Origin of the sequence: Chitinophaga arvensicola (assembly GCF_900110835.1) — a bacterium.
In the GTDB taxonomy this organism is placed as follows: Bacteria; Bacteroidota; Bacteroidia; order Chitinophagales; family Chitinophagaceae; genus Chitinophaga; species Chitinophaga arvensicola.
In genome coordinates, this window is the sequence record NZ_FOJG01000001.1 from 3,824,954 (window position 1) to 3,940,296 (window position 115,343).

The following is a 115,343-nucleotide window of genomic DNA, read 5'->3' on the forward strand; positions in this document are numbered from 1 at the left end:
GGTAGTGCCGCTGCCTTGCGGATTATCTGTTACGGTAATTTGTCCACCGAGCGATTGTGTCAGGTGTAGCGCAATAGGCAGTCCGAGACCGGTCGATTCGGTGGCTTGTGCCGGATGCGTCACATAGGGATCAAAGATCCGCTTCTTCATTTCCTCGCTGATGCCGTTGCCCTGGTCCGTAATACAGACGTTTAGCTGATCGCCATTGCGCCGGATATCAATATCAATAATAGAGCGGATGGCAGTAAACTTGATCGCATTGCCCAGCAGGTTGGTAAAGATCCGCGTCAGCATTTTGCGGTCGGAAACGATATAGACAGGCACATCACTTGCGATCGTGAGCCGCAGGCGGACGCCTTTTTTGCGGATATGCGGGGTGTTGGTATCCATCAGCTGATGCACCCATTGCTCCAGGTGAAAGGAGGCATGGCTTGCGGGCAATTCAATGCCTTGTTCTATCTGCGACCAGGAAAGTGTATTGTTGATAATTTCCACGGCGTCCTGGGCGGCGAAATAAACCGCATTCAGTTCTTCCGGTTCCACCAGGATAGGCGCCGGTTTGCCGGAGGCGTTATCGTAGGCGGCTTTATAGGTCTGCGTTACGCTGTTGATGATATTGAGGGCATTGCGCAGCTCATGGTTATTTTGCCGGAGGAAAAGTGATTTGAACTGGTTGGCTACTTTGAGCTCCCCCACAAGTGCCTGTTGTTCGGCGGTTACAATAATGATTTCCCGGATAAAATAAAACAGGAGCAGGCCATTGAGCAGCCATGCGCAGAAAATGACCATCCAGCGGAGCGGCGTTTGCGCATTGGCGGCGATAGGGAGTGGCGTTATCCAGCCATAGCTGTTGTTGGCTTCCATGAATATAAAAACAGTGGTAAGCAGGAGTGCCATCATGATCCGGGACGATTTCCGCTGAAATGACAGCATCGCATAACCCACCAGGAAAATGGCAAACGTATGGATATGGCTATGAGGGCCCAGGATCAGGCCAAAGTAAATCACGGCGGCGGCATGCAGGAAAAATAAGGCTTTCATGGCGGCGCCGCGTCCTGCCTGACGGTTAATAAAAGGCACGGTACTGAAAAGCAAGGCTTCCATAAGCGCCGGATAAAGTATGATGTCGAGCCGGGTAAAATAATGGAGGGCAATTCCCAGGGTAAAGGCTAATGTGGCAGTTACCAACGCGAGGGTATTGATAATTGCCCTGATGCGTTCATCATTGTCCGCGTTTTTCGGAAAACGGATACGAGTAAATAAATCTGTGATAGTCATGTAAGATAGTTCTCCCCTGCAGGTATGCTAAGAATAGTTAGTTTTAATCGGTTTGTATCATTGTCCGGGTTTGTCGAAATAGGACCGGGGAACGGGTATAATCAGCAGTTAAATTAATAATTTTTTATAAATAGGATGCAGAAAAATAGATGTTACAACTTTCTTAAGCAATAAAAAGTCACCTGCGACGAGATGACTTTTTTTCCGTGAAGCATTCATTACTAAGGTGGATGTTATTTGAAGATGGTTTCCGTTTAGATAACCTCAATATGGTAAAGATTTTTCATCCGATTGCAAAATTTCGTATTTATCTTTAGCACATTCGTACCTGTTTTTCTGAGTTCGGTTAAATTGTACTAACTTGTTGTAGCTAAAAACATTAGCCATGCCGGTAAAACATTTTGTGCAGCAGATAGACCTCACTCATCCGAAACAGTTACAGCGACTGGTAGAAAACAGGCGTGTATTTAATCTGAATAATTGTGAGCTGAATATATTTGAAAGTTATCAGCAGGATTACCGGGTGCCGCTTACCTTTGGCGATTTTGTCATTACCAGTATGGTGCAGGGAAAAAAGATCATGCATCTTTTTGATCAACCTTCTTTCGAATACCAGCCGGGTGAAACGGTAATTGTACCTGCGAATGAAACCATGATCATCGATTTTCCGGAAGCCTCTACCGACAATCCAACCCAATGTATCGCTTTATCAGTAGATGAAACCTATATCCGGAATACACTGCAATACCTGAACGAGTATTATAACAGCGAGTATGCAGATAAGAACGACTGGCGTCTGCAATTTAACCAGTACCACTTTAACAATGATGCGGACCTGACAGACCTGATCAATAAGCTGATCCGCATTTGCAGCAGCACCGATCTTTCCAGGGATATTTATGCAGACCTGAACATGAAAGAACTGCTGATCCGCATTTTACAGAGCCAGCATTTACAACTGATCGCAGACGAGCGAACGACCAACAGTAACAACAGCCGCCTGCATTTTGTATTGCATTATATCAATGAGCATCTCACAGAAAATATTTCTGTGGATACGCTATGCCGCAAAGCTTACCTGAGCCGCAATGTTTTTTTTAAGTGGTTTAAAGACCAGTTCGGGATTACGCCTTTACAGTATATTAACCGGGAGAGATTGAAGCTGGCAAAGCAGTTGCTGGCGGACCGCAATAATAGCGTCAACCAGGTGAGTATGCAATGCGGTTTTAATGATACCAACTACTTTATCCGTCTCTTTAAAAGCTCAGAGGGCATTACACCGGGTACCTATCAACTCATCTGTTCCAGATAATATTTTTCCTTTTTAAAGAAATGATTTTCCCTAATCGATAAAAGGACCACTCCTTTTTAGGGCACATTTGCTGTTCATCATCAAAACAGCGAACAGGCTAACCTATATTCACAATGAACAAGTACTATACTGTCCGGAATTTCCTTTCCGGCAAGGCCATCCTCCTATGTCTTTTTTTATGGGGCGTGCAGCTCCGGGTATCTGCACAGTCGCTGCGTGTGGCAGGGCGTTTAACCGATAGCCAGGAGCAGGGGGTACCCTTTGCGGGCATACTGTTGGTGCAGCTGCCGGATTCGCTGGGGGTGGGGACAGCCATCAGTGATACCGCCGGGCGTTTTCAGCTGACCGTTCCGGCAAAGGGCAACTACCTGCTCCGGGTGAGCAATATGGGCTACCGCCCGTTTACTAGCGCGGTATTTAACGTGTCAGGCACAAGCACCTTGCAGGAGCTGGGGACTTTTGCATTAGTGGAAGATCAGCGGATGCTGGGTACGGTGCAGATCAAAGGCAGCAAACCCCGGGTAGAACACCAGATGGACAAAACCGTTTTACGCATAGAAAACAGCGTGCTGGCAGAAGGTAGCACTGCCCTGGCGCTGCTGGCAAAAATGCCGGGTGTTACGGTAGATGATAACGGCAACGTATCACTGAAAGGACGTCCCGGTACCCTGGTCATGATCAACGGCAAACCCACTTATCTCTCCGGCAACCAGCTGGCGAACCTGTTGCGCGGTACCGCCTCCGGTAATATTGCCAATATAGAACTCATGAGCAACCCTTCTTCCCGGTACGATGCCGCCGGTAAAGGTGGGATCATCAACATTGTGATGAAGAAAAATACAAAGAAAGACCTGAACGGAAATGTGTCGCTCAACGGAGGCGCGGGTCGTGCCGGCCGCTGGGGGGCTGGTAGCAGCCTTAATTACCGTACCGGTAAGGTCAATCTTTTTGGCGCTTACAGCTTCATTTATGAAGACCTGAAAAACGAGGACGAATCAGAAAGAAGATTCGGGGGAGATACCGGCGGCACACCCACCCTGCGCACCCTGCAAACCAGCGCAGAAACCGCCCGTTTACGCGGTCATGATTTTCGTGCAGGGATAGACGTTACTGCAGATGAAAAAAATACCATCGGCTTCCTGGTGAGCGGCAACATCGGCAAATACCCGGTAACCCAGCAAACGGGCAATGTAATGACCGGTTTTTCCGGTCACCCCGTATTGCGGGATGCCCGTACGCTCACCACCGGCAAGGAGCACTGGCGGGATCTGCTGTACAATGTGAACTACCTGCACACGTTCAACGACAAGGGGCATCAGCTTACCATTGATGCAGACTATGTCAGTCACTTCTCCCGGATGGATCAGCAACTGGATACCCGCTATTTTGAACAGGATGCAGCACTGCCGGGCAACAGCTTCCGCAAAGGCGATATCCCTTCCTACAACAGCATTTATGTGTTGAAAACGGATTATACCTTGCCCTGGAAAAAGAATGGTAAACTGGAAGCCGGATGGAAAGGGAGTTATGTGCGTACCGAAAACAACCTGAAATACGATACGCTGAAGAGTGGTGCCTTTGTGCCTGATCTATCTGCCAGCAATCATTTTATTTACAAGGAACAGATCCAGGCAGGATACCTGAACCTGCAGCAGGATTATGGCAAATTCAGTATCCAGCTGGGGTTGCGGGGAGAGTACACCTATACAGAAGGGCATCAGCTCACCACCGATTCACTGGTCACCCGCAGTTATTTTAACCTGTTTCCCAGCATATTTGTGAGCCATACCTTTAGCGAAGAGCATAAGCTGCAACTGAGTTACAGCCGCCGTATCGAGCGTCCGGGCTACTGGGACCTGAATCCGTTCCGTTTGTACACGGATCCTTTTAATTACGAAGAAGGGAATCCTTATCTGCGGCCAGCTATTGCCAACGCCGTGGAACTGGGATACAGCTTCTTTTCCGACTATTATGCGGCTGCCACCTACAGCCGCAGCAAAGACGTGATCAGCCCGGTGGTGGGCCAACCGGCGGATGCGGCTGTGCTGTACAGTCGCCCGGAAAACCTGGCCAGCTTTACCAACTACGGTTTTAGCCTCACCGCTACCAACGACATTACCCGGTGGTGGCAGGGCACCCAGTTTGCCAATTTCTATTACAACGGGTTCACTGTACAGGGAGCGGAGAAGGAAGTGCGCCAGGGCGGCAGTTTCACCTTTGATTCTCAGAATACCTTCTCTATTGCCAGTGGATGGAAAGCAGAACTCAATGCCTTGTTCCGTTCAGCCGAGGTGTCTGGTGTATTCACGACCAAGGCTTATTACATGATATCAGCAGGAGCGCAGCGCGATGTGCTGAAAGGAAAGGGCAATATTAAATTACTGGTGAACGATATTTTCCGCAGCCGACAGATAAAGGAATGGTCCGATTACAACGGTATTTACACTTTTAACCATCGTCGCTATGATACACGTTCTTTCATGCTCACATTTACTTACCGCTTTGGTGGCGCCGGCGCTCAACAGGAGCGGCGTAGTACGGGTAGTGAGGAACTGAAAGGACGATTGAAGTAAAAGCCTTATATCGCCCGATATAAAAAGGCTGTTTACCGGTAGATAATTCCTCTCTTACAGGTATAGCTTACAGGGCGGTTGGATAGGGGGGAGATAGGGCTGGGATAGGGCTTACCTGACAATGCGGTGACAGTATAATGTAATAAAAGAAGCCTGTATCTCTAACGGATACAGGCTCTTTTATTATTGATAACCGGGCGTACGTTGTGGGTTTAGTAAAAAGCCGGTGGCGGATTCAGGGTCAGGTTCTGACGCTGGTGCCAGTACGGATAAATAGTATGTACTTCGCTGGCGGCGTCCAGTTTTTTGAGCTGGTCGGTGGTCAGGTTCCAGCCGGTGGCGGCGAGGTTTTGAAGCAGTTGTTCTTCGTTACGGGCGCCGATGATGATGCTGGATACGGTGGGGCGTTGGAGCAGCCAGTTCAAAGAGATCTGGGCAACGGTTTTACCGGTTTCGGCCGCTACTTCGTCGAGGGCGTCGATGATATTATAAAACACTTCTTCTTTCACCACAGCTTCCGGAACGGGGCTGCCACCCTGGGCTACGCGGCCGTTTTGCGGAATGGGGCTGTTGCGGCGGTATTTGCCTCCCAGTCGCCCTGCGGCGAGGGGCGACCATACAATCGCGCCTATTTTCTGATCAATACCCAGCGGCATCAGTTCCCATTCATATTCACGGTTGGCGAGGGAATAGTACACCTGGTGCGCCACATATTTGTTCCAACCATATTTTTCGGAGATGGCCTGTGATTTCATCAGGTGCCATCCGGAGAAGTTGGACGCAGCGATGTAGCGTACTTTACCACTTTGTACCAGGTCGTCGAGTGTACGCAGTGTTTCTTCTACCGGCGTGTTGCCGTCGAAGCCATGCATGTGATAGATATCGATATAGTCCGTTTTCAGGCGTTTCAGGCTGCCTTCTATCTGGCGTAGCAGATGAAAGCGGGAGGAGCCCTGGTTATTGGGCCCTTTGCCAAAAGTAAAGGTAGCCTTGGTGGAGATCAGCAATTGGTCTCTTTTGCCGGCGATGGCTTTACCCAGGATCTCTTCAGAAAGGCCATCAGAATAGATATCGGCAGTGTCGAAGAGGTTTACGCCGGCATCGAGGCAAAGATTTACCAGCCGGGTGGCTTCGTCGGCCATGGTGCTGCCCCAGGCCTTAAAGAATTCATCTCCTCCGCCGAAAGTGGCGGTTCCAAAGCTTAGCACCGGTACCTGAAGCCCGGATGCACCTAGTTGTCTGTATTCCATAATATGATGTGCGGTTTTATGACAGTAAAGGTCGGGGATAGCGGGTAATTCTGACTTGTACATTTACAACATATAGTTGTACTTTTGTGAGATGCAGAAGTTAAAGCAGTTTGATACCTTAGTTATTCATGAGTTTGAGGAAGCGGTTTTTCATCTGCCGGTGCACAGTCATACTTACTATGAAATTGTTTACATCTTTAAAGGTTGTGGCATTCATCACCTGAATAACAACCAGCTGTCTTATAAAGCAGGCGATCTGTTTGTGATCTCTCCCGATGATGAGCATTATTTTGATATCAAGAAGACGACCCGTTTTGCCTTTATCAAATTCACGGATAATTATTTTACGGATAAGAGCCACCTGGCGCCGGATGCTTTCCTGACCAGCAGGCCGGAAGCAATGATGCGGCATAAATTGCTGAAGGAAGTAAAGCTGGTGCTGGATGAACCCTGCAAAACCATTCTGCATAATACTATCGAGAATATTGTGGCTTACAACTGCCGTTGCGACGTAGCTACGTCGCCGTTAGTATACTACCAGGTATTGTCTGTGTTTGGCCTGATCAAAGAGGCAATTGCCAAACTGGATGTTCGTATAGGCGATGGCGTACCCGACAAGGAAGCGCTGATCTCTTTCATTCATCAGCATGTGTATGAGCCGGAGAGAATACAGGTAAAGCATATTGCGGCGCATTTCAATATTGCCGCCAATTATTTCAGTGCGTATTTCAAAAGAAACTTCGGTATGAGTTACCGCGAGTACGTGAACAGCTACCGCACCAAACTGATTGAAAAAAGGATTACTGCCGGGCAGCAAACCCTTAAACAGATTTCTGCCGAGTTTGGCTTTACCGACGAAAGTCATTTATCGCATTTCTTCCGCAAACGCCACCTGGTGAGCCCGGTATCTTTCCGGAACAGGGCGGCCCAATAATAACCCCTGTATGCCTGTTGCCGCCATGGTAGGGCTTTTAACTTCATTATCTCCCCGATAACAGAAAAAAAATTGGTTCATTATTTATAGCTTCCTATATTTGTGTAACTGATTACGTAATTTATTACAATATGGAATTCTTCAACAAAACAGGTAAGGTAGCCGTTGGCAGCCGGCTACGCATGTTAACGGAAAAAATCACGGAAGATGCTGCTAAGATTTACGAGGTATACGGTATCGGCTTACAACCGAAATGGTTCCCCGTATTTTATGTTTTATCTGCCGGAGAGGAGAAAACGATCACAGCGATCGCCAAAGAAATCGGGCATTCCCATCCTTCGGTCAGCAAGATTATCGCAGAAATGGGCAAGAAGGGACTGGTAGCAGAGCAGAAGGATAAAACCGACGGCAGAAGAAATATGGTGAGCCTCACACCAAAAGGAAAAGAGATCACGATCAAACTTCAGGATCAGCTCCTGGATGTAAATGCGGCCATTGAGGCTATTTCTGCGCAAACCACGCACGACCTGTGGAAAGCGATTGAAGAATGGGAATACCTGCTGGAACAGCAATCCCTGCTGAGCCGTGTGGTAGAAGCACATAAGAAAAGAGAAGCCGCCAAAGTTACCATCGTGGATTATCAGCCGAAATATAAAGCGGCATTTAAAGCGTTGAATGAAGAATGGATTTCTACCTGGTTTAAAATGGAAGCCACGGATTACAAATCACTCGATCACCCGGAAGAATATATTCTCGACAGGGGAGGACATATTTTTGTGGCACTGTACAACGACGAACCATTGGGCGTTTGCGCACTGGTAAAGATGGATGATCCGGATTACGATTACGAACTCGCTAAGATGGCCGTATCTCCCAAAGCCCAGGGCAAAAGCATTGGCTGGCTACTTGGACAGGCGATTATTGAAAAAGCAAAACAGCTGGGCGCAAAGAATATTTACCTGGAAAGTAATACCATTCTGAAACCTGCCATCAGCCTTTATAATAAGCTGGGCTTTAAAAAAGTACCCGGCAGACCCACCCCTTACGAACGCGCCAACATACAGATGGAACTGGATCTGCGTTCCTGAGCATATTCAGTAAGACCAACGGTCTTACTGAATAGTTTTTTCCAGGAAGATCATTGGAGTTTATTAAAATGGAACTGTATATTAGAGCCGGGAAGCAGTTCCTCCACGTTATGTAAAATTTTTAAAAACTCAGCACATGATATCACCTGACTCCCTGGAACAGGAAGCCTTACAGACCGCTAAAAATGCCAACAAACTCGCAAAGTTCACAGAGAAAAAATATGTCATCACCCTGATATTCGTTACCTCCCTGTTTTTATGCTGGGGTATTGCGTTAACGATGGGAGATGTACTCAACAAACATTTCCAGAATGTACTTGGTCTTACTAAATCACAGTCGGGCCTGGTGCAGTTTTCTATCTTTGGCGCCTATGGCCTGATGAGTATTCCGGCAGGATTATTTATTAAAAAGATGGGATACAAAAATGGGGTATTACTGGGCCTCACCCTGTACGCCCTTGGCGCTTTCCTCTTTGTACCCGCCGCCAACGCAGCTTCTTTTTCCATTTTCAGGGTAGCGTTGTTTGTGCTGGCTTGCGGCATGGCAACACTGGAAACCGTAGCACATCCGTTTATGGCCGCCCTCGGCGATCAGCGTACCAGTGATCAACGTATCAACTTCGCCCAATCGTTTAATGCAGTAGGCGCCATGGTAGGCCCTTCCCTGGGAGCGCACTTTTTATTGAGCGCCGGTCATAATACCGGCGAAGAATTACTTTCTGTAAAACAATTGTACCTGTATATCGGTGTGGTGATTGCCGCTATTGCCATCGCCTTTGCTATGGTAAAAGTACCACCGGTAACAGATCCGCATGATGGTCCGTCGGACCAGGGCGGTGTAGTAACGGTGCGTAAAAAACTCTACCAGCAGAAACATTTTGTATTCGCCGTTATCGCACAATTCTTTAACGTGGCTGCACAGGCAGGCACCTGGGCTTTCTTCATCAACTACGGACACGAAGTAATGCACTTCTCCGATGAAAAAGCCGCTTACTTTATGACACCATTTATGGGGATGATGCTGGCAGGAAGATTTGTGGGTACTGCACTCATGCGCTTTATTGCTCCGAATAAATTACTCGCAGCTTTTGCCATCGGCAATATCCTGATGTGTATCATCGTGGCGCAGGGACTGGGCTGGACTTCCTACATCGCATTACTGATGATCAACTTCTTCTTTAGTATCATGTATCCTACTATTTTCAGTTTGGGTCTGAAAGATCTGGGACCGCAAACTCAGCAGGCATCTTCGTTTATCGTAATGGGTATGTTTGGCGGTGCGTTATTCCCGCTCGTTATGGGACGTATTGCTGATACCAATATTGCTACCGCTTATTACCTGCCGATTGTATGTTATGCAGTGATCTTCCTGTTTGGATATAAATTATATAAACTCAGATAATGAGTAGGCGTTAACGTTATACCTGCATATAAAAAAAGAGCACCTTACAAAAGGTGCTCTTTTTTTATATCGTTACTGCCTGCGTTTTTTTCTGCGGCGGTGTTTTCTTTTTCTTCTTCTTCCCCCACCAGATATAAAAACCGGTGACCGGCAGGCTTGCTGCTACAAATGATGCCAGGAAGTAAATCAGTTTGGAGGGCAATCCCCAGATAGAACCCACATGCAAGGAGTAATTGAGGCGCCGTAACTGATCGCCGCCATTGGCTTTGCTGTAGGGCGTTACATCCGTACCGGTGCCTTTCAGCAACGCGCCGTTTGCCTGGTCGAAATAATGTACCTGGTAACGGGGACCATCTGTATTGGTATATACATAGATGGATTCATTTTTCTCATCCGGAATACCGATAATAATAGCTTCACTGAAAGGGGACGAGAGTTCCCGGATAGATTTTTCCCAGACCTGGTCTACGATGGTGAGTACACCAGCCGTAGCTTTTAGCGTGGTATCAGAAGGCGGTTCATAGTAGGTTGGCATAGACTTCCCGCCGGACGCCAACCAGTAGGCGCTTTTAGCTACCCAGCCCAATCCCATGAACAAGCCGGAATACGCGATGATCAGCGTAACGGGGATGGTATAAAAGCCCAATACATTATGAAGGTCGTAGTTGACCCGTTTGAATTTCCCGGTCCATAAGATAGTAAAGGCGTTGCGGATATTATGGCGGTTCCATTTCTTAGGCCACCATAATACCATGCCCGTAATTAGCAGGACGGTAAATATGAGCGTGGCATACGTGACCACCATATGACCTGCTTTGGGAGGCAGCCACAGGGAAGTGTGGCCTTCCGTGATTTCATGGAAGAAATCTTCATGATCCGCAATAGCTGTCACCTGTGCGGTATAGGGATGTACGTATACAATAGAATCGGAGCGGAATGATACTTCTGCTGTTTTCCCCGGACCGATGTAACGGATATTGGTGGCTTTGAGACCGGGCATCTGTTTTTCGGCGGCGGCAGCCAGCACAGAAGGCGGCAGCAACGGCATATTGGCGGGTACTTCGGCATGAAGGTAAGGACGGGTCAGTAATTTGATATCGTCTTCAAACACCAGTATGCAGCCTGTTATGGCCACAAAAAAGACAATCAGTCCGGAAACGAGTCCCAGCCAGAGGTGCAGCCAGGCGTTTATTTTTTTTAAAGACATAGGCCGTGGTAAAAAAAGGACTTTCCTGCGATGAAACAGGAAAGTCCGGTGAATAGTAATAATGGATATTATTTCAGTTTGTCGATGCGCAGCATGTAGTCGTAGCCACCTACGAGTTCCAGGCCGGGCTTCAGTGTGCCGGCGGCTACATCATATACCCATACATAGTCTTTTCCATTCTGGGAGTTCACCATGATGTAGGCTTTTCCGTTGTTCACCATCACTGTTTCCAGCATTTCGCCTTTATCCAGTGGCAGTTCGCTCAGTTTTTTAGCGACGGTGCCGTTACCTAAATTGATTACGGCATAGGAATAAATATGATTGGCATCAGCATCATCTTTGGTGGCAGCCGGGTTTTCGTATTTCACGATCGCCTGACCATTACCGATGCCCCAGAGCGCTACGGTAGCGGCGCCAATCGAAGAGGTGCTGAGATTAAAGAAGTAAGCCGGGTCGTATTCGGTGGTACCGCTTTTAATGCGATACACCGCAGAAGGACCGGTACCCATCCAGCCTGGATTAGCGAGCATGTACAGGTCGCCTTTATCATCCACGGTGGAGCCGGACATCCACATATCGGATTGTCCCATGCCCAGGGTGCGGGCGTCTTCTATTTCTTTTACCAGGGTTAAGGAAGGATAATCGTAAATGGCCACAATTGCTTTCGGATAGGCCGGTGCGGGCCAGTCGGTGGTATAGGAAAGCGCAACAAACAGTTTACCGTTTACATACTCCACACTGCTGGTAGAAATATATTTAAAACCTGCGGGAATATCTTTTCCGGGCAGTTCCACATTGCGGATGCTCAGGGTGTTGCTGTTGACTACAGAGCATAATATTTTATTCCGGTCGCCGTTGGTACCGATCAGCACCAGGGAAGTATCGTTGGCCCAGGCGTAGCTGGTAATACCGGTTTGAAAGGTAAAGGGCACCTGCCTTACGGTGGCAAGGGAGTTCATTTTCAGTTCAAACTTCGAGAAGCGGCCATTGGTGGAGCTGGTGCTCGGGTAATAATAGAAGCCGTTGTGCGGAATGATGCCATAGTCGGCCTTGTTGGTCACATTGGCACCGTTGCCCACGAGGCTTACGGTACCGCTTTCGAGTGAGTTGACACCTAACGCATATTGGGTGGTATTGGGCCAGCTGCCTAATTGCAGCCAGATGCCGTAATCGGCTGGTACATCCGGCTCGGGTGTATCATTTTTGGTGCAGGAGGCCAGAAGGCTCAGGCAGGCAGTGGTATATAAAAGTCTTTTTGCGATCGTCAGCATGAGTGGTCGTTTATGATTATTTAAGGAAATAGCGGAACTTGACAAAGAGGGACCTGCCTGGTTTTTGCAGACCGAAATTGTCGTAAGCCAGTGCGTCAGCGAAGTTTTTGCATTCTGCAGAAATATTGTATTTACCGTTCTGCAGGGAATACGTCAGCGACACATTCTGGATGTACTGATCCGGTATTTTGTTGTTGCTGTATTTGGATCCGTAAGATTCCCAGGTTAAATAGAACCAGTGTACATATTGCATGTCCCAGTTGAGCTGCAGGCGGGTATCTTTACCCAGCAGGTTATTTTTACCGATGCTTACTGCTGCATTGCCAAACAGCCATGGCATATTTGGAATCTTATTTTTGTAGGTGGCTTCTACGGTACCGGAGTTGCTGCCCACCGGATATTTGGTATTGTTGATGGCGTTCTGGTAGCTACCGTTTACATTCACATGTAACAGGTCTTTGTAATCGTATTGCAGTTCTGCTTCCAGTCCGTTTACCCGCACTTTGGAGGTATTTTCATAGCGGCTCACTTTGGCGTTCGACATATACACTACAGAGTAGATGAAGTCGGCTGCATCGCGGAAGTACCAGCCACCTTCTGCAAAGAAGCGGTGAGGGCCTTTCTGCAGGCCATAATAAGCGCCCACGTTGAAGTTGTTGCTGTTTTCCGGTCTGAGTTTAGGGTTGGCGATCTGGTCGTAACCGTTACCAAACATTTCTCCTACTTCCTGTAAGCGATAGGCTTTTTCGTAAGATGCTTTTACGCCCAGTTCATCGGTGATCTTAAACCGGGTGGCCAGGCCATATCCGGTATAGCTCTGGAAATCGGAGGCGGTGGTGACAGTACCGGTACCGGAAAGGGTTTGTGGCTGGCTCAGGTCCATGCCATAGTATTTTCCAAAGAAGGTATTGGTCCAGCGGCCTTCCAGCAGGTTTTGCTGATAGGCTAGGCCCAGGATATGCTTACCGATTTTACCCGGATTGTGGTCTTTGTCGGTGAGCAGTTCATTATAGTTGTGGTTCTTCACCTGGTCGAAGGTATAGTTCAGATTCAGGGAATGTACCGTATTGATGTTGTAGCTGAGGTTTACCCGGGCAAAATTCCGGGGCCGGCTGATATGGGTGAGGGTTTTAATGGAACTCAGTTCACCCTGGTTGGTTTTTACGCTGGTACCATCCCAGAAGTAGCGGTATCCGGCGGTATCGGTCACCTGGTATTTATCGGCGGTATGGGAAGCGAATACGCTTAGTTCCAGTCCTTTGGTAAACAGGTCCGCTTTTTTATAGCGCAGGGTGGCGTTGAAGGCGTCCCCGTTGCGGGTGGCGGCGCCATATACGTTTTCCTGGTTGGTACCGGTTTGTAGTTCTTTGTCGGTGGCGGAGTAGCCGGCGCCTACAAAGAATACATCGGCCCATTTTTTATGCAGTACACCGATTTCTCCCTGTACCATGGCAGAGCGGTACAGATCGTGGAAGCGGCGGAAGTCTTTTTTTACATAATCACCATATTCCCCGGCTTTTTCATCCCAGATCTCTATTCCTTTCATCTTGTAGTTGTTGTCGGAATAGTTATAGAAGGCGCTCAGGCGGGTGATGATACCGGTTTTCTGGTGAGTGGCCTGTCCGGTGATGGCGGCGCGGTGGGTATTAAAGGAGCCGAAGCTGTAACTGGCGTCGAGGTAATTTTTTACCTGCTGGTTCGTCACCAGGTTTACGGCGCCGCCCAGGGCATCTGCACCCAGCGACACCGGCAGCACGCCTTTGTATACTTCAATGCGTTCGGCCAGGTTTACCGGGATATTGTTGAGGGTCATGGAGCTGCCCATCACTTCCATGGGGATGCCATCGATAAAAAAGCGGATGGCTTTACCGGAAAGACCATTGATGGAAAAATTGAAATCGGAGCCCACACCACCCTGTTCGCGGACTTTAACACCCGTAGTGCGGTTTAAAACGGTGTTCATGTCTGCGGTGGTGTTGGCATACACCTTTGTTTCGATGGCATTTACCGCAAAGCCGCTTTCCTTTAATTCGCGGGTATGTGTTTTAGATGTTACCGTAGCGCCTTTGAGAACAACGGTGGTATCTGTGAATGATTTTTGGCTGTTTGCCCGTCTGCCGCCGCTGGTGGCTGCGGGAGGGGCCTGTTGTGCTTGTGTGACAGTGCCCAGCAACACGAAAGTGCCGGTGATAATGAAGTTCTTAGGTCGCATTGAGTAATTTTTCCGCTATAGATTTGGATGGCAAAGGTCCGGATAAGCAAACCGGATCGTTTATCAAATCGGGAAAAGAAGTGTTCAAATGCGGAAAAAATTCAGAATTGGGTGAGCATGGAAGCGCCTTTTGGCGCAAACGGGGTAATCGGAAAGGAGAATCGTTTTATGTTTTCCTATGCGGAATTATAAATATTTGATTTTATATCATGTAATATTTCGCCGCTGTGATTATTATTTTCCGCAAAATGGTCGTATTTTTTGCCCCTGCTTTTTTGTTGAAATGAACTATATGTATGGAAGAATTTGCTGAAGAACCGCAACTGTGGCGGGCGATAGTAGATGGTGACGAGGCCGCCTTTCAGCAAATCTATCGTCTTCACTTCCCGATGTTGTACGAATACGGCATGCGGTTATCCGCCAACGAAGAATTGGTAAAAGAAAGCATACAACAATTTTTTATAAAGATATGGACCAACAGGGCAGGACTCGGAGCGGTGAAACGTATCCGTCCGTATCTGCTGGTATCCTTGCGGGGTGTGATCTACAACAGGCTGAGAGATGAAAAAAGAAGAAGGATATCGGCACTGGAAGATGATTATGATTTTGAACTGGCCTTTTCTCCGGAGTCAGTTTATATACAGAAAGAAAGCAGTGAACAACAGCAGCAGGCCTTGCAACAGGCCATGGCACAGTTAACCGGGCGACAGAAAGAAATTATTTTCCTGCGTTATTACCAGGAACTGGAATACAATGAGATTGCTGAAATTATGAATATCAGCGTAAAAGGGGCCTATAAACTAACCGCCCGTTCACTGGAGTCGCTGCGCGAAATCCTTGGTCTGTCGGTGATAGCCGTTATCTGCCTGCTTAAGATAGCCGCCTCCCGTTAAGTTACTTCCTCCGTTATTCTCCCGTTTGAAGAATGAATTTTTATCCCGGATAAAAATTATTGAAAAAATAATTTTTTCCGTGGGGTGTTTTGAAAAGGTGTGGTGTCCTGTGTTAAATCGCCCTTGTTTTTGCGATAAGAAACAGGAGATATATGTGGTGTTATGAGTGAGCAGTATAAAAATTACGGTAAACAGGATTTCCTGGAAGATGCGTTCTTCCTGGCTTATATCAAGCGTACCAGTGTTGAGGCGGTTCGTTTCTGGGAGAAGTGGATGGCATCATCGCCTGCGAATATAGGAGATATGCAGGCGGCTGCACAGGAGCTGCGGGTGTTGCTTTCTGCCACCCGTATTTATCCATCTCCCGCAACAACAGACGAGGTATGGGAACAGATAGCCGGGCAAATGGCGGTGAGTACCATGGAACGGAATAAATTACGCCGTATCCGCAGAAGTCTGATAGCCGCTGCTGCAGCGGTATTGCTCTTCATCATCGGTAGCAGTCTCTTTTATTATACCGGCAACAAAACCATTGCTACCGGTTATGGCAAAACGCTTCGTATACAATTATCGGATCAGTCGCTGGTAACGCTGAATGCGAACTCCAGTATTACCTACACCCGGCGCTGGTGGGGCGGTGCGCGTCGTGAAGTGTGGCTCACAGGGGAAGCATTCTTTGATGTAACACATCTTAAAAAAGACAGTTTACCCGTGAAAGAAGGGGAGCGGTTTGTTGTACACACTTCTCACCTGGATGTGGAAGTACTGGGTACCCGCTTTAATGTAAAGGAACGGCGGGGCGTTACACTGGTAGGACTCACCACCGGTTCGGTACAACTGCGTTGGAAAGATGGCAGACAAACCATGCCGTTACAACCCGGAGAGCAGGCCAGCTACCAGGCCGCTACCGGCGAAGTGCATAAAGTGGTGAAAGATATGAATGAAGTGAATGCCTGGAAAGAAAACAGGCTGGTAATGAACAATGCGACTGTAGGAGAAATTATTCAACTGCTCGAAGATAACTATGGCTATAAGGCGGTACTGGAAGATCCTTCCATTACCAGTAGAAAGATACAGGGAACGATACCGGTAAAGAATGAGGACAACATTATTTTTATCCTCTCCGGCATTTTAAAAGTGAACATTGAAAAGAAGGACAGTCTGCTGATTTTCAGACGCGCCAATTAATGGATACCAACCAGATCTGAGTTTAATTTAAGATTTCTTTATGCAAAAAATTTCCAGGAAATTTTGGCTGCTATTGCTATGCAGCATTGTTGCGATGGGTGCATATGCCCAGGCAGATAAAAATGCAAAGCGCACGCCGTTGTCGCAGGCGCTCGCCGACATTACCAGACAGTACGATACCCGGTTTGTATTTGATGCAGACCTGATCCGGAATAAATCAACCAACATTACTGTTGCTGCGTTGAAAAATTTACCGGTAGAAGAAGTCCTGAAAAGAGTGTTGTATCCCTCTAACCTGCTGTTTGTATATGTAAGCGAGAATAACTACATGCTGATCCAGCGTCCGGTGCAATCCCGCCCGGCATCTGTGCAACAGCTGGCGCCGGAAGAAAATGCAGTAGCCGTAGATAATCACCTTACCGGCGTTATAACGGATGCGGCTACACGTGAACCGTTAACCGGTGTTACGGTGCGGCTGGTCAATACCGGTAAAGGCGTTATGACGGATCAGAACGGCCGTTACACTTTTTCAGACGTGCCGGCAGGCTCCAATACCCTCCGCGCCAGTTTCATCGGCTATACCACCCGTGAGCTGACCGCCGGAGGTACTGTTGCCTCTTTTTCCCTGGTTCCCGACACCCGTACTTTAGATGAGGTGAAAGTAGTAGAAGTGGGCTATGGTACCAAAAGAAGGGAAGCCATCACCGGCGCGGTGACTTCTGTCAATAATAAAACGATTACACAGTTACCATCCGCCATGCTGAGCAACAACCTGGTAGGTACGGTACCAGGGCTTTTCGGTAAACAGAGCGGTGGTTCACCTGGTAATGATAACAGCCGTTTGCTGGTGCGTAGTTCTTCGTTTTATAACACACCTCTGATTGTTATCGATGGGGTGCCATTGAATGATAACAGTAATACCAGCGGCTTCTCCGGACAGGCAGGTCTGAATGATATTGATCCGGCCGACCTGGAGTCGGTAACGGTGCTGAAAGATGCTGCATCCACCGCCATCTATGGTTCCCGGGGTGGTAACGGCGTAATACTTGTTACCACCAGAAGGGGGAAAATCAGCCGGCCTAAATTCAGTTTTGCCGCCAATACGCTGTATTCCAGACCTACACAGCAACCAAAGTTTGTGGACAACTATCAGCAGGCATTGCTGGAAAATGAATCTTCTGTGAATTCGGGTAAAGAGCCCATTTATTCCGCTGCCGTACTGGATACTATCCGCCTGGGGCTTAACCCGGATAAATACGCCAATACCGACTGGCGCAAAGCCACCATGCACGATTATGCCGGCAGTCAGAATTACAACCTGAATGTAAGCGGTGGTAATGAAGCCGTGAAATACTATGTATCCGGTGGTTACAACAAACAGGGCTCCCTGGTGGGAGACGCCGCTTTTAAACGCTATTCCCTCATTTCAAATATAGATACCCGTCTCAATAAAAACCTGACGATGGGACTGGATATGGCCTACCGGTACGATATGACGGACGAACCCAGTGCCGGTGGGTCCAATACCATCATGGTGAATTCGTACATGATGTCGCCCCTGCAGCCGATCTATTTCAGTAATGGTTTGCCTGCCGCCAATTATACCGGTACCATCAACAATACCGTGGTGCAAATGACCCAGAGTGGCTACAGCAGGAAATATGGTAACTATCTGAATGCAAAGCTTAAGATGGATTACGCGCTTCCGTTTGTGCCGGGGTTATCTGCGCATGCCATGGCATCGTTCGACAGGAACAATTACGGTACGAAGAGCTTTTCAGTGCCTTATAAATTGTACCGGGCAAATGCACTGGGACAATATGTACCGGTATCCGGAGTAGATAATAAAGGTGTGGATCTGAAACCCTCCCTGACAGAAGGAATGAACCGCGCCAATTATACCAACATGGAATTCGGGTTTAACTATAAGCGCTCTTTTGGTTTACATAGCCTGGAAGGGGTATTGTTATACACCACGAACGAAAGCAGCATCGAAATACTGAGTGCTTCGCGCAGCAATATTTTCAGTCCTGCGGTAGATGAACTGTTTGCCGGAAATGCAGCCAGCAACTCAACCAACAATGGTACTACGCAGGAATTTGGCCGTGTAGGTTATGTGGGGCGCCTGAGTTACTCCTACAACGGCAAATACTATCTGGATGGTAGTTTCCGGTCGGAGGCCTCTGTAAATTATGCGGATGGCCACCGCTGGGGAGTATTTCCTTCGGTATCTGCCGGATGGCGTATTTCAGAAGAACCTTTTATTAAAGACAACATCAGCTGGATAGATGAACTGAAGCTGAGATGCTCTTATGGTATGGCTGGTGATGAAAGTGGCGCCGGATATAGCGCATATCTGTATAATTTCAGCGTGGGACAAAACACCGGACCTAATTCTACCGTTGGGAAAAATGGCTATGTCTTTGGGGGCAACTATTCCCCTTCTGTATATCCGGGTCTTACTGCGCCGAACACCGGTATCACCTGGGGCGTCATCAAATCCTTTAACGCAGGCTTTAATATGAGCATCCTGAAAGGCCTGTTTGCCGCAGAATTTGACGTATACCAGAAGAAGAATACCAATATTCTTATTTCCGTAACAGACAATGTGCCGCTGACTTATGGCGCCAACACACCCAGGCTGAATATGGGGAGCAATCATACCAATGGTTTTGAACTGACGCTGACACACAGCAACACCATCGGTAAAAATTTCTCTTACTATGTAAAAGGAATGATCGCGCATACCAAAACTATCACGGACTATTCCGGCGAACAGGCGGGGTTGCCTTCCTGGGATAAGAATCAGCTGAATGGCTGGGGCGCCAATGTCACGCGCATTTATAAATCGCTCGGCCTGTTCCAGTCGAAAGAAGAAGTGGCCGGATGGGCCATCCAGGACGGCCGTAACAATACCACGCTGCAACCCGGCGATATCAAATATGCAGATCTGAATGGCGATGGTATCATTGATCAGAAAGATGTGATTGTGAAAGACAACATCAGCATGCCTTTGCTCAACTATGGTTTTTCATTGGGGGCCACCTGGAAAAAACTCGCACTGGATCTTACCTTCCAGGGCATCGGTGACTACACCAATATTTACCTGTACAAAAGATGGACAAATTATGACAGCCGTCAGCTGGACCGCTGGACACCGGATAACCCGAATGGCTCCTGGCCGCAATTGGGCATATCTGGTTCCGATGGCAGGACTTCCGATTTCTACGGTACCACCAGCAATTACCTGCGTTTGCGCAGCGCACGGCTCTCGTACACGCTTCAACCGGCGTGGCTGAAACAGGCCGGACTGGATGCGGTGGTATTCAACCTGCAGGGAGGCAACCTGTTGCTTTTCTCCAAAGTGAAATTCGCTGATCCGGAGAATGACAACCTGGTGCCTTACGGTCCACAGAAAACATACGGCATAGGCGCCACGGTGCGGTTCTAATTATTCATCACAAAATGCAGATCATGAAATTTAATATAGCAGGCAGCTGGATAGTAGGAGGAATGATATTATTTTCTTCCTGTGCAAAGGATATTCTCGATAAAAAACCGAAAGACAGTATCTCCGAAGTAACTGTATGGAACGATATGGGCCTGGTGAGTAACTATATCACCTATTTCTATTCCACCATGCAGAGTGGCTATGCACGAAACTGGTACTCCGCCTCGGCGACAGACGACGGGTTGAATGCCCTGAACAACGATCCCTTCAAAATCAGACCGCTCACAACAGATGGCAGCTGGAATGCCAACAATTCACCTTTTACGGAATACTATACCTCCATATACCAGAACATGCGCCGGGTAAACGATTTTCTGGCCCATATAGACGCCGTTCCCGGTGATGACGTACAGAGAAGTCAGCTGAAGGCAGAAGCCCGCTTTTTCAGGGCCTATTATTACACAGAGCTGATCAATTACTTCAGCGATGATCCTATTACGGCATCCGGCGCCACGATGCCTTCCGGCGTAGTACCCGGTATAGAGAATGCCCTGGGCGTGGTGATCCTGGAAAAAGCACAGGTATACGGCAATGATAGTCTTGCTATTCCCCGCAGCACCAAAGGACAATGCGTGGATTACGTGGTAAGCGAACTGGATGCCGTAGCAGATGCTCTTGGCAAATTACCCGCTTCCTCTCTGAAAGACGCCGGCCGGATTACGCCCGGCGCTGCACTGGGACTGAAAGCGCGGACCCTGTTGTATATGGGACGTTTCAAAGCAGCAGCTGCAGCGGCCAGGGTGGTGATGGATCTGAAAATATATAGTCTTTACCCGGACTATGCCACCCTGTTTACCGTTAAGAACAATGCAGAATGCATCATCTCTGTACAACATAACAACATCGCCAAAGAAAGAGGACATTTCTACGACCGCGACATGGCGCCGGGCTCTCTGAGCGGTATCAGCCAGAGTAATCCTACCCAGAACCTGGTGGATGAATATGAGATGACGGATGGAAAGATGCCGTCGGAATCGCCGCTGTTTGATCCGAAGCAGCCTTATGCCAACCGTGATAGGCGCTTTAATAAAACCATTGCATACGACGGCGCCACTTATCGTGGCAGTGTATTGCAGTTTTACGAAGGGGGCTTCGACCTGGTGAATGCCGGTTCCTTTAAAACGCAGACCCGTTATGTAGTCAGAAAAGCCATCAATGAGAATTTTAACTTCCAGGGAGATGCCACCCTGGGCAGTGATCAGAACTGGCAGTTGCTGCGCTACGCTGAAATACTGATGAACTACGCCGAAGCGCAGAATGAAGATGCCGGGCCGGATCAGAGTGTATATGATGCGGTGAATGCGATCCGTCGCCGTGCCGGTCAGCCGGACCTGCCCGCAGGTTTGTCCCAGAGCGGCATGCGTCAGCGCATCCGTCATGAGCGCCGTATTGAATTTGCTTTTGAAGACCAGCGTTTCTGGGATCTGCGCCGCTGGCATATTGCGGATCAACTGCCCTATAAATCCATCTATGGTATCACGATCACCAAAGCGGCGGATGGCAGCAAAATTTACAGCTCTGAGAAGTTGCTGGAATCCCGGGTATTTGAACTGAGGAATTATTGTTTCCCGATCCCCGCCTCCGAATTGCTGGCAAATAAGAAAATGGTACAGAATACTTACTGGAAATAACGGACATATGACAACTGGAAGAATTATGATGACCGCAGTAATGGCCACCATGGCCACTACTGCGGCAGGACAACGCATCCCGGAAAATAACATACTGCCGTTGCCGGTAGTAAACGGCTGGACGGACAACCGGCATTTTATCCTGCGGCAATGGGATGAGCAAAATAAGATGAGCAGTTTCCTCGTGGATGCGGCGAACGGTAGTATGGTTCCTACCGATAAGGGGATCAGTAAGCAAACCGGAAAATCATTACAGGTAAACGACGATGATATTTATATCGTTAACGGGAAGAATAAGCAGCAACTGACGCATACCGCCGCTAAAGAAGCCAATCCCGTTTTTTCGCCGGACAGTAATTTCATTGCGTTTACCCGCAACAATGATCTGTATACCTTAGCGCTGGCTACCGGCAGGGAAACACGCCTTACCCATGATGGCAATGACAGTATCATGAATGGGTACGCTTCCTGGGTATATAATGAGGAAATTCTCGGGAGATCCACTACGTATCGTTCATTCTGGTGGAGCCCCGATAGTAAAGCCATTGCCTTCTTCCGTACAGACGACAGCAAAGTACCGGTATTTACCATCACGGATGCCGGTGGCTATCATGGTTATAAAGAAACACAGCGCTACCCGCAACCCGGCGATGCCAATCCATCCATACGGATAGGAGTGGTGCCGGCTACCGGTGGTAATACCGTGTGGGCAGATTTCGATGAACAAACCGATCAATACTTTGGTACGCCGTACTGGAATCCCGATAGCAAATCATTGGTGGTACAGTGGCTCAACAGGGGGCAGGATCATTACCAGCTGTACCAGGTATCGCCCGCTACCGGTGCAAAGAAAGGGATGTATGAGGAGCGGCAGCCGACCTGGATTAACCTGGATGAAGACTCCCGCCTTACGTTCGTGAACCAGGGAAAGGAATATCTTTTTATCAGCGATAAATCCGGCTACCGGCAGCTGTACCTGCACAAAGCAGATGGCACACTGGAAAGCCGTGTATCACAGGGCGACTTTGTGGTGGCCGATATTAAATATATAGATGAACAGCACCGGGTGGTGTATTTCACCGGGAATAAGCACGGATTAGTGCGGCAGGACTTGTACCGCGCAGATTTTACCGGCAAAAATATGAAGCGGCTGACCTTTGGTCCGTATAACCATGACGTGAGTTTTTCTCCGGCCGGAAATTACTTCACCACCAAATACGGTAACGCCTCAACGCCGGAGCGACTGGCGCTGGCCGACAACAAGGGCAAGCTGATCAAAATACTGGGAGACAGTAAGGGACCGCATTTCGATAGTACACTTGGCGGGCGCTCGCGGGTGGTGTTTGTAAAAAGTGAAGATGGCCAATTCGATATCCCCATGCGGGTCAGTTTTCCTGCCCATATGCAGCCGGGTAAAAAGTATCCGCTGATGATCGCCATTTATGGTGGCCCGGCTTCCAGTGTGGTAAAAGATAACTGGGTCAACTCCTACGCGCAGGAAGAAAAAGATGCGGTGATTACGGTGTCGATGGATCACCGTGGCAGTACGGAGTTTGGAAAAGTGGGACAGAACTATATGTACCGTGATCTGGCCAAATGGCCGATCAAAGACTGGATCCAGTGCGTGAAATGGCTGATCGCCAATGGCCAGGCTGACCCGGAGAAAGTAATGATATCCGGCTACAGCTTTGGTGGCTATATGACCTGCTATGCCTTGATGGCGGCGCCGGAATATTTCAAGTACGGCATAGCCGGTGGTAGTGTTACCGACTGGCAGATGTACGACAGCCATTATACAGAACGCTTTATGGATACACCAGCAGAAAATCCGGAAGGGTATAAAAACAGTTCCGTACTCACGTACACGGATAAACTCCAGGGCAAGCTGTTGCTGATGCATGGGGTGATAGACGACAATGTACATGTGATCAATACGCTGGAACTGACTGACCGGTTGCAGCGGGGAAAGAATATGCACTTTGAAATGATGTTGTATCCGGGTAACCGCCACAGCATATTCGGCCCAAGGATGGGACACTATTCAGAACTGATGTCAGTATATCGTAAAAAATGGCTGGCGGAAATAAGCAAAGACAAGTAACCATATAAAATCAACAACCCATCATGCAAGTAAAAATGAAAATCGCCTTGCTGGCTTTATTACCAGCCGCGTTATCTTTCCATCAGGGCGCCAATGCACAAAGCAAAGCGTTCCGGGTTAGGGGAACAGTGCCCGACATCCTGAACGGACATATGATATACCTGTTACGTGAAAGCGGAAAGAAAAGGATTCCTTCTGTAGTGGATTCTGCATTGGTGACGAAAGGGACGTTTGTGATCAATGGAACGACGGATGCGCCTTTCACCGCTACTTTATCTGCACCATTGCGGCCGGCAGGCGCCCCTGCTATTCCCGGGTACCGGAAGTTATTTATTAACACCGGCGACCAGGTGGTACTGGAGCAGCCAAAGGTACTCCAGGCCAGGAATACACTGGAAGGCGCCCGTATAAAAGGCTCCGACTATACCCGCCAGCTCGATGAATTAACAGCGTATTTATTGCCGGCAGAAACAGGGATGGATTCCATGCGGAAAGCTTATTCGGAAAATTTGCGGCAACATGGCCGGGATACTACCGGAAGTTATCAGTATAACCGGAAGTTTGAGGAAATGATGGTACTGAAAGCATCGTTGCAACAATCGTTTTTACAACAGCACCCGGATTATTATATCTCCCTGTATATGTTCCGGGACTTGCTGGGTGGCCGGGTAAAGGACACAGATGCCGCCGCCACCGCTTTTGCAAAAATGCGTCCTGCATTGCAAAAATCGGCACTTGGTAAGGAAGTGCAGGAGCTGATCACTAATTCTGCAAAGTTTGGCATTGACAAAACCGCGCCGGACTTTGCCGCACAGACACCGGAGGGTAAAACACTGAAGCTGTCTGATCTGCGTGGCAGATATGTGTTGCTCGACTTCTGGGCCAGCTGGTGTGGTCCCTGCCGGGCAGAGAATCCGAATGTGCTGAAAGCGTACCAGCGTTTTAAAGATAAAAACTTTGATGTGCTGGGTGTATCCCTTGATAGGGAAGGAGACCGGCAGAAATGGGTGGATGCCATTGCAAAAGATGGTCTTACCTGGCATCATGTGAGTGATCTTAAATTCTGGGGAAGTGATATTGCGAAACAGTATATGATCACCTCCATACCGCAGAACTTCCTGCTGGATCCACAGGGGAAAATTATTGCGGTGAACCTGCGGGGAGAAGCGTTGCAGGTTGCGCTGGATAAACTACTGAAATAACCTACCATTTATAAATGGGAAAGGATGCTTCAAATATAGAAGCATCCTTTTCTTTTTTACCGCTATTTAGTAACGGAATTAATTTGTTTTCATATAATCAAACGCGCCTTTCCGCAGGTTGATATTATACTCAAGATACGCTTTCAGACAGGCGAGGAAGTTAGCCCATCCTTCGGTATTTCCTTTCAGCCATTTGATGCCTTCTTCATTATTTTCCATGCTGCCTTCTGTAACCTTTACCAACGTGGCATTTCCGGGTCTTTCTGTAAGCAGGATATCTACCTGCAGCATATGATCTTTCGAGCCTTCCCATTGAAAGGAAACAAGTGCCCCCGGTTTTGTCTGTAATACTTTTACGGGTACCAGCATATCGAACTCAGGAAACTTCCAGTTAAGGTCTTTACCTGTTTCCATTGTGCCGGAGCTTTCCGCAATGAAGTAATTCGACATATGCACCGGATCAATGATGGCGTTGAATACTTCGGTAGTGGGTTTCGAGATCTGTATCGAGGCAGTTGCCTGTAAAGGAGCCATAAGATATCGTTTTGGATGAACCTTAAATATACAAAAAAAAGAGGCCGTTGCGGCCTCTTTCCAGATGATGATTTTTAATAGTTCAATTGCTGGAAGATGGCGACATCTTCTATGCTAAGCCGCCCGTTGAGGATATCTACGCCGTTGGAGGCGCCGAGGCCCAGCTTACAGATGCGGAAGCGAACCGGCCCTTTGATATCTACCAGGAAAGTAGCTGTTTTTGCTACCGGCCCGGCGTCCTTGATATTTTTCCCGGTTACGGTCCAGGTAACACCGTGATCGGTGGAATACTGGAGGTTCCAGGTGCTGCTGGCATCGGTATAGTAGGCGCCGTAAGACAGCGTCACTTTCGACGCACCACTGGGCAGGTCGTAGTTCATCTGTACATAAGCGGGGGTAGACAGGTTTTGTTGCATACGGATACATTGCTTACCGGCAGGATTGAAGCGGTCGCGGTCTTTTGTATTCGCAAGAATAGCCTGGTCGAGGAGCCACAGGCCTGTTTTCAGGTTTACGACAGCGGCGGCATAACTTCCTTTTGCGGAAGCATCCGGTGATTCAAAATCTTCCGGATAACCGGTATACAACGGACCGCTGGCATTGCTTACATCGCTGATAGTACGCAGGTATAATTGTTTGGTGGTATTATACAGTGGTATGCCGGTAAAAGTGGCGCTGGCGGGCATTTTGTCGTTGGCAAAAGCGGCGCTGGCTTCCGTGTGCAATACAATGGAAGAATCTAGTCCGTCATACAGCGCTTTGTCGCCCGCATACACATCCGTAGGTGCCGGCAGTTGTTTGAAGTCGGCGTTTACCTTTACAAGTGTGCCTTCATAACTGGAAAAATTGGTAGCCAGGTCGGAGAGGGAAGTGGATTTGATTATCACAACAGCCTTTTGTTTCAGTACCTTGATTTTATCCGCAGCTACACCACTGATCTGTAGCGAGCCTTTGTTGCTGATCAGCGTACTGCCGATCACGTTAATAGTAACGGAATCGCCTATACTCACCGGTACTTTGCTGTTGTTGCCGAGGGCAATGGTAATACCCCGCATGTTGCCCCTACCGATATCCTGAAGGATGAAATTCCCCGCAGGCAGGTTACCGGAGCTGGTATCCGAAATTACGACACCGTTGATTCTTTCCGCACCCTGGAGGTGATTCGTGGTCAGCTGCAATGCTTCACCGCGATAAGTATTTCGCAGTACTTCCACCGAAGCCACCGGGCTGGGGGTACCATGTGCGTAGTCAATATCCTTCTTTAAACAGCCACCCAGGGCAAGGCATACAAGCAATGCTACCGGGGAGAAAGAGGTTTGTTTCATTCGTTGTTGTATTTATCTGTTTAAAAGAATCAGTTTTTGTTCCACCATACTTTGATGTTCAGGTCATCGCCTCCCATGGCGTCCACGGCTTTCTGGTAGTTGGTGCGGTTGAGTGACTGCACGTATACCGGGTATTTGAAGCGGGATGGCATCTGGCCGTTGTTCTGGAGGCCCGGGCCTTTGGGCAATACCGGGTGACCGGTACGTCTGTATTCATGCCACTGCTGAAAATCAGTGAAGAAGAGGGTATAGTATTTCTGCAGCATGATCATTTCCATTTTATCTTCTGTGCCCAGTGCGCTGTTCCATTTAATTCCTTCTTTGTCGAGGTAACCGGCCGGCATAGCCAATCCCCAGAGCGTGATGGCTGCTTCCACGCCTTTGTTGTAGTAGGTTTTCGGATCGCCGGAGAGGTATCCTTTTACGGCAGCTTCTGCCAGCGTGAATTGCAGCTCCGGATAGTTGAGAATATTTCCCAGCAGAGGTTCATCCTTCAGGGCCGCGAGGTAATAGGATTTGCGGATGGGAATATCGCCGGGTGCATATCCGCTCGGAATGCCTTCATAGGTGCCGTTTACTGTGGCCGCCCATTTTGCAATGCGTGGATCGCCCCATTCTTTCAGGTTATTGATGAAGAAGGTAGAGAGGCCATTGTCGCCGTTGAAATCAAAGTCGCGGTACGTATTAAAAGCAGAAGTATAAGGCGCTACCGTGGTAAACCGGAGTATGGCCGATTCGTCGTTATTCGCAAAGATGGGATAGTTGCCGGCATTGGTTTCTACCATCTCTTTAATTTTGGCGGCAGCATTCATTTCCGGTTTGCCGGACACGCGCAGGAGTAAACGCAGGTAGAGGGCATTACCAAACTTTCTCCACTTCGCCGGATCGCCTTTATACAAAGGATCCATAGGCTGATCGGCTGCGCTTAATGCGGTACCTGTGGAGAGCAGGGTATTGGCATCTTCCAGTTTGCGGAACAGGTCTGTATAAATATCTTTCTGCTGATCAAATTTAGGCTGGTAGATGGTTTCGCGGCCACGGTTGGCTTCTGTGTAAGGCACATCACCAAACATATCCGTTAACAGGGAGATGGTCCATACATCGAGGATTTCACCGATACCCATATACGTATTGGATTTGATGAATTGTCCTCCTTTGTACATATCGAGGAAGTTGGTGCGTTCCTGGTACCAGTTGTTCCACATGTTATCGGATTCGCCCGGGCGGATCACATAGCGGTGAATTTCATCTGAGTTGGTAGTGGTCACGTGGTCCTGCATCAGTTCATTGGTGAGGCGGAGGGCACGGGTCTGGTTATTGTTGACCACACTATACAGCGCCGGCGCCAGCAATGTTTCAGGTGTGGCTACCGGAGAAGTATTCGGGTTATCGTTGATTTTTATAAAGTCCTTTTTACAGGCGCCCATACCCAGGGTCACTATCAGGGAAAAGGCGGTGATTTTTATATGTTTCATGATGATAGCTCTTTTTGCGTTGAAATATTAGAAGGATGCCGTGAGGTTGATCCCGAAGCTCCGTGTGGAGGGGAACTGACCGATTTCAAAGCCGGCGTTGATATCACCATCTCCCAGGGTACCAAATTCCGGATCGAAGGATGGCCATTTGGTAAATACCAGCAGGTCACGGCCGTAGATACCGATGGTACCTTTGGTAAATCCTATTCTTCGCAGGAATTGTGGGGGCAGGGAGTAGTCCAGCCTGGCTTCGCGCAGTTTGATAAAGTCGGTTGCAAACAGGTTGGCTTCAATATTATCGCGTTTGAAGTGTTCTGAATAGTAGGTCTGGATATTGGCGGCTACCACATCGTTGGGGCGGTAGGTACCATCTTTGTTCACCTGCACGCCATCGCCGATAATACCGTTATAACGGCCGGGGATGGTCTTTTTCAGCTTTCCTTCTTCTGCCAGTACGGAGTGGGTGAGGGAATAAGCCTTGCCACCAGTTTGTCCGTCGAACAGGAAGCTGAATCGGAACTGTTTATACTGGAAGGAGTTGTTGATACCGGCTTTCCAGTCGGGGTTGGTATTACCCAGGTATTTGGCGGTTTCTGCCAGCACCGGGTAGCCCTGACTGTTATAGATAATCTGTCCGTCGGGAGAGCGTTGGTAGCCCAGTCCGTAGATATCGCCCATGCGGCCGCCGGGGCGGGCTTCAATAGAACCACGGCCGGCTGGACCGGTAGACATTACGAAGGTTTCAATATCATCGGGCAGGGAGCTGATGCGGCTGCGGTTAGCGGCAAAAGTACCGGTGATGTTCCAGGTAAGTCCTTTTGCTTTTTTGATTGGCGTGCCGTTGGCTTCTATTTCGATGCCTTTGTTGATTACCGTACCCGCGTTCACGATAGTACCTTTAAAGCCGGTGGCTTTATCGAGCGGCGCCTGGATGATCTGGTTATTGGTATTGTTCTGATAGAGGGTAACGCCAAAGCCTACACGGTTTCTGAGGAAACTGGCGTCTATACCAGCTTCTACACTGATGGTTTTCATCGGCTTCAGTTCGGGATTGGCAATATAATCCGGGTTGGCCAGTCCGCCGGGAAATAATTCCTGGAGGTAACCGAAGCGGGTAAAGTAAGGCGTAGTACCGCCGCTGCCTACACCGGAAACGGAGGTGCGTAGTTTCAGCAGGGAAATTTCCACCGGCAGTTTAAACATATCCGACAGGATGGCGGAGGCGTTCACCGAAGGATAGAAGAAAGAGGTGTTATTGGTGGAGGTTTCAGATGCCAGGGTACTGCTCCAGTCGTTACGGGCGGTTACATCGAGAAACAGGTAGTTGTTGTAGCTGAACTGTGCCAGTCCGTAGAAGCTGTTTACCGCGTACTCTGAGCGGTATGGCAGCGCAATCAGGTTATTTTTGCTGTTGGCCAGGTTGTATACACCCGGATAGCGCAGCTTATCGGCCCGCACTTCATCTTTGTTGTAGAAGTTGTGCATCTTGCTGCCACCTGCGGATACGGTCATATTAAATTTATGGCCGAGTGCGCGGTTGTAACGCAGGAGGAAGTCGCTGTTCAGTTCACGGGAATAAATATTCTGCGTTCTGAACATGCCATCCACAAATTTCTGTGTGTTCTTGGGGCGTTGCTGGGAGCGGCTTTCAGTGCTGTAATCCAGCGACGTGCGCACCATCAGGCTCAGGTCTTTTGTGAAGTTATAGGTAGCAGAAATATTCCCGATCACGCCGTTGCGGTTTACCTTATTGAGCATTTCATATGCCTGCAGGTAAGGATTGTCGAGTAAGCTGCTGAAAGGACGGTTCTGCGCCAGCTGTTCCTGGCCGGGCAGCCATGGATCCCGGAACCAGTCGAGGTTACCATTGGGTACCATTCCCCGGATAAAGTACATGATGGTCTGGTTGTTATAACCGGAGGAGGGCAGGTTATCGCTTTTTTTGTTGGTATAATTTACTTTGGTAGAGATCTGTAATTTGTCGGACACTTTATGATTCACGGCCAGTGCCACGGTGTTCCTGCCATAGCCGGTATTGGGTACAATCCAGTTGTTGTTCAGATTGGTATAGGATAAACGGATATTGGTTTTATCGTTACCGCCTTCCAGGGTCACGCTGTTAGTGAATGTTTTGGCGGTTTCGAAGAAATCTTTGCGGTTATTTTTATAAGGTACCCAGGGGGTTCTTTCTGTGCCGCCGGTGTGTGTAACGGGGTCGTACTGATAATACAGCTGCCCGTCGAATTTAGGCCCCCATGCGGAGCTGGTGCTCCGGGTGCTGCTGCCGTCGGCAGTGTTGCCATAGGAATACCAGGTATCCTGGCCGGAAGCGCCCTGACCGTATTCATATTGATAATCCGGCCAGCGGTTGATGGTTTCAAAAGTGGCGTTGGAGTTAACGGTTACGCCTAAACCTTTTTTCACTTTACCGCTTTTGGTGGTAACGATGATGGCACCGTTTGCACCGCGTGCACCGTACAATGCTGCGGCACCGGGACCTTTCAGTACAGATACGCTTTCAATATCATCGGGATTGATATCATTCAGACTGGTACCAAAATCGGTAGGGGAGTCACTGTCGAGATAAGAACCGCTGCCATTACCGGTTTGCTTACCACTGCTGCCGTTGATGATCACGCCGTCTACCACAATGAGCGCTTCGCTGCTACCGCTGATGGAGTTTTCACCGCGCAGGATGATTTTGGTGGAACCGGCAGGACCGCCATTGGCTTTGAGCATATTCAGGCCGGCTACTTTACCGGTGAGGGCGTTGGTCCAGTTGTTACTCATGGCATCGGTGAGTTGTTCGTTACTCACTTTGCTCACGGCATATCCCAATGCTTTCTCGTCGCGTTTGATACCGAGGGCGGTAACCACTACACCTTCCAGCTGCGTTACATTCTGTTGCAGTTTGATTTTCAGGTTAGAGGCATTGCCTGCTACGGGGAGGGTAAAAGGATCCAGTCCGATGGCACGGAAGAATACCTTGCTGCCCACCGGCACCTGGAGATCGAATAATCCGTTTTCGCCGGTAACGGCTACCATTCTGCCATTCACACTGATGCTCACACCGGGCAGTGCGCCATCGTTGCCGGTGCCCGTTACCATGCCTTTTACGGTCACGTTTCCAGCAGCGGTGGTATTTTTATTTTTTATGTAGATGTTATTGTTTTGCCATTTTACTTCGAGGCCGGTTTGTTCCGCGATGAGAGATAATAATTGTTCGAGCGACAGGGAGTTGGCCGGCAACTGCAGGTCGTGTGGTGTTCCCAGGATTTTGTCGTCGTACATCACCGCGATTTTTTCTTTTTGCTGCAGGGTGTGGATGAGTTCCTGCAGGGAAACACGCTGTTTGTTTAACCGGATCATACGGGAGGCGGTTTGCGCCCATAAAGAACCGGTGAGCAACAGGCAACATAGTCCGCCAATAATTTTTTTCATATCGGGTTGTTTATTTTTTGTGATTGCGTTTTAAAGAAAGCAGGATGCTGTCGGGTGTAATGTCATAACTCACACCGGCCAGGAAGCTAAGTCCTTCGAGTACCGGCTGGAGGCCATTGTCCTGTACGTTACCGGTAAAGGATACCTGACGTGGCGTACCCTGGATCACGACTTTGCGGTTGTACCAGCGGGACAATTTTGCAGCGATACTTTGCAGGTCGTCGTTTTCAAATACCAGCTGATTATCCCTTACGGCAGTGATATGATCCAGAGAGGCGCTGTCGCTGTGCATGGTATGCGTTACCGGGTTGTAGGTGATGCGTTGCATGGGTAGCAGGTTGATGTTCATTTTTTCCGCCTGCACATTGATTTTACCACTGGCTACGGCTATTTCCTGTTGGGCATGTTCGCGTGCGCTGATGCTGAAAGCGGTACCCAGCACCGTGATGGTCGTTTGAAGGGTGCGCACCTGGAAGGGCTTATCCGGACTGGCGGCTACATTGAAAAAGGCATCGCCGGTCATGATGAGCTGCCGGTTGGAAGTGTTGAAAGCGTGGGCATCGTACTCAAGAGTAGAATTGTATTGCAGCCATACTTCCGTGCCATCGGGCAGGGTGATCATTTGTTTGTTTTTGCCCGTGGTGGCCAGTTTCACCATTTCTACGGGCGTGCGGGCAGCATGTTGTTTCCAGAGCCAGCCCATACCCGTTACCAGCAAGGCGAGTGTAGCAGCGGCACTGTAACGGATGATGCGGCGAACCGGTAATCTGCGTATAACCGGCGCCGTATCTGCTTCCTGGTTCATGGCTGCCTGTATGCGTTCCCAGTGAAAGTTGGCGTGTTGTTGATCCGCAGCGGCTTCCAGGGCTTGTTTTCTTTTCACCAATGCTACCAGGATATCGCGGTTTTTGGGCGATTCCTGTAACCAGGCAGCAACCAGTTCGCGTTCTGCTGCGTCTGACAGTTCCTGTATATAGCGGAATAATATTTTTTCGTTCAATGTAGGCCGTTTATTATAGAGGAGCCTGTGGTGCGGGGAAATTCCTGTGAATATGTGTTAAGGAATTATTAACAAGGGGAAATGCTGTGTGGTATTGCGTTTTGCCAGGTTTATTTTTTCGGGAGATGTCAGGAAAGGGGGCATCTATGTCGCAAATGCCGGGTCGGGCAAAGTGTGTATCAGCGTTTACAGGCGTGGCGTATTTTCATCTCCCGAAAAAAACTAGGCAGGTAGCAGCAGCACGAGCGTACCTATCATCAGGCCCATTTCACAATCCTGTGCAGTCAGCTGACGGATTTTAATTTCTTCCTGTAGCAGGCGGATGGCGGTATTCAGCTGATATTCTACTTTTTTGGGCGTAATATTCAGCACCTGTGCAATTTCTTTATTGGTAAGTCCCAGTAACTTCAGGTCAATGATTTCTTTTTTTACCGGGTCGAGGAGCGCCAGCAAGGCATGGAGTTTTTCCCTGGATTCTTTATCATCCAGGGCGGCATCGGGAGTATGGGAGGATATGGCTTCTTCCATATGATCTTCACTGATGGAGAGGGTTCTGGCCGATTTGTCGCTGTGTTTCTTGCAGCTTCTTCTGGCAGCTACCAGCAGGTAGTTTTTTATATTGGTAGTAACGCGGATGCCTGCACGCTGCCGCCACAGGTTGGCAAACAGTTCCGCTGCAATGTCGCGTGCAGCTTCATAATCTCCGGTGAAGGAATAACAGTAGCGGCTCACCAATACAAAATATTCGTCATACAAAACCCTGAAAGTTTGCTGATCCCACGCCGCCCCATTTGATGCTGATACAGATTCCATATAAGGGCGCAAAACTAGCCAAGCGGGTAGTTAGTTGTGAGTGCTGCCGGATAATTTAATGTAAAATTCACATGGGAGGGGGATTGGGCATGCGGGGGAGAAATGTTACTTTTAAGCGTATCCATCTTTAAGCAGGTAATAATGAAATTTATATTCTTGTACCATGGTTGCAGTTTACTGCTCTTATGCCTTGTTAAATTGCTTCCGGGCGCCCCTTCTATGGAAATTTTTGCCGGGCTGCTATGGTATTATCTGGAGAGCCTGGTGTTAGGGCTGGTGTTGTCTTCAATTGTATGGAAAATATTTGACCGCAAAGTCATCAGTCCGGGACGGCAGATGCTTATCAATGCGTTGATGTGTATTTTGCTGATCAACCTGTTCTCCTGGATCTCTTACCGTGGTTTTGCGACGGGAGGACTGATAGCGAAATTAAGAGAAGGAGTTGATTTTTATGATACGTTATTGCTGATACATGTAATAGCGATAGCGGGTTTCCTGATAAGTTCGCTGACAAGGAAGTATATTTTTAATACCTGATATTAAGTAAAGATGGTGGTTGAAAATAGAGATTTATCCGGATTATGGACTGACCTGGTGGTCTTTTTACACGAACAGTCCCATGCTTATGAAGTAAATATTACGCCGGATACCGCCATAGAAGATGATCTGGGAGTAACAGGAGAGGATGGGGAAGAGTTGATAGTGGCCTATAGTAAAAGGTACCAGGTAGACATCACCGGTTTTTTGTTCAATAAGTATTTCTTCCCGGAACCGTTTGTAAATACAATGCCCGATCACGTGGCGCTGCTTACGGCTGCACATCTTCTGAAAGGAATAACAGCCGGGCGACTCGATGAGGCGGTGATAAACAGTTAATTTAAACGAAATCCGGTAAGACATTGCTGATGATATTGCCGCTCTTTTTTTACTAACAAACCACTAATAACCACCCCGCCGCAGCCGCCCTGCGGCGTTTTTATTTCCATCAAAACCGCTTTCCGCTAACGCTTTTTTACAGACTTTTGTCATAACGTATCTGCTTATCTCTGCCAGGATAGCCGATGAATATGCTCAATGTTTGAATGTCAACCATTTATAGATCCGGCCAGTGGCCCGGACTATCCCTATTTGTATATGCTGATTCTTTTTACATCAATAAACGCAAAAACATCATGGAAGCGAACACCCTCCAGATTCCGTCATTGGAATTTCCGACCCCCTCTGCCATCAGCCCTTTGGCAGACGACGTGCAGGCGCACTCATTTAAATGGGCACACGAATTCCGCCTGGAATCACCCGAAAAGCTAAAGCGGTTCAACAAAGGTAAATTTGGCTGGTATGCCGCCCGCGAATATCCAGCCGCCAGCTATGAGGAACTATGCCTGGTAGGTGATCTGATCACCTGGCTGTTTACGATCGACGACAAATGCGACCGCTTTTCCTCCGGAGGTATAGAAGCCGGCTGGTTACAGGACATGCTGAACGGCTTTATCTCAATTATGGAAGATGGCCAGAGCAGCGTTGACACACCGCTGAACGAAGCGCTGGTGAATATCAATCAGCGTTTCTCCCGGATCAGCAGCACTTATCTGTACTCGCTGTATGCCCGGGAAATGGTCTCCTATTTTGAAGAATGCCTATGGGAAACGGAGATGCAGAAAGGTAATTACAGTCCTTCGATTGGCGAGTATTTACAGTGGCGCCCCAAAACCGGCTTCTACATTATGTTTCCGCTGGTAAGTATTTTTGGAAAGATTCATCTGCCGGAAGAAGTATATGAAAACGAGCTGGTGAAGAAAATCGAGTTAATGCTGAACCTCACCGCCAACCTGGCCAACGACCTGCATTCCCTGGAACGGGAAAGAGCATTGAAAACAAAAGGTCTGAACCTGGTACTGATCTATGAACAGGAGCTGAACATCCCGCTGGAAGGCGCTATACAGCAGATCTCCGAGGAGTATCACCGTAATTTGCAGACGCTGGAAGAATACCGGGGCAGCCTTCCTTTCTGGAGCAGGGAGATCAATGCGCAGCTCGATTTGTATATCGATGGGTTGTATATCGCCATCAAAGCGTATTTCGATTGGGCATTGATTGATACGGAGCGGTACAAAAGTAAAGCTTAGGTTGTAACAGATTTTGCCGGGAGATGCTTTATCATTTCTGTATAGAGGTCTTCAAAAGAGAAGGGCTTGTTGAAGTAGGCGTGGGCGCCTGCCCGTAACAGGTCTTCTGCCTCGTTACTGTATTTGTTAAAGGCATCTCCCGATATTACAATAAACGGCGTGTCGGCAAAGCCGGGCTGGGCACGCAGCTGCAGGAGGAATTCCTTCCCGCTCATTACCGGCATCTGTGAGTCGGTGATGATGATATCCGGTTTTTCGCTAAGAGCCGCTTCCAGTGCTTCCTGGCCATTGGCTTTGAGGATAGTGTGGGCGCCTCCTTTACTGACGAATTGCCGGATCACGTATTGGTTCATCTCATTATCATCTACAATCAATACTTTTAATCCTTCGAATTCATTCTTTTTCAGTTCAAATTTTTTCTCCGTCGTTTTCTGCGGAGGAGCTGCTTTGAAAGGAACCGTACATTCAAAGATGGTATGCTGATCGGTGGTCATTACGCGGATATCTCCTTCCAGTAAGGTGATGAGCTGACGCGTGAGATGCAGTCCTATGCCGGTGCCGGAAGCAATGTGATTGCGTTCCGATTCGAATGCGTGAAATAGTTTTTCCATGCGCTCCGGTGCGATCACGCCTTCATTCATCACCCGTAAACAGAGCAGTTGGCCACTGCGGTTTACGTGAATTTCTACCTGTCCGTTTGGAGGAGAAAATTTCACCGCATTGGAAGTAAGGTTATTAATGATTTTTGTGAGAATGAGTTCATCGCTTTCGATATGCAGTTCCGGTAAGTCGTAGCGTAATCTGATTTTTACGCCATGCAGATTGCCGGTGTATTGATTCATCGCCATACATTCTTCCAGGCAATTCCGCAGGTGTAGTGTATTGATTTTTATTTCCAGGAATTTGCCGGCTTCAATGCGTTTGAGGTCCAGTACATTGTTGACAATATTCTTCGACAGCTGACTGGCGGCCAGCAGGTTTTTCAGATCCGGGCCTATTTCTTCCATCACGGGTACCTGTTTGTTTTCTTTGCGGGCCAGTTCCAGTAATTGCGCAATGCCGTAGATACTGTTCAGCGGTGTTTTCAGTTCATGAAACGTTTCCCGGAGAAAGGCCGCATTCATGGCCAGCACATTATTGGATTTATTCAGGTTGTCCATCAGGCGGTTAATTTCCTTCATGAACTGGATAATCACAAATAGGATAAAAGTGAGCATACCACCGGTGGTGCATAGTCGCATGATGTAAGCGGAAGTAGGTGAAATATCCATAGGTCTGATCACCCCAAAATAGGTGTTCGCCTGTATCAGTACCAGCAGCACGGCAATGGCAACCAGTGATACAATCCTGACTTTATGCGCCCTGTAAACCAGGAAAGAGCCGCAGATGAGGAAGATGAGCAGAAAGGCGATCACCACTTCAATAGGTATGGCATTACCCAATAAAGTTGTCCAGTAACCAGCGGCTAAATAATGAAGCGCAAAAAGGGTGAAGTTGGCGGCATCTTTTTTACCCAGTCCGTTCAATGCAATAACGGCCAGCATACCTATGCCTTCCAGCAGGAGGGGCAATAAGATCAGCAGGCTGTTGACCAGCAGGTAAAATACGCCTCCGAGTGCGAACACCAACATACTGGTAAGAAAGGCCAGGGAATTGATAATGATAATGGTTCGTTTTTCAGATTCCGAGGAATGTTGTGTACCAGCGGTTTTAATAGTATTCAAAATATGCATGCGTCACTTTTGAGGGGCAAGGCCATCTATTATTCGTATTCTTCTAAGTTAGCTTCCGGATCAATCTCCAACAAGATACGAATTAACGGAGAAATTCAGGGTTCCTTCTTCTCCTCGATATGTTTTTCATAACTCTTTAAATTCACGAGGAAGATAAGCAGGATAATCATGACTATTACCAGCATAATATAGGCAATCATAAAGGGAAGATTGTAAATCGTGAGTGGCATGAGGTTAGGCTGATGTTGTCCGGGACGGGCAAAGGGCGCATCATCTTTGGGGGCTTTGCCGGCTTCTTCTTTTACGTAAGCGAGAATGTCCCTGATAAGATCGTCGCTTAGATCCGGATGATCGGGCATGGCCACCTGGTTGTTGGCGTTGTATACTGCCAATGCTTCTTTATCACCGGCTTTCACCATGCTCTGGGAGGCCTTTACAAAGCGGATGATCCATTCTTCCGAATGCCTGGTTTCCACACCTGCAAGGGCAGGACCGGTTAGTTTCTTATTTACGTTATGACAGGAAGCGCACCTGGCCTGGAACAATTTTTTACCTGCTGCGGGATCCGCTGCTTTTACAGACAGGCCTGTTACGCACAGGAGAAGCAGGAGCAAATATTTACTGTTCATGTTGCAGTTTTTTGATATCCGCCAGCAGCAGGTTCACTTCCGCAGCAGATGTGCCTTTATAATATCCCCGGATATGCTGTTGCTGATCCAGGAGAACGATATTTTCGCTGTGTATAAAATCATCTTCCCCGCCATCGCCATCGGTAGCGGTGATATACAGCCCTTTTCTCGCGAAGTAGTACAGGTTCTTTTTTTCGCCTGTCAGTAATTTCCACCCGGGAGATGTGATGGCAAAACGTTGTGCGTAGCTGCGTAAGGCGCCAGGGCTGTCTCTTTCCGGATCTACGGTGAAAGAAAGCAGCATGACGGTACTATCTGCTGCTGCGATGCGTTTTAACTGCTGCATCATCGCAGGGCATATCGCCGGGCAAGAGGTGAAAAAATAATTGGCCACTGTTATTTTATGTTGCAGATCCTGGTTGGTAACCGGGATGTTGTCCTGGTCTGTAAACCGGAATGCAGGTAATGACACGGCGTCTTTTTTATCATCGGCCGGTTGGTTATTACTGCTGTAATAGGGCAGTGTGCCGAACTGGTTTTCCGACCACCGTACCACACCCCATGCGAGTAGCGGCAGCGCTATTAACGCCGCCACCGCTGCTTGCCAGGAATATAATATGGAGAAACGTTTACCGCTCATTTTTTGGAAGAATGGGTGTAGGATCGGAAGGCTGATAAGGCGGTGCCTTTCTGCCGGTATTATTCAACGCATCCGAAATAGCCGGCAGATAGGCCATCAGGATAATGATGCCCATCAGCAGCAGCCATGGCCGGAACGTATCAAACAGTGGAATCCTTTTTTCCTCATGCAAACTTTCACTCACCGGAAAATCGATGGTGGAAGGCGCCGTTTGTTTGCGGAAGAAGGTGCCAAAGAAAACGATGAAATAAAGAAATCCCGCAATAAACATGATCCCGCCGCCCGCGAGTCCGAGCATACTGGAAATTACCCAGTACGAATGATACTGCTCACTGGCGGGATTGAGATATGTTAATCCCATATTGGTACGGCGTGGCTCTCCCATGAGGCCACCCCACATCAGTCCTGTTGAGAAGATCAGCACGCCTACCGTCCACAGGTAAGGAATGATGGTATTGATGGTGGGCAGGAATATTTTCTTTCCCGTGAGTTGGGATACCAGGAAGATGGACATGCCCAGGATGGCCAGGAATACGGGTCCGGCCACGGTTAAATGAAAATGCCCGGGAATAAAGGACGTATTATGTACTACGTTGTTCAGGGAATAGGAGGCGTTTACCAGGCCGGTTAAGCCCCCGAAGATGAACAGGATCAGGCCATTGATGAGATATCCGAACAGGAATACATCCTTGCGGAAAAAAGGTAGTTTCCAGATCCAGCGGTACAGGCCTTTTCCTCCCCGCAGGCGGGCGGCATATTCCAGCGAGGCGGCAATGGTAAAAGCCGTGATGAAGCTGGGAATAGCTACGCCAAAGGTGAGGATAGACTGTGTTAGTTTAATGCCCCTGCCGATGGAAGGATCGCCGAACTGGTGATGCACGCCGATAGGGATCGACAGGATCAGGAACATAAAAAAAGCGATGCGGCCGGCCATGCCGGAATAGAGTTTGCCTCCTGCCAGTTTGGGTAGCATGGTATAGAACATAATATAGGAAGGCAGCAACCAGAAATAAACCAGCGCATGGCCAAAAAACCAGAAGAGGGTACGGGCCAGTACTACGTTTACACCGGCGGTCCAACCCAGGCTCCAGGGTACCAGCAGCACCAGTACTTCATAGGCCACGGCAAGTGTACATACAAACCAGATAGTGAAATTAACCAGTGTACCAATCACCGCCAGCGGGGTATTGATATCGCGGTTTTCCCTTTTCCACCGGACGTAGATCACGGCCCAATCCCAGTACGCCACCCAGGAGCCGATGATCAGCATGGCCGTACCGATATAAAAAGCGGGATGCGCTTTCAATGGCGGGTAGAACGTATACAGTACGGAGGCCTTGCCCGACAGCATGGCGGCAGCAGCCAGCAACGTGCCCACTACCATCAGGATGAGCGACAGGGTAGTAGCCCTCGGGTTGGGTTCTTTTTTCAGGTAAAAAGCAATGGTGGCATGTCCGAATGCCACCGCGAAAAAGGTGGTAAGTACTACCGCGTTGATTACGCCATGAAGGGTTAAACCCTGGTAGTAATCCAGTTTGGCCACGGAGGCCTGGTGAATAACCCCCGCGCGGTAGATGACCTGCATCAGCCCGTGGTAAATGCCAATGGTGAGTAACAGTACCGGCACAAATAACTCGGCCAGTATCACGTTCTTGAGGAACCTGCTTACATTCATCCTTTTTATTTTTTGGGATAGTTGACGATGATTTCTGCCTGCATATTCTGATGACCGGTGCCACAAAATTCATGACATACCACTTTGTACACACCGGGTTCATCAAACTTCACGGTGGTTTTGGATACGCCTCCGGGTACGCCCATCAGGTTGGTATTTTTGTTGAAAATATTAAATCCATGTACTACATCCAGGGAGGTGAGGAACAGATCTACCTCGCTACCCACCGGGATATAGGCAATAGACGGCTCAAAATTCCACATGCGGGCTACGTAAAAGATCTGGTAGGTATGTGCGTCGATCTGGTTGACCCTGGCTGTTTCATAAGATTTATCATAAGGCAGGCACTCGGTAACATCGGCCTTTTTAGCCCCCATGGCATAAAAGAGGGAGAAAATAAAAAGACCGGAAACCAGGAGCGCCGTAATGATGACATTCCTTTCAAATTTATCGATCATGAGCGGTGGTTTTAGATCCTGGAAAGCATAATGAAATAGATGCCAAACCAGATGATAAGTCCGAGTGTAACGAGTAATGCAAAGAAAGCAATCGCCCCACGGGGGACAAATTTCTCCGGGTTGTTCGATTCCTGCATATCAGATAGGTTTTACTATCTCTATACAAACAAGTCACCCGAAGTGTTTGGCAAGAGGGATTAAAATTTGCAGAAAGGGGCATTTCGCGACCTACAGACCCCGGGGAAGGAGAGCGCCCGTAAAAGGGGCGTCAAGGGAACAATCTGGGGCAAAAACAGGGGTTAAATGGCTTTAAATGCGCTGGTGCAAAAGTTGCTGGTACATCTGTCTATAAAAAAAATAACCATGGCTATGCAAGCACTCACTGACAAAAAGAGAAAGAAGAACTTTTTTGAAGCAATGTCTGTCAAAGTCATCGCTGCCACCGGCAGTCCCTGGGCTTTTTTTGTGGCCCTTACAGTAATCGTGGTATGGGCGGTGAGCGGCCCGGTATTTCATTACTCGGATACCTGGCAGCTGGTCATCAATACAGGTACTACCATTATAACCTTCCTGATGGTATTTATTATCCAGAAATCCCAGAATAAGGACTCCAAATCAGTGCAGCTGAAACTGAATGAACTGATTGCGTCCAACAAAGCGGCCAGCAACCGGCTGATAGACGTGGAGAATTTATCGGAAGAGGAGCTGGATATCCTGCACAAATACTATTGCGTGATGGTGGAAGAAACCAAAAAGAGAATGTCGATGACGGAATCACATTCTGTGGAAGAAGCCATCGGGGATGCGTTGAGTAAACATGAAGAAGACCTCCTGACCCGTAAAGCACCTAAAAATAAAGATCTTAAGAAATAGTAACTTTGCTCTAAATTACAGGGATCAACCAAACAGTCATCATTGGAGGAAAACGTATTTAACGAGCAAGCATTACTTTTATCGGTGTCGGCAGGGGATGAACATGCATTTTCGCTGTTGTACCATCATTATTACCAGCTGCTCCGTCCTTTTGTATGGAAGCTGACCCGCTCGGCCACTGATACCGAAGAAATCATACAGGAAACCTTCATCCGGGTATGGCTGTACCGGGACAAATTGCCGGAGATTATCAACTTCCGGGCCTGGATTTTCAAGGTTACTTCCCGGGAAAATCTGACTTATCTGCGTAAAAAACTACCGGCCATGGCCACCGCCGACGAAGATACCGATACCAGTGCGCAGGCGCCGGTAAATACTCCTTTTCAATCTTTACAGGCAGCCGAAGTAAAACAACTGATCAGCGAAGCTATCAACCAGTTCCCGGATCAGCGCAGGAAGATTTTCCGGATGAGCCGTGATGAAGGGATGACCGCCGCTGAAATTGCCGCCGCCCTTTCTATTTCCGTTCAAACCGTACACAATACAGTAACTACTGCATTGAAGCAAATCCGGGATTACCTGGAAGCACATGGATATATTATTCCTTCCCTCATTTATTTGTTACTACATCTGCTTTAAATTTTTTTTTACCCTGGCGTAGTAGTGATCCTCGTTTTCCGCTTCTTATATAGCAGGAAGGGAGATGATCCCGCCGCTACCTGTAATATTGGCTATGGACAGACAACAGATATTATACTTGCTGGAGCTGCATTGCGAAGGAAAGCTGAGCGCCGTACAAAGCCGGGAACTATCGGCACTGTTGCGGGATACGCCCGAAGACGAGCTGCTGGAAGTGCTTTCCGAACTAACGGAGCAACAGGCGGCCACGCCTTATGAAATTACGTTAGATGCTTTGCAGCCGGCGATTTACCGCGTGCTGCAAACCGACAAATCGCAGGAAGCAGTAACGGAAGAAGCGCCGGGTTCACGGAAAACGCTGCTACGTCCGCTGCTCCGCTGGAGCTGGGCCGCTGCGGTACTGGCATTGATTGCTATTGCAGGCTGGTGGTGGCAGCAGCAACACCGCAAGGTGAATACTCCGGTGGTGGCTTTAAATGATATTGCGCCGGGCAGATCCGGTGCTGTGTTAACACTGGCCAACGGACAGCAACTGGTGCTGGACAGTTTGAGGCAGGGCGTCATTGCTACCCAACAGGGCACAACGCTCCTGTTAAAGGAAGGACAACTGGCGTATGAGGGTGCGGGTGCCCCGGAGGGAGATGTTGCCTGGAATGTGCTCACCACGCCCGCCGGAAGACAGTTTAATATAGTGCTGCCGGATGGTACCAGGGTTTGGCTGAATGCCGCCTCTTCTATCCGTTATCCCGCCGTATTCAATGGCAGGGAAAGAGAGGTAACCGTAAATGGGGAAGCCTATTTCGAAGTAGCCGCCAATGCGCAACAACCTTTCCGGGTAAACGTAAACGACCGGATGAAGGTAGCGGTACTGGGAACCGCCTTTAATATCAGCAGTTATGTAGATGATCCCGATATCAGGGCCACGCTTTTGACGGGAAGTGTACGGGTGAATGATCTTAAAGCCGGTAATACGGAAGGCGTATTACTGCAACCGGGACAGCAGGCGCAGCTGGATAACCATGCAGCGCTGCGGGTAGCCGGGAACGTGGCCACCGACCAGGTGATCGCCTGGAAGAACGGCTTCTTCGATTTTAATCAGAAAAGCCTGCGCCAGGTAGCCGGACAAATCGGACGATGGTATGATGTGGAAGTGGTGTACGACAAAAATGTAAGGGACGTGGAATTATATGGAAAAATCAGTCGGGAAGTGAAATTGTCGGATATGCTGAAACTGCTGGAAACAACGGGGCTACATTTCCGGCTGGAAGGAAACCGGCGCCTGCTCGTCTTACCATAATTATCTATACATATGATATCGTAAAAATCAAAAACGGTCCATGCCATAAAAAAACCGCTGCAGATTCGCGGTCTGCAGCGGCGTAATATGGTAGTGGTCAAGTAACAGAGATCTTGTCAGACTCAATTTTTATCAACCAAACCAAACGCAATTTATGCAAAAAACTGCTCTTTTCAACCGGAGCGTTGCTGCTGCATGGGCTTCCTGCCTGAATGCCCGCAGCCACTTAATCGTGAAAGTGATGAAACTGAACTTTATCCTTCTTACCTGTTGCCTGCTGCAGGTGCATGCCGTGGTACTTTCCCAGAAGGTAACACTGGCCGTTAAGAATGTTCCTTTACAGGCTGTTTTCGACAGCATCGAAAAGCAAACCGGCTACACGGTTTTCAGCAGCATGGCCGTACTGAAAAGTGCGAAAAGGGTTACCGTGAGCGCCGTTGAAATGCCGCTGCCGGAATTCCTCGACCAGGTGCTGCAACACCAGGATTTGGATTATTTTATTACGAACAAAACGATCGGCATTTCCCCGAAAACAGGCCATCTCCCCCCTGCAGAATATCCTGCTACCGAAGCTCCGGCCCCGGGCATAGAAGTGCATGGTAAACTCACGGATAAAAACGGCAAACCCGTCAGCCCGGCTACCGTGATGGTCAAAGGCCAGGGCATTGCCACTGTTACCCGGGAAAACGGTACCTACACCATTACTGCGCCGCCGGATGCTACGCTGGTTTTTTCCATGCTGGGATACAAAACCCAGGAAGTGAAGATTGCCGGCAGAACCCAGATGAATATAGTGATGGAAGAAGCCATCACACTGCTCAACAGCGTGGTATCCACCGGTATCGTAGAACGTAAGAAGGAAAGCTTTACCGGCGCTACCGTCACTGTTACCGGTGATGAGTTACGGCAGATCGGTAATCAGAATGTGATCCAGAGCCTCAAAACACTCGACCCTTCCATTATTGTGCTGCAGAACAACCAGCTGGGTTCCAATCCTAACCAGTTGCCTGCACTGGAGTTGCGCGGGAAGAGCAGTCTTACCCAGACCGAACTGCGCGACCGCTTTGGCGGAGATCCAAACCAGCCCCTGTTTATTCTCGATGGTTTTGAAAGTGACCTGCGCAGCATCGTAGACCTGGATATTAACCGCGTAGCTTCGGTGACCATCCTGAAAGATGCGTCTTCCACGGCCTTATACGGTTCCCGTGCCGCCAACGGTGTGGTAGTAGTGAAAACCAGGCAACCGGAACAAGGCAGCCTGCAGGTGAGCTATACTGCGGATTTCCGCCTGGACATGCCCGATCTGAATGATTATAACCTGATGAATGCAGAAGAGAAGCTCGAATTCGAAAGACTCTCCGGCCGCTATACGGATAAAAACTTAAATCTCTCTTACCTGTATCAGCCCTTATATGATACCATTTATAACATGCGTTTAAAAAGAGTACGCATGGGCGTGAACACCGACTGGATGGATATTCCCTTACGTACCGGTTTTACCAACGGGCATTCCGTGTACGCCTATGGTGGCGATCAGCAGATGCGCTACGGCGTTGGGGTAAACTACAGAAAAGTGCAGGGCGTGATGAAAGGCTCCGGGAGGGAAACCTGGGGCGCCAATTTCGACCTGATGTACAATCGGGGCAAACTGAGTATCAACAACAAATTATACATCAGCGGCTACTCCGCAGATGAATCACCTTATGGTGCGTTCTCCTTGTATTCCAGGGCCAATCCCTATTATACGCCCTATGATGAAAACGGGAAAGTACTGCGCCTGCTCGAAGCAGGACCTGTAACACAACAGGTATCCGGTTTTGCAGATGTGCCCAATCCGCTGTACAATGCAATGCTCAATAGCATGAATAATGAAAAGCAGCTGGACATCCAGAACAGCCTGCAGGCGATCCTGCGGTTTAACAAAGACTTACAGTTGCAGGGCGCTTTACAGCTGCGTAAAGGAAGCGATAAGATCGAACAGTTTACACCGCCGGAAAATACCACGTTTGATAACAGCAGCGTATACGAAAAAGGAAACTATACCCAGACGCGCACGGATAATTACAGCTACCAGGCCAATATCATGCTTACCTATGCGAAAGTATTGGCCGGTGTACATATCATCACCGCGAATGTGCGGGGAGATATTGCACATTCCAAAGACGACGCCATCACCAATGTGGCAGTAGGTTTTCCGGCGGGCAGCAATGGCAATCCTTCTTTTGCTTTTAGCTACCAGCCCAACAGCAAGCCTCAGTCCAATACAAATGTATACCGCAGAAGTAACCTGCTGGGTAGTGTGAACTATAGCTATGATAACCGCTACCTGCTCGACTTTACCTATCGCGTGGATGGGTCTACCGCTTTTGGTTCAGCAAAAAAATACTCGCCCTTTGTATCACTGGGTATTGGCTGGAACATCTACCGGGAGCGTTTCTTTCGCTCTGATGTGATAGATGTGCTGCGGCTGCGGGGGAATATTGGCAGCACCGGTAACCAGAACTTTGGCAGTGTGGTGTCTACTTCCGTGTATGCGTATGATCGCAAAACCAGTTTACTGGGGCAAGGGTTGAACTTGTCCGCCTATGGCAACAGCAACCTGGAATGGCAGAAAACCATCAGTGCCAACGTGGGAATGGATCTCGTAATGTTTCACAACCGGTTAACTGCTACCGTGGATGCCTATCGGAAAAATACCGATCCGTTGATTGTTATCACCGATCTGCCTGCGTCTACCGGTATTGTGGGATATGCCACCAACGCCGGCAGTATGCAGGTGAAAGGCCTGGAGGCCACTATCCGGTTCACCGCCATCAAACAAAAGAACAAAGGATTATTGTGGAATACCGGCATTTTCGGCGCTATTGTGAGAAGTGAATACGGTGGACTGGGCAACAAATTAACCTCACTGAATGATAAACAACTGGCCAGTAAATCGTTGGTACGTTACAGTGATGGCTACAGTCCGGATGATATCTGGGCGGTAAAATCAGTGGGTATTGATCCGGCCAATGGACGGGAGGTTTTTGTAAAGAAAGATGGTCAGTATACCTACACCTATGATCCGGCGGATGTAATGGTCGTGGGTAACAGTCGCCCTAAAGTGGAAGGCGTGTTCAGTAATAATTTCTCCTATAAAAATTTCCTCCTGGGCATTTCCCTGCGCTACCAGTTTGGCGGCGATGTATTTAACGATGCGCTCTTTAATAAAGTAGAAAATATCGATGTCAACAGTATTGCCCTGAACCAGGATAAGCGTGCCTTTTATGACCGCTGGAAAAAGCCGGGAGATAACACCCGCTTTAAATCGATTTCCTTAACAGACAATACACCAATGTCTTCCCGCTTTGTACAGGCGCTGGATGTGATCAGCGGGGAATCTGTCAGCCTGGGTTACCAGGTAAATGACGCTGCGTGGCTGAGAAGACTGCGGCTGAAAGGTTTCCGGTTTAATGTGTTCATGAACGATATCTTCCGGATCTCTTCTGTAAAAGCAGAGCGTGGCATTGATTATCCGTTCGCCAACACCATTTCTTCGAGTTTAAATATTTCCTTTTAAGATAAATGCTGATGCAGATGAAAAATATAGCAATCGTTCTGATGATGAGTAGTATGCTGGCAGCCTCCTGTAACAAGTTTCTGGATGTTACGCCACGGGATCTTATACTGGAAGACCAGGTGTACAGCACAGAAGCGGGCATGACCAATGCGTTGAATGGTGTATACCTGGGTATGACCTCCGATGCGTTGTATGGTGGCAGTCTTACGCTCAGTACCGTTGAGGTGATGGCACAGCGTTTTGATCTGACTACGTTCGGCCATTCCTGGAAAGAAACGGGCGTGTTCAATTATAACAACGCCAATGTAAAATTTCTCTTTAACAATACCTGGACAGAAGGATATAAAAACATTCTCAATCTGAATGTTTTCCTGCAGAAAGTGCGGAACACCAATGGCGTGGTGAGCGCAGCGAATAAAGACCTGTTGATGGGAGAGGCCTTTGGTTTGCGGGCGATGATCCATTTTGACCTGCTGCGTTTATTCGGTCCCGTATATGCCACCAATTCTTCCGCAGTGGCCATTCCTTATTACACTGCGCCTTCGCCGGTGGGAAGTCAGCCGTTGGCGGCCAATACGGTTTTACAAAACGTATTGAACGACCTGGACTCGGCAGCAACACTGCTGAAAAATGATCCGCTGATTACCGCAGGACCCATGCAGGTAAGTGCCACAGACGGCAATACTTTTTACCGCTACCGCAATGTGCATCTGAATTATTACGCCGTAAAGGCATTACAGGCCAGGGTACATTTGTACGCCGGGCATAAAGCAGAAGCCTATACGCTGGCAACAGGTGTGATCACGGATGCCACCAAATGGTTTCCATGGAGTATTCCTACCACTGTAGACGCCGTATTTTCATCGGAAGTACTGTTCGGACCGCAAAACCTGGACCTTTACCTGCAACAAAACCGCTACTATGCGAGTACGCTCTCTGCGGCCACCATTCTCGCTCCCGGCGATACCCGGCTGAGCGCCTCCTTCGATGGTAATCTGAATGATTACCGGTTCAAAGCCTGGTGGAAACGTCCTACCTCCGGTGGCAAAACTTTCTATACATTCTTTAAATACGATGATCCCGGGAATACTACGGAACTGAATATTGCGCGGTATATGCAACCACTGATCCGCCTCACGGAAATGTATTACATCGCTGCAGAAACCGAAACAGACCCGGTAAAGGCGCTGGTATGGCTGAACAAGGTGCGGTTTAACAGGGGCCTGGCCGATCTGCCGCCTACGGCAGACCTGCCGAAAAGCATCCGGAGCGAATATGTGCGGGAGTTCTTCGGCGAAGGGCAGCTGTTCTTTTACTACAAGAGAACAAATGCGGCATCGATTCCCAACAGTACCGCTCCTGCCGGAAACAGGGATATGACGGATGCGCAGTACGTAGTGCCACTCCCGTTATCAGAAACACAAATCAGGTGATCATCTTCCAAAAAAAATGACATGAAAAAATTGATGATATACGGAATGCTGGTGCTGGCGTTTACTTCCTGTAAGAAAAACGACATACCCGCCTATTCCGGTGAAAACAGCCTCTATTTTGCCCTGGCGGTAGATCCGCCAACACCTAATACCAATGAGGTGCGCCGTGATAGCGCCACCGTTTCCTTTGGATTCAGTTTTGGCGCTACCGACAGCATACTTCGTATACCCGTAAAGGTAACCGGCCTGCCGGTGCATGCCGCCAGAAATTACACCATCAGCGCAACGGGCGCCAATGGCGCAGTAGAAGGTACCCATTTTGATTTTGCGAAAAAAACGTTTACGATACCGGCCGACAGCCTGTCGGATACGATTCCGCTTATTTTGCACCGCACTGCTGACCTGAAAACAAAAACAATGATGGTCACTATTACACTGGTGCCCAACGAAAATTTCGTCACTAAAATGCTTAGTGAAACGATCAGCGGTACCACACAGGTGCTCAGCCTGAATACCTTCCGGGTATTCTTTAATGATATCCTTTCGGAGCCGGAAACCTGGTCGGAATACTACGTAGGAAAATTTACGGTGAAGAAGTTTTATCTGATGGGGAAGGTATTAAACCTGGATCTGGACCGCTTCAGTGGTCCTGCTTTTTCCCAGATTACTTTCCAGGAACTCAATTATTATGGTATTGCCATGCAACGTTACCTGAACCGGATGAGAAGCGAAGGACATACCGTATACGAAGACGACGGAACGGAAATGGTGATGGGAATAGGTGTGCAATAAGCATTGTTCAATCAAAAAAAAAACACATGATGATCAACAGATATTTTCTCTCTGCTTTCCTGCTAATACTGCTGGTAGCTGGTTGTACGAGAGATAACTCAGATAGTGGCTCGTCCATCAATGAAATTGCGATCGACAGCCTCAAACCCACCTACCAGGTGTTGCAGGGCGCCGTGTTGCAGATACAGCCTGTATTGTCTTTTACCATGGATAATGGTAATGATACCAGTCGCTATGAATATGAATGGTTCGTAGCTTCCACCCGGAAAATTCCACTGGCCGGTACCCGTAATCTCAATATCACAGTGAATATCGCACCCGGTACCTACGATGTATACTTCCGGGTACGGGACCGTAAAAGCGATGTGCAATGGAGCAAAAAAACGCAGCTGATTGTACGCACTGCTATCTACGAAGGATGGATGGTATTGTGCGATGTAAACGGCACTGCCAGGCTCGACATGATCACAAAAAACGATACGGGTTACCGCGCTATCCATGATGTACTGCAGTTTACCGGTTCCCAGCTGAAACTCACCGGGGCGCCGGTAGATGTAGCCTGCTTTCCGTATTCTTTTGTACAATATGGCATTTATGTATCTGCTACCGGTACCGGCACTACGAAAATAGATCCGGAAACCTTTGGCTGGAAGCCTGAAATGTACCTGTCGTATGAAACGCTGATGAAAGATATTCCCGATAACTTCCTGGCCGACCGCATGATTGTGAAGGGATCGATGTTGTCCAGCTTCCTGTACAAAGACGGGAATGCGTATTACTACAGTGGTGTAAATGGTTTGCGTTACAGTTTGCCGGTAAATATTGTAGCAGGAGAAGTAAAGGAATTTAAAGTATCTCCCTATATCGTGAGCAGTCCGGCGGATTTTGCAGACTATGCACCTTCCGTGATGTATGATACAGAGAAGCGCCGCTTCCTGCAGCATGCCCCCAATAAAACCAATGTCAGTGCATTGCCGGTGGGTAAGTTATTCGACTACAACAATACCGGCATGGACCTGGTATACATGGCCAGTTCGCTGTATAACGGCTCCTTTTCGGGAGGGGAGATATTTGCGATCCTGAAAGAACCAGGTACCGGGAAATACCATCTCGGCAGATTTACGATTAATGCCTTCGGACAAAACTTTGTGCAGAACTACTGGGAAGATATCACCGCCACCGATTTTGATAAAGCAGCGCAGTTTGCCGTAAGTCCTGATTATGGGTATGTGTTTTACAATGTGGGCGGAAAACTGTATGAATATGACATCTTCACTAAAACATCCAAACTGATGCTGGATAAGGGCGCTGCTACGATTACCAATCTGAAATTCCAGCGCTTCCTGAATGTATTCACCGGTACCACCAGCAAATATAAGAACAAGCTGGTAGTGGGCAGTTACGACGGTACCGGCAACGGCACCTTTGAAATTTACAGCGTGCCACCGGTAAACGGAAGCCTGAAATTAGAAGAAAGCTACACCGGGTTCGGTAAAATAAAAAGTATCGCCTACCGGGAAAGAAATTAATACTTAAAGCCAAACCATCATGAAAAAATTACTCGCTACCCTTGGGGGGCTGTTGCTGGTGCTATGTGCCTATAGCAAAGGAGAACTGGTTATTTCCGGGAAAGTAAAAGGAGATCTGAAGGGCCGTAATAAGATCTATATCACCGACTATACCATGAAAGACAGCGTTACGGTAAAAGACGGACACTTCGTTTATCATTATTCCATTGAGCATCCGGTAACGTTGTACGTATACACGCAGTTCCACAGCGAAGCAGGTATCTTTGCTTTTACTCCGCTGGTGATAGATAAACCTGGCAATGTAGAGGTAGATTATGACCTGGATAAAGGCTACAACGCCGTGGTTTCAGGTTATGAAACCACCGTGGAGTTTAATGCATTTATAGACCGTTACAACCCGATCAGCTATACCTCGAAACCAGATGATCCCGCTTCACAGGCCGCCGCCAGGGAAAAAACAATCGCCCTTTTTAAGGATATCATAAAAGCTCGTCCGGATCGTTTCAGCACAGCTTATGCCATCAATGAATTTGGCTCGCGGCTGGAACCGGCGGTACAGCAGGAATTGTACAACGGGTTGGGTAAAAATGCCAAAGCCTCCGAGCCGGGTGTACATATCAAAGCAAGACTGGAAGGCCTAAAGAACGCTGCCATCGGTAATATTATTCCGGACTTCTCCCTGAAAGATGCCGAAGGGAAATCCTTCAGCATCCGGGAGTTGAAAGGGAAATATGTGATCGTTGATTTTTGGGCCAGCTGGTGCGCACCTTGCCGGGAGTCATTTCCGCATCTGAAATCCGTATATGAAAAATATAAAAGTAAAGGGCTGGAAGTAGTCAGCATCTCCATCGATAAAAACCGCGAATTCTGGATAAAAGCTATGCAGGAAGAAAATATGCCCTGGAAGCAATTGCTGGATGATAAGAACATCGCAGAGTCAGGTTTTGCAGTGACAGGTATTCCGGCCATGTTCCTGCTCGGACCGGATGGCAAAGTATTGGAGAAACAACGGGGGTATGCACCGGGTGGAGGTGTTATTGACGCGAAGCTGGAAGCCTTATTCCCGGAAAAGGCAGTATCGAAGTACATCGACTACGACCAGCTGCAACAGGCCCTGGAACCAAAGGTACAGTCCCTGGCAGCACAGCATCGCTTTACCACCATCCCGGATTTGCTGTATCAGCTCCGTTCGCTGAAAGACCTGGAGAAGATACCGGTATCCCAACCGCTGCCTGCTGCGGCCGGCAAGGTGATGAAGGGACGTGATATTTACACCGGTTGCAGGGACGGAGTGCTGATGCTGGGGAAATTATACAATTGCGGCTCCTGTGATCAGTTGCATGCCGGCACGTTGGCTACGGCTGTGGCATTAACAGCAGATGGTTTATGCGCCACCAATTATCACGTATTGCAGAACGTGCTGGGAGCTGTACAAACTGGTAAATACCGCGACAGCCTCATTTATGTAGCTACCCCGGCAGGTGAGGTATATAGCATAGAAAAAATCCTGGCTTTTAATAAAGACGGGGACGTAGCAGTATTCAAAGTGAACACAAACGGGGCGTCGTTGCATCCGCTGGCGCTTGGAGAACCGGCAGAAGTAGGTGATGTGGTGCATGCCATTACGCACCCGGCCGGCTACCTGTACTATTACAGTACCGGCGTGGTGACCCGCAATATACATGTGTCAGGTGCAGGGGCGCCGGGCAATCGCATGGAAATATCAGCCGATTTTGCGCGTGGCTCCAGCGGTGGTCCTATCCTCGATGACAAGGGCAATATGATTGGTATGGTGGCCAGTACCATCCCGATCTATTATGTGCAGGATACGGAGAAAGCTTTCCAGATGGTGATTAAGAGTACAGTACCGGTACAAACCATCCGGGCGTTATTGATGTAGCCGCAAATCATTGGGAGAACGGCATAGAAAGCCCCGATGCGGCATGTGCCGGTCGGGGCTTTTTTATGACAGGTATCCGTTTAGTTTTTTTCTTTGAGGAAGTTGCCGCCGTTGTCAAAGAACAACCTTTTTTTATCGCTGCCTTTGTGCACAGCTACTTCGATCTGTTGTTCTGTTTTATCGGGGCGGATGGTTCTTTTGATTTTATCTGAATCGATCAGGTAGCCTTTGTAGTTCGTAACAATGTAGGTAGATACTTTCTGGGGGAGACGGGAATTTACGAGTAGTTCCTTTGCTTCAATCAGGTGGCCGTCCTCACCATAGGTAGCTTCCAGGTTACCGCCTTTTTTGCCGGTGATCCGGAGTACATAGATGTTATAGTCGTCGCTGCCAATTTCAGCGCTGTTGTTTTCGGTAACTTCCCAGTTTGACTTATACGTTTTCAACGGCATTTTCAATACCTGTTTCAGGGTCATCTGGGGAAAGTGTTTCCTCAGGGAATCCTGTACGGCTCTGGGAATGGCGTTGTTGTTGATTTTCTGGGCGTCTACCAGTACGTCCTGGTCCTGTGCGTGGAGGGTGCCGGTGAAACAGAATAGGATCAGCAGCATAAATGGTAAGTGCAGTGCTTTCATGATATTTGGTTTATGTGAAAAATTTGGATGGTACGAGTTATTTTTTCTCAAATGATTTCAGGCTATATCCCAGTGTGAGCATAAACATATTTCCTTGTATGCGGTTCTGTGCGCCTATTTCAGCCAGCCATTTCAGATCGAACAGCATCCGGATGTGCGGGGCGTAGTAACTTCCTTCCAGGCCGGCACCGAAGATCTGGTCTTTGGCAGGGTCCAGTACAAATCCGCTGTTCAGCGGAATTTTATCATCCGTTGTTTTAAACTGCATATAATACACCACACCGGCGTTGATGATCCTCGGTACAGGGCCTGCTGTGGCCTTTTTGTACCAGGTTTTACCGAGTCCGCCTTCAATGGTGAGGTTGTCGCCCGTTTTTACATCGGAGTCTTTTTTATCGCTGTTTAATGCGTAGGAGAGGAGTGCTGCAAAGTGAAAGAGCTTTGCTTTATCAAAGAAAACGGTGCTGCCGGCAGAGAATTCATTCACCAGTTGTCCGAGTCCGGCGTTGTCGTCTCCGCCCATTTCATATTTGCCGCTGGGGAAGTAGAGTGCATACCCGGCGAGGAAGTCGGCGTGTTTGGTATGCCAGCCCAATTGAACCGGCTGGAAATAAATATCCGAAAATGCAAATGGTGATTTGGTGGTAGTTACGGTAGACTCCAGCCGGTTGCTCGCAAAGGGGAAGAGTACAGAACCGCCGTAGTTGGCGCCGAGTATTTTGAGGTTAGTGACCCAGCTGCCGCCGATACCGGTAACAAACATGTTTAGTCCAAGGTTATCTGTGATCACATCTCCTTTGCTGTTTTTTAGTTTGGAACCGGTATAGAAATAAACCGGCACCAGCAATGAAAAGCCCGGAGGTGTTTGTGTACCGGATTGCAGGCCTACATCGCCGAGCAGGTGATCTCCTTTCAACTGGGCGGTAGCAGGGAATACCATCAACATGCACAAACTGACGGAAAGAATAATATGGAGGGGGATGCGCATAATCTCTTTGTTCATCATCTTGCAGAAGTTTAAAAATGCAATAAAAGAGATGAGAGAGATTTGTATATGCCTGGAAGGGAAAATTCTACTTGTAAATTAAACAGATATTTTTAAAATGCCATGAACTATTTTATAAAAAAAACAAGAAAATTATATAACCTTTCGTTGCATCATGATGTTATAGAAAGATAAGCTTACAACAATCCTTCCTGGCATACACTCCTTTTAGCAGATCATCTTCACTGTGGCACACTTGATTGCCTATCCTGCACGCAATCGTAAAAAAAACACTTATGAAGAAAACAGTACTTATTCTGATGTTCTGCTGGTATGGTCATGCGTTCGGGCAGGCTGCCAATGAAGACCTGGCGGTGATACAGACCGTGTTTGGAAAAGAAAAAAAGGCCGTGGTAGAGCAGTATATGCAGCTGGACAACAGCCAGGCGACTGCTTTCTGGCAGTTATACGGCGCCTATGAATCCAACAGACGGGAGCTTTCGCGGGAACGGCTGGTGATCCTGAATGATTATGCAAAAGCATATGATCAGCTGGATGATAAAACGGCTACCTCGCTGGCAGAGCGGACCATTACCAATGATATGGCCTACGACAAGTTTCACAAACGCTACTTTAAAAAATTTTCAAAGATTATAGGCGGGAAAAATGCCGCTAAGTTTTTTCAACTGGAACTCTATTTTCAGAATGCCATCAGGTCTTCCATCCTGGATGAAATACCTTTTATAGATGAACTGGAAAAGAGTAAGAAGTCTACACGCAGTTAATATACAGCCATCACGAAGTCACCTAAGCATTTGTAGAAAAAGCAACGGATGGCCGGTCAGCAACTATAGTGCAGTTGCCCATCGCCTGAGATATAATCAACAATACAGGCAGAGCCGGTCCGGAAGATCACGGATGGTAGTGGGGTTGTATAATCGTGCAGGCTCCGGGCCGACACTCTGCCCATTTATAACATTGATCAGTAGTAAAACGGTATATAAAATAATTAGTTGAAGTTCTTTACAACCCGCCATCGTGATTCACACCTGTACGATTCACTTTAGTACACTAGCGTGGAATCTACAGGCGATGAAGATTGCGGGGTGTTCTCACCCTGCATGTTTTTTAAACTACCGGCACAGGATCAGGAATGCCCTTTATCTGAACGATTTATAATGGTTGAATGAATGAAAACGGCAGGGAATTCTTTCCCTGCCGTTCCTGTTTTATATAGATGATACTCCCGGTAATGGAGCGGTTTTCTGTATCAGACGGCGCGTTACATCTCTCCCGTAATAATTACCAGCGCTTGTAACGCGATTAAATAAAAAGGCTGCGTCTTAGACAAGACACAGCCGTTCCTAAGCATAAACAAATTAGCAATCATCAATTCTTAAGTGTCGTCATCAATATTTTTAGTTGTTCAGGAATAACCCGATATTGAAATTGAAGCTCTTGAGATTGTCAGTTTTGAAGAGGTCATTCTTATTGGTCGCAAAAGAATAATTTGCACCCAGTATAATGCCCCAGTTAGCGCCGGTAGGCCGGATCAGCGCACCAATTTCCGGGCGGACATTAAATCCCCAGCCATATTGTGCATCTTCAAACACATTGTAATAAATGGTTTGTTCGGCGTACTGCGTACCAATACCTACACCTACATACGGCATTACTTTTTTACCATAATTAAAGTAGTAATGTGCAGTGGCGGTAATAGGTACCGTATAGATTACCCTATCCATATCGGTAGTGATGGCTGAATTGCCATCTTTGTAAGTCACCGTTTGCGTAGGAATATATTGCTCGTAAGAGTTCCAGCCAACTGACAGCCCAAAGGACACCGGTGCTTTTTTCAGGAAGTACCGGTACTCCGCTTTGCCGCCCGCGAAACTGGTTTTATCCAGGAAGTCGTTGTTCGTAGGAATAGCTATTTCCCAGGAAAGACCGAAGAGATTATTGATCCTGCCCTGAGCGAAAGTTTTCCCGATACCCAGCGTAAGCACTAATCCCAGTATGATTAACTTTTTCATAATTAACTTTTTTATAGTGAACTATTGGGCTTTCAGGTAGGGTGACTGATTGAATGCCTGATCAATACCATCCAGTGCGCGTTGCAGATTGGTAGAGGCTGAACTGCCTAAGGCGCCGTTCAGGTTCATGGTCCAGGTAACATCCAGTTTCTGGTTGGCCTGTGCATTTTTTACATCAATGATTTCAGCGATCACACTACCGGTAGTAATGGAGTAGGTGGTAGCCCATGGATAGTAGTAAGGATAGTACCAACCCCAGTCCCATGGATCCCAATAGCCCGGATATCCCCACCAGTAGCCTGGATACACTACGCCAACGGTCACATCTTTTACCGCAACGGTATTAATACCCAGATCTGGTTTGAAAGCTCTGCCTACATATACATAGCCCCTGGCTTCCATGTTTTTGCGGATCTGCGCTACCAGAGATTTTGCCGTATTATCGGTGAGTATACTGTCTTTCGGATTGGAACTGATATAAGCTACCGTATCCGAGATATAGAATGTCTTGAAGCTGTTGAACTGCGCTGCGGGATCCCTGTCCGTCTGCACCACAAAGTTGCCCGAAAGCTGTGACAGATCCGGCTCTTTGCGACAAGCTGCCAGCAATATCAGCGCTAATAACAGGAGATGATTAATTCTTTTCATTTCGGTTTTTTTTGAGTCATTACAATAACTATCGTTATGGACTGGTCGAGGCCTCCAGCTGAGGGAAATACCTAACTGATAAAAGGATGTTTACGGGCCTTGATGGATGGAAGAAGTAAAGGTGTTCGCATTCATAATTATGATTTAGTTGTTGAGAATACATCATTCATTGTTTTACCGGGAAAGAAAAAGGCGCAAAAAAGTCCTTTATCCTTTCAGATAAAAATTCGTGTCTCTACTGACGGCCACAACGGCTTAGCCAATACAAAAGGCAATGTTTGATGATGCTACATAACTATGCTTAGGGATAACACTCAGGTATTTTCAATTCGCTATATACATTCCTGATTGTTTAAAGTGTCCGGTCTTTTTTGGTTAGTGCCTGAATGGAATTTTGTTAATCTGGTGACAGTGTTTCAATCTAACACCATAAATCGTGGAAATGTTTAAACATACTGTTTTATTTTTTTTATAGGTTTTTTTGAGTTGTGAATATCAGGGGAAACAGCGCCCGGTTGATAATTGTTTAACTGATGTTTAATATTTTTTATTTTTTGGCAGATATTATAGAAGCGATTATCTTGCAGCTATCACCTCGTTTTTTTCTCCTGAGCATAGCACATCGCAGCACATCATCTTCCTTATTTTTTATCGTAATTATTATCAGTCATATTCTCATTCCATGTATAGGTTCATTCGCCTGTATCATTGATGGGATGGGTATTACGGCAGATTTCAGGATACTTCTTTTTCGTAACGTGGAATTTAAAAGGTATACATGCGGCGTGTTCCCGCGCTGCATTTTCTTTCACTTTTCCAGGCATAATCATCACGTCATCATCATGCGTCATGTTCATACAAGCTGAGTAGTCAGCCAGATGTTCCCGGCGGCTTTACACCTTAACACTCACGGAAAGTAAAAGCATATGATGTTATACCGCATATTTTTGATGCTACTGATCGCAGGATGTTGCTCCCTTTATTCCAGCGCACAACAATGGCCTTATTCCATTCCTGTTTCCCAGGGTACAATAGTGGTGTACCAGCCCCAACCCCAGTCGTTCAACAACAATCAGCTGTCGGCTATTGCGGCAGTCTCCTTTCAGAAGAAAGGGGCTGACCCGGTGTTTGGTGCAGTGTGGATCGATGCCAGTGTGCTCACCGATCGCGATACACGTATCGTAACCCTGCAGGCGCTGAAAGTATCCGACGCCAGGTTCCCGGGAACTGCCGATTCTACAAAGCTGTTGCAACTCAGAAACCTGCTGGAACAGGAATTGCCCAGGCATCAGCTGCATATTTCCCTGGATGAATTGCTGAGCGAGCTGGCAGAAAACAACCCGGGCGCGGCTGCGGAAGCCGGACTGAAGAATGATCCGCCAAAGATCATCTTCAAAGAACAGAACAGCTTGCTGGTAACAATCGACGGAGAACCCAAAGTGCAGGCAGATAAAACGCTTGGTGTTTCAAGGGTAGTGAATACACCTTTTGTAATAGTACAGGAGAAGGCTGGTCACCCCTTTTATTTATTTGTTGGCGGGAGATGGTTTAGCGCTTCACATACCACCAGTCCCTGGTCGTATGCAAAGAACCCGCCTTCCGCTATACAGAAAGTAGGGAAGCAGATCATGGCCAACAATAAAGAAACACCGCTTTCACTTGATTCACTGCCGGAGATCATTGTCAGCACAGTGCCGGCGGAGCTGATCCAGAGCAACGGCACGCCCGACTTTGCGCCTGTGGCAGGCACAGGTCTGTTGTACATGAGTAACTCGGCCGACAATATTTTTATGCAGATCTCCTCCCAGGAGTACTATGTACTGCTGGCAGGGAGGTGGTACCTATCGCGCAGTTTGCAGGGCCCATGGGACTATGTGGCGCCGGCAGATCTCCCGAAAGATTTTGCCAGCATACCCGAAGGCACGCAAAAGGATGTGGTATTGGCAAGTGTACCTGGTACACCGGCTGCAAAGGAAGCCGTGATGGATGCCCAGGTGCCGCAAACCGCAAAAGTAGACCGGAAGAAGGCGACAACTACCGTTACTTATGATGGGACGCCAAAGTTTGCAGCCGTATCAAACACGGGGCTGGAATACGCGGTAAATACGGCCTCCACGGTGTTGAAGGAAGGAAATGTATATTATGTGGTAGATAAAGGCGTATGGTTTACGGGCAACAGTCCGAACGGGCCATGGACGGCCGCAACCAGTCGCCCTGCGGAGGTAGACAAAATTCCGCCCAGTTCCCCGGTGTATAATATCAAGTACGTGTACATCTACGACGTAACCCCGGATGTAATTTATATGGGCTATACGCCGGGTTATACCGGTTGCTATGTAATGGGCCCTACCGTGGTGTATGGCACCGGTTATAACTATGCGCCCTGGTATGGCAGTATGTACTATCCCCGCCCGGTTACCTGGGGATTCGGCATGTCCTATAATCCGTGGACCGGCTGGAGCATCGGCTTTGGGATGAGTGTGGGCTTTTTTCATTTTGGTATCGGTTACAACTTTGGTGGCGGCTGGTGGGGACCACCGGTATTTCATCCCCCGTTCTTCTATCCTTATCCGCACGTGTATGGTCCAGTGGTGGTCAACAATATTCACGTCAATAACTTTTACAATCATACCAACATCTACAATCACCGCACCGATGTGATTACGCATGATCGTAACCTGTCGGGCGCTACACAGGGGCGTATTTCCAGGGCTACACAGGGAAATCTTTCCGGCGCTACGCAGGGACGTATTTCACGTGCTACCCAGGGGAACCTGTCCGGCGCTACACAGGGAGCAGTATCCCGGGCAAGATCGGGTAATCTTTCCGGTGCCGTACAGGCAGATCGTAACGGAAATGTATTTCAACGGAATAGCGATGGTGGCTGGCAACAGCGGCAGGGCAATCAATGGCGCCCTGCTACTAACGGCGCCAGCCGGCAACAGATGGAACAACAGTTTCAGCAAAGACAAAGGGGCTGGCAACATAGCCAGAACTTTCAGTCGTTTCAACGCCCCCAGGGCAACTTCCGCTCCGGCGGATTTCAACGCAGACATTAACCTAAAAAAAGTCCTATATGAAAACACTGATTTCCTGGTTACTGATGATGAGTATCACATATGCCGTGACAGCCCAGACCACCGCATATGTGAATGTGACCCTGGTAGAACCCGACCTGGTGACGACCATTTTCGGTAAGGATAAACAAAGCCTGCTGGCCGATAACCTGAAGATTTCCCCCCTGGAAGAAAAGGCTTTTGAAGAGGCTTTCCTCGACTATGAAACGGAGAAAGGGCCCTGGTTGGCAGAAAGGATTGCCTTGCTGAAAATGTATAACGAAGAATTTACCTCGCTGGATAATGCGAAACTGAATACGCTGACCAAACAGATGATCAACAACGACCTTGAGTTTGGCCGCCTGCAGATGCGCTATTTCCGTAAAATGAACAAACTGCTGGGTGCTACCCGGGCCGCCAAATTCTTTCAGCTGGATAGTTATATAGAGCAGTCGACCCGCGTGTATATCCAGAAGCAACTACCTTTTATCAAAGCGCTGGAATCCGATAAACAGGGACCAGTAAAAATACTGACCAGCAGGTAAAGAAAAATAAACTTTGGCATTTTCCCGAAAAAAGAAGCGGCATGTATAGCAGATCTCCGGTAGTAAAAATTAAATGGATACTCCTCCTGGGGTTTATTGCAGGGATTTCCCTGGAGGCAACTGCGCAGGATACGCTGGTAAAGCCGCAAAAAAGGAAAATCAGTTTGCATGACTCACTGGATCACGCGATTGATTTCAGTGATTTTATGATCGATGCACATGGGTTTATTCCTATACCGATACTGATCACAGAACCGGCCCTTGGTATTGGCGGCGCTATTGCCCCGGTAATGTTGCATAAACGGCATCAGCCGGCCAATTTTACAAAGCATAAAAACATGGCAGCCATACCGCCGGATGTGACAGGAGGCTTTGGTTTTTATACTGCCACCAAAAGCTGGGGCGTGGGCGCCGGCAGAAGTGGTACCATTATTCCCTGGGGACTCCGCTATAAAGTGTTTGCAGCGTACCTGGATATGAATCTCGATTTCTATAAAACATTGCCCATAAAAGGAGAAACAGAATTTGGCGTGAACCTGAAAACGATCCCGGTTTTTTTACAGGCAGAGAAACAACTGGGCTTCTCCAACTGGCATGCAGGACTGCGGTACATTTTTACAAAGACAACCGCTAAACTGGAAAAGTCCATCCTGCCGGATTCGTTGTTTAAACCAAAAGAAATGGATAACCTCAGCAGCATTGTGGGCGTGTTGGTAGAATATGATAAACGCGATAACTCGTTTACACCCAGTAAAGGCACGAAACTGCATGTAGGCGGCAATTTTTCCAATCATATTTTCGGCAGCGATTTCGATTATACCAATGTGGAGGCATATGCTTACCACTATATCCCGATCGGGCATAAGAAGAAGTGGGTATGCGGCTTACGGGTAGATATGCAGGAAGTATTTGGCGACATTCCTTTTTACTTCAAACCATCCATTGATCTGCGGGGCATTCCGAAGGGCCGTTACCAGGGAGATGTGAATATGCTGGTGGAAACAGAGCAACGATGGAATATCGTGCGTCGCTGGAGCGCAGTGTTTTTTACGGGAGTAGGTAAAGCCTTTGATGATTACTCAGACTTTGGATCGGCCTCCTGGGATTACAGTTATGGTACCGGTGTCCGCTACCTGCTGGCGCGCAAGTTTGGTTTGTACATGGGAGCAGATGTAGCGCGGGGGCCTGAGCAATGGGGATTTTATATACAGTTCGGCAGCGCCTGGCTGAAATAATGCCTTTAAATTTTTTGTATGCCTTTAAAAAGATATTGCCTGGTAGTATTCCTCCTGTTAACGGGATGTCAGACGCTGAAGGGTCAGGCGCTGATCGCATTGCTGTTTGGTAAAAAGATTACCAACGACCGGCTCAAGCTGGGTATTATACTCGGTGCTTCATCCAGCTGGATGGAGGTGAGTGGTGAAAGGCCGCGTATCGGCTTTGCGATTGGTGCATACACGAGTTATGATTTTAACGACAAGTGGCAGGGCGTGATGGATATTATTATGAAGTCGCCCAAGGGCGCCCGCGAGATCCGCTATGAAAATACATTTATCACGCCGGATGATCCGCAGCTGGTGGGAACGGAAATCAACCGGAACGTGACGTATCTAACAGTAGCGCCATTGATCCGCTATAAATTTACGCCCTCCTTCGGACTGGCCATAGGACCACATCTCGGGGCGAGGGTAACGGCAAAGGATACGTATGAAAAAGGCATGGATCAGGGGAGTCTGTCTTACAAATACAACAGCAAGGATCAATATCACCTGGCGGATGTGGGCGGAACTTTTGATATACAATATGTGTTAATGAAAGGGAAAGGCTTGCGGTTGAATGCACAGTTCAATCTTGGATTTATCAACGTCTACAAAAACAGCGACAGAAGCGCTTATAACCGGCAGGTGCTGGTAGCAGTAGGTATACCTATTGGTGGCGGTAGTGGAAAGTCAAACAAAAAATAATCCTTATGAAAACAATGATCCTCCTGTTTTTATTTGTGTTGGTTAGCGGGGCTGCTTTTGCGCAGGCCGACAGCACCCATCACCGGCACCGGGCTACACCGCCCTGGTATGTAGACCGCTTCCGTATTTCAGCAGGGTTCTTTATTCCGTTTAACCATACGAGTATCAGTATCGGGAATACGGCAGGCACTCGGGGAACGGAACTGAGCTTTGAAAATAATCTCGGGTATAACAGTACCAGCTATACGTTTTTAGGCGATTTTCAATGGCGTGCAGGTAGAAGATCGCGTTTTGACCTGGCGTATTACCGCATCCAGCGGAGTTCTTCGCATGTGCTGGACCGCAATATCACTTTCGGTGATCATACCTACCCAGTGAATGCGGGCGTAGACAGCTATTTCAATACCGACATTTACCGGTTTTCCTATGGCTATGCATTATTGAGCAAGCCAAAGGTAGAAGCAGGGCTCATGATTGGTGCGCATATCGTAAAAGCCGGTGTAGGTATTGCGGCTTTTGCCAACAACGCGGGTTTCAATGCAAGTGATAGTTATGGCTTTACCGCACCATTGCCTGATATCGGTATCTGGGGTGGTTATGCATTTGCACCACGTTGGGCAGTGACGGGAGAGTTTACTTACTTCTCACTCGACATCGACAATATTGATGGACGTATCCTGGCTGCTAACTTGCAGGTGATGTACCGCGTGGTACAGCGCTTGAGTGTAACGGCGGGTTATACCGGGTTCAATTTTAAAGTAGATGCAACGAGGAAAAACCTGGTAGGGCACCTCTTATGGGGCTTTAATGGGCCTTCTGTGTCTGCGACCTGGTCGTTTGGTCATAAACCGTGGTGAAAATACAGCGCATAAAAAAGATAAAACAAAAGCAGCATCGTGTTGTTAATAACACGAATACCTTCTCTTAAGTATAAACCAGATTTGCATCATCACCGCTTTTATTCCATGCTATAGGCACACCCTATGCAACGGAGATTTTGTGTACTTAAACAATGGTTTATATGAAACGCTTCCCAATTTTAAACCGGCTACTGGTCTGTGTAGGCCTGTTTTCTCCGATGCTCTCGTTCCAGGAAGCATCTGCGCAGAAAAAACCAAATATCCTCGTCATATTCGGGGATGATATTGGTCTATGGAACCTGAGTTACTGGAACAAAGGGATGATGGGTTTTAAGACCCCGAACATTGACCGCATAGCCAATGAAGGTCTTACGTTCACGGATTACTATGGTCAGCAGAGTTGTACGGCAGGAAGGGCGGCGTTTATTACCGGCCAGTGTCCTTTCCGCACCGGGCTTACCAAAGTAGGACTACCAGGCGCTGATGTTGGTCTGCAGAAAGAAGATCCTACTATTGCAGAATTTCTGAAACCGCTGGGATACACCACCGGCCAGTTTGGGAAGAATCACCTGGGCGATAAGGATAAATACCTGCCTACTGCGCACGGCTTCGATGAATTCTTTGGCAACCTCTATCACCTGAATGCGGAAGAAGAACCGGAACATGAAGATTATCCAAAGGATCCTGCCTTTAAGAAGAAATTTGGTCCGCGTGGCGTGATTCATTCTACCGCAGATGGTAAAATAGAAGATACAGGTCCATTAACGATCAAGAGAATGGAAACGGTAGATCAGGAATTTTATACTGCTGCGATTGATTTTATGAAAAGAGCGAAAACAGCGGATAAACCATTCTTTGTATGGTTTAATTCTACCCGTATGCACATCAATACGCATCTGAAACCTTCTTCTGCAGGCCGTACCGGGTTGGGTTTACAGGCAGACGGGATGGTAGAACATGATGATATGATTGGTGACATCCTGAAATTCCTGGATGACAATGGACTCACTGAAAATACCATCGTCATTTATTCTACCGATAACGGCGCTATGAAATGCGAATGGCCTGACGGTGGCGTTTCTCCTTTTAAAGGGGAGAAAGATATGAACTGGGAAGGTGCTTTCCGTGTACCATGTGCCGTGCGTTGGCCTGGTCATATTAAACCAGGTACAGTGATCAATGATATATTCTCAGCAGAAGACTGGTTACCTACACTGGTGGCCGCCGCCGGTGGAGATGCAGATCTGGCTACTAAAGCGCAGAGCGGTGTAAGTGCAGGCGCCAAGCGTTTTAAAGTGCATCTCGATGGTTATAATATGTTGCCTTTACTCACAGGTCAGGTGAAAGAAGGACCACGTCATCAGTTCTTTTACTTCAGCGATGATGGTGACCTGATGGCGTACCGGAGAGACCGGTGGAAATTTAATTACATGGTGCAGAATGCAAAAGGAATGGCCGTTTGGAGAGAGCCGATGGATATTTTAAGGGCGCCATTGCTGGAGGATCTGCGGTCCGATCCATTTGAGTATGCACACGACCACGCAAGCGCATATTATGAAAAATGGTTCATAGACAGGGCTTTCCTGATCCTGCCTTCGGCAGAAGAAGTAGGCGCCTACCTGGCTACTTACAAGCTATTCCCTCCACGGCAGAAACCAGCCAGTTTTAACGTCTCTGAATTTACGGAGGCATTAAAGGCAAATATTAAATAAGTGTGTTGTTTAGTTAATGTCAGAAAGAGGTTGTTCCATTACCCGGGAACAACCTCTTTAATCACTTCTCCCGATGACTACATTAGAACAGGTTAAAGCACTCAGACAACGTATAGGCGATGACGTAATCGGTCAGCCCGATGTGATCGACAAGATCCTGATCGGGTTACTCACCGATGGCAATGTATTGCTGGAAGGCTTACCCGGCCTGGCAAAGACCCGGGCCGTAAAAAGCCTGGCAAAGCATCTCGACAGTAAATTGAGCCGCATCCAGTTTACCCCGGACCTGTTGCCGGCAGATGTAACCGGCACAGAGATCTATCAGCCGGAAGCTACCGAGAAATTCATCTTTCAGCCCGGCCCTATTTTCAGTAACCTGGTACTGGCAGATGAAATTAACCGGGCTCCCGCTAAGGTGCAGTCGGCCTTACTCGAAGCCATGGAAGAAAGACAGGTGTCCGTTGCAGGGAAAACGCATAAAATGGAACCGCTGTTTATGGTACTGGCTACCCAGAACCCCATAGAGCAGGAGGGTACGTACCCCTTGCCCGAAGCGCAGCTGGATCGCTTTGTGATCAAGATCAATATTACCTACCCCGATCAGGCCAGCGAAATCAGCATTGTAAAACTGGTCAGGGAAGAAAGTAAAGGCACCACCGAATTGGAGAGCGCCATTCCACAGCAGGTGATCTTCGACGCCCGGAAAGAAATCAATGACATAAAAGTATCGGATGCCGCTGCCAACTATATCGCTGATCTGGTGAATGGCACCCGTTATCCGGAGAAACTGAATGAGCAGTTGGGAAAGTGGCTCAGTTATGGCGCCAGTCCACGCGCCAGCATAGGCCTGGACCGCTGCGCCCGCGCCGTAGCCTGGCTCAATGGCCGCGATTATGTAACGCCGGACGACATCCGTTTTATTGTACACGACGTACTGCGTCACCGCATCATACTCAGTTATGAAGCCAACGTTGCCCGCATGAATGCGGACAAAGTAATTGATGAATTACTAAAAGTGATCCCGGTACCCTGATGCAAAAAAACAAAGACAATACCGCCCATACATATCCGCCAGGTGTAGTGATTACACTGGAGGAAATGATGCGTTTTGAATATTATGTACAGGATATTCCGTTGCTGCCGCAGCATCCGGTATATACTATCCTGGCAGGACGCCATGCGTCCAAACTCCGAGGACGCGGACTTGATTTTGAAGAAGTGCGTGTATACGTTCCCGGTGATGATATCCGTAACATCGACTGGCGCGTAACCGCCCGTACCGGTGTTACTCATTCCAAAGTATTTAATGAAGAAAAAGAAAGGCCCACTTTCCTGGTGCTGGACCAGAGCAGCACGCTTTTTTTTGGATCGCAACAGCTGATGAAATCAGTAGTGGCGGCGCAGGTGGCGGCACTGAGCGCTTTTTACACCGTAAGGCGTGGCGACAGGGTAGGAGGCATTGTGTTTAACGAAGACCGCAACGAATTTATTCCTGCAGCCAGGAGTAAATCGCATGTACAATATTTGCTTACCTGTATTGCGGAGCTGAATGCGGAATTGCCTTTGCGCAAAGTGATACGGCCGCATACCCCCACACTGAATGAAATATTGCACCGTACCGCTACACTGGTCACCCACGATTATGTAGTAACGGTGATCAGCGATTTTTCCAATATCGATGAAGAGACTATCCGCTATCTGGAACAGATGGCCGCGCATAACGATGTAATGCTGGTGCATCTCACGGATCCGCTGGAGGCACAGTTGCCCGATGGACGGCTCGTACTCAGCGATGGTATTAAACAGATCTTATGGAATAACAATACTAAAGATAACGGTCAACGGTATACGCAGGATTTTGATACGATGAAAGCTTCGCTGACAGCACGCTGCAGGAATTATCGTATACCCGTGATATTTATAGATACAGCTGCTCCGGTAACGGACCAGATCATGCACTTTTTCGGAAAAGCAAATAACTGATACTTTATGCAGGCGCAACAATTTGGAGAACTGATAGAACCATCGCCGGTGCCGTTTAGTTTTAATACGCCGGGATGGTATGTTACTGGTGTATTGCTGCTACTGGCGCTGCTGTGGGGAGTCTGGCGTTATATGCGGTATCGCCGCCGTAACCGCTACCGGCAGGAAGCATTGCGTTGGCTGGGCGAACGTATGGTGGTATTGCACGCACAACAGGAATTTATGCAGCAGCTGTACGAAGCGGATATGCTGATGAAGCAGATTGCGATGCAACTGTATGGCCGGGAGAAAGTAGCTCCGTTGAGGGGCGGGGAGTGGATCCGTTTTTTAAACCAGCAAACCCGCCGCCGCGATGATTTTTCAACGGATGACGGTCTGCTGCTGACCGACACTATGTACCGTAAGCCACATGCCGTGAGTGCGGCCGAAACAGACCGATTTATTTCCAAAACAAGTAACTGGATACGCTTTCATAAACATGCACCTGGAAATCGCCTATAAATGGGTATGGCTGTTACTACCGTTACCCTTCCTTTTTTATGCGCTGCTGCCACCGTTGCGCCGCCGCCGTACGTCGTTGATCGCCCCGTTCTTTCAGCGGGCTGTCCGCGTATCGGGGGCTATTTCCCGCAGGAATGCCTGGATTACCCGTAAAAACGTCTGGATGTACAGCGTATTGATATTATGCTGGATCTGTCTGCTGGCGGCGGCTTCTTCGCCCCGTTATGTGAACAAACCCGGCAAGCGTCCTAAAACGGTGCGTAGTTTCCTCATTGCTGCAGATATTTCTTTCAGCATGGCGGAAACGGATTGGGTAGTAGATGGTAAGCGCATGAGCCGCTGGGAAGCGGTGAAATCACTTATGAAACAGTTCGTGGAAAACCGGAAAAGTGACCAGATAGCATTGGTGGTATTTGGGAGTAATGCGTATATCCAGGCGCCGCTTACGACTGATCTGCCTATGATCAACTGGCTGATGGATCAGACAGAAGTAGGCATGGCCGGGCAAATGACCAATATCGGCGATGCCATTGCCTATAGTGTGAAAATATTGAAAGAAGATACATTAAAGCAAAAAGCCATGTTGCTCATTACCGACGGGGTAGATACCGGTACTGACCTGTTGCCCCTGGATGCCGCCGGCATGGCCGCCAAAGATTCCATTACCATCTATACGCTTGGTATTGGCAAAGCGTCCGGCAGTGGCGGGTACGACCTGGATGAACCTACCCTGAAAGCCATTGCACATACCACCAGTGGTAAATATTTCAATGCCCTCGATGAAAAGGGGCTTAGTGGCGTATATAAAGCCCTCGACGCACTGACACCCGTCGAATACCAGGAGGAAAGTTATGAACCGGTGACACTGCTGTATTATTATCCATTAGCCGTTGGCGTTATATTGGCGCTGGTGTTTCAGCTGATCAGCGGTACGCTTCACCTCACCCGGAAAATGCCCGCCCATGCGTGAAGTACTCACAGATATACACTGGCCGGTCGACTGGCAGCAGTTTCATTTCCTGCGGCCGGGAGTATTGTATTTGTTTTTACCCTTGTTGCTGATCCTGGTCATATTGATAGTGGGTAACCGGGAGCCGCAGCGATGGAAACAATTGATTGCACCGGTATTGCGGCCGTATGTGTTTGCACCCGGCAATTCCCGGGCAATGTGGTTACCCTTACTGTTTTTTGTAGTGGGTACCAGCCTGGCGATCATAGGAATAGCAGGACCCGCCTGGAACCGTACCGTGATCCCCGGACAGAAAGTACAGGCCGTGGTGTTGGTGGCGCTGGACCTTTCCGCTTCTATGGATGCTACCGATATTTCACCCACCCGGCTGGAACGTGCCAAACTAAAGCTCAGCGACTTTTTTGGTGCGCATCCCGGCGCCAAAGCCGGACTGATCGCCTATGCAGGCACTCCACACCTGGTGATGCCCTTTACCACCGATTATTCGCTGATTAAATTACAGGCTGCTTCCCTGGCTACCCGGGAAATGCCTGTACCTGGGAATAATACGCAACTGCTCATGCATGATGTAGATACGCTGATGACACCTGTTCTGGCGCCCAGTAATATTTTGCTGCTGACAGATGAAGTTACCGCCGCCGATGCTGCACTCTTCACCAACTACGTCAATACTTCTATCCATCACCTCGAAATATTACTGATGTCTTCGCCCCGGGGCGCACCGGTACCTGGTTTCCCCAAAGTGGTTTCCCGGCAGGACGAAGGCGTGCTCCAATCGCTTGCTGTCAATCCGGCCATCCGGATCAACCGGCTCACGCTGGATACCACAGATGTAGGCCGCATCGCAGAGCGCATCCGGGCGCATCTCATTTTTGAAAAAGATAAAAAGACGGATGATAAAAGCTGGGATGATATGGGCTACCTGGTGATTATACCGGTAGGCGTGCTGGTATTGCTCTGGTTCCGCCGGGGCTGGGCCATTCAATGGTGCTGGCTGCCACTGCTCTGGATGGTCAGCGCCTGTAGTGTGAACAGCCGGGAAGCGGATTGGTGGTACACCAAAGATTACCAGGGACAGGTACTCTATCAGCAACAGGCCTATCAACAGGCAGGCGAACGTTTTGTGGACCTCCCGCATAAAGCTGCGGCGGCTTATAAAGCAGGTGATTATGAAGCCGCCGCAGCGTTGTTTGCGTTAGACAGCTCTGCCACCGGGGAATACAACCGGGGACTGGCACTGGCAAAACTTGGTCGTTACGAGGAAGCCATGAATGCGTTTACCGATGCAGCTACGCTGGATCCTGCGCTGAAAAACAAAGCGGCTAACAGCATCGGTAAGGTAAGCAAAGAGAAAATGCAGGTGGATTCGGTTGTAAAGATCGGCCAGCCGGATACGAAGGTAAAGGAAGACAAAAAGAATGGTCCGCTGAAGGAGCGCAAACGGAAACCCGATGACCCGGGACTATCCGCTGATACCAAAGTAAAGGATATGCCCAAAACAGGCGATCGTTTAACCGATCAGGTGAAATCAAACATTCATCAGGCGCAGGAATCGGAATCGCCTCAATCCGGCAAAGATACCACCACGGCGGCCAACAACGATGCCATGAAGAACATCATTCTCCGCCGTCCGCCCGCCGATCCGGGAGCATTTCTGCAAAAGCGGTTTGAGTTACAGCGTAAACGTTATTATCAACAGGTAAAACCGGGGACACAGCAATGGTAAAGTATTATATAACGCTGATGTATATACTGTGTTGCAGCGGACGTTTGTCTGCGCAGTTGAAATGTTTCGCCAAAGTGGAACTGGACCGCAGCGATGTATACCTGCAACAACCATTTAAAGTAACCTATACCGTACTAACGGCTACCTGGTACACGCAGCCACCGGAATTTGAAAACATCCAGATCCCGGGCGCTTTTATTGTACCATTCACAAAAGCGCAGCCTGGCCGTTTTACAGACCATGGTAAAGACTATTCCGGCATCCAGTTTTATTATATCGTATTTCCTTACAAAGCCGGTGCATTCAGTGTACCTGCTATTACCATCCAGGTAGAAACGCCGCCGGAAGGCAGTGCGGTGAGCAGCAAGGTGGTATTGCATACCGCGCCCGTATCGTTTGTGGTGAAACCGGTGCCAAAAAGTTTTCCGGCAGGTGAGGAATGGCTGGTGGCCAGTGATGTAACGCTGCATGCCCGTTGGAACAAACCATTGGATAAACTGAAAGTGGGCGATGTGATAGAACGTACCATCACCACCGACGCCACCGGCACGCTGCCACAGTTTATACCGGCGTTGCCTGATCAAAAGGTCGACTGGGCAGATGTGTACCCGGGTAAGGTAACGTTGAAGGATACACGCGATGACTACAATGCCAATGGGGAACGGGTACAAACTTCTATGTGGCTGCTTACCAAAGCGGGAAGCTACGAATTGCCGGCTCAGAAAATTTCCTGGTGGAACCCTTACGCCGGGCGTTTGTACACACGCACGCTACCTGCGGTAACGCTGAAAATAGCGGACAATCCCGGCCTGGGCATGCTGACGACGCTGCAGGACAGCCTGGCGAAGGCCAGCGTGCCGGTAAAGGCCGCAAAGAAAGGCCCATGGATGATAGCCGGCATGATCTGGTATAAAGCCGTTCTATATGCATTGGCGCTGTTGCTCGTATTATGGGTGCTTTACAAAGCAGTCCGCTATCTCACGAAAAAAATAAACAACAGGCTCCGGCAGTACCGCGAAAGTGAATACTATTGGTTCCGGAAATTTATGAAAGCACCGGCTGTTTCACCGGCCTTATACCAGTGGTGGGACCGGTGGCGCAAAGATCCGGCATCTCCCGCTGTATCCGTTACACTCGCCGCACAAAATGAAACGGATACTTTACAGGAATGGACAACTTTTGCAGGCGCTGCATATGGTGGTAAAAGTAATGCTGCCGTTACGGAAGCCTCGCTGAAACAGCATTTCAGACTGTATCGCCATCACCGGAAAACGAGGAAAGAACATCCGGCTGGTGGTAAGTGGGAAGCATAAAAAAGGGAATATTTTTCCGGGGCAGAACTTTTTACTTTTATACGGTGTTAATACTTCAAACAGGGGAATATCCTGCCAGGACATTCCTCCCACGCAATAATCATTTAGTGTAGCTACCGGTCAACAGTACCCTGTCCTGAGCATATCAAGCAAGCATCATCCTGATATTGGTTCCATTTTTCGCTAAAGTTACTAAAGCCGAACCGGCATGCCCTGTCATGCCACAAACGCCAGGATTCCCATGCAACATACTTTTTACATCATAAGATTAACGGATACAATAGTTGGCAAAACCTATGAAGCCGGCAGGGAGTTCTCTCCCTGCCATTCACTTTAATCCTTATCCTCCATGTGGAAACATTATATCATATCATTTGCATTGATCCTGCTGGCGGCATCTGCCATGGCGCAGGCCGGCGCCGGCAATAAAATGGGGGATGCCGACAAACATTATAAAGACAGCTTACGAAGGGCAGGCTATCCTTATCGCTTTCCGATCCTGGGAAGTAAGATGGTAGAGAAAGGTTTCAGTTTGCAATACCCGGTGGGTGCCATGCTGAACCTGATGGGAGGCTCACAGGAAGTAAATATCACCGACCTGAAAGTTGGCTTTAATGAACAGGAACCGGTACCGCTCGACTTTATCAAATTCGGGGAAGTGAAAGCAAACATGCAGACCGCCACCACCAGGCTGGATCTGTGGGTATTGCCCTTCGTGGACCTGTATGGTATTGTAGGCCTGGTGCAGGCAAAAACAAACGTGAATATTGCATCGCCTTTCCAGTTTTCCAGCGAGGCCGATTTCAAGGGATATACCCTCGGATTGGGTACCACATTGGCTGGCGGTTATCACGGTATCATTACCATCACAGATATCAATTATACCTGGACACACCTTGATAATCTTGATAACACCGTAAAAACACTGATGATCACACCCAGGATCGGCTACAATTTTCAGTTTAAAGAACACCCCGGCAAATCCATTGCGGCCTGGATAGGAGCTACCGGATTTTTTGTGAACCAGGGCACCAGTGGCTCTATTAATCTGTCTGATCTGGGGCCATCCATGGATCCGGGACAGGCACAGAAAATCATCGATGAAACGGAGCAATGGTACCAGGCACTGACTAAACCACAGCAGGTAGTTGTAAAACGTATAGCCCAGGCCGTATTAAACAAGATGAATAATATTCCGGATGATATTACGGTGAATTATTCGCTGAAGAAGGAGCCTGTGTCGCATTGGAGCATGGTAGTGGGAGCACAATACCAGATCAATAAACGTTGGCAGGTAAGAGCGGAAACCGGTTTCCTGGGTGGACGTAAATCTTTGTTGTTGTCCGGAAACTACAGATGGCGCTGGTGAGATGGATAGTAACCATAGCGTTAATGGTTGGCTGTTGTTGTATAAAGCCCGCTGTATTATTGGCACAGCAATTACATCCGGAGGAAAGCGATGTAATTGAATTTATGGATGGAGACCAGATCAGGGGGAAAGTAAAACAGATACAACGGGGCGTATTGACACTGGACCCTGATCAGCTGGAAGACATGGTAACCATTAAACTGAGAAACATCAAATCAATCACCGCACGACGTAAGCTGTATCTGATAGAAAGTGTAGCGAATATAAAATACCTGGGCATCCTGGAACCAGGCAGGGGAGCGGGATGGGTGAAGATTATACAGGGAAGGGATACCACGGAATTATTTATAGAAGACCTGGATAATATCGAAAACATGGATGATAATTTCTGGAAGCGGCTGGATGGATCGGCAAGTCTTGGTTTTTCGTACTCCCGTTCCAGTAATATAGGCCGTGTGAATGAAAGTCATAACATGACTTACAGTACGAGGAACTGGCTGTTCCTGACATCGGGTGATCTGATGTATACGATCGACAATGAATTTAAAGGCATTGAAAAAGCAGACCTGGCAGTGCAGGCTTATATAGAATTCTGGAAGAAATGGTTTGCGGTGTCATCTGTACAGTTTCAGCGCAGCACAGAGTTAGGCCTGAGTGCACGTATGCAGGCGGCAGAAGGAGCGGGGCCTATCCTGATCAAAAACAGGCGGAACGACTTGCGCGCCGCCACCGGTTTTTCAGTGCAGAAGGAGTACAGCACAGATAGTATTAATGCCGGCCGTGCGGTTTCATTGGAAATTCCGCTGTTTGTGAATTACTATCTATACAGACTGGGTACGCCCTACCTGACCTTACAGGCGACCAATTCAGTGTTTTTTAGTGTGTCGCAGGCAGGCCGCTGGCGTGCAGATCAGAATGTAACGCTGTACTGGAAAATTGTGACACACCTGAATCTGAATGTACAGGTATACCTGGATTATGATAGTAAACCACCGGATGTAACAGCGCAGAAAGTCGATTTCGGTACGGTGTTCAGCATAGGATATTCCTGGTAATAAATAAAAACAGCTCGTATGAAATACACCGGATTATTGGCAATGGCCAGTTTTTTATTGCTGCCCGTTTTATTGAAAGCACAGGAAGGGCATCCTCCTGCTGGCGGTCTGTCGCAGGAAGAAGTCGCCAAGTCCAATAATCCGCTGGCGGAATTAAACCAGCTCAGTTTCCATGATTATATCACCATGCATCAGCGGGGAACTACCGAGGTTTCGAATACCATGAACCTGAGAGGCGTGATGGTGGCAGGCCGGCAGATTATCCGGGCCACTGTTCCTTTTACCACGATACCATCAGACAATAAGATGGGCTACAATTCAGGACTGGGCGATATACAGATTTTTGATGCGATCCGGTTTTCGAAAAACGGGGCGTCTACCGATCTGGCAGTTGGACCGATGCTTGTGTTTCCTACCGGCAGCAATGACTACCTGGGTACCGGGAAATGGCAGGCAGGTGGCGCATTTATAGCGATACATCATATTCCGGGCGGTCATGTACTGGGCTCACTGATCACTTACCAGCATTCCTTTGCAGGACAATCCGACCGGCAGGAGGTAAGCGTACTGGCTTTTCAGCCAACCATTACTTTCAATATTACAGCAGGGTTATATGCACGTAGCGCCGGCGCTACCTGGACCTTTGATTTTGAAAATCAACGTACGCTGATACCCTTTGGTTTAGGAATAGGTAAGGTGTTCAAAGCAAATAATATGATGGTAAACACATTTATTGAACCACAGCTCACGGTATACAGCGAAGGGGCTGGTCAGCCGGCTTACCAGGTGTTTTTCGGACTGAACCTGCAGTGGGCGAAGAAAGCGAAATAATTCTTTTACAACCTCACATAAAATGAATATTATGAAACAAACATTCCTCTATTCTGCCATCGCACTATTGATGCTGGCTGCCTGCGGACCCACGTTAAAGGTTACTTCCGACGTGAACAAACAGGCCAGCTTTGCCGGGTACAAAACATTTGCCCTGTATAATCCTGCCGGTCAGCAAAGTCCGATCAGTGAATTAAACCGCGACCGTATCAACAACGGGGTGATTGCTGCCATGACAGCAAAAGGCTACACCCAGGCGGATACCTCCAGCGCAGATCTGCTGGTAAACCCGATTACCATTGCCAAACAGGGCCAGAACGTGACGGCCAATACCGATTATTATGGTTACGGTGGCTACTACAGACCTTATTACTGGGGCGGTGGTATGGGTATGGGGTCCAGCAACACCACCTTCTCTGTAGATAAATATATTGATGGCTCTGTGATCGTAGATGTAATAGACCGCGCTAAAAGAAACCTCCTGTGGCAGGGTGTGGGCAACAGTCAGATCGATGGACCTATCAAAGATCCGGATACTAAGATACCTGCCGCTATCACTAAGATCATGGCCAGTTTCCCGGCTAAAATGTAATGGTTACTAATATATGCATGCTTATGAAGATATCACATATTGGCCGGGGCATAAAGAAAGGATGGTTACTGTCTGTCACATTGTTCTTTTCCCTCCATGCAGCAGCCCAGGAGGATCCATTGCCTTCCTGGAATGACGGTGCCGTAAAGCAGTCTATTCTCAGCTTTGTAAAAACGGTGACGACAGAAGGCACCAACCAGTTTGTACCGATAGAAGACAGGATTGCTACCTTCGATAACGATGGTACTTTGTGGGCGGAGAAGCCAATTATACAGGGGCTTTTTGCAGTATTTCGTGTACATCGCATGGTAGCGGCCAATCCTGCATTAAAGAACAAGGAACCGTTTAAAGCGGTCCTGGAAAATGATAAAGCCTGGTTTGGTAAAGCAGGGGAGAAGGGGTTGATAGAACTGGTAGACGTTACGCATACCGGTTTAACCGAAGCGGAATTTGCAGCGGAAGCAAAACTCTTTTTCGAAACAGTGAAGCATCCGTCGCTGGGTGTGCCGCTGGCCAATGTGTTGTATCAGCCGCAACTGGAACTGCTGGCTTACCTGCGCATGAATGGATTTAAAACATTCATCTGTTCGGGAGGTACTATAGAACTGATGCGCGCTATCAGCCGCCCTTATTACGGTATACCGCCGGAACAGGTGATAGGCACACAGTTTAAATATCGTTACGTGGATAGTGCCGGTGTGAACGACATCTACCGGATGTCCGGTATTATTACCCTCAACGACAAACAGGAAAAACCGGTAAATATCCAGTATCACATCGGAAAACGGCCGATACTGGCTTGTGGCAACGAAGGTGGCGAAGGGGATGTATATATGCTGCGCTTTAGTCAGGGCAGCACTTATCCTTCCCTTCAGCTGCTGGTTAACCACGACGATGCAAAAAGGGAATTTCAGTACGAAGAGAAAAGTAATAAATCACTGAACATGGCTGCACAGTATCACTGGCAGGTGATCAGTATTAAGAACGACTGGAAAACGGTGTTTAACAAGTGATCATTAAAGTTATTGCCATGATGATGAAAAGGTATTTGCCGTTATTGCTGCTGCTGGCTGCATGTCAGCAGCGGGTGCCGCCTGCCGCCGAACAGGTGGGCAAAGCTGCCTGCTGCGTGGTGCCCTCCAGGTTTGCCACTACAGCAGATCGTAAAGATAAAGATCCGGAAAATATGATATGGGTGACCGGCGGACAATTCATGATGGGCACCGATGAAAAGGAAGCATATGACCAGGAAAGACCTGCGCATCCGGTGAAAGTAGATGGTTTCTGGATCGATAAAACAGAAGTGACCAATGAAGCTTTCAAAGCTTTTGTAGATGCCACAAAATACGTAACGGTGGCGGAGAGAAAGCCAACCTGGGAAGAGATCAGCAAACAGCTGCCGCCTGGTACGCCCAAACCGGATGATGCACTGCTCATTCCCGGTTCTATGGTGTTTGTAGCACCGGATCATCCCGTTAGTACGGAAGATATTTCCAACTGGTGGCATTGGGTAGCCGGCGCCAGCTGGCAACATCCGGAAGGACCGGGCAGTAATCTCGACGGCCGCTGGAAACACCCCGTTGTGCAGATCGCCTGGGAAGACGCCAATGCGTACGCAAAATGGGCGGGTAAGCGTTTGCCTACGGAAGCAGAATGGGAATACGCCGCCAGAGGCGGACAGGCAGAAAAACGCTACGCATGGGGAAATGAATTCAAACCAGGGCAAAAGTACATGGCCAATACTTTCCAGGGACATTTTCCGGATAAGAATTCGGGAGAAGACGGATTTAAAGGAACCGCACCAGTCGCCAGTTTCCCGGCCAATGCCTATGGACTGTACGACATGACCGGAAATGTATGGGAGTGGACAGCCGACTGGTACGATGCTTCCCTGTATAAGAAAGCCAGTTTACGTACCGCCGAAGTAGATCCGAAAGGACCGGCCAGTACCTATGATCCGGAAGACCGCTACGCCATCAAACGCGTGACCAAAGGCGGCTCCTATTTATGCGCCAACGATTATTGTGTGAACTACCGGCCCAGCGCCAGGAGGGGCACTGCTTTTGATTCCGGGGCCTCCCATATCGGCTTCCGTTGTGTAAAAGATAAAACGAATGACAGCAACAAAACGATCTTAGTGCAGAACAAATAGATAACACCTGCGGGTGTATATCAACAGAAAGCCCCGCTATCATAGCGGGGCTTTCTGTTGATATAAAGTTATCCGGTTATTTTCCCAGCGGGATATGTGATTTCTTTACGTCGATCACGTAGGTGTTTGTCCACCGGTCGTGCCAGGGATGACACCAGGCGCCCAGTGCGCTGAAAACGCTGAAAGGTACGGCGCGGCTGAGACCTCTCAGAAACGCAGTGCCGGCAGTGATTTCAGAGCCGTCTTCATTTACGGCTTTCGTACCGGTAATCATTTTGCCAAGCGTTTTTCCTTTGAATACCGCTTCTATAGTGCCCATGTAAAGACCATATAATACAAGTGATACGAGGTTCTGTACATAGCTGGCGCCGGGAGAAGCCGACTCAGAATAACTACCCGGGAACAAAACAAAGTAAGCGCCGAATAGTATGATCGCTACTACATAAAAGGTAAAGAGGTCTATCAGGTAATTGGCGAAGCGCTGGCCCCTGCTGGCCATCTCAAGATTCGCTTCATCAGCAAATATGGATTCCTGTATAGTTTGTGATTCCATAGGTTAAATAGGTTTGGTGATAAATTAGGAAGTGAATATAGTTTTTTAGCCGCACTTTATCAAGTTGTGGCAGTGAAGTTTTCTAGTTCCACTTGCCGGATAAGGCGTTTTTTTCTTTTATAATTTTCCTGATCTTCATTTCCGCCGTATGCAACATCTCCGCCAGGTATTCTGCCGCATGCGGCTGGAAACGGTCCTGGTTGCGGAATTCCTCGTATTGCTTCGGATGTTGACGCAGCCGGGCCACTTCCTGTTGCAGGCCTTTCACACTTCCCGGTCCGTTGTAGAAAAGAATGGCTTCCTGTTTTAATACTTCCGGTTCCGGCCGGCCGTTGCTCCCCCAGTAAATAGGGATGGTGCCGGCTTTGATCGCTTCAAATACCTTTTCCGTTACATAACCGTCTTTATTGGTGTTTTCCGGGCAGATATTGAATTGATAGTTATGCATGAAATCGATCTTGCTGTCGTTGTATTTTTCTTTCAGCGCATTGCAGTTGTTTTTGAATTTACCGGCGCTGTCGATATGCCCGATGCCACTGAGTGATTTCATCAGTTTGGAACGGACCCCGCTTTTATCATGACTGCTGATCAGGGAACAGAAATGCTCACTGGCAGGTGGGGTGCTGCGGATCGCATTCATGATCCGGTCCATCTCCGTTTGTATCTCCCGTTGGTCGGCATTGGCACGGAATACAAACGACGGCCACAAGGGAAGCCGCATGTAATTAGGGGCCTGCAGGTATTCGAATCCAAAAGAAAGATCTACGATATCAAGACAGTGGTCTTTATATTTCGGAAACCGGTCTACATTTTCCCCGGTGTAAAATATTTTTATCTTGCTCGGGCTTTCGCTGATATAATGCCGGGGGCCAAAAACGGATGCCAGCAGCATCGTGTTATCTGCGTCAATGAGCTCTCCCAGCCGGGAGGTAACAAAGAGGTAAAGCCAGAGATCTTCCGACCTTTGTGTAGGCCAAAAATTAACAACTTCTATGTTTGAGGCCAGGGGCTGGTATTGATATGGCGTTTCCCGGGAACTGAATTTTCCGGATAAACTTTTTAACAGGGACCATAAACTCGTTTTTGCCATCTTCTTCGAATAGGTTAAAAGACTGGATCAATATCCGGTATAAGGCGCGCAAATTCTTCATTTCCTGTCTAAAAACAAAATATTGTTTTTTATGAGATCAGGAACCTGGATCATTTCGGGAGAAGCCGGTGCCAGCTCTGCTTATGGATGCAGTTGCCGGAACGCTGTTTCGGCTACGCCCAGGTCCAGACTTGCGTCATCGCCGTCGTTGAGGATCCAGGCGGCTGAAAGTCCTGCCCATGCCACCACCCATTTCAGCAAATGGGTAGGATCGATCTGTGCTGCCTGTGAAATAACAGTTACCTGCCGGGCCAGTCTCCCCGGACTGAGCGCAGTAGCTTTATCAGGGTTACAGAAAATATTTGCAAAATCGAAGGCCCTTTCCCCGATGAGCCGTTTTGGATCAATGGCCAACCAGCCACGTGTATCAGAATGCAGTATGTTTTCATGATGCAGATCGCCGTGTAAAACGGCCTGATCGTGCTGGTTGTCGAGCAACACACGGGCCAGCGCCGCGCTCTCCGTCAGGATGCCGCCAAATTTTTCAACGGCCGGCCAGAGATCCCGGAACCATTCTTCCAGGGGCATGAGCCCCGGAGGCAAGCCACCCCTTGGCGCATGCAGCTGGTTGGCTACCGCACAGATAATGCGGCTGGCTTGTTCATCCTCGCCGTTTTTTACCATATCCAGCAGGGTAATATCACTCGTTACTTTCTCCAGTATCAATGCGTTTTCATCGTATCGTAATACTTTCGCCGCTCCCTGGCCATTCCACCACACCATGAGCCGGTAGCCCAGTTTCTCTTCGGCTTCCAGCGGTATTTTCAGCATGGCCGGCGCCTGGTTGAACAGCACCGGTTGCAGTAAACTGCTATGCGTAACAAAGGCCGGTCCGTCGTCTGATAATTGCCAGTGCTGTTTGTAGTATTGCAGGAGTTGTTGTTCTTCCGGTGTAAAATCCCTGTTGCAGATAGCCATGACTTTTGTTCCCGTTTTTTATGATAACAATGATAACCATTTCTGCATAAATAGCGAACCCGTGATAAAAATGGACGGATTATTAAAATTATTGTCCGGTTTTATTCTATGCCAGCCCCGCCAGACGCGCTACTTTTGCAGCACTTTACTTTTTCACCATGCGGAAACAAATGATAACGGTTTTACTGATGCTGATCTGGCTTTGCCAGTTATCAGGCCGTTATGTGGTGCTGCTGGATTATTACCTGAACCAGGATTACATTGTCCGGAATTTCTGTGTGAACCGCGATAAGCCGGCTATGCATTGTAACGGCAAATGCCACCTGCGTAAACAACTCCGGGAAGAGGAGCGGAAAGAGCAGGAAAATCCTGAACGGAAAACAGACCACCGCAGTGAAATCTTTTACGCATCGCTTTGCGGCGACGACCTCCGGGAACCCTTGCCGGTAAGCATTGCCGGTAACACGTTTTATCACCATCTTCCAGGTACTCCCATCGACCGGCCATCGGCTGTATTCCGGCCGCCTGTTGCATAATGTGTAACCTTGCCCGTTAGTTAACCGCCTGCATCCCCTGCAGGCAAAAGCATCCTATTGTCTGAAAAAATAATAATTACACGATGTATTGTACGCGAATGATCTATATCCTTTTGATAGTGGCCACTTTTACTGCCTGCAAAAAAGACGGCACGGCACCGGCAGCTGATAGTAACGTGAAAGCTACTTTGTCTATACAGTTTGATAACATTGTGGGCGATAAAAACCTGCAATTGAATACCGGCGTTTATAAAAATGCTGCCGGAGAATCCTTCCAGGTGTCCCGGTTAAAATACTTTATTACCAACATCAGCGTGAAAACGGCTGCTGGTAAGGAATATATTGTTCCGAAAGATAGCAGCTATTTCCTCGTATCGGAAGAAGATGCAGCCTCACAGTTTGTAAAAGTACGGGTGCCGGAAGGAGAGTATACTTCCCTGAGTTTTATCCTGGGAGTAGACAGCCTGAGCAGCGTGATGGAGGTGAGCAAAAGAACCGGTGTACTCGACCCCTCTGCCGGCATGGACGACGGCATGTACTGGGGCTGGAACATGGGCTATATCTTCTTTAAAATGGAAGGGATTTCTGATGCTGCACCAGTCGATCCCAGCGGTCAGCATAAGTTCCGCTACCATATCGGTGGCTTCGGCGGCTATAGCGCCCCTACACTGAATAACAACCGTACCATCCGGGTAGACCTTACCGCTGCCGGTGTTGCTAAAGTGCGGTCCGGCCGGGAAACCAATATTCACCTGATGGTAGATGTACTAAAAATGTTTAACGGCAGCACACAAGTGAGTATTGCCGCTAATCCTACGGTGATGTTCGGCGACTTCAGCGCAAAAATTGCGGATAATAACGCGCAGCTGTTCCGGCACGATCATACTGAAAACTAAAACCGGGCGCCATGAATATTTTGCAATGGATGATCTTTTGCTGCCTCGGCATTTTACTGCCGGGTTGCAGCAAGGATGACCCGGTGAAAGATCCACCACCACCGCCTTTTACCGGCTTTGAAGTACCCGCCGGCTTTCCTGCCGCCGCGTATAAACTGGCCAATAATAATGTAACGGCGGAAGGATTTGAACTCGGGCGGAAACTGTTTTACGAACCACGTTTGTCGCGCAATAACACCATTTCCTGCGGCAGTTGTCACCTGCAGTCGGCTGCTTTTACGCATCACGGCCATGATGTGAGTCATGGTATCGACGACCGCTTAGGCAGCCGCAATTCTCCACCCATCATGAACCTGGCCTGGAACACCACTTTCATGTGGGATGGGGGCGTGTTCGACCTGGATCTGCAACCGGTGGTACCCATCACCAATTTTGTAGAGATGGATGAAACCATGGGCAATGTGCTGATCAAGCTGCGCAACACAAATCCTTACCCGGCGCTATTTAAAAAGGTGTTTGGCTCGGAGGAAATCACCACCGCCCGCATGATGAAGGCCATGTCGCAGTTCATGGTGATGGTGGTCAGCGACCAGTCGAAATACGACAGCGTAATGCGCAAACAGGGGCCCACTTTCACACCGGAAGAACAAAAAGGATATGCCTTATTCCAGCAGAAATGCAACAGCTGTCATACCGAGCCGTTGTTTACGGATCATTCTTTCCGTAACAATGGCCTTACACCGGGGCCGAACAACGATGAGGGCCGTTATCCCATTACGCTGAACCCGGCCGACCGGTACAAGTTCAAAGTACCCAGTCTGCGCAACCTGGCCTATACGGCGCCTTACATGCACGATGGCCGTTTGTATTCGCTTTCCGGGGTATTGCAGCATTATGCGGCAGAAGTAACGGATATGCCTACACTGGATCCGCTGCTGAAAACAAACGGTAAGCCGGGTATTGCTTTAACGGCGGAAGAGCAGCAGCAGTTGCTGGCCTTCCTGAACACGTTGAACGACCGGCAATTTATCAGGGATAAGCGCTTCTCCGAAGAAGCGCAATAAATACAGCGTAGCATGAAGAAAATAATACTACTGTTTCTCTGCATCCTTACCGGGATGTATGAAGTGAGGGCCTGTGATATCTGTGGCTGCGGCGTAGGCAGTTATTACATTGGTATCCTGCCTGATTTTAAAAAACGGTTTATCGGTTTGCGGTACCAGTATAAAACACTGCGTTCGCATCTCGGCCCGGGTGGTACTACCTCTTACCTGACCACCGATGAAACCTACCAGACAGCCGAACTATGGGGTGGATGGAATATCGGCAAGCGTTTCCGTGTACTGGGCTTTGTACCTGTAAATTTCAACAGCCGGGAAAACCAGGGCGTTACCATGAGTAAATCCGGTATTGGCGATATAGCGGTAGTAGGCTACTACCAGCTGCTGGATCAGCAGCACACCACCGCAAATAATAAGCTACTGGTACAATCGCTCTGGATAGGCGGCGGCATAAAAATGCCCACCGGAAAGTATGAACCAACAGAACATAAGGAAAACGAAGATGCACCGAATAATTTCCAGTTGGGTACCGCCAGCACCGATTTCACGCTGAATGCCATGTATGACGTGCGGCTCATGGACCTGGGACTGAATGCCAATGTGAGTTACAAAATCAACACCAATAACCGTTATGATTACCGGTATGGCAATAAATTTACGGCCAACATACTGGCCTATTACAAGATCAGGGTGGCGCCCAAAGTGACGATAGCGCCCAATGCCGGGGTGTTGTATGAAACCGCCGAAAAGGACCAGGAAGCGCGCAAATATGCGGTCGATATCTCCGGAGGACATTCCCTGCTGGCAACGGCAGGTGTGGAAGCTACGCTGGGTAATATTTCCGTGGGAGGTAATTTTCAGCCGGTACTATCACAACAACTGGCGGATCTGCGGATTAAAGCCGGTAACCGGGGAATGGTGCATGTGACGTATTTATTCTAGTGGGAAATTTTCCGGATCCGAGTAGCGGATTACTTTCAAGTGTATTTTCTTTGTGGTCATTTTTTAATATGTTGTAGGGAGATAAAATATCGTAGCTGTCATGTATGTTCGCTTTATGCGTTCCCTCACGCTGATTTAAATATTGCCACTTTGAAGAAGATATCCACTTTTGTATTGTCCGTTGCTATGGGCGGCGTTGTATGCGCACAGGCGCCTGTAAAAAAAGAACGTAAGAGTATTACCGATACCACCGGTCAGCTAAGCGAAATTATTGTGACCGCCAGCCGTGTGGCGGAAAGTATCAACGACGTACCGTCTTCTGTAACACTTATTTCCAGGGCGGAAGTAGAAAAACAGGCGCAGATAAATAACAACCTGCCCTACATCCTGATGCAGAAAGTGCCGGGTATTTCACCAAGTGAAGAAAGTCAGAATAACTTTATCGGCAAGCTCCGGGGAAGAAATTTCCTGGTATTGATAGATGGGGTGCCGCAATCCACACCTTTAAGGAACGGTGGCCGCGACCTCAAAACCATCGACGTGAGCGCCATTGACCACATTGAAGTGATCAACGGCGCTTCGTCTATGTATGGAAATGGTGCTGCCGGCGGTATTATTAACTATATCACCAAAAAAGCGGTGAGAAATAAACCGTTCAGTTCTACCACTTACCTGAACAATAGCCTTAACCTGGCGAAAACCGATGGCACCTGGGGATACAATGTCTCCCAGGTATTTTCCGGAAAGGTCAATAAGTTCGATTACCTGGTACAAGGCAAAGTGGCCCGCAGCGGTGTTTCCCGCTCATCCGACGGAGAAGTGATCAGCCCATTTTATGGCCTCGGGGAAACAGATACCTATAACGCCCTGATCAAACTGGGCTACGATATTTCCGATAAGCACCGCGTAGAAGTAATGGGTAACTATTACAACAGCATCCAGGACAGCCGCTACATCGGCACTATCGGTAAGTTTGGTATATCGCCCGCTATCGGCGTACGTGGCGATACGAATATTCTCGGCGGTACCCCGTACAACAAAACCCTGAACGCGAAATATACCGGTACCTATGGCCGCACAGAAGCCAGCCTGGTAGCTTATTACGATGATATCAATTCTGTATTTGAAGCCTACAACCAGGTATACTCCGACCATTGGGGCGCCCGGCTCAACTTCAATACACCGTTCGAACTGTCTGCCAATGCACGGATGCAGCTGATCTACGGGATCGACTTCCTGAAAGACCACACCGTTCAAAAAGATATGAAAGAGCAGTTTGTGACACCGGATATGAACATGAACAGCATTGCACCTTACGTACAATCCAAGTTTGTACTGGCGCAGGACTGGATCCTGAAGGCCGGTGTACGTTACGAAAACCTCGGTTTTAAAGTAGGCGACCTCACGAAAGGCAACAAATTCACCAAAGGAGAATCCAATACTTACAACGCCCTGGTATTCAATGCCGGCGCAAGATTCAATAAGCTGAGTTACCTGCAGCCGTTTGCCAGTTTCTCACAGGGCTTTTCCATTGGCGACGTAGGACTGGTACTGCGTAATAACGTACCGTTGAATGCGATCAATGCCTCACCGGTAAAGGTAAACAACGTAGAAGTGGGTGTGAGCGGTGCGCTGGACCGGTTTAGCTATGAACTCACCGGTTACTACAGCACCACGAAAAAAGGTACTACCTATGCGGAAACAAGTACTCCCGGTAATTATGAACTGAGCCAGGTGCCGCAACGCATCTATGGCGTAGAAGTAGTGATGAACGTAAAGGCCACCGACTGGCTGAATCTCGGTACCACCGTAGGTTATATGGATGGCCGGCAGGATACGAAAAACGACGGCAACTACAACACCAAACTGGACAACTCCATCATTTCCCCGGTGAAAGTAACCGGTAATGCAGGTTTCAAAATTACCCGTCACTGGGACCTGACCCTGCAGATGGCGAACGTGGGCTCCCGGAACGTGTTTCCCGTGGCGGAATACAACTATGGTAAATATCCCATTTCCGGTTATACAATTTTTGATGCCTTTACCTCTTACCGCCTGAAAAACGTGACCCTGAACTTCTCCGTGAATAACCTGTTCAACGCAGATTATTACCCGGTTCATTCTGAAGTAAGAGGAGCCACCAGTGAGGGAAGATACTATGTGAAAGGGACCGGGGCAGTGGCTAACCTGGGCGTAGTCATCTCCCTGTAAGGGATTTAAAAAAAATTGAAAGCGGTATCCTTTGCTGATAAAGGACACCGCTTTTTTTTATCAGAATTTATAACCATATCCCAGCCGGATCACCTGTGTTTCCAGGTAATCGGTGCTGGTATAGCTGAATCCATTTCCTTTTACGTCTCTGCGGATCCGTAAAGTATTGGCGATATCTGTAAAATTCAAAAAGAATTCATTTTTGCCCACGTTCTTTTTTACCCCCAGGTCGATCGAAAAGCGGGAATATATTTTACCCTGCGGAATAATATCCGGGGCCAGGTAAATGGCCGTAAGCTGTATATCTGCCAGTTTGGGGACCTGGAAAAAGGCATTGAACTTCACATTGCCGGAAAACATTTCCTCCCGTGGGGCGGAATAGGTGTTTTCAGCGGGGTATTTATTCACAACGGTAAATGCGTCGATGATATTCTGGTAGCCGTTGAGCAGCAGGTTCATGTTCAACCATTTGTTGATCCGTTGTGAGAGATTGATCTCTATCCCTGTATTATAGCTTTTCCCCGCATTCTGGAAGATGTTATAGATCAGCGGACTGTTTCCTACCGTGCTGCCTATACGTGTAATCGTAGCGTCCATTCTTTTGTGGTATATGGCCGGATACAGGAAGCCGTTGTGCCAGTTGGTTTTGTAGCCCAGTTCAAAGGTATTGGTGAACTGTGGCCGCAGTTCCGGGTTACCGACTTTAATAATCTCCGCATCATCGTATTTCGGGAAGATACGGATATCTACTTCGTTGGGGCGGTCTACTCTTCTGTTATAGAACAGCGATAACCTGTGCCGGTCGTTGATGAGATAGGAGAACCGCACATTCGGGAACGGCTGTACGTAGTGGTATCCATCGCTTTTATAGGTGCTGTGCTGCGGGTTTACATCATATTGCAGGTCTACGTATTCCACGCGCACACCGGCCTCTACTTCGAAGTACTGGTTCTCAAATACAAACATACCGTAGGCGGCAGGAATAATTTCCCCATAGTTGGCCCAGCCGCCGGCGGTGGTATCCAGCGGGGAGTTCAGCCCGGGTTTGAACTGCATATTGGTGGGGATGTACCGGCGGCGGAATTTTAATCCCCCTTCAAACCGCCCATACCTCAACGGCTGTACGTAATCTACATTCAGGTCGGCCACATGTTCATCGGAGAGGAGTTTAAACGAATCAAGCCCGGTGTAGGTAGGCAGGATGTTCGTGAAGAAATACTTTTCATCTTCCCGGTGGAAGGTGTAATTCAGTTGCACGTTAAGCGTGCGCCCGGGCTGACTGAAAGCATGTTGCCAGCCGGCGGAGAAGGTGGCGGTGGTTTTCAGCTCATCTTCCAGGAACTGCCAGAGTCTTTTCCTGTCTTTCAGGTCAGTGGAGAAAAAAGGTTCGTCACCTCTGTCGAGGATCTTTTCACTGCTGAACAGGCCGGATATGCTGATGGTGTTGCTGGCATCGGGTTGCCAGTCGAGCCCCGTTTTACCGGTAATGATATTGGTGGTACGGTTTCTTTTTACCTGTTGCAGCGTATTATCGCCATGGTCGTAAATCCGTTCGGTGAATTCGTTTTTGTTGAGGGTTTTGGTGTAAAGATTATCTCCCTGGAGGTAGAGGTTTACTTTATTCCTGCGATAGTTGAGCGATACCGATGGATTGATCTTCGGCGTAGCGGTGTATTGGGGTCTTATATCGGGCAGGTTGCTTTTTTTCTCCCAGAGGGCGCCCAGTCCTGTTGTGAGCCCGATTTTGCCGTTAAAGCCTTCTTTCTTTTCTTTTTTGTAGATGATGTTGATGATACCGGCATTTCCGTTGGCGTCAAATTTAGCCGAAGGATTGTTGATGATCTCGATCTTCTCGATGGCGGAAGCGGGAATGTTATCCAGGCCGGATTGGCCGCCTATACCGGTGAGGGCGGTTTGTTTGCCATCGATAAGGATCATCACCTTATCGCTGCCACGCAGCTGTACTTTACCATCCTGGCCGGCGGTGATGCCGGGAAGATTTTTCATGGCTTCCAGTGCAGAGCCGCCTGCCTGGCTGATATTGGAGGAGAGGGTGAATGTTTTCTTATCCATTTTGTCGGTAACCGCATCCGTTTTTCCGGTAACGGTCACTTCATTGATATGGACTACATTGGCGGTGAGTGCAATATTACCTGCATCAAGAAATTTGCTCAGTTGGCCTACGGATAAAGGCTGCCATTGCGTGTTATATCCTATATAGGATACTTTCATCAGGTAGTGGCCTGTTGCGAGCGACGGGATGCTGAAAGTACCCGTTTCACCGCTGATGGTACCGGTTATAAAGGTGCTGTCTGCCGGTTTGTGTATCGTTACATTTACAAAAGGGAGTGCGGCTTTGCTTTGGGCATCTTTTATCGTTCCGGAAACGGTGGCCCCTTGCTGCTGTGCGGATGCGGGCAGCAAGGGAAGTATCAATAGTAAACAATAAATCAGTGGTTTCATCTGGTTCCTGCTTTAATATATACCAGCAAAGATGAAATACGATTTAGCAGGAATTTGGAATCAGGCCCAGGTCACGGTAAAAATGTGCAGATTATTTTTAAAAAGGTACTGCTCTTTCCAGCCGTGCAACTGGCAGATCTGCCGTACAATGGCGAGTCCCAGACCGGTACCGGTGGTATTGGGAGAGGAGGAGCCAAAGCGTCTGAACAATAATTTTTCATCCAGTGTGGCAGCGCCCGTATTGGAAATTTCCAATCGTGCAGGCGTGAGCGTTATACGGATGGTATCTTCGGGAATGCTGTGGCGCACGGCATTCATGATCAGATTGGTCAGCAGGATTTCTACCAGTACTTTATTGCCGGAGAGCGAAACGTCGGGTGCCAGCTGCAGTTGCACGGTGAGTTGTTTGTCTTCCAGGAAATCCTCGAGCAGTACAACATGACTGGCCACCAGGGCAGAGAGGTCGATCACTTCTTTTCCGTTGAACTGGCTGTTTTCCATTTTGGCCAGCAGTAGCAGGTTTTTATTGATACGCGTTACTTTGGAAAGTGACCGGTGTGCGTCGTTGATAATGCCGGATTGTTCTTCGCTGAGGGGCTTGCTCTGGTAAAGCAGGTCCAGCTTGAATTTTACGATAGACAACGGCGTTTGCAGTTCGTGGGAGGCGTTCTGCGTAAATTCTTTTTGTTGTTTATATACCGCAATATTGCCGTCAATCAGTTTTTCCAGGTGATGGTTAAGTGCTTCGAACTCTTCTGTGGTGGTGGGTTCAAAGCGGATCTGTTCGGGCCGGTGCAGGTCAAATGTTTTGATCTTTTGCAGACTGCTGTAGAATGGCAGCCAGAGCTTTTCGGATATTTTCCGGTTGATGAAGATGAGGCCGCCGAGCAGGATCATAAAAAACACAAAGGCTACGGCAGCAATAGCAATAATGGTTTCGTGCGATTCTTCCATGTTGGCTTCCTGTGTAAGCCGGAACGTTTTGCCGTTGATCGGGAAGTAGGTAACCAATCCCTGGAATCTGTCCCAGCCTTTGGAGGGGATGTATTTATTTTTCCGGTAGATATTATAGGTCGAATCCGGCCTGGCTGTTTCGACTTGCTGCAGCTGTGTTTCCGGGCGCAGTTTATTCCAGAGCAGCACGGCTTCGTTCAGTTCTGTATCGGAAAGCGACATGGCCTGCAGATTCTGGCGGGTGGCCTCGCTCATGATGCGGTTGTGTTCTTTCAGTTCATGCTCCCAGATAAAGTCTACGATCGCATAATAGGCAGGAATGCTGCAAGCCAGTACGATACCGGCATACAACACAAAAGCCTTCATTGATTTATTCAGCAGTTTCTTCATATTTCCCATTTATAACCGGTGCCGTAGATGGTTTTCAGGTAGTTGTCGCAGCCCGCTTCGCCGAGTTTTCTTTTTAGGTTTTTGATGTGTGCATACACGAAGTTATGGTTGTCGAGCATGTCGGCTACGTCGCCGGAGAGATGTTCTGCCAGTGCATTTTTTGAAATAACCCGGTTCTGGTTGCCCAGGAAATACATGAGCAGGTCAAATTCTTTCCGGGTGAGGATGACTTCCTGTTGATGTACATGTACGGTTTTGGCCAGCAGGTCCAGTTTCAGTTCATTTAATTCCAGGATATTGCTGTTCTGGAATTTTCTTCTCCTGATCACCGAGTAGATGCGCGCTGACAGTTCCGACAGGTGGAATGGTTTGGCGAGATAGTCGTCTGCCCCGGTTTGCAGGCCTTTTATTTTATCGTCGATCGCGTCTCTGGCGGAGATGATGATGATGCCGGTATCGGTATGCTGTTTTTTTATTTCATCGAGTAATTGCAGGCCATCGCCTCCGGGCAGCATGAGGTCGAGCAGGATGCATTCGTACTCATACAGCTCAATTTTTTCGGATGCCTGCTGGTAGCTGGCGGCGTGCTCACAGACGTAGTTTTCGCCAGACAGGTAGCGGATAATGCTATCGGCCAGTTGTCGTTCGTCTTCAATCAGGAGTACTTTCATGCGTCAAAAATAGGGGCGAAATCTGAATAAATTTGAAATTTAACGCGACTTTAGAATTACGACAGAATCGGGCAATAGCTTTGAACCAACTTAACAAGAAACCAATGAAACCTTCCGGATTATTTCTGGTAGCACTGTTGCTGCCAGCCTTTTTGCAGGCCCAGACCGGCGCGAAAGTGGTGAATACCTTTTCTGTGCCTGGTGATGGCCGTTGGGACTATCTCACTTCCGGTCCCGATAATAAGTTATATGTATCTCATGGCAACCAGGTGAATGTGGTCGATAAAAAGACCGGCCAATCGTTGTCTGTATTCAATGATCTGTCCGGAGTGCATGGTATTGCGCTGGACGTAGCCAATGGGAAAGGCTTTATCAGCAATGGGAAAGAGAATAATGTGGTGGTGTTTGACCTGAAAACGGAGGGAGTGGTAACTAAAATAGCCACAGGCAATAATCCCGATGCCATTATGTACGAGCCGGTGAGCAAAACCATTGTTACCGGGAATGGAAAGAGCAACAGTTTGTCCGTAATTGATCCGGTTACACTTAAAGTAAAGGCCACTGTGAATATTGGCGGCAAACCCGAAGCCATTGTGTCAGACCTGGAAGGAAAGCTATATGTAAACCTGGAAGACAAGGCCGCCATCGCAGTAGTGGATGTGCATACTTTCCAGGTAGTACGAACCATTAAACTGACGCCGCAGGGAGAAGATCCTGCTGGTCTGGCAATTGATGTAAAGAACAAATTATTATTTGTGGGTTGTGGCAATGAGAAACTGCTGGTAGTACAATTAAGCAATGATGCCATCATTGCGGCGCTTCCGATCGGGGAAGATTGCGACGGGGTAGCCTATAACGCGCATACACAAACGATTTATGCATCCAATGCAGATGGTACCCTGAATATCATTCATCAAACCGGTGCTAAACAGTTCAAGGCAGAGAAAGCGCTGATCACGCAAAAGGGAGCGAAAACACTGGCCCTGGATGAAAGTACCAACAGTGTGTATTTATCTGTGGCCGGATTTACCAAAGAAAAAGATGCTGCCGGCAGGGCAGGGGTGGTGCCCGGAACGTTTAAAGTACTGGTAGTCCGTTAAATTACATCTCCCATTTATAGCCGGTGGCATAGATGGTTTTGAGATAATTGCCGCATCCTGCTTCGTGGAGTTTCTTTTTCAGATTTTTGATGTGCGCATAAATAAAGTTGTGATCATCCAGCATACCGGCGATGTCTCCGGAAAGGTGTTCTGCCAGCGCATTTTTAGAGACTACTTTGTTCCTGTTGCCGATAAAGTAGAGTAACAGGTCAAATTCCTTTTTAGTGAGGATCACCGGTTGCTGGTGTACCAGCACTGTTTTAGCCAGCAGGTTGATGGTCAGCTCATTTTGCCGGATAATATTGGAGTTGTTGAATTTTCTTCTCCTGATGATAGAAAATATCCTGGCTGCCAGTTCTGGCAGATGGAATGGTTTGGACAGGTAATCATCTGCCCCGAGTTGTAAGCCCTGTATTTTATCGTCAAAGGAATCTTTCGCTGAAATAATAATCACCCCTTCTTCTTTTTGCCGCTTCTTTATTTCTTCCAGGAGCTGCATGCCATCGCCGCCCGGCAACATGATATCGAGAAGGATACATTCATATTCGTACATATCGATTTTAGTCAACGCCTGCTGGTAAGTACCTGCATATTCACACACGTAATTTTCACCTGATAAATAAGAGATCATGCTCTGCGCCAGTTGGATCTCGTCTTCTATGATCAGTAATTTCATGCGGCAAAACTATAAGTGAATTCTGAATTAATTCTGAACTTAAGGGGCTGAAATCTGCGGTGGTGTGGGAAACAGGTGGTGTTTTAGTTACCCTTAATCCTATTGTTGACTTAATTATGTGTCTGTATTACAATTGTTTATGTTGTTATATTTATCTAAATATAAATAAAAACAGATGTGGGTAATCCTGCTGGAAATGTTGTCAGAAAGTGTTGATTTCAGATGCGGAAGAGCGGTTTAACTTTTCCCGATCCGTCTGTACTAATCAGGCAGATTGCTCTTCCTTTGCATAAAATTAACATAGTTGAAAAATTTATACCTAATTCTCAGCCTCATTTTAATCAATCTGGCAGTACTGGCGCAGAGTGGAACCATTAAGGGAAAAGTAAGCTCGGCAGATGGCCAGCCGGCATCATTTGTGACCATTGGTTTAAAGGATACCAAGAAAGGTACTTTAACTGATGAAGAAGGACAGTTTGTATTAAAGAATGTAAAGCCGGGTAATTACACCCTGGTGATTTCCTACACCGGTACTAAAACCCTGCATCACGCCGTAACAGTAAGTGCAGAAGAAGTAACCGCTATCAACCTGGCCCTGGAAGCTACTTCCAGCCAGCTGAATGAAGTGGTGGTAGACGGTACCAAAACAAGAACCATCAACAAAAGACCCGTAAGCATCGGCAAGTTACCGGTACCGGTAATGGACTTACCACAGAGCGTGGCCATCATTGGTCATGAAGTACTGGAAGACCAGCAGGCGCAGCGTTTGAGCGATGTAGTGAAAAATGTGAACGGTATCTATATGGCCTCTATGAGAGCCGGTACCCAGGAAACATTCAACGCTCGCGGTTACGGATTTTCCAGCACCAATATGTTTAAAAATGGTGCCCGTGTGAACTCCGGCGCTATGCCGGAAATGAGTTCTCTCGAAAGGGTAGAAGTACTGAAAGGCAGCGCGGCCATCCTGTATGGCAACGTTTCTCCCGGTGCAGTCATGAATATGGTAACCAAACAACCTAAGTTTAATTTTGGTGGTGAAGTAAATCTCCGTGCAGGTAGCTACGGATTACTGAAACCAGCATTCGATGTATACGGCCCGCTGTCTTCCAAAATAGCTTACCGCGTAAACGGTACCTTTGAAACGGCCGACAGCTACCGCGACCAGGTACACTCCAAACGTTATTATGTAAACCCATCCCTGCTGTTCAAACTGAGCGAGCGCACTGAATTACTGGTACAGGCGGATTACCTGAAACATGATTTTACACCTGATTTTGGTATCGGTACCAACAATGATACGACCATTCTGAAAGTACCACGCAATACTTTCTATGGTGCTCCTTGGCAGTATGCACATACCCAGCAAACCACCACCTCCGCAAATATCAAGCATCAGCTGAGCAATAGCTGGACACTGAATGGGGTAGTATCTTATTCAAAATATCAACGCGATTACTATTCCCTCGAAAGAATACAGGCGAGAGCAGACACCCTGAACCGCGCCCTGGGCAGAAATGCTACCAACGAAGATTACTATTCCGCACAACTGGATCTGACAGGCAAGGTGAAAACCGGTATCCTGGAACATACGATCCTGGCGGGTGTAGATGGGGACCGTTACCTGACCGGTACTTATGCTTATGGCGTTCCGTCCATCAACAAAACAGCGGGTATCTATGACGTGATCAACGTATTCGACCCTACGAAATATACACGCCGTACAGATATCCCGGTAGATACCCTGAAAGGAATTACCAATGCACCGGTGAACAGGTTTGGTGCTTATGTACAGGATCTGATCAGCATCTCCGAAAAACTGAAAGTGCTGGCAGGCGTACGTTTCTCTTACCTGCAAACAGAAGGCCCTGCTACATACGACTTTAAAGGTGGTAAAAAAATTGGTGCTGCAAGATATGATCATGCGTTCTCACCCCGTTTTGGTCTCGTGTACAAACCAATTGCTACTACTGCGGTATTTGCCAGCTATTCTACTTCCTTTACGCCTAACAGCGGTACGGATATAGATACGGTAAACCTGCCACCGTCTATCATCGGACAGTACGAAGTAGGTGTGAAAAACGACTTCTTCAAAGGCCGTTTATCCGTAAACGTTACTGCTTACCGCATCCGCAATAACAACTACGCACAAACCGCTCCTTTCACAAAGGAGGGTGGTGTAAATACCAATACGGCGTTTAAAACACTGGTTGGTGAAACCCTGAGCCAGGGTGTGGAACTGGATATCGCCGGTCATCCGTTACCCGGACTGGATCTGATTGCCGGTTACAGCTACAACAGCATGACCGTCGAAAAAACAAGTGGTTTGACAGGTAGTTCTATAGAAGGAGAGCGCCTGGTAGGTAACCCGAATCATACCGCCAATGCCAGTGCCTTCTATACTTTACAGGAAACCAAACTGAAAGGTCTGAAAGTGGGTGTAGGTTATTATTACTTAGGTCAGCGCTTCGCCGGATGGAACAATACCGTAGGTCAGTCGCAAAAATATAACAGGCTCATTTCTGTGCCAGGTTTCTCTACTCTGGACCTGAGTGCCGGTTACAGTTTCCAGCGCTTTGCAGTAATGGCAAAAGTGTCTAACCTGACAAACACCTACAACTATTATATTCACGAGAATTACAGCATCAACCCGATACCTCCTACCCAGTTTACCGGTACGGTATCTTACAAGTTCTAAAAAAATTATCCTTACAACATGATCATGTCTCCTGGTTTGCAAAAGCCGGGAGACTTTTTTTATGCCATACGGAAATATATTATATTGTAATGGTATAAAAATCTGTACCAGGATGTTTAAAGTGCGCATCATTTTTTTAATGCTTCCCTTTCTGGCTGTATTGAGTTGTATCCGTTCATCTGAAAGGCGTGTAAAGCCGCTGGTGGATACCGTTAAGCGGCCGGCCGGGTTTTCTGATAAGGCAGTGCTGGAAAACTTTGGTGGAGGAGAATCTTATATTCCTGTCTGGATGGAGTATAGCGGTGCGCTAGAGAAAAACGGTATTACTTATCCTCATATCCGGGGCATTAAATTCTATTACCCGGAAATCGGGGTCTTTCGAACCTGTTATTACGAGAATAATGAATTGCGGCAAGGGCAAAGGAGTTTTAATTTCAATGGCTGCAGAGTGGCTCCCGGGGCATGGGACTCAAATATAACGTTGATCAATGGCCAGGACTGCATATCAATGTTTTATGTTATCGGAGATGATACATCTTCCAGGGAAAATAATGGCTTCGATTTTACCACGGTGCCTGCAGTAGCATTGTCCGGAAACGACTATTTATACAACGGAATGTTCGAATATCATCTCAGTAAAGAACAGGCGGATAACTATACGTTACGGCTATACGATGGAACAACCATTGCATATAAGATGTCGGCTTCCTGTAAAGCGGCCGCTGGTCCGGTCAGTTTTGTAAACAGGGAAAACGGAAATATCTGTTTTCTGGCGAAGGATTGTTACCTGACTCTGGTGCACCCGGAGGACAGGGAAAAGCTACAGGAATAACTCAGCGTAAGGACACTTTTAACGGCACCGCATAGTGGAGGTCCTGGTAATCAAAAAGCAACTGCCCCGTCAAAGTACCGGCTGCTTTTTTAATACGAAGACCTCTCACATTCACTTCTTCTTCATTGATATCTTTATATTGAATATCCGCGATCGGGCGTTTTTGCCTGCTCTCCGGGTTGAATTCCCGGATTTCATGATCGTTGATATAATACACCCTGTTATCTATGACTGGCGCGTTACTGCCGTTATTCAGGGTATCTGCCGCTATCCAGGTGGCATTGGGCAGATCGATTACATATAATATCCCCGTGGCGTTATTTTCTGCTATTTCGGTTTTCAGCTGTATGGTGTACCAGTGTTGCAGATCTGTTTCCGGCAGGCCTGCTGCGTAAAAAGCAGCTTTTGTAAATACCTGTTTATTGTTGTTATACAGGGAGAAGTGATAGGCATAAAAATCCCCCAGGTCGTCATTGACCAGGCCTGTGTTGGTAATAACACTGCGGATTCCTGCTGTTGTTGTTGCTTTGGTAGCGCCGGAATCATCCGGTAGCGCAAGATAGGGATCAGCGTTGATGGAAATGGGTTTCATCAGTGCCGGCGATACTATCACGCCGGAAAGGACGATCGTCTCTTTTTTGGCGGCCTGATGGCCCCGTGGTTGACAACCAGCTATTAAAAGGCTGCCGGCAAAAAGTAGATATTTCATAGATAACAGGTAAATGCGGCAGTGAATATATACCCCTTTTTTCGAATCCGATATTGTCTTTTTGTAACCTCCCTCCGGATCGGGAATCACCGGGTTCCTATGCCTGTTAAGCGTCTACATTATTATATGCCCACCTTTTTCAGGACCTAAATAATTATTTGGCGTTTTCATACCGGGAAATTATATTTGTAGAATAGTATAGTATAGAATAGGATAGTATAGTACAGGTCAACTAAAATTACACGTTATGCGCTGAGGTTCACTTGAAGTCCACACCTTCAAAACATTCCACATCCGTATTCCATTTACGTTTTAAATTCTACAAAATGATTTCCAAACATTTGGTGAAATGTGTAATGACATTTCTTTCCGCCTTTTGTCTGTGTTTAACGGGCTATGCACAACAAAAGCCCATTACTGGTACAGTATTAAATGCCAACGACCAATCACCGCTCCCTTTTATCTCTATTGTCATTAAAGGAACCACCTCCGGTGCAAAAACGGATGCTGCAGGAAAATTTTCACTGAACCTGCCCGCTGATAAAAACACGGTTGTTGTGAGCGGTATCGGCTTCCAGACACAGGAAGTGGTATTGAACACACCTACCATTACCATCTCGCTCGTACCGAACATAGAAAACCTGTCGGACGTAGTGGTGGTGGGATATGGCACTGCCAAAAAAGCTACTTTAACCGGTTCTGTTACCGCTGTTAAAAGCGCGGAACTGTTAAAGAGCCCGCAGCCAAACATCTCCAACTCCCTCGTAGGTCGTATGCCCGGTCTCATTGCACCCAACACCAGCGGTGAACCCGGTTATGATGATGCACGCCTCATGATCCGTGGTGTAGCCACTACGGGTAATGCTGCCCCACTCATTGTGGTAGACGGCGTACCCAATGCACTTGGCGGCTTTTCCCGTCTGAATCCCGGCGATATTGAAAGCATCACCATCCTGAAAGATGCCTCTGCAGCGATCTATGGTTCACAGGCGGCCAACGGCGTTATCCTCGTCACCACCAAAAAAGGAGAAGCCGGAAAAACAAATTTCAACTTCTCCCTGAACCAGGGTTTTATTAAGCCTACCCGCTTACCGCAGTTTGTGGACGCTGCTACCTACGCTACTATCGTCAACGAAATAGGTTATTATAACAATCCTTCCCAGGGTAAAAACCAACGTTACACCGACGCAGAAATAGAACTTTTCAGAAACGGTAAAGACCCTGTGTCTTATCCGAATACTGACTGGAACAAAGAAGTGATGAAGCCGATTGCACCGCAAACTACGGCCAATCTTTCCTTCTCCGGAGGTACCAATAAACTGAACTATTACATCTCCGGCGGTTACCTGAACCAGGAGGGATTATACCGTAATAGTCCGCTGAACTATAAACAATACAACGTAAGAGCTAACTTCGATATCAACTTCTCTACCCGGTTCAAAGCTACGGTACAGCTGTCCGGTCGCCAGGAAGAAAAGACAGCACTGGCAGGCTTCGGCGCCTCCAATGTATTTGAATTCCTCTACCGTACTTATCCTACTCTCCCTGCCTATTATCCGAACGGTATGATGGGCGCCGGTGTGGAAATGGGTAAAAATCCACTGGCCATGGCCCAGTTGTCCGGTGCAGATAAACGCCCGATTACTACCGGCAATATCGTGGGTAAAGCCAGCTACGACCTGTATAAAGGACTGGCCATAGATGGAATGGTATCGATCGACAAACGTTTTGAATTTGATAAACAACTGGCCCAAAACTGGATCGTTTATCAATATGATAAAAATGCCAAAACCTACAACCCGGTAAAAGGTGGACCAAACAATCCGTCCATGTCTGAAAGCCAGACCAACAACACCCTGCTGAACTCTTTCCTCCGTTTGAGCTACGACAGACATTTTGGTAAACACCAGGTGAGCGCTTTCGCGGCCATCCAGCAATCCAAAATTACCTACGAGAATTTTGGCGCCGGCCGTCAGAACTATATCACTACCCAGTTGCCTGAACTGAGCCAAGGTGGATCTTTACCAACAGATGCGAGCAACTACGGCAGCAGCTACATCATTACCCGCAGAAGCTACTTTGGTCGTATCAGCTACAACTATGCAGAGAAATACCTGGTGGATGTTCAGCTGCGCGAAGATGGATCTTCTATTTTCGCTCCCGGCCGTCAGTATGGTTTCTTCCCCAGCGTACTCGCTGCATGGCGCGTATCGGAAGAATCCTGGTTTAATAAAAATACCATCAACAGCTTAAAGCTCCGCGCTTCCTACGGCATGCTGGGTAATGAAAACATTGCACCTGACCAGGGCCCCGGTTATCAATACCTGCAGAACCTGAGCCTGCAAAACGGTATGCTCAGTACGCTGAACAATGCAGGTCAGACTTACGGCAGCAACATTCCTACTATCATGTACGCCAAGCTGGCCAATCCGAATATCACCTGGGAAACCGCGAAGAAAGCCAACATCGGTTTAGACGCCTCGCTGTTTAATCACTTCAACGTTACCCTGGATGTATTTACAGAAACCCGCAGCAATATCCTTGCGCCGAGAAACTTAAGTATCCCCGGTGTAAGTGGTATCAGCAGCAACCAGATCCCGGATGAAAACATCGGTAAGGTAACTAACAAAGGCGTGGAAGCTTCCGTGATGTATGAAACACATTTCAATGATGTGAAATTCAATATCGGTGGTAACTTCAGCTTCATCAAGAATAAGGTAATTTTCCTCGACGAAGCACCGGGCACCCTGCCATGGCAGAAAGTAGAAGGTCACCCGATCAACGCCGGTTTATACTACCGCGCTATCGGTATCTTCAAAGACCAGGCACAGATCGATGCTACACCACATGCACCCGGTACGCAGCCAGGTGACCTGATCCTGGAAGACTACGACGGCGACAAACAGATCACTGCCGCCGACCGCGTTAGAACAGACGTAAATAATATCCCGCAAATCGTATATGGTATCACGTTAGGTGCTTCCTGGAAAAACTTTGACCTGAGCGTATTGCTCCAGGGACAAGGCAATTCCGCACAATACCTGCTCTGGGAATCCGGTGAATTTGGTTCCTTCCTGAAACAGTGGGCCGATAACCGCTGGTCTCCTGAAAATACAAACGCCTCCTGGCCACGTCCCGTTTCCAGACCCAATTCCAGCAACCTGGGCGCTTACCCAAGTACTTTCTGGAACTGGAATACTTCTTTTATCCGTCTGAAAAACCTGGAACTCGGTTACAACCTGCCACAGTCCTTGTTGTCAAGAGCATCTATCAAGGCAGCCCGTTTCTATGTGAATGGTTTTAACCTGCTCACCTTTACCAGGCTGAAAGAAATTGATCCGGAAGGTACTGATCTCAGCGGCTATTTCTATCCGCAGCAGAAAGTGTTTAACGTAGGTGTGAATGTGAATTTTTAAGCCGGGAACCCAATCATTTACTATTTCAATTGCAAAGAAATGAAGACAAAAAATATATCACTGATCCTCGTTGCCGCTGGTTTTGCAGCACTGGGAGCATGTAAAAAAGATTTTCTTCAAACCACACCTACCAGCATCATCACCGATGCGGCAGTATGGGGCGATTCCTCACTGGCAGAAGCCTATGTAACCGGTCGTTATATCGGTGTAGGCGGCAACAACGACGGGGGAAAACCCGGCTTTGGCAGAGCCTTTGAAGATGCCTGGATGAGTTCTGTGACCGATGAATCCGTGGTAGTATGGGACAATAACACCTGGTTTGTACAACAAGGCGCTCTCACACCCGACAGAACCGGCTGGATGAGCGATACCTGGATAAGAAGCTACCGCAGTATCCGTGAAGTGAACTACGCTTTCCAGAACATCGATAAGGTGCCGATGAGCGCCTACGGGAAAGACCGCCTGAAGGGAGAGTTGCATTTTATCCGCGCTTACCGCTACTTCGACCTGATCCGCAATTTCGGAGATGTGCCACTCGTAGGCGATCGCGTATACAACCTGGAAGATACCAACTTCGATTCCCTCTTTGTTCGCAAGCCGGTACAGGAAGCTATTCAGTATGCCATCAGTGAACTGGATGCAGCAGCTCCGCTGATGCAGGATAAAAGCTATCCGATAGGCCGTGGCTCCTATGCTGCAGCTCTGGCCCTGAAAGCACGTTTGCTGCTGTATGCCGCCAGCCCGCTCTACACCAAAGGTGTAAACGATAAAGCCAAGTGGACTGCCGCCGCCAACGCTGCCAAAGCAGTAATGGACCTGCATAAATTCTCGCTGTACAACAATTATAAAACCCTGTTCACCATCAGCGGTACTACAGAAGATATTTTTGAACGCGTATATTCTCCTACCAACGAGCATACCAACCTGGAACTGGTAAATGGCCCGAATGGCTATGGCGGTTGGGGTGGCAACACACCCATGCAGAACCTGGTGGATGACTATGAAATGGCCGATGGTTCCCGTTTCGACTGGAACAATCCCGTACAGAAAGCCAATCCTTACCAGAACCGCGATCCGCGTTTCTATGCCAGCATCCTGTACAACGGCGCGCCTTACAGAACCCGCAACGTGGAAACTTTCCTCCCCGGCGGAAAAGACAGTAAAGATGGTAATGGTAACTGGAATACCAGTCCTACCGGTTATTACGTAAGAAAATACATCAACGAAAGTAACCCGGTAGAAAATCCTAACCAGACCGCTTACCAGCCCTGGAAGTATTTAAGATATGCAGAAGTACTGCTGAACTATGCCGAAGCACAGAACGAAGCAGCCGGACCGGATGGATCTGTATACGATGCCATCAATGCCATCCGCTTCAGGTCGAATATGCCCGAATTACCCAAAGGCCTTTCTGCCGATAGCATGCGTAGCCGCATCCGCAACGAACGCCGTATCGAAATGGCCTTTGAAGAACAACGCTACTTTGACGTACGCAGATGGAAGATTGCAGAAACGACGGAGAATATCCCGGCATATGGTATCTTACCTTCCAAACAGTCCGATGGATCTATCGTTTACACAAAAATCATTGCGCTCGCCAACCGCAAATTTGATAAGGCAAAGAATTACTGGGTGCCTATTCCGCAGTCAGAAATCAACTCTTCCGGTAAAAAACTCCGTCAGAATGATGGATATTAATATTTCTTAAAAAATAAGGATACGGATAGCGGTATTGACCGCTATCCGTATTTGTCATCTAACCTATAGCGTACTAATATTTTAACATGACTTTTTTTGCTATGAGATTCATCCATCTGAGACGAAGTGCCGTGTTGCTTTTTATGGGTCTTTGTACCCAGGCAGTAGCCCAGAATACCCGGCCGCTGATTATTCCCGTGGAATCGAAAAATAATGCGATGGTATTACAGGTGGATGAAAAAGGACAGTTGTCCACCATTTATTTCGGAAAGAAACTGACCCGCACCGCTGAATACCAGCTGGCGCCTGCCGCTTACAAACAAACGGAAGACTACTCCGGTATATCCAATGCGGCTTACACTGCTGCCGGTGGTAAAAACCTCTTCGAACCCGCTATTGCCGTTACACATACGGATGGCAACCAATCGCTGGACCTGCGCTATGTAAGTCATACCGTTACCCCGAAAGGCAACGATGTGAACGAGATCGCTATTTTGCTGAAAGATCCCGTATATGCGTTCGAGGTAACCCTGTATTATAAAGTATACCAGGCGATGGATGTAATTGAACAATGGTCAGTAATCCGCCACCAGGAAAAGGGTAATGTGACCTTACAGAAATTTGCTTCTGCCAATCTTTATCTCAAAGCGTCCCGTTACTGGCTGAAGCAGTATCATGGCGACTGGGCCAAAGAAATGCAGCCGGAAGAAGCCCCCCTCACACATGGTATTAAAACACTCGATACCAAGCTGGGCACCCGCGCCAATTTATTCCAGCCATCTGTATTCATGGTATCGCTCGATCAGAAGGCTACAGAAGATGAAGGCAGTGTATTATATGGCGCCATGGAATGGAGCGGTAATTTCAGGATCGACCTGGAGCTGGATAACCTGGATAACTTACGGATCATAGCGGGGATCAATAATTTTGCATCTCCCTATATCCTGAAATCCAATACAACGTTTGAAACACCGCCGTTCCTGTACACTTTTTCCACACAGGGAAAAGGAGATGCCAGCCGTAAGCTGCAAAGCTGGGCCCGCAACTACAAACTGCTGGATGGCAAAGGCGAACGCCTAACCCTGCTGAACAACTGGGAAGCCACTTATTTTGACTTCGACGAATCCAGGCTGAAAGGCTTATTAAAAGATACAAAAGACCTGGGGGTAGACCTGTTCCTGCTGGATGATGGCTGGTTTGGTAACAAATTTCCCCGCAACAGCGACAATGCCGCACTGGGCGACTGGCAGGAAAACCGTAAGAAACTGCCCAATGGTATCGCTGCACTGGACAGCGCCGCACAGGGTAACGGAGTGAAATTCGGTATCTGGGTAGAGCCGGAAATGGTAAGCCCGGCAAGTGAATTGTATAGCAAGCATCCGGATTGGGTAGTGAAACAACCGGCCCGCGAGGAACATTATTTCCGTCACCAGCTGGTGCTGGACCTGAGCAATCCACAGGTGCAGGACTTTGTTTTCAAGGTAATAGATTCCCTGTTTATCAAAGCGCCGAAACTGTCGTATATCAAATGGGACTGCAATGCCGTGATCTATAACGTGGGGTCTGCCTTCCAGAAACAGCAGCAGTCGCAGTTTTACGTGGAGTATGTACGGGGCTTGTACAAAGTGCTGGCAAGAATACGCGCCAAATACCCGGTAGTGCCCATGATGCTTTGCTCCGGTGGCGGTGGCCGTGTCGACTATGGCGCATTGCAGTATTTTACAGAATACTGGCCAAGTGATAACACCGATCCGATGGAACGAATCTTTATTCAATGGGAAAATTCCTATTTTTACCCGGCCATCGCCAGTGCGAATCATGTGACGGACTGGGGAAAGCAACCTATTAAGTTCAGGGTGGATGTAGCGATGATGGGCAAATTAGGCTTTGATATTGTGGTAAAAGACCTGAAAGACGCAGAACGTACCTTCTGTCAGGAGGCAATTCACAACTACACAGCTTTGAAAGATGTGATCTGGCATGGCGATCAATATCGCCTGGCAGACCCGCATGAGGGTAGCATGGCCGCCATTATGTATGTGGATGAAAAGAAGAGTAGTGGGGTGGTGTTTAATTATCTTGTGAACAACCGTTATGGAGCAGGCAGCGCATTCCCGGTTCGTTTAAAAGGACTGGATGCCGCGAAGCAATACCGCTTAAAGGAAATCAATCTTTATCCGGGAGAAAAATCGCCAGTGGCAGCGGAACAGGTGTATTCCGGCGAATTCCTGATGCAGGTAGGATTCAATCCACAGTTGAATACAACGCGTACCAGTGTGGTATTGCAGATCAACGAAGCTATTTAATACATATCAATGAATACATTCCAGTTAGCAGATCATCCACATCAACGCCTGAATATATTGACAGGGGAGTGGGTATTGGTATCGCCCCACCGTACAAAAAGACCGTGGCAGGGTAAAGTAGAGCAGGTAAACAACCAGTTGTTGCCGCATTATGATGCCAGTTGTTATTTATGCCCCGGTAACCCGCGTATGGGTGGTGATCTGAATCCCGATTACAAAGACCCCTTTGCATTTACCAATGATTTTGGTGCACTGATGGCCGATACGCCTGCAGGGCAGGATATTGAAGATGAACTGTTACATGCCCGCGCCGTAAAAGGTATTTGCCGGGTGATCTGTTTTTCTCCCCGTCATGATCTCACCCTGCCCTTGTTGCCACAGGAGGCTATCGGGAAAGTGATTGATCTCTGGCAGGAGGAATACCGCCGGATATCTGCCGATAGCAGCATTAAATATATCCAGATCTTCGAGAACAAAGGCGAGATCATGGGTTGCAGCAACCCGCATCCGCACTGCCAGATCTGGGCTGCCAGTGATGTGCCGGCGGAGCTGATCAAAGAAACCACCCGTCAGCAGGCGTATTATGCTGCCAACGGCAAAAGCCTGCTGCAAAGTTATATCGCCCTGGAACAGGAGCGGCAGGAACGCATTGTTTGTGAAAATGAACATTTCATTGCCGTTGTGCCTTATTGGGCTACCTGGCCGTTTGAAACAATGATCATTTCCAAACGGCATGTGACCAATATCCTGGCGTTTAATGAAGCAGAAAAGAATGCGCTGGCGGATATCTTAAAGCGACTCACCACGAAGTACGATAACCTGTTTGAAACTTCTTTCCCTTATTCTGCCGGTATGCATCAGGCGCCGGTGAATGATGGCGAACATCCCGAGTGGCATTGGCACATGCATTTCTATCCACCATTGCTGCGGTCTGCTTCCGTGAAAAAGTTTATGGTAGGGTATGAGTTGCTGGCTAGTCCGCAGCGGGACATTACGCCGGAGTGGGCTGCCGCAAAGCTGCAGTCGCTACCGGAAGTACACTATGCTGCCCACCTGGTGAATTCACCGGAAAAGTTGACAATATAGAAAAAAGGTAATAGCTTAGTAGGATAGTGTAGTACAGATAACCTCCGCGTTATGAATTTATACAGTGTGCAATCAATAACCAGAAACTAAAGAGACTGCCGGCAGTACTCTCATCAATATTCTTACATGCAGGACGTATACGAACAAATACATGAACTGGACGGTATTCCCGGTCTTTCAAAGCACGAGCAATTCGTTCAGGGTATTATCAACGCCATCAACTCCAAACTATTGACAAGGGGCGATTCACTGCCTTCTGTCAATAACCTGATCAATGAACTGGGCTTTGCCCGGGAAACCATTGCCAAGGGATATAAGGAGCTGGTAGAGCGGGGTATTGTGGCGTCCCGCAACCGGAAAGGTTTTTTTGTAAGCAGTGATGACACCGGCCGGCAGTTGAAAGTAGCTTTATTGTTATTTGCATTTGACACCTTCCAGGAAACTTTTTACAAAACCTTCCGCGCCAACCTGGGAGATAATATTCAGCTGGATGTATTCTTTCACCACAACAACATAGAAGTATTTGAAAGTATCATTGCTACGATCAAAGGCCGGTATGGTATGTATGTGGTGGCACCGATCCCGCATCCGAAAACCGGGGAAATCCTGAAAGGCCTTCCGATGGATAAGTTCCTGATGATTGACCGCTACGAACCGTTGCCCGGCGATTGTTCGTACATCGTGCAGGAATTCGGCGATTCCTCTTACCGTGCTTTCAGTGCACTGGCAGATACTATTCAGCATTTTGATGAGATGATTTTTTATTACCGGCCATCTACTGATACGCCGATTGAAATATTGAAAGCGTTCAAGCGTTTTATCAAGGATTATAAAATCAATGGCATCATCAAAACAGAATACCAGCCAGGCACCGTCACTAAAGGAAAAGTGTATTATACCATCAATAACACAGAGTTGTGGGCGATCCTGAAAGATTGCGTGGAAAAGAAACTGACGCTGGGGAAAGATGTCGGCATCCTGTCTCACAATGATGATGTGGTAAAAGAAATTATCTGCAACGGCATTACTACTTATTCAACAGACTTTAAACTGATGGCCGAGAAAGCAGCCGTCTTTGTATTAAACAGGGAGAAGATCCAGGAAGTACTACCTACAGTACTGATCAGGCGGAAATCATTGTAATTATCATTATTAATGCCACTGACTACTATTATCAGCTTTGCTTTTTTTGTGGTATTGATGACGGGTCTGTCGTGGTTCCTGACGAGAAAGCATCAGCTGAAAACGGCAGCAGATGTGTTCCTCGGAAGCCGCAGCCTAAACTGGATTGTCATAGGCGGTGCCTTGATCATGACCAACATCAGTGCCAACCAGTTTATCGGGGAAAACGAATCGGTGTTCATCAATAACATGTCGATCATGTCATGGGGCGTGACGTCTGTTTTTGCCATGCTGTTGGTCAGTGAGTTCCTGATGCCCATTTACCTGCGCATAGGAGCCGTTACCACGCCCGATTTCCTCGGTGTGCGGTATGATAGTGGCACCAAGAAAATTGTGACGGTTATTTTCCTGCTGAGTTACCTGGTGAACCTGATCCCGGCTGTATTATACGGCGGAGCGGTAGCCATCAACGGTATCTTCCACCTGAATGAAGTGCTGCATATCAGCTATTGGTCGGCCATCTGGCTGCTGGCTTGTGTCATTGGTATTACCGGTTTTCTGTACAATGTATTAGGTGGCCTGAAAGTGATCAGCATATCAGATACTTTACTGGGCGCCGGTATGATCGTAGGCGGTTTGCTGCTGCCTTACTTTGGCTTTAAATACCTGGGCCATGGCGATGCGGAAGCGGGATTGCTGACGGTACTGGGCAGTCATACTGATCACCTGAATGCCATTGGTTCCGCTAAAGACGCCGTGCCGTTCAGTACTATTTTTACGGGCATGCTGCTGGTGAATATTTACTATTGGGGCATGGAACAATTTATTGTGCAGCAGGCGCTGGGTTCTGTAAGCCTGGAGCAAAGCCAGAAGGGCATTGCGCTGGCCTGTTTGTGCAAGTTGTTATCACCGCTGATGCTGAATATTCCCGGATTGATTGCCGTACATCTTTACCTGCATCCGCAGGCAACGGCGGAAATATTTCCCCGCATGGCCGCAGATGTACTGCCACCGGCTTATACCGGACTCATTGCCGCAGTCGTATTCGGCGCTGCACTCAGCACCTTCAATGCAGGACTGAACAGTGTAGGCACGCTGTTTACCATGAATTTATACAAGCCTTTTATGATCGCCAGGAAAGGGCATGTGAGCGACCGGGAACTGATTGTGCGCACCCGTTTGTTCCAGGTAGGAGTAATGTTATCCGGTATTATCATTGCTCCCTTCATCATGTTTTTCAAAGGCGGTTTTTATAATTATATCCAGATGCTCGCGGGATTTTTCAGTATCCCGATCTTTACCATTATGGTAGTGGGGATGGCTACCCGTTATGTGCCACCCATTGCAGCCAAAGCAGGACTGATCTTTTTCCTGACGGCCAATGTGGTATTACAGCTGGTATTGAATACCGGCATCCACTACCTGCATTTACTGGCCATGACTTTTGTAGTAACAGCATTGCTGATGCTGCTGATAGGTAAAATAAAACCGATGGCCATTCCTTACCAGCCGGCGGCTGTTCCGGTAGTACCGGTAAAGCCGTGGAAAAACCGGCATTGGTATAGCGCCGCATTGTTGCTGTTAATGGTGCTGCTATTTATCATTTTTTCACCACTAGGACTTGCAAAATGAATAACTTATTGAGATGCCTTTTAGCTGGCACGGGAATGCTATGTCTGTCTGTGTCGCTGTATGCACAGCAAACCGCCACCATTCCCTTTGGTAAAAACAACCGCATTGTATACGATCTGCGCAACGGCACCTATGCGGTATGGGCAGGTGGTAAAGCCGTGATCCGCCATGCGTATGCGTTTTACGATGAATCAACATCACCGGATACCGCCCGGGTACCACGTTCCATGAAGGTGGCAACGATCCCTAACGGTAAGCAGTATACGATTACTTCTGCTGCCGGTGGATTGAAAAGAGAACATGTTTTCTATGTATACAACAACGACGATGCATTCTATACAGCGGTAGTACTGCGGGGTACGGGGGCGCGTTCCCGTTATATGAGCCCGCTGACCGGTGAAAGTATTCCTTACACCAGCGGCGTTTTTGTGCCTTTCGACAACGACGCCTGGATCAAATACCGCGTAGTGGATCTGGCAGGTGCTGGATTTACGGCATCGGAAGTAACAGCGGTATATGACAGTGTGAGCAATGCAGGTATTGTACTCGGCTCTGTGGAACACAACAACTGGAAAACAGGCATCCGGGTGGCCGGTGGGCAGTTATCTGCTATCGCCGGGTGGACAGACAGCCTCGTAACCCGCGACGGCATCCGGCATGGTATCGTTACACAGGGCGATACGCTGTGCAGTTCCCCGAAGATCATGGTGGCCGTTAAGGCCGACTGGCGCAAGGGTATGGAGCAATACGCCGTTGCGAACCGCCGGGCAGAACCCCGCTATATCTTCAACTGGAAAGGCGCTAAACCTTTCGGCTGGAACAGCTGGGGAAGTATGCAGACAAAACTCACGCTGCCCAAAGCCAAGCAGGTGGTAGACTTTTTCGCTGACTCCTGCAAAGCCTTCCGCAGCAAAGACGGAAATGTATATATAGATCTCGATTCTTATTGGGACAACCTTACCCAAGGCGGCATGACCGGCGATTTCAGTCAGCTGAAAGCCTTTGCCGACTACTGTAAACAAAGAGGTGTGAAACCCGGCATTTACTGGGCGCCTTTTGTAGATTGGAGCAAATCGCCCAGAACGGTAGAGGGGAGTCATTATAACTATGAAGAAGTATGGACGAAAGTAAACGGACAGTATCATGATTTTGATGGCTGCCGTGCGATGGATCCTACGCATCCGGCTACCCGTGAAAGGATCGCGTACCTGATCAAACGCTTCAAGGAGGCCGGTTTTGAAATGATCAAAATAGATTTCATTGGCCATGCGGCCATCGAGGCAGATCATTATTATGATCCTTCCGTACATACAGGTATGCAGGCGTTCCGTAAAGGCATGGAGTTCCTGGTAGATCAGCTGGATAGCAAGATGCTGGTATATGCCGCTATTTCGCCCAGTATGGCCACCGGCAGATACGTGCATACCCGCCGTATTGCCTGCGATGCGTTTAAGAGCATCGACGAAACCGCTTACACGCTCAACGCAACCAGTCTTGGCTGGTGGCAGAGCAAGGTATACGACTATGCGGATGCTGATCATGTGGTGTTTGAAGGCGCCTCTATTGGTGCCAACCGGGCAAGACTCACCTCCGCCATCGTTACCGGTACCATTATTACCGGCGATGATTATTCCGAACCAGGCAGCGCACACGTGGTAGCGCAGCAACTGTTGCAGAATAAAGAAGTGTTGCAGGCGGCACAACTCGAAGATGCCTTTCTCCCGGTAGATCATCATACCGGTGAAGCGCCGTCGAACCTGTTTGTATATAACGCCAGCGGGTATACGTACCTGGCCGTGCTGAATTATGGAAAACAGGCCGCTACTTTTTCTGCGGGTCTCGATAAGCTGGGCCTGAATACGAAGCAGGCATATCGTTGTAAAGAATTATTTTCCGGTAAGATATCTGAGGTAAAAGGTACGCTGCAGGTAAGCGTGGATGCGGCAGATGCAGTGATAATCCGGCTGGAGGCAATGCGCACCCGATAAGTGGTTTTGTTAAATACTGTTATATTATACAAAGGGGCTATACGCCCCTTTGTTATTTTCTATACATTGTAGTTGTTCCACGTTTAATCACACGACCCCCGTCCGTAACATGAAAAAGTCGGCCCTTTTATGCCTGTACCTGTGGTGCCTGTCGTTCACCGGCTATGCGCAGCAACATATTCCTGTAGATCAGGTAAGAATTGATCCAATGAATGCCATCGGTGGTGCCGCCGCCAATATTTTCCGGGAGGTGAACTACATCCCGCTGGAAACCACGAAGGAAAGCCTGTTTGGTGAGATCAACCAGTTGTTGGTAACAACGGAATATTTTATAGTACTGGATCAAAATGCAACCGCCATCCTGTTTTTTGATAAAGCAGGAAAGTTTCATCATAAGATCAGCAAGTTTAATTTTGACAGGGTATTTAAACAGGATCCCCGTCCGGGAATACGCAACATTACGATCGTTTCCATCAAGGCAGATCCGGGCAAACAACAGTTGTATATACAAACGGCATTCGAACGGCAATCATTATACGTGTATAGTTATGATGGTACCCGCATTGGAAAAATAGCGCTGCCGCCGAATACGCAGGATTATCAATTCCTGCAGGACGGCACCGGGATTTATATGCAGCAAAGACCGGTATCTGCCGATCAGGCAGGGTATATGCCTTTTGATCTGGCTATCCGGCGGGAGCCGGCGGGCATACCCCAATATCTGTTGCCCGTGGATTTCAGGTATGCGGCTTTAAGCAATGATCTTTACCGGCATATGAGTTACCTCACCTATAGCGGTAATCCCTGGCAATGCCTGTATATTCCGGATTTCGATTACCGGGTACAGGAGCTGGATACAGCGGGCATCCGCCATACCTACCAGTTTATATTTCCACTGGAATATTCCATCCCGGATAACTTTGGATACGACAGCAGCTATACCGGCAGAAGAAGGGCTTACCTGGAAGGGAAAAATGTATTTACGCAACTCTGGAATGTCTATAAAACAGGGGATTACCTGGTTGTTGATCTCCGTTGCCCCTGCAGCGGATGGGAAACGACTATGTTCACGCTGTTATATAGTTTGAAAACTACCCGGGTCATCACCCTGGACCGTGTTTCACCGGATGCTACTACCAGCTGGCTCCCGGTATCCGGCTACGGAAGATCGGAGTTGCTGGCCAGCGATGGTCAATACCTGTATACAAGTTATCCTTCACTGACCATGTTTGCAGCAAAGGAAGCGGCAGATGAGAAGCAGGCGGCATATAGTCCTGTATTAAAAAACTATTTCACGACGCAGGACCGTAAATCCAACCCGGTCATTGTTCAGCTCAGGCCTAAAGCGAATTTATAACTGCATGATGCCATTGTTCCGGTTATTTGTCAGCCTAAGCTTCCTGCTGACGGCACTATCCTCAGCGGCGCAACACGCGGATTCCACCCGTATGGGCAATGTACATGGTATTGTGCGCGACTCTGTGCATGACTATGCATTGCCATCCGCTACCCTGGCAGTATACAGGGTCAGTGATTCGAGTCTTTTGAGCTACCGGCTTTCTGATAATTTTGGTGAATTTCATTTCAAAGCATTACCGGTAGATGTGCCCCTTAAAATTACCGCCAGCTACATCGGGTATCGCCCGGTATCCCACTTGTTCCGTATTACTGCCGCTGATAAAAATATCGTGTTACCTGTGCTTCAACTGGAGAAGCAGGTGAACCGTTTGCAGGAAGTGGCTGTTGCTGCACCACCACCCGTACAAATGAAGGGAGATACATTGGAATTCAACGCAGACGCATTCCGGCTGGTACCTCATGCTCAAACGGAAGATCTGCTGCGATTGCTGCCAGGTGTTACCATCTGGGGAGATGGCGCGATCACTGTAAACGGGAAAACAGTAAGCAGCGTGTTGGTGGATGGAAAACCTTTTTTTGGCGGCGAAGCAAAGCTGGCTACACAAAACATTCCCAAACTTGCAGTAAATAAAATACAGGTATATCAGCAAATCCGTCACCGGGATAATCCGCTGGACTCCCTCACCATTATCAACATACAACTGAAAGCAGATAAACGCCGGGGCTATTTTGGAAAACTGGATGCAGGTTACGGCACGCAGCAGCGCTTCGAAGCAGATGCCAGCCTGAACTTTTTTACATCCCGTACGCAGCTGGGTGTGGTAGGCGCGGGCAACAATATCAATAAAACCGCCGCAGATGCACCCACACTGATGCGCAACAGCAGTTTTAAAGGAGTAGGCGCCAGCGTAGAATATCAGCCCGATTTCAGCATTCAGGGGCTTCATCAGCCCAATGCCGGTGGCCTCACCTTGCAGCACGATTTTACCACAGATCCTGCGTATTTTAAAACAAACCGGCTCAACGCAGATTACTTCGTGAAACAAGGAAATGATCAACTGCAGCAACAGGTACAAACAATGACAGCATTGGGAAATGATCAGGCCCAGATCCGGGAAACAGCTACTGCATCTGCGTCCGCTAACAGGGCACATGCTTTTTCTTCCCGCTATAGCCGTATCCGGCAGCAATATAATTTTTATGCAACAGGCGCCTTTAACAGCAACCGGGATCAACAGCGCAGCAGGGAAGAAAGCAGCATCTTCAATGCCGCCGGCGAACAGCAAAGCAGCAGCCTGTCGGTGAATGAGAGCCGCCGCACGGGGAATGAGGCGCTCTTCACCACAGGAATTAACCACCGGAAAAAAAGTACTAATCTGCGTAATAGTCCTGGCGACTACGATATCGCCTATACGTTTAAAGCGGGTAATTATCTTCATGAAACAGCCACACAGACCTTGTTCTCTTCCCGCGAAACACCGGCTGCCAACCGGACGTTTGACCGGAAATATCATACTGCCGGAAAAGAAACGACGCAGCAGCTGCATGCAAAAGCGGGCAATTTTATGCCTTTGATCGCCGGCTATCACAGTATCTTTTCCCGGTTATCGCTGCAAGTGGAGAACAATATCGAATGGCAGACCAGGAATGAAAACAGCATGGTGACGGATAACGACACGACGCATCATCGTTATATACGCAACGACTACCTCAGTAACAACAGCCGCTACCTGAGCATCAATGACCGCCCTTCTCTTCATATCGGCAGACTTATTTACCGGGGCCTGGTGAACCGCTACAGCAAAACCATCTCTCTTAACTTTCATGCGCAGGCACAGGTGTTTTACCAGCAAAATAGCGCGGATCATGCCTTTCAGAACAGGAAGGTCACGTACCAAAGGTTTATTCCTGAAGCAGAGATCAGCTATATCAATGATCAGTTTGGCGCGTTCAGGGATCATTATAGTCTCCGTTTTGCCACTTCTGCGGAGTATCCGTCGATAGCGCAACTAACGCCTTTAACAGATAGTGTGAACCTGTATGATGTAACTATTGGTAATCCGCAGCTGCGGCCGGCCGATAAACGGGAGTTGACTTTTAATATGCTGCATAGCAGTTTGCAGTCCCGCAACATTTTTAATTACCAGCTGCAGCTGAGTGCAGGTATAATCGATCATAGCTTTGCTGACAGTCGCTCCACCGATAGCCTCGGACGCAGTGTACACTATATCGTGAATGCAGATGGTCAGCGATACCTCCAGGCCAATGGGTACCTCGATAAGGCATTTAAATGGGCGCAGCACCAGTTGCAGTTGAATGTAAGGGCCACGTTTTATTTGTCGGATGTGCCCAACCAGGTGAATGGCGTATGGAACGAAACGCTTAGTCAACGTAGCAGTGTTCATCTCACCGGATATTATTATTTCCGTGATCTGATAGCTGTGAATGTGACGCAGGCTTTTTTATACGCTCACGCCCGGCAGCAAGGCATTAGCAGTGAGGCCTTCCGGAACAGTACCCACAGTACGGCCCTTAGCGCCAGTATCAATTGTTCGCCTCGTGTTACGTTCAGCAGTAACGCCACTTACAACTATAACACGTCTACAGGAGCCGATGCTATTCATTTTACCATATGGAATGCCCATGCGCTGTACCGGTTTACGCAACAGCATAACTGGGAAGTAAAATTAACAGCAATGGATTTATTACATCAGCATACCAGCGTGATCAGTGAGTCGGGTGATAATTTCCTGAAAAGAGGAACGGCCAGTGTGCTGCAACAGTATTTTATGATCACCGTAGCCTGGTTTCCCCGGCAGTTCGGTAAGAAAGAAACGATAAAATAATATATGTCCAAACATATGACAAAGCAGTACCTATTGTCAGGTAAGCCCTATCCCCGTCCTATCCAACTCCCATTTCAGCTCCATATAAGCGCCTCCTGTTAGATACAGCTTATCTATAAGTGGGCATTAGTTTAACATCCTGATATTATTCTAACATCCCTGGCACAATTAATACTGAGTTCATATCTCCTGCCTATGTTTGCGTGGATATGGAAAAGCATTCGGATAGCAGGTTGCTGCAAATGATACGGGAAGATCATCATCCGGCATTCACTACACTTGTCAACCGTTATTGGGAAGAGATCTACCGGTTTACCCGGTCCAGGATCCGGCAGGAGGCAGATGCACAGGATATTGTACAGGAGATTTTTATCAGTTGCTGGAATAACAGGAAGCATCTGTATGCGGGGAAGAACGACCAGTTTACCGCTTATCTCTACCAGGCGGCCCGTTATGCGGTGATAGATTATTACTCCCGCAGCCAGACAATGGTTTACAATGAAGTATTACTCGAATCTTTTATAGGGCATCAGCCGGTGAATATGACGGAGTCGCGGTTGCAGCTGAAAGAGCTGGATGCCTGCATCCGGCAGGAGGTAGACAGGCTGCCGGAGCAACTGAGGGTACCATTTGTATTGAGCCGTGAAGCCAACATGAGTCTGAAGGAAATTGCGACACAGTTGTCGCTGTCGGAACAAACCATTAAAAATAACATCACCAAAGCACTGGGCATCTTACGCCGTCGTTTACACCAGCAGGATATCTATCTGCTGATGGCAGGTTTGCCGCTTTATCACAAGTTCATAATTCCGTAACATACTTTCGGAGTACTTGTGTGTTCCCCGGGAGATAATATCGGGGTATGGACAAAAAACATCAACCGGATAGCCGGGTTAAATTATTACTGCAACGATACCTGCGGCGGGAAGCAACTCCCGAAGAGAAAGCCGTGGTAGATCATTGGTTCAATTCCCTCGAAGATAATACCACTTCCTTTTCCGGTGACCGGGAATCTCTGCGGAAGTCAATACTGGCAGGCATTACCGCCAGGACCGCACCCGCTGAAAAAGGCATCCGTGTCAGTTATCGCCAGGCATTCCGTTATGCCGCCATGCTCATCATACTTATTGGTACCGGTATTGGCATGTTTGTAAAATATGGCCGCTCCAAAGCACCGTTGGAACTGCATACCGGCAGGGGAGAAACGCTTACCTCGCAATTGCCCGATGGTAGCACGGTTACCCTGAATGCCATGAGCAGCCTGGTGATTCCTGCTGAT

90 protein-coding genes (2 of these 90 running past the window's edge) are annotated in these 115,343 nt (G+C 48.2%); 60 read left to right on the forward strand and 30 right to left on the reverse strand.

Features of this window, described 5'->3' with window-relative positions:
* A protein-coding gene (locus BMW79_RS15770) for an ATP-binding response regulator (RefSeq protein WP_089896331.1) crosses the window boundary here: on the reverse strand, nucleotides 1-1,278 show its 5' portion. It extends 465 nt beyond the left edge of the window; the window shows 1,278 of its 1,743 coding nt (coding positions 1-1,278); it begins with the start codon at nucleotides 1,276-1,278; its stop codon lies beyond the left edge, outside the window.
* A 385-nt stretch (nucleotides 1,279-1,663) separates the two neighbouring features.
* Here BMW79_RS15770 and BMW79_RS15775 point away from each other — a divergent pair, with 385 nt between their 5' ends.
* Complete coding sequence (locus BMW79_RS15775) at nucleotides 1,664-2,590, forward strand: AraC family transcriptional regulator (protein ID WP_089896333.1); 927 nt, start codon at nucleotides 1,664-1,666, stop codon at nucleotides 2,588-2,590.
* A 113-nt stretch (nucleotides 2,591-2,703) separates the two neighbouring features.
* Complete coding sequence (locus BMW79_RS15780) at nucleotides 2,704-5,163, forward strand: outer membrane beta-barrel family protein (RefSeq protein WP_089896335.1); 2,460 nt, start codon at nucleotides 2,704-2,706, stop codon at nucleotides 5,161-5,163.
* 212 nt (nucleotides 5,164-5,375) lie between these two features.
* On the opposite strand, the gene BMW79_RS15785 is transcribed toward BMW79_RS15780, so the two are convergent.
* Nucleotides 5,376-6,476, reverse strand: coding sequence for an aldo/keto reductase (locus BMW79_RS15785; RefSeq protein ID WP_245752509.1), 1,101 nt, complete (start codon nucleotides 6,474-6,476; stop codon nucleotides 5,376-5,378).
* 28 nt (nucleotides 6,477-6,504) lie between these two features.
* Between BMW79_RS15785 and BMW79_RS15790 the strand changes: the two genes are divergently transcribed.
* The 3 genes from BMW79_RS15790 to fucP all read left to right on the forward strand — a co-directional run bounded on the left by BMW79_RS15790 (nucleotide 6,505) and on the right by fucP (nucleotide 9,837).
* A complete protein-coding gene (locus BMW79_RS15790; protein ID WP_089896337.1) occupies nucleotides 6,505-7,347 on the forward strand; it encodes an AraC family transcriptional regulator in 843 nt (280 codons plus the stop codon).
* A gap of 131 nt (nucleotides 7,348-7,478) precedes the next feature.
* On the forward strand, nucleotides 7,479-8,435 hold the full coding sequence (locus tag BMW79_RS15795; protein ID WP_089896339.1) for a bifunctional helix-turn-helix transcriptional regulator/GNAT family N-acetyltransferase: 957 nt from the start codon (nucleotides 7,479-7,481) through the stop codon (nucleotides 8,433-8,435).
* Between the two features lie 136 nt (nucleotides 8,436-8,571).
* A complete protein-coding gene (gene fucP / locus BMW79_RS15800; protein ID WP_089896341.1) occupies nucleotides 8,572-9,837 on the forward strand; it encodes an L-fucose:H+ symporter permease in 1,266 nt (421 codons plus the stop codon).
* Nucleotides 9,838-9,901: 64 nt separating this feature from the next.
* Here the strand turns inward: fucP and BMW79_RS15805 are convergent, their stop codons facing one another.
* From BMW79_RS15805 to BMW79_RS15815, 3 genes are all read right to left on the reverse strand, one after another.
* Nucleotides 9,902-11,044 carry a PepSY-associated TM helix domain-containing protein gene (locus BMW79_RS15805; protein ID WP_089896343.1) on the reverse strand — a complete coding sequence of 381 codons (1,143 nt, stop codon included), beginning with the start codon at nucleotides 11,042-11,044 and terminating at the stop codon, nucleotides 9,902-9,904.
* A gap of 68 nt (nucleotides 11,045-11,112) precedes the next feature.
* Nucleotides 11,113-12,315, reverse strand: a complete 1,203-nt coding sequence (locus BMW79_RS15810) for a DUF4374 domain-containing protein (RefSeq protein ID WP_089896345.1) — start codon at nucleotides 12,313-12,315, stop codon at nucleotides 11,113-11,115.
* Nucleotides 12,316-12,331: 16 nt separating this feature from the next.
* Entirely contained in the window at nucleotides 12,332-14,527 is a 2,196-nt protein-coding gene (locus tag BMW79_RS15815) for a TonB-dependent receptor domain-containing protein (protein WP_089896347.1), read from the reverse strand.
* Between the two features lie 296 nt (nucleotides 14,528-14,823).
* On the opposite strand from BMW79_RS15815, the gene BMW79_RS15825 reads away from it, so the two are divergent.
* The 6 genes from BMW79_RS15825 to BMW79_RS15850 all read left to right on the forward strand — a co-directional run bounded on the left by BMW79_RS15825 (nucleotide 14,824) and on the right by BMW79_RS15850 (nucleotide 25,053).
* On the forward strand, nucleotides 14,824-15,420 hold the full coding sequence (locus BMW79_RS15825; RefSeq protein ID WP_089896350.1) for an RNA polymerase sigma factor: 597 nt from the start codon (nucleotides 14,824-14,826) through the stop codon (nucleotides 15,418-15,420).
* A gap of 162 nt (nucleotides 15,421-15,582) precedes the next feature.
* The gene (locus BMW79_RS15830; protein ID WP_089896352.1) at nucleotides 15,583-16,608 is read left to right on the forward strand and encodes a FecR family protein; all 1,026 of its coding nucleotides are present in this window, start codon (nucleotides 15,583-15,585) and stop codon (nucleotides 16,606-16,608) included.
* Nucleotides 16,609-16,648: 40 nt separating this feature from the next.
* The gene (locus BMW79_RS15835; RefSeq protein WP_089896354.1) at nucleotides 16,649-20,059 is read left to right on the forward strand and encodes a SusC/RagA family TonB-linked outer membrane protein; all 3,411 of its coding nucleotides are present in this window, start codon (nucleotides 16,649-16,651) and stop codon (nucleotides 20,057-20,059) included.
* 23 nt (nucleotides 20,060-20,082) lie between these two features.
* Complete coding sequence (locus BMW79_RS15840) at nucleotides 20,083-21,750, forward strand: RagB/SusD family nutrient uptake outer membrane protein (protein ID WP_177192190.1); 1,668 nt, start codon at nucleotides 20,083-20,085, stop codon at nucleotides 21,748-21,750.
* 7 nt (nucleotides 21,751-21,757) lie between these two features.
* Nucleotides 21,758-23,851 (forward strand): S9 family peptidase, encoded by a 2,094-nt coding sequence (locus BMW79_RS15845; RefSeq protein WP_089896358.1) that lies wholly within the window; start codon nucleotides 21,758-21,760, stop codon nucleotides 23,849-23,851.
* A gap of 23 nt (nucleotides 23,852-23,874) precedes the next feature.
* Nucleotides 23,875-25,053: a TlpA disulfide reductase family protein gene (locus BMW79_RS15850; RefSeq protein ID WP_089896359.1), complete on the forward strand. Its 1,179-nt coding sequence runs from the start codon at nucleotides 23,875-23,877 to the stop codon at nucleotides 25,051-25,053.
* A gap of 78 nt (nucleotides 25,054-25,131) precedes the next feature.
* Here the strand turns inward: BMW79_RS15850 and BMW79_RS15855 are convergent, their stop codons facing one another.
* From BMW79_RS15855 to BMW79_RS15880, 6 genes are all read right to left on the reverse strand, one after another.
* Nucleotides 25,132-25,587, reverse strand: coding sequence for an SRPBCC domain-containing protein (locus tag BMW79_RS15855; RefSeq protein ID WP_089896361.1), 456 nt, complete (start codon nucleotides 25,585-25,587; stop codon nucleotides 25,132-25,134).
* 74 nt (nucleotides 25,588-25,661) lie between these two features.
* Complete coding sequence (locus tag BMW79_RS15860; RefSeq protein WP_089896362.1) at nucleotides 25,662-26,912, reverse strand: DUF5689 domain-containing protein; 1,251 nt, start codon at nucleotides 26,910-26,912, stop codon at nucleotides 25,662-25,664.
* A gap of 29 nt (nucleotides 26,913-26,941) precedes the next feature.
* Nucleotides 26,942-28,387 (reverse strand): SusD/RagB family nutrient-binding outer membrane lipoprotein, encoded by a 1,446-nt coding sequence (locus BMW79_RS15865; RefSeq protein WP_089896365.1) that lies wholly within the window; start codon nucleotides 28,385-28,387, stop codon nucleotides 26,942-26,944.
* A 27-nt stretch (nucleotides 28,388-28,414) separates the two neighbouring features.
* Nucleotides 28,415-31,828, reverse strand: coding sequence for a SusC/RagA family TonB-linked outer membrane protein (locus BMW79_RS15870; RefSeq protein ID WP_218150320.1), 3,414 nt, complete (start codon nucleotides 31,826-31,828; stop codon nucleotides 28,415-28,417).
* 10 nt (nucleotides 31,829-31,838) lie between these two features.
* On the reverse strand, nucleotides 31,839-32,828 hold the full coding sequence (locus tag BMW79_RS15875; protein ID WP_089896366.1) for a FecR family protein: 990 nt from the start codon (nucleotides 32,826-32,828) through the stop codon (nucleotides 31,839-31,841).
* Between the two features lie 222 nt (nucleotides 32,829-33,050).
* Entirely contained in the window at nucleotides 33,051-33,641 is a 591-nt protein-coding gene (locus BMW79_RS15880) for an RNA polymerase sigma factor (protein ID WP_089896368.1), read from the reverse strand.
* Nucleotides 33,642-33,782: 141 nt separating this feature from the next.
* On the opposite strand from BMW79_RS15880, the gene BMW79_RS15885 reads away from it, so the two are divergent.
* The 3 genes from BMW79_RS15885 to BMW79_RS15895 all read left to right on the forward strand — a co-directional run bounded on the left by BMW79_RS15885 (nucleotide 33,783) and on the right by BMW79_RS15895 (nucleotide 35,767).
* Nucleotides 33,783-34,178, forward strand: coding sequence for a hypothetical protein (locus BMW79_RS15885; protein ID WP_143059174.1), 396 nt, complete (start codon nucleotides 33,783-33,785; stop codon nucleotides 34,176-34,178).
* A 12-nt stretch (nucleotides 34,179-34,190) separates the two neighbouring features.
* Nucleotides 34,191-34,517, forward strand: a complete 327-nt coding sequence (locus tag BMW79_RS15890) for a DUF1493 family protein (protein WP_089896372.1) — start codon at nucleotides 34,191-34,193, stop codon at nucleotides 34,515-34,517.
* Between the two features lie 296 nt (nucleotides 34,518-34,813).
* Nucleotides 34,814-35,767, forward strand: coding sequence for a terpene synthase family protein (locus BMW79_RS15895; protein ID WP_177192191.1), 954 nt, complete (start codon nucleotides 34,814-34,816; stop codon nucleotides 35,765-35,767).
* Here the strand turns inward: BMW79_RS15895 and BMW79_RS15900 are convergent.
* From BMW79_RS15900 to BMW79_RS33740, 6 genes are all read right to left on the reverse strand, one after another.
* Entirely contained in the window at nucleotides 35,764-37,500 is a 1,737-nt protein-coding gene (locus BMW79_RS15900; protein WP_089896377.1) for a hybrid sensor histidine kinase/response regulator, read from the reverse strand. The two genes, BMW79_RS15895 and BMW79_RS15900, sit on opposite strands and share 4 nt — an antisense overlap.
* Nucleotides 37,501-37,595: 95 nt before the next feature.
* A complete protein-coding gene (locus BMW79_RS15905) occupies nucleotides 37,596-38,129 on the reverse strand; it encodes a c-type cytochrome (protein WP_089896379.1) in 534 nt (177 codons plus the stop codon).
* Nucleotides 38,119-38,769 (reverse strand): SCO family protein, encoded by a 651-nt coding sequence (locus BMW79_RS15910; protein ID WP_089896382.1) that lies wholly within the window; start codon nucleotides 38,767-38,769, stop codon nucleotides 38,119-38,121. Before BMW79_RS15910 ends, BMW79_RS15905 begins: the two co-directional genes overlap by 11 nt.
* On the reverse strand, nucleotides 38,759-40,444 hold the full coding sequence (locus BMW79_RS15915; RefSeq protein ID WP_089896383.1) for a cbb3-type cytochrome c oxidase subunit I: 1,686 nt from the start codon (nucleotides 40,442-40,444) through the stop codon (nucleotides 38,759-38,761). Before BMW79_RS15915 ends, BMW79_RS15910 begins: the two co-directional genes overlap by 11 nt.
* Before the next feature lie 5 nt (nucleotides 40,445-40,449).
* Nucleotides 40,450-40,902 carry a cupredoxin domain-containing protein gene (locus tag BMW79_RS15920; protein ID WP_089896384.1) on the reverse strand — a complete coding sequence of 151 codons (453 nt, stop codon included), beginning with the start codon at nucleotides 40,900-40,902 and terminating at the stop codon, nucleotides 40,450-40,452.
* Nucleotides 40,903-40,913: 11 nt separating this feature from the next.
* The gene (locus BMW79_RS33740; protein ID WP_143059175.1) at nucleotides 40,914-41,039 is read right to left on the reverse strand and encodes a cytochrome c oxidase subunit 2A; all 126 of its coding nucleotides are present in this window, start codon (nucleotides 41,037-41,039) and stop codon (nucleotides 40,914-40,916) included.
* A 232-nt stretch (nucleotides 41,040-41,271) separates the two neighbouring features.
* On the opposite strand from BMW79_RS33740, the gene BMW79_RS15925 reads away from it, so the two are divergent.
* From BMW79_RS15925 to BMW79_RS15960, 8 genes are all read left to right on the forward strand, one after another.
* Nucleotides 41,272-41,775 carry a low affinity iron permease family protein gene (locus tag BMW79_RS15925; protein WP_089896913.1) on the forward strand — a complete coding sequence of 168 codons (504 nt, stop codon included), beginning with the start codon at nucleotides 41,272-41,274 and terminating at the stop codon, nucleotides 41,773-41,775.
* Nucleotides 41,776-41,817: 42 nt separating this feature from the next.
* A complete protein-coding gene (locus BMW79_RS15930; RefSeq protein ID WP_089896387.1) occupies nucleotides 41,818-42,414 on the forward strand; it encodes an RNA polymerase sigma factor in 597 nt (198 codons plus the stop codon).
* Between the two features lie 94 nt (nucleotides 42,415-42,508).
* Nucleotides 42,509-43,711, forward strand: a complete 1,203-nt coding sequence (locus BMW79_RS15935) for a FecR family protein (protein ID WP_177192192.1) — start codon at nucleotides 42,509-42,511, stop codon at nucleotides 43,709-43,711.
* Between the two features lie 154 nt (nucleotides 43,712-43,865).
* Nucleotides 43,866-47,270: a SusC/RagA family TonB-linked outer membrane protein gene (locus tag BMW79_RS15940; protein WP_089896391.1), complete on the forward strand. Its 3,405-nt coding sequence runs from the start codon at nucleotides 43,866-43,868 to the stop codon at nucleotides 47,268-47,270.
* 17 nt (nucleotides 47,271-47,287) lie between these two features.
* Nucleotides 47,288-48,703, forward strand: a complete 1,416-nt coding sequence (locus tag BMW79_RS15945; RefSeq protein ID WP_177192193.1) for a RagB/SusD family nutrient uptake outer membrane protein — start codon at nucleotides 47,288-47,290, stop codon at nucleotides 48,701-48,703.
* Between the two features lie 21 nt (nucleotides 48,704-48,724).
* Nucleotides 48,725-49,495, forward strand: coding sequence for a DUF4843 domain-containing protein (locus BMW79_RS15950; protein ID WP_089896395.1), 771 nt, complete (start codon nucleotides 48,725-48,727; stop codon nucleotides 49,493-49,495).
* A gap of 26 nt (nucleotides 49,496-49,521) precedes the next feature.
* On the forward strand, nucleotides 49,522-51,024 hold the full coding sequence (locus tag BMW79_RS15955; RefSeq protein WP_089896397.1) for a PKD-like family lipoprotein: 1,503 nt from the start codon (nucleotides 49,522-49,524) through the stop codon (nucleotides 51,022-51,024).
* Between the two features lie 19 nt (nucleotides 51,025-51,043).
* The gene (locus BMW79_RS15960) at nucleotides 51,044-52,924 is read left to right on the forward strand and encodes a redoxin domain-containing protein (protein ID WP_089896399.1); all 1,881 of its coding nucleotides are present in this window, start codon (nucleotides 51,044-51,046) and stop codon (nucleotides 52,922-52,924) included.
* Nucleotides 52,925-53,004: 80 nt separating this feature from the next.
* Here the strand turns inward: BMW79_RS15960 and BMW79_RS15965 are convergent, their stop codons facing one another.
* Together BMW79_RS15965 and BMW79_RS15970 are read right to left on the reverse strand one after the other, a co-directional pair.
* Nucleotides 53,005-53,559, reverse strand: a complete 555-nt coding sequence (locus BMW79_RS15965) for a hypothetical protein (protein WP_089896401.1) — start codon at nucleotides 53,557-53,559, stop codon at nucleotides 53,005-53,007.
* A gap of 37 nt (nucleotides 53,560-53,596) precedes the next feature.
* Nucleotides 53,597-54,565 (reverse strand): SphA family protein, encoded by a 969-nt coding sequence (locus BMW79_RS15970; protein ID WP_089896403.1) that lies wholly within the window; start codon nucleotides 54,563-54,565, stop codon nucleotides 53,597-53,599.
* A 275-nt stretch (nucleotides 54,566-54,840) separates the two neighbouring features.
* Between BMW79_RS15970 and BMW79_RS15975 the strand changes: the two genes are divergently transcribed.
* Entirely contained in the window at nucleotides 54,841-55,329 is a 489-nt protein-coding gene (locus tag BMW79_RS15975; RefSeq protein WP_089896404.1) for a hypothetical protein, read from the forward strand.
* A 633-nt stretch (nucleotides 55,330-55,962) separates the two neighbouring features.
* Here BMW79_RS15975 and BMW79_RS15980 read toward each other — a convergent pair.
* The 3 genes from BMW79_RS15980 to BMW79_RS33900 all read right to left on the reverse strand — a co-directional run bounded on the left by BMW79_RS15980 (nucleotide 55,963) and on the right by BMW79_RS33900 (nucleotide 58,082).
* Entirely contained in the window at nucleotides 55,963-56,577 is a 615-nt protein-coding gene (locus BMW79_RS15980; protein ID WP_089896406.1) for an outer membrane beta-barrel protein, read from the reverse strand.
* Nucleotides 56,578-56,598: 21 nt separating this feature from the next.
* Nucleotides 56,599-57,225 carry a DUF4136 domain-containing protein gene (locus BMW79_RS15985; RefSeq protein WP_089896408.1) on the reverse strand — a complete coding sequence of 209 codons (627 nt, stop codon included), beginning with the start codon at nucleotides 57,223-57,225 and terminating at the stop codon, nucleotides 56,599-56,601.
* Nucleotides 57,226-57,917: 692 nt separating this feature from the next.
* Nucleotides 57,918-58,082, reverse strand: a complete 165-nt coding sequence (locus BMW79_RS33900; protein ID WP_177192194.1) for a hypothetical protein — start codon at nucleotides 58,080-58,082, stop codon at nucleotides 57,918-57,920.
* Between the two features lie 90 nt (nucleotides 58,083-58,172).
* Here BMW79_RS33900 and BMW79_RS15995 point away from each other — a divergent pair, with 90 nt between their 5' ends.
* The 18 genes from BMW79_RS15995 (at nucleotide 58,173) to BMW79_RS16080 (ending at nucleotide 77,854) form a co-directional block, all read left to right on the forward strand.
* Nucleotides 58,173-60,284, forward strand: a complete 2,112-nt coding sequence (locus BMW79_RS15995; RefSeq protein ID WP_143059176.1) for a DUF3300 domain-containing protein — start codon at nucleotides 58,173-58,175, stop codon at nucleotides 60,282-60,284.
* A gap of 17 nt (nucleotides 60,285-60,301) precedes the next feature.
* Complete coding sequence (locus tag BMW79_RS16000; RefSeq protein ID WP_089896415.1) at nucleotides 60,302-60,826, forward strand: hypothetical protein; 525 nt, start codon at nucleotides 60,302-60,304, stop codon at nucleotides 60,824-60,826.
* 41 nt (nucleotides 60,827-60,867) lie between these two features.
* Nucleotides 60,868-62,061 (forward strand): BamA/TamA family outer membrane protein, encoded by a 1,194-nt coding sequence (locus tag BMW79_RS16005; RefSeq protein WP_089896417.1) that lies wholly within the window; start codon nucleotides 60,868-60,870, stop codon nucleotides 62,059-62,061.
* Between the two features lie 18 nt (nucleotides 62,062-62,079).
* Nucleotides 62,080-62,790 (forward strand): outer membrane beta-barrel protein, encoded by a 711-nt coding sequence (locus BMW79_RS16010; RefSeq protein ID WP_089896419.1) that lies wholly within the window; start codon nucleotides 62,080-62,082, stop codon nucleotides 62,788-62,790.
* A 5-nt stretch (nucleotides 62,791-62,795) separates the two neighbouring features.
* Entirely contained in the window at nucleotides 62,796-63,647 is an 852-nt protein-coding gene (locus BMW79_RS16015; protein ID WP_089896422.1) for a hypothetical protein, read from the forward strand.
* A 164-nt stretch (nucleotides 63,648-63,811) separates the two neighbouring features.
* A complete protein-coding gene (locus tag BMW79_RS16020) occupies nucleotides 63,812-65,362 on the forward strand; it encodes an arylsulfatase (RefSeq protein WP_089896425.1) in 1,551 nt (516 codons plus the stop codon).
* Nucleotides 65,363-65,435: 73 nt separating this feature from the next.
* Nucleotides 65,436-66,395 carry an AAA family ATPase gene (locus BMW79_RS16025; protein ID WP_089896427.1) on the forward strand — a complete coding sequence of 320 codons (960 nt, stop codon included), beginning with the start codon at nucleotides 65,436-65,438 and terminating at the stop codon, nucleotides 66,393-66,395.
* A complete protein-coding gene (locus BMW79_RS16030; RefSeq protein WP_089896429.1) occupies nucleotides 66,395-67,345 on the forward strand; it encodes a DUF58 domain-containing protein in 951 nt (316 codons plus the stop codon). The genes BMW79_RS16025 and BMW79_RS16030 overlap by 1 nt, the downstream gene beginning before the upstream one ends.
* A gap of 6 nt (nucleotides 67,346-67,351) precedes the next feature.
* Nucleotides 67,352-67,846 (forward strand): DUF4381 domain-containing protein, encoded by a 495-nt coding sequence (locus BMW79_RS16035; protein ID WP_089896431.1) that lies wholly within the window; start codon nucleotides 67,352-67,354, stop codon nucleotides 67,844-67,846.
* Nucleotides 67,824-68,816 carry a VWA domain-containing protein gene (locus BMW79_RS16040; protein ID WP_089896433.1) on the forward strand — a complete coding sequence of 331 codons (993 nt, stop codon included), beginning with the start codon at nucleotides 67,824-67,826 and terminating at the stop codon, nucleotides 68,814-68,816. The genes BMW79_RS16035 and BMW79_RS16040 overlap by 23 nt, the downstream gene beginning before the upstream one ends.
* Nucleotides 68,809-70,542 carry a VWA domain-containing protein gene (locus tag BMW79_RS16045; RefSeq protein WP_089896434.1) on the forward strand — a complete coding sequence of 578 codons (1,734 nt, stop codon included), beginning with the start codon at nucleotides 68,809-68,811 and terminating at the stop codon, nucleotides 70,540-70,542. The genes BMW79_RS16040 and BMW79_RS16045 overlap by 8 nt, the downstream gene beginning before the upstream one ends.
* Entirely contained in the window at nucleotides 70,536-71,855 is a 1,320-nt protein-coding gene (locus BMW79_RS16050; RefSeq protein ID WP_089896436.1) for a BatD family protein, read from the forward strand. Before BMW79_RS16045 ends, BMW79_RS16050 begins: the two co-directional genes overlap by 7 nt.
* 349 nt (nucleotides 71,856-72,204) lie before the next feature.
* Nucleotides 72,205-73,224, forward strand: coding sequence for a hypothetical protein (locus BMW79_RS16055; RefSeq protein ID WP_089896439.1), 1,020 nt, complete (start codon nucleotides 72,205-72,207; stop codon nucleotides 73,222-73,224).
* 59 nt (nucleotides 73,225-73,283) lie between these two features.
* Nucleotides 73,284-74,279: a DUF481 domain-containing protein gene (locus tag BMW79_RS16060; RefSeq protein ID WP_177192195.1), complete on the forward strand. Its 996-nt coding sequence runs from the start codon at nucleotides 73,284-73,286 to the stop codon at nucleotides 74,277-74,279.
* Nucleotides 74,280-74,297: 18 nt separating this feature from the next.
* Nucleotides 74,298-75,110: a hypothetical protein gene (locus BMW79_RS16065; RefSeq protein WP_089896443.1), complete on the forward strand. Its 813-nt coding sequence runs from the start codon at nucleotides 74,298-74,300 to the stop codon at nucleotides 75,108-75,110.
* 31 nt (nucleotides 75,111-75,141) lie between these two features.
* Nucleotides 75,142-75,702 (forward strand): DUF4136 domain-containing protein, encoded by a 561-nt coding sequence (locus BMW79_RS16070; RefSeq protein ID WP_177192196.1) that lies wholly within the window; start codon nucleotides 75,142-75,144, stop codon nucleotides 75,700-75,702.
* A gap of 23 nt (nucleotides 75,703-75,725) precedes the next feature.
* Nucleotides 75,726-76,715, forward strand: coding sequence for an HAD family hydrolase (locus tag BMW79_RS16075; protein WP_177192197.1), 990 nt, complete (start codon nucleotides 75,726-75,728; stop codon nucleotides 76,713-76,715).
* 17 nt (nucleotides 76,716-76,732) lie between these two features.
* Entirely contained in the window at nucleotides 76,733-77,854 is a 1,122-nt protein-coding gene (locus tag BMW79_RS16080) for a formylglycine-generating enzyme family protein (RefSeq protein WP_245752510.1), read from the forward strand.
* Between the two features lie 76 nt (nucleotides 77,855-77,930).
* Here BMW79_RS16080 and BMW79_RS16085 read toward each other — a convergent pair whose 3' ends face one another.
* From BMW79_RS16085 to BMW79_RS16095, 3 genes are all read right to left on the reverse strand, one after another.
* Entirely contained in the window at nucleotides 77,931-78,407 is a 477-nt protein-coding gene (locus BMW79_RS16085; protein ID WP_089896449.1) for an RDD family protein, read from the reverse strand.
* 82 nt (nucleotides 78,408-78,489) lie between these two features.
* On the reverse strand, nucleotides 78,490-79,497 hold the full coding sequence (locus BMW79_RS16090) for a glycosyltransferase family 10 domain-containing protein (RefSeq protein WP_089896450.1): 1,008 nt from the start codon (nucleotides 79,495-79,497) through the stop codon (nucleotides 78,490-78,492).
* Between the two features lie 141 nt (nucleotides 79,498-79,638).
* On the reverse strand, nucleotides 79,639-80,475 hold the full coding sequence (locus BMW79_RS16095) for an aminoglycoside phosphotransferase family protein (RefSeq protein WP_089896451.1): 837 nt from the start codon (nucleotides 80,473-80,475) through the stop codon (nucleotides 79,639-79,641).
* Nucleotides 80,476-80,633: 158 nt separating this feature from the next.
* Here BMW79_RS16095 and BMW79_RS16100 point away from each other — a divergent pair, with 158 nt between their 5' ends.
* The 5 genes from BMW79_RS16100 to BMW79_RS16120 all read left to right on the forward strand — a co-directional run bounded on the left by BMW79_RS16100 (nucleotide 80,634) and on the right by BMW79_RS16120 (nucleotide 86,121).
* The gene (locus BMW79_RS16100; RefSeq protein ID WP_143059177.1) at nucleotides 80,634-81,011 is read left to right on the forward strand and encodes a hypothetical protein; all 378 of its coding nucleotides are present in this window, start codon (nucleotides 80,634-80,636) and stop codon (nucleotides 81,009-81,011) included.
* A 98-nt stretch (nucleotides 81,012-81,109) separates the two neighbouring features.
* A complete protein-coding gene (locus BMW79_RS16105) occupies nucleotides 81,110-81,907 on the forward strand; it encodes an MbnP family protein (protein ID WP_089896453.1) in 798 nt (265 codons plus the stop codon).
* An 11-nt stretch (nucleotides 81,908-81,918) separates the two neighbouring features.
* Complete coding sequence (locus BMW79_RS16110) at nucleotides 81,919-82,971, forward strand: cytochrome-c peroxidase (protein WP_089896454.1); 1,053 nt, start codon at nucleotides 81,919-81,921, stop codon at nucleotides 82,969-82,971.
* Between the two features lie 12 nt (nucleotides 82,972-82,983).
* A complete protein-coding gene (locus tag BMW79_RS16115) occupies nucleotides 82,984-83,910 on the forward strand; it encodes a transporter (protein ID WP_089896455.1) in 927 nt (308 codons plus the stop codon).
* A 150-nt stretch (nucleotides 83,911-84,060) separates the two neighbouring features.
* Nucleotides 84,061-86,121 (forward strand): TonB-dependent receptor, encoded by a 2,061-nt coding sequence (locus tag BMW79_RS16120; protein WP_089896456.1) that lies wholly within the window; start codon nucleotides 84,061-84,063, stop codon nucleotides 86,119-86,121.
* 60 nt (nucleotides 86,122-86,181) lie between these two features.
* Here BMW79_RS16120 and BMW79_RS16125 read toward each other — a convergent pair whose 3' ends face one another.
* The 3 genes from BMW79_RS16125 to BMW79_RS16135 are packed head-to-tail and all read right to left on the reverse strand — an operon-like array spanning nucleotide 86,182 to nucleotide 90,599.
* On the reverse strand, nucleotides 86,182-88,584 hold the full coding sequence (locus BMW79_RS16125; RefSeq protein WP_089896457.1) for a TonB-dependent receptor domain-containing protein: 2,403 nt from the start codon (nucleotides 88,582-88,584) through the stop codon (nucleotides 86,182-86,184).
* A 60-nt stretch (nucleotides 88,585-88,644) separates the two neighbouring features.
* A complete protein-coding gene (locus BMW79_RS16130) occupies nucleotides 88,645-89,928 on the reverse strand; it encodes a sensor histidine kinase (protein WP_177192198.1) in 1,284 nt (427 codons plus the stop codon).
* Nucleotides 89,925-90,599 carry a response regulator transcription factor gene (locus tag BMW79_RS16135; RefSeq protein WP_089896459.1) on the reverse strand — a complete coding sequence of 225 codons (675 nt, stop codon included), beginning with the start codon at nucleotides 90,597-90,599 and terminating at the stop codon, nucleotides 89,925-89,927. The genes BMW79_RS16130 and BMW79_RS16135 overlap by 4 nt, the downstream gene beginning before the upstream one ends.
* A gap of 104 nt (nucleotides 90,600-90,703) precedes the next feature.
* Between BMW79_RS16135 and BMW79_RS16140 the strand changes: the two genes are divergently transcribed.
* Complete coding sequence (locus BMW79_RS16140; RefSeq protein ID WP_089896460.1) at nucleotides 90,704-91,699, forward strand: YncE family protein; 996 nt, start codon at nucleotides 90,704-90,706, stop codon at nucleotides 91,697-91,699.
* A gap of 1 nt (nucleotide 91,700) precedes the next feature.
* Here BMW79_RS16140 and BMW79_RS16145 read toward each other — a convergent pair whose 3' ends face one another.
* The gene (locus BMW79_RS16145) at nucleotides 91,701-92,375 is read right to left on the reverse strand and encodes a response regulator transcription factor (RefSeq protein ID WP_089896461.1); all 675 of its coding nucleotides are present in this window, start codon (nucleotides 92,373-92,375) and stop codon (nucleotides 91,701-91,703) included.
* A 304-nt stretch (nucleotides 92,376-92,679) separates the two neighbouring features.
* Between BMW79_RS16145 and BMW79_RS16150 the strand changes: the two genes are divergently transcribed.
* Both BMW79_RS16150 and BMW79_RS16155 read left to right on the forward strand, forming a co-directional pair.
* A complete protein-coding gene (locus BMW79_RS16150; protein ID WP_089896462.1) occupies nucleotides 92,680-95,070 on the forward strand; it encodes a TonB-dependent receptor in 2,391 nt (796 codons plus the stop codon).
* Nucleotides 95,071-95,182: 112 nt separating this feature from the next.
* The gene (locus tag BMW79_RS16155; protein ID WP_089896463.1) at nucleotides 95,183-95,902 is read left to right on the forward strand and encodes a hypothetical protein; all 720 of its coding nucleotides are present in this window, start codon (nucleotides 95,183-95,185) and stop codon (nucleotides 95,900-95,902) included.
* Between the two features lies 1 nt (nucleotide 95,903).
* Here the strand turns inward: BMW79_RS16155 and BMW79_RS16160 are convergent, their stop codons facing one another.
* Nucleotides 95,904-96,611 (reverse strand): hypothetical protein, encoded by a 708-nt coding sequence (locus BMW79_RS16160; RefSeq protein WP_143059178.1) that lies wholly within the window; start codon nucleotides 96,609-96,611, stop codon nucleotides 95,904-95,906.
* 326 nt (nucleotides 96,612-96,937) lie between these two features.
* On the opposite strand from BMW79_RS16160, the gene BMW79_RS16165 reads away from it, so the two are divergent.
* The 11 genes from BMW79_RS16165 to BMW79_RS16215 form a co-directional block, all read left to right on the forward strand.
* Entirely contained in the window at nucleotides 96,938-100,027 is a 3,090-nt protein-coding gene (locus tag BMW79_RS16165) for a SusC/RagA family TonB-linked outer membrane protein (RefSeq protein WP_089896465.1), read from the forward strand.
* Between the two features lie 39 nt (nucleotides 100,028-100,066).
* Nucleotides 100,067-101,725, forward strand: a complete 1,659-nt coding sequence (locus BMW79_RS16170) for a RagB/SusD family nutrient uptake outer membrane protein (RefSeq protein WP_089896466.1) — start codon at nucleotides 100,067-100,069, stop codon at nucleotides 101,723-101,725.
* Nucleotides 101,726-101,826: 101 nt separating this feature from the next.
* On the forward strand, nucleotides 101,827-104,031 hold the full coding sequence (locus BMW79_RS16175) for an alpha-galactosidase (protein WP_218150321.1): 2,205 nt from the start codon (nucleotides 101,827-101,829) through the stop codon (nucleotides 104,029-104,031).
* A gap of 9 nt (nucleotides 104,032-104,040) precedes the next feature.
* The gene (locus BMW79_RS16180) at nucleotides 104,041-105,117 is read left to right on the forward strand and encodes a UDP-glucose--hexose-1-phosphate uridylyltransferase (protein WP_089896470.1); all 1,077 of its coding nucleotides are present in this window, start codon (nucleotides 104,041-104,043) and stop codon (nucleotides 105,115-105,117) included.
* Nucleotides 105,118-105,243: 126 nt separating this feature from the next.
* Nucleotides 105,244-106,260, forward strand: a complete 1,017-nt coding sequence (locus tag BMW79_RS16185; protein ID WP_089896472.1) for a GntR family transcriptional regulator — start codon at nucleotides 105,244-105,246, stop codon at nucleotides 106,258-106,260.
* A gap of 12 nt (nucleotides 106,261-106,272) precedes the next feature.
* Nucleotides 106,273-107,871 carry a solute:sodium symporter family transporter gene (locus BMW79_RS16190; RefSeq protein ID WP_089896475.1) on the forward strand — a complete coding sequence of 533 codons (1,599 nt, stop codon included), beginning with the start codon at nucleotides 106,273-106,275 and terminating at the stop codon, nucleotides 107,869-107,871.
* 35 nt (nucleotides 107,872-107,906) lie between these two features.
* Complete coding sequence (locus tag BMW79_RS16195; RefSeq protein WP_089896477.1) at nucleotides 107,907-109,859, forward strand: alpha-galactosidase; 1,953 nt, start codon at nucleotides 107,907-107,909, stop codon at nucleotides 109,857-109,859.
* A 109-nt stretch (nucleotides 109,860-109,968) separates the two neighbouring features.
* Nucleotides 109,969-111,216: a 6-bladed beta-propeller gene (locus tag BMW79_RS16200; protein ID WP_089896478.1), complete on the forward strand. Its 1,248-nt coding sequence runs from the start codon at nucleotides 109,969-109,971 to the stop codon at nucleotides 111,214-111,216.
* Between the two features lie 4 nt (nucleotides 111,217-111,220).
* Nucleotides 111,221-114,064 (forward strand): peptidase associated/transthyretin-like domain-containing protein, encoded by a 2,844-nt coding sequence (locus BMW79_RS16205; RefSeq protein ID WP_089896480.1) that lies wholly within the window; start codon nucleotides 111,221-111,223, stop codon nucleotides 114,062-114,064.
* A gap of 209 nt (nucleotides 114,065-114,273) precedes the next feature.
* Nucleotides 114,274-114,879 carry an RNA polymerase sigma factor gene (locus BMW79_RS16210; RefSeq protein ID WP_089896482.1) on the forward strand — a complete coding sequence of 202 codons (606 nt, stop codon included), beginning with the start codon at nucleotides 114,274-114,276 and terminating at the stop codon, nucleotides 114,877-114,879.
* 47 nt (nucleotides 114,880-114,926) lie between these two features.
* Nucleotides 114,927-115,343: the 5' end (the start) of a FecR family protein gene (locus tag BMW79_RS16215; RefSeq protein WP_089896484.1), read on the forward strand. Its footprint extends 552 nt past the window's final position; the window shows 417 of its 969 coding nt (coding positions 1-417); the start codon lies at nucleotides 114,927-114,929; its stop codon lies off the right edge, out of view.

Bases quoted from the DNA above. Each gene is read 5' to 3' on its own strand.
- BMW79_RS15775 (WP_089896333.1), top strand. From the start codon at position 1,664: ATGCCGGTAAAACATTTTGTGCAGCAGATAGACCTCACTCATCCGAAA.
- BMW79_RS15780 (WP_089896335.1), top strand. From the start codon at position 2,704: ATGAACAAGTACTATACTGTCCGGAATTTCCTTTCCGGCAAGGCCATC.
- BMW79_RS15785 (WP_245752509.1), bottom strand. From the start codon at position 6,476: ATGTACAAGTCAGAATTACCCGCTATCCCCGACCTTTACTGTCATAAA.
- BMW79_RS15790 (WP_089896337.1), top strand. From the start codon at position 6,505: ATGCAGAAGTTAAAGCAGTTTGATACCTTAGTTATTCATGAGTTTGAG.
- BMW79_RS15795 (WP_089896339.1), top strand. From the start codon at position 7,479: ATGGAATTCTTCAACAAAACAGGTAAGGTAGCCGTTGGCAGCCGGCTA.
- fucP (WP_089896341.1), top strand. From the start codon at position 8,572: ATGATATCACCTGACTCCCTGGAACAGGAAGCCTTACAGACCGCTAAA.
- BMW79_RS15805 (WP_089896343.1), bottom strand. From the start codon at position 11,044: ATGTCTTTAAAAAAAATAAACGCCTGGCTGCACCTCTGGCTGGGACTC.
- BMW79_RS15810 (WP_089896345.1), bottom strand. From the start codon at position 12,315: ATGCTGACGATCGCAAAAAGACTTTTATATACCACTGCCTGCCTGAGC.
- BMW79_RS15815 (WP_089896347.1), bottom strand. From the start codon at position 14,527: ATGCGACCTAAGAACTTCATTATCACCGGCACTTTCGTGTTGCTGGGC.
- BMW79_RS15825 (WP_089896350.1), top strand. From the start codon at position 14,824: ATGGAAGAATTTGCTGAAGAACCGCAACTGTGGCGGGCGATAGTAGAT.
- BMW79_RS15830 (WP_089896352.1), top strand. From the start codon at position 15,583: ATGAGTGAGCAGTATAAAAATTACGGTAAACAGGATTTCCTGGAAGAT.
- BMW79_RS15835 (WP_089896354.1), top strand. From the start codon at position 16,649: ATGCAAAAAATTTCCAGGAAATTTTGGCTGCTATTGCTATGCAGCATT.
- BMW79_RS15840 (WP_177192190.1), top strand. From the start codon at position 20,083: ATGAAATTTAATATAGCAGGCAGCTGGATAGTAGGAGGAATGATATTA.
- BMW79_RS15845 (WP_089896358.1), top strand. From the start codon at position 21,758: ATGACAACTGGAAGAATTATGATGACCGCAGTAATGGCCACCATGGCC.
- BMW79_RS15850 (WP_089896359.1), top strand. From the start codon at position 23,875: ATGCAAGTAAAAATGAAAATCGCCTTGCTGGCTTTATTACCAGCCGCG.
- BMW79_RS15855 (WP_089896361.1), bottom strand. From the start codon at position 25,587: ATGGCTCCTTTACAGGCAACTGCCTCGATACAGATCTCGAAACCCACT.
- BMW79_RS15860 (WP_089896362.1), bottom strand. From the start codon at position 26,912: ATGAAACAAACCTCTTTCTCCCCGGTAGCATTGCTTGTATGCCTTGCC.
- BMW79_RS15865 (WP_089896365.1), bottom strand. From the start codon at position 28,387: ATGAAACATATAAAAATCACCGCCTTTTCCCTGATAGTGACCCTGGGT.
- BMW79_RS15870 (WP_218150320.1), bottom strand. From the start codon at position 31,828: ATGAAAAAAATTATTGGCGGACTATGTTGCCTGTTGCTCACCGGTTCT.
- BMW79_RS15880 (WP_089896368.1), bottom strand. From the start codon at position 33,641: ATGGAATCTGTATCAGCATCAAATGGGGCGGCGTGGGATCAGCAAACT.
- BMW79_RS15885 (WP_143059174.1), top strand. From the start codon at position 33,783: ATGAAATTTATATTCTTGTACCATGGTTGCAGTTTACTGCTCTTATGC.
- BMW79_RS15890 (WP_089896372.1), top strand. From the start codon at position 34,191: ATGGTGGTTGAAAATAGAGATTTATCCGGATTATGGACTGACCTGGTG.
- BMW79_RS15895 (WP_177192191.1), top strand. From the start codon at position 34,814: ATGGAAGCGAACACCCTCCAGATTCCGTCATTGGAATTTCCGACCCCC.
- BMW79_RS15900 (WP_089896377.1), bottom strand. From the start codon at position 37,500: ATGCATATTTTGAATACTATTAAAACCGCTGGTACACAACATTCCTCG.
- BMW79_RS15905 (WP_089896379.1), bottom strand. From the start codon at position 38,129: ATGAACAGTAAATATTTGCTCCTGCTTCTCCTGTGCGTAACAGGCCTG.
- BMW79_RS15910 (WP_089896382.1), bottom strand. From the start codon at position 38,769: ATGAGCGGTAAACGTTTCTCCATATTATATTCCTGGCAAGCAGCGGTG.
- BMW79_RS15915 (WP_089896383.1), bottom strand. From the start codon at position 40,444: ATGAATGTAAGCAGGTTCCTCAAGAACGTGATACTGGCCGAGTTATTT.
- BMW79_RS15920 (WP_089896384.1), bottom strand. From the start codon at position 40,902: ATGATCGATAAATTTGAAAGGAATGTCATCATTACGGCGCTCCTGGTT.
- BMW79_RS33740 (WP_143059175.1), bottom strand. From the start codon at position 41,039: ATGCAGGAATCGAACAACCCGGAGAAATTTGTCCCCCGTGGGGCGATT.
- BMW79_RS15925 (WP_089896913.1), top strand. From the start codon at position 41,272: ATGCAAGCACTCACTGACAAAAAGAGAAAGAAGAACTTTTTTGAAGCA.
- BMW79_RS15935 (WP_177192192.1), top strand. From the start codon at position 42,509: ATGGACAGACAACAGATATTATACTTGCTGGAGCTGCATTGCGAAGGA.
- BMW79_RS15940 (WP_089896391.1), top strand. From the start codon at position 43,866: ATGCAAAAAACTGCTCTTTTCAACCGGAGCGTTGCTGCTGCATGGGCT.
- BMW79_RS15945 (WP_177192193.1), top strand. From the start codon at position 47,288: ATGAAAAATATAGCAATCGTTCTGATGATGAGTAGTATGCTGGCAGCC.
- BMW79_RS15950 (WP_089896395.1), top strand. From the start codon at position 48,725: ATGAAAAAATTGATGATATACGGAATGCTGGTGCTGGCGTTTACTTCC.
- BMW79_RS15955 (WP_089896397.1), top strand. From the start codon at position 49,522: ATGATGATCAACAGATATTTTCTCTCTGCTTTCCTGCTAATACTGCTG.
- BMW79_RS15960 (WP_089896399.1), top strand. From the start codon at position 51,044: ATGAAAAAATTACTCGCTACCCTTGGGGGGCTGTTGCTGGTGCTATGT.
- BMW79_RS15965 (WP_089896401.1), bottom strand. From the start codon at position 53,559: ATGAAAGCACTGCACTTACCATTTATGCTGCTGATCCTATTCTGTTTC.
- BMW79_RS15970 (WP_089896403.1), bottom strand. From the start codon at position 54,565: ATGATGAACAAAGAGATTATGCGCATCCCCCTCCATATTATTCTTTCC.
- BMW79_RS15975 (WP_089896404.1), top strand. From the start codon at position 54,841: ATGAAGAAAACAGTACTTATTCTGATGTTCTGCTGGTATGGTCATGCG.
- BMW79_RS15980 (WP_089896406.1), bottom strand. From the start codon at position 56,577: ATGAAAAAGTTAATCATACTGGGATTAGTGCTTACGCTGGGTATCGGG.
- BMW79_RS15985 (WP_089896408.1), bottom strand. From the start codon at position 57,225: ATGAAAAGAATTAATCATCTCCTGTTATTAGCGCTGATATTGCTGGCA.
- BMW79_RS33900 (WP_177192194.1), bottom strand. From the start codon at position 58,082: ATGAACATGACGCATGATGATGACGTGATGATTATGCCTGGAAAAGTG.
- BMW79_RS16000 (WP_089896415.1), top strand. From the start codon at position 60,302: ATGAAAACACTGATTTCCTGGTTACTGATGATGAGTATCACATATGCC.
- BMW79_RS16005 (WP_089896417.1), top strand. From the start codon at position 60,868: ATGTATAGCAGATCTCCGGTAGTAAAAATTAAATGGATACTCCTCCTG.
- BMW79_RS16010 (WP_089896419.1), top strand. From the start codon at position 62,080: ATGCCTTTAAAAAGATATTGCCTGGTAGTATTCCTCCTGTTAACGGGA.
- BMW79_RS16015 (WP_089896422.1), top strand. From the start codon at position 62,796: ATGAAAACAATGATCCTCCTGTTTTTATTTGTGTTGGTTAGCGGGGCT.
- BMW79_RS16020 (WP_089896425.1), top strand. From the start codon at position 63,812: ATGAAACGCTTCCCAATTTTAAACCGGCTACTGGTCTGTGTAGGCCTG.
- BMW79_RS16025 (WP_089896427.1), top strand. From the start codon at position 65,436: ATGACTACATTAGAACAGGTTAAAGCACTCAGACAACGTATAGGCGAT.
- BMW79_RS16030 (WP_089896429.1), top strand. From the start codon at position 66,395: ATGCAAAAAAACAAAGACAATACCGCCCATACATATCCGCCAGGTGTA.
- BMW79_RS16035 (WP_089896431.1), top strand. From the start codon at position 67,352: ATGCAGGCGCAACAATTTGGAGAACTGATAGAACCATCGCCGGTGCCG.
- BMW79_RS16040 (WP_089896433.1), top strand. From the start codon at position 67,824: ATGCACCTGGAAATCGCCTATAAATGGGTATGGCTGTTACTACCGTTA.
- BMW79_RS16045 (WP_089896434.1), top strand. From the start codon at position 68,809: ATGCGTGAAGTACTCACAGATATACACTGGCCGGTCGACTGGCAGCAG.
- BMW79_RS16050 (WP_089896436.1), top strand. From the start codon at position 70,536: ATGGTAAAGTATTATATAACGCTGATGTATATACTGTGTTGCAGCGGA.
- BMW79_RS16055 (WP_089896439.1), top strand. From the start codon at position 72,205: ATGTGGAAACATTATATCATATCATTTGCATTGATCCTGCTGGCGGCA.
- BMW79_RS16065 (WP_089896443.1), top strand. From the start codon at position 74,298: ATGAAATACACCGGATTATTGGCAATGGCCAGTTTTTTATTGCTGCCC.
- BMW79_RS16070 (WP_177192196.1), top strand. From the start codon at position 75,142: ATGAAACAAACATTCCTCTATTCTGCCATCGCACTATTGATGCTGGCT.
- BMW79_RS16075 (WP_177192197.1), top strand. From the start codon at position 75,726: ATGAAGATATCACATATTGGCCGGGGCATAAAGAAAGGATGGTTACTG.
- BMW79_RS16080 (WP_245752510.1), top strand. From the start codon at position 76,733: ATGATGATGAAAAGGTATTTGCCGTTATTGCTGCTGCTGGCTGCATGT.
- BMW79_RS16085 (WP_089896449.1), bottom strand. From the start codon at position 78,407: ATGGAATCACAAACTATACAGGAATCCATATTTGCTGATGAAGCGAAT.
- BMW79_RS16090 (WP_089896450.1), bottom strand. From the start codon at position 79,497: ATGGCAAAAACGAGTTTATGGTCCCTGTTAAAAAGTTTATCCGGAAAA.
- BMW79_RS16095 (WP_089896451.1), bottom strand. From the start codon at position 80,475: ATGGCTATCTGCAACAGGGATTTTACACCGGAAGAACAACAACTCCTG.
- BMW79_RS16100 (WP_143059177.1), top strand. From the start codon at position 80,634: ATGCGGAAACAAATGATAACGGTTTTACTGATGCTGATCTGGCTTTGC.
- BMW79_RS16105 (WP_089896453.1), top strand. From the start codon at position 81,110: ATGATCTATATCCTTTTGATAGTGGCCACTTTTACTGCCTGCAAAAAA.
- BMW79_RS16110 (WP_089896454.1), top strand. From the start codon at position 81,919: ATGAATATTTTGCAATGGATGATCTTTTGCTGCCTCGGCATTTTACTG.
- BMW79_RS16115 (WP_089896455.1), top strand. From the start codon at position 82,984: ATGAAGAAAATAATACTACTGTTTCTCTGCATCCTTACCGGGATGTAT.
- BMW79_RS16125 (WP_089896457.1), bottom strand. From the start codon at position 88,584: ATGAAACCACTGATTTATTGTTTACTATTGATACTTCCCTTGCTGCCC.
- BMW79_RS16130 (WP_177192198.1), bottom strand. From the start codon at position 89,928: ATGAAGAAACTGCTGAATAAATCAATGAAGGCTTTTGTGTTGTATGCC.
- BMW79_RS16135 (WP_089896459.1), bottom strand. From the start codon at position 90,599: ATGAAAGTACTCCTGATTGAAGACGAACGACAACTGGCCGATAGCATT.
- BMW79_RS16140 (WP_089896460.1), top strand. From the start codon at position 90,704: ATGAAACCTTCCGGATTATTTCTGGTAGCACTGTTGCTGCCAGCCTTT.
- BMW79_RS16145 (WP_089896461.1), bottom strand. From the start codon at position 92,375: ATGAAATTACTGATCATAGAAGACGAGATCCAACTGGCGCAGAGCATG.
- BMW79_RS16155 (WP_089896463.1), top strand. From the start codon at position 95,183: ATGTTTAAAGTGCGCATCATTTTTTTAATGCTTCCCTTTCTGGCTGTA.
- BMW79_RS16160 (WP_143059178.1), bottom strand. From the start codon at position 96,611: ATGAAATATCTACTTTTTGCCGGCAGCCTTTTAATAGCTGGTTGTCAA.
- BMW79_RS16165 (WP_089896465.1), top strand. From the start codon at position 96,938: ATGATTTCCAAACATTTGGTGAAATGTGTAATGACATTTCTTTCCGCC.
- BMW79_RS16170 (WP_089896466.1), top strand. From the start codon at position 100,067: ATGAAGACAAAAAATATATCACTGATCCTCGTTGCCGCTGGTTTTGCA.
- BMW79_RS16175 (WP_218150321.1), top strand. From the start codon at position 101,827: ATGAGATTCATCCATCTGAGACGAAGTGCCGTGTTGCTTTTTATGGGT.
- BMW79_RS16180 (WP_089896470.1), top strand. From the start codon at position 104,041: ATGAATACATTCCAGTTAGCAGATCATCCACATCAACGCCTGAATATA.
- BMW79_RS16185 (WP_089896472.1), top strand. From the start codon at position 105,244: ATGCAGGACGTATACGAACAAATACATGAACTGGACGGTATTCCCGGT.
- BMW79_RS16190 (WP_089896475.1), top strand. From the start codon at position 106,273: ATGCCACTGACTACTATTATCAGCTTTGCTTTTTTTGTGGTATTGATG.
- BMW79_RS16195 (WP_089896477.1), top strand. From the start codon at position 107,907: ATGCTATGTCTGTCTGTGTCGCTGTATGCACAGCAAACCGCCACCATT.
- BMW79_RS16200 (WP_089896478.1), top strand. From the start codon at position 109,969: ATGAAAAAGTCGGCCCTTTTATGCCTGTACCTGTGGTGCCTGTCGTTC.
- BMW79_RS16205 (WP_089896480.1), top strand. From the start codon at position 111,221: ATGATGCCATTGTTCCGGTTATTTGTCAGCCTAAGCTTCCTGCTGACG.
- BMW79_RS16210 (WP_089896482.1), top strand. From the start codon at position 114,274: ATGGAAAAGCATTCGGATAGCAGGTTGCTGCAAATGATACGGGAAGAT.